General features: G+C 74.8%; 90 protein-coding genes and 2 tRNA genes (1 of these 92 running past the window's edge). 38 read left to right on the top strand and 54 right to left on the bottom strand.

All coding sequences use genetic code 11. The features are described 5' to 3' along the window. Positions 1-95: 95 nt before the first annotated feature. A complete protein-coding gene (locus ACF1AK_RS23300; RefSeq protein WP_391500750.1) occupies positions 96-548 on the bottom strand; it encodes a GNAT family N-acetyltransferase in 453 nt (150 codons plus the stop codon). A 59-nt stretch (positions 549-607) separates the two neighbouring features. Continuing rightward, positions 608-1456: a VOC family protein gene (locus tag ACF1AK_RS23305; RefSeq protein WP_391500751.1), complete on the bottom strand. Its 849-nt coding sequence runs from the start codon at positions 1454-1456 to the stop codon at positions 608-610. A 159-nt stretch (positions 1457-1615) separates the two neighbouring features. On the opposite strand from ACF1AK_RS23305, the gene ACF1AK_RS23310 reads away from it, so the two are divergent. From ACF1AK_RS23310 to ACF1AK_RS23320, 3 genes are all read left to right on the top strand, one after another. Next, positions 1616-3790, top strand: coding sequence for an ATP-dependent RecD-like DNA helicase (locus tag ACF1AK_RS23310; RefSeq protein ID WP_391500956.1), 2175 nt, complete (start codon positions 1616-1618; stop codon positions 3788-3790). Positions 3791-4014: 224 nt separating this feature from the next. Next, positions 4015-5304 (top strand): citrate synthase, encoded by a 1290-nt coding sequence (locus ACF1AK_RS23315; protein ID WP_391500752.1) that lies wholly within the window; start codon positions 4015-4017, stop codon positions 5302-5304. A gap of 550 nt (positions 5305-5854) precedes the next feature. Then, positions 5855-6574 carry an SDR family NAD(P)-dependent oxidoreductase gene (locus ACF1AK_RS23320; RefSeq protein WP_391500753.1) on the top strand — a complete coding sequence of 240 codons (720 nt, stop codon included), beginning with the start codon at positions 5855-5857 and terminating at the stop codon, positions 6572-6574. 95 nt (positions 6575-6669) lie between these two features. On the opposite strand, the gene ACF1AK_RS23325 is transcribed toward ACF1AK_RS23320, so the two are convergent. Further along, on the bottom strand, positions 6670-8994 hold the full coding sequence (locus ACF1AK_RS23325; RefSeq protein WP_391500754.1) for a heavy metal translocating P-type ATPase: 2325 nt from the start codon (positions 8992-8994) through the stop codon (positions 6670-6672). Positions 8995-9068: 74 nt separating this feature from the next. Continuing rightward, a complete protein-coding gene (locus ACF1AK_RS23330) occupies positions 9069-9287 on the bottom strand; it encodes a heavy-metal-associated domain-containing protein (RefSeq protein ID WP_391500755.1) in 219 nt (72 codons plus the stop codon). Positions 9288-9605: 318 nt separating this feature from the next. Between ACF1AK_RS23330 and ACF1AK_RS23335 the strand changes: the two genes are divergently transcribed. Continuing rightward, positions 9606-10781: a PP2C family protein-serine/threonine phosphatase gene (locus tag ACF1AK_RS23335; RefSeq protein WP_391500756.1), complete on the top strand. Its 1176-nt coding sequence runs from the start codon at positions 9606-9608 to the stop codon at positions 10779-10781. Here ACF1AK_RS23335 and dhaL read toward each other — a convergent pair. Both dhaL and dhaK read right to left on the bottom strand, forming a co-directional pair. Then, a complete protein-coding gene (gene dhaL / locus ACF1AK_RS23340) occupies positions 10778-11455 on the bottom strand; it encodes a dihydroxyacetone kinase subunit DhaL (protein ID WP_391500757.1) in 678 nt (225 codons plus the stop codon). The genes ACF1AK_RS23335 and dhaL overlap by 4 nt on opposite strands. Positions 11456-11478: 23 nt before the next feature. Continuing rightward, on the bottom strand, positions 11479-12474 hold the full coding sequence (dhaK, locus tag ACF1AK_RS23345) for a dihydroxyacetone kinase subunit DhaK (protein ID WP_391500758.1): 996 nt from the start codon (positions 12472-12474) through the stop codon (positions 11479-11481). Between the two features lie 128 nt (positions 12475-12602). Between dhaK and dhaM the strand changes: the two genes are divergently transcribed. Beyond that, positions 12603-12995 carry a dihydroxyacetone kinase phosphoryl donor subunit DhaM gene (gene dhaM, locus ACF1AK_RS23350; protein WP_391500759.1) on the top strand — a complete coding sequence of 131 codons (393 nt, stop codon included), beginning with the start codon at positions 12603-12605 and terminating at the stop codon, positions 12993-12995. Between the two features lie 4 nt (positions 12996-12999). On the opposite strand, the gene ACF1AK_RS23355 is transcribed toward dhaM, so the two are convergent. Then, positions 13000-14715 (bottom strand): bifunctional 3'-5' exonuclease/DNA polymerase, encoded by a 1716-nt coding sequence (locus ACF1AK_RS23355; protein WP_391500760.1) that lies wholly within the window; start codon positions 14713-14715, stop codon positions 13000-13002. Positions 14716-15041: 326 nt separating this feature from the next. Between ACF1AK_RS23355 and ACF1AK_RS23360 the strand changes: the two genes are divergently transcribed. Further along, positions 15042-17066: a M3 family metallopeptidase gene (locus tag ACF1AK_RS23360; RefSeq protein ID WP_391500761.1), complete on the top strand. Its 2025-nt coding sequence runs from the start codon at positions 15042-15044 to the stop codon at positions 17064-17066. An 82-nt stretch (positions 17067-17148) separates the two neighbouring features. Here the strand turns inward: ACF1AK_RS23360 and ACF1AK_RS23365 are convergent, their stop codons facing one another. Together ACF1AK_RS23365 and ACF1AK_RS23370 are read right to left on the bottom strand one after the other, a co-directional pair. Further along, positions 17149-18603: a glycoside hydrolase family 5 protein gene (locus ACF1AK_RS23365; protein WP_391500762.1), complete on the bottom strand. Its 1455-nt coding sequence runs from the start codon at positions 18601-18603 to the stop codon at positions 17149-17151. A 103-nt stretch (positions 18604-18706) separates the two neighbouring features. After that, complete coding sequence (locus tag ACF1AK_RS23370; protein WP_391500763.1) at positions 18707-19333, bottom strand: TetR family transcriptional regulator; 627 nt, start codon at positions 19331-19333, stop codon at positions 18707-18709. Between the two features lie 125 nt (positions 19334-19458). Here ACF1AK_RS23370 and ACF1AK_RS23375 point away from each other — a divergent pair, with 125 nt between their 5' ends. Continuing rightward, positions 19459-20676: an acyl-CoA dehydrogenase family protein gene (locus ACF1AK_RS23375; protein WP_391500764.1), complete on the top strand. Its 1218-nt coding sequence runs from the start codon at positions 19459-19461 to the stop codon at positions 20674-20676. A gap of 16 nt (positions 20677-20692) precedes the next feature. On the opposite strand, the gene ACF1AK_RS23380 is transcribed toward ACF1AK_RS23375, so the two are convergent. The 3 genes from ACF1AK_RS23380 to ACF1AK_RS23390 form a co-directional block, all read right to left on the bottom strand. Continuing rightward, positions 20693-21295 (bottom strand): hypothetical protein, encoded by a 603-nt coding sequence (locus ACF1AK_RS23380; protein ID WP_391500765.1) that lies wholly within the window; start codon positions 21293-21295, stop codon positions 20693-20695. 84 nt (positions 21296-21379) lie between these two features. Further along, positions 21380-22192, bottom strand: a complete 813-nt coding sequence (locus ACF1AK_RS23385) for an enoyl-CoA hydratase/isomerase family protein (RefSeq protein ID WP_391500957.1) — start codon at positions 22190-22192, stop codon at positions 21380-21382. A 55-nt stretch (positions 22193-22247) separates the two neighbouring features. Continuing rightward, positions 22248-22880, bottom strand: a complete 633-nt coding sequence (locus ACF1AK_RS23390; protein WP_391500958.1) for a TetR/AcrR family transcriptional regulator — start codon at positions 22878-22880, stop codon at positions 22248-22250. A gap of 65 nt (positions 22881-22945) precedes the next feature. Here ACF1AK_RS23390 and ACF1AK_RS23395 point away from each other — a divergent pair, with 65 nt between their 5' ends. Then, on the top strand, positions 22946-23767 hold the full coding sequence (locus ACF1AK_RS23395) for an MFS transporter (protein WP_391500959.1): 822 nt from the start codon (positions 22946-22948) through the stop codon (positions 23765-23767). A gap of 67 nt (positions 23768-23834) precedes the next feature. On the opposite strand, the gene ACF1AK_RS23400 is transcribed toward ACF1AK_RS23395, so the two are convergent. Next, positions 23835-24395: a GNAT family N-acetyltransferase gene (locus ACF1AK_RS23400; protein WP_391500766.1), complete on the bottom strand. Its 561-nt coding sequence runs from the start codon at positions 24393-24395 to the stop codon at positions 23835-23837. An 81-nt stretch (positions 24396-24476) separates the two neighbouring features. On the opposite strand from ACF1AK_RS23400, the gene ACF1AK_RS23405 reads away from it, so the two are divergent. After that, the gene (locus ACF1AK_RS23405; RefSeq protein WP_391500767.1) at positions 24477-25142 is read left to right on the top strand and encodes a TetR/AcrR family transcriptional regulator; all 666 of its coding nucleotides are present in this window, start codon (positions 24477-24479) and stop codon (positions 25140-25142) included. 163 nt (positions 25143-25305) lie between these two features. On the opposite strand, the gene ACF1AK_RS23410 is transcribed toward ACF1AK_RS23405, so the two are convergent. Next, positions 25306-25381, bottom strand: a tRNA-Arg gene (locus ACF1AK_RS23410). Positions 25382-26027: 646 nt separating this feature from the next. Here ACF1AK_RS23410 and ACF1AK_RS23415 point away from each other — a divergent pair. From ACF1AK_RS23415 to ACF1AK_RS23435, 5 genes are all read left to right on the top strand, one after another. Next, on the top strand, positions 26028-26618 hold the full coding sequence (locus ACF1AK_RS23415) for a single-stranded DNA-binding protein (RefSeq protein ID WP_391500768.1): 591 nt from the start codon (positions 26028-26030) through the stop codon (positions 26616-26618). Positions 26619-26977: 359 nt separating this feature from the next. Next, positions 26978-28480 carry a Cys-Gln thioester bond-forming surface protein gene (locus tag ACF1AK_RS23420; protein WP_391500769.1) on the top strand — a complete coding sequence of 501 codons (1503 nt, stop codon included), beginning with the start codon at positions 26978-26980 and terminating at the stop codon, positions 28478-28480. A 240-nt stretch (positions 28481-28720) separates the two neighbouring features. Continuing rightward, positions 28721-30385, top strand: a complete 1665-nt coding sequence (gene ettA / locus ACF1AK_RS23425; protein WP_391500770.1) for an energy-dependent translational throttle protein EttA — start codon at positions 28721-28723, stop codon at positions 30383-30385. Positions 30386-30499: 114 nt separating this feature from the next. Then, positions 30500-30940 (top strand): acyl-CoA thioesterase, encoded by a 441-nt coding sequence (locus tag ACF1AK_RS23430; RefSeq protein ID WP_380287613.1) that lies wholly within the window; start codon positions 30500-30502, stop codon positions 30938-30940. 65 nt (positions 30941-31005) lie between these two features. Further along, positions 31006-31698, top strand: coding sequence for a hypothetical protein (locus ACF1AK_RS23435; RefSeq protein ID WP_391500771.1), 693 nt, complete (start codon positions 31006-31008; stop codon positions 31696-31698). A 36-nt stretch (positions 31699-31734) separates the two neighbouring features. On the opposite strand, the gene ACF1AK_RS23440 is transcribed toward ACF1AK_RS23435, so the two are convergent. From ACF1AK_RS23440 to ACF1AK_RS23485, 10 genes are all read right to left on the bottom strand, one after another. Next, a complete protein-coding gene (locus ACF1AK_RS23440) occupies positions 31735-32139 on the bottom strand; it encodes a globin (protein ID WP_391500772.1) in 405 nt (134 codons plus the stop codon). Between the two features lie 117 nt (positions 32140-32256). Beyond that, a complete protein-coding gene (locus ACF1AK_RS23445; protein ID WP_391500773.1) occupies positions 32257-33402 on the bottom strand; it encodes an ABC transporter permease in 1146 nt (381 codons plus the stop codon). Next, entirely contained in the window at positions 33399-34316 is a 918-nt protein-coding gene (locus ACF1AK_RS23450) for an ABC transporter ATP-binding protein (protein WP_391500774.1), read from the bottom strand. The genes ACF1AK_RS23445 and ACF1AK_RS23450 overlap by 4 nt, the downstream gene beginning before the upstream one ends. Before the next feature lie 100 nt (positions 34317-34416). Continuing rightward, the gene (locus ACF1AK_RS23455) at positions 34417-35487 is read right to left on the bottom strand and encodes an FHA domain-containing protein (RefSeq protein WP_391500775.1); all 1071 of its coding nucleotides are present in this window, start codon (positions 35485-35487) and stop codon (positions 34417-34419) included. A 139-nt stretch (positions 35488-35626) separates the two neighbouring features. Continuing rightward, a complete protein-coding gene (locus ACF1AK_RS23460; protein WP_391500776.1) occupies positions 35627-36982 on the bottom strand; it encodes a VWA domain-containing protein in 1356 nt (451 codons plus the stop codon). A 210-nt stretch (positions 36983-37192) separates the two neighbouring features. Continuing rightward, a complete protein-coding gene (locus ACF1AK_RS23465; RefSeq protein WP_391500777.1) occupies positions 37193-38518 on the bottom strand; it encodes a PP2C family protein-serine/threonine phosphatase in 1326 nt (441 codons plus the stop codon). 3 nt (positions 38519-38521) lie between these two features. Continuing rightward, on the bottom strand, positions 38522-41128 hold the full coding sequence (locus ACF1AK_RS23470; protein ID WP_391500778.1) for a tetratricopeptide repeat protein: 2607 nt from the start codon (positions 41126-41128) through the stop codon (positions 38522-38524). Beyond that, entirely contained in the window at positions 41128-42573 is a 1446-nt protein-coding gene (locus ACF1AK_RS23475) for a hypothetical protein (protein WP_391500779.1), read from the bottom strand. Before ACF1AK_RS23475 ends, ACF1AK_RS23470 begins: the two co-directional genes overlap by 1 nt. A gap of 136 nt (positions 42574-42709) precedes the next feature. Then, entirely contained in the window at positions 42710-43714 is a 1005-nt protein-coding gene (locus ACF1AK_RS23480) for a glutamate ABC transporter substrate-binding protein (RefSeq protein WP_391500780.1), read from the bottom strand. A gap of 16 nt (positions 43715-43730) precedes the next feature. Then, positions 43731-45110: a hypothetical protein gene (locus ACF1AK_RS23485; protein ID WP_391500781.1), complete on the bottom strand. Its 1380-nt coding sequence runs from the start codon at positions 45108-45110 to the stop codon at positions 43731-43733. A 330-nt stretch (positions 45111-45440) separates the two neighbouring features. Between ACF1AK_RS23485 and ACF1AK_RS23490 the strand changes: the two genes are divergently transcribed. The 3 genes from ACF1AK_RS23490 to ACF1AK_RS23500 all read left to right on the top strand — a co-directional run bounded on the left by ACF1AK_RS23490 (position 45441) and on the right by ACF1AK_RS23500 (position 48197). Further along, the gene (locus tag ACF1AK_RS23490; protein WP_391500782.1) at positions 45441-46016 is read left to right on the top strand and encodes a nucleosidase; all 576 of its coding nucleotides are present in this window, start codon (positions 45441-45443) and stop codon (positions 46014-46016) included. Continuing rightward, the gene (locus ACF1AK_RS23495) at positions 46013-46573 is read left to right on the top strand and encodes a DinB family protein (protein ID WP_391500783.1); all 561 of its coding nucleotides are present in this window, start codon (positions 46013-46015) and stop codon (positions 46571-46573) included. Before ACF1AK_RS23490 ends, ACF1AK_RS23495 begins: the two co-directional genes overlap by 4 nt. A 109-nt stretch (positions 46574-46682) precedes the next feature. Further along, positions 46683-48197, top strand: coding sequence for a trypsin-like serine peptidase (locus ACF1AK_RS23500; protein WP_391500784.1), 1515 nt, complete (start codon positions 46683-46685; stop codon positions 48195-48197). A 62-nt stretch (positions 48198-48259) separates the two neighbouring features. Here the strand turns inward: ACF1AK_RS23500 and ACF1AK_RS23505 are convergent, their stop codons facing one another. Further along, entirely contained in the window at positions 48260-49210 is a 951-nt protein-coding gene (locus tag ACF1AK_RS23505; RefSeq protein ID WP_391500785.1) for a sigma-70 family RNA polymerase sigma factor, read from the bottom strand. Positions 49211-49312: 102 nt separating this feature from the next. Between ACF1AK_RS23505 and ACF1AK_RS23510 the strand changes: the two genes are divergently transcribed. Beyond that, the gene (locus tag ACF1AK_RS23510) at positions 49313-50149 is read left to right on the top strand and encodes an SDR family oxidoreductase (RefSeq protein ID WP_391500786.1); all 837 of its coding nucleotides are present in this window, start codon (positions 49313-49315) and stop codon (positions 50147-50149) included. Here the strand turns inward: ACF1AK_RS23510 and ACF1AK_RS23515 are convergent. Further along, positions 50136-50759, bottom strand: a complete 624-nt coding sequence (locus tag ACF1AK_RS23515) for a cysteine hydrolase family protein (RefSeq protein WP_391500787.1) — start codon at positions 50757-50759, stop codon at positions 50136-50138. The genes ACF1AK_RS23510 and ACF1AK_RS23515 overlap by 14 nt on opposite strands. A gap of 85 nt (positions 50760-50844) precedes the next feature. On the opposite strand from ACF1AK_RS23515, the gene ACF1AK_RS23520 reads away from it, so the two are divergent. The 3 genes from ACF1AK_RS23520 to ACF1AK_RS23530 all read left to right on the top strand — a co-directional run bounded on the left by ACF1AK_RS23520 (position 50845) and on the right by ACF1AK_RS23530 (position 53676). Next, the gene (locus ACF1AK_RS23520; protein ID WP_391500788.1) at positions 50845-51813 is read left to right on the top strand and encodes a GlxA family transcriptional regulator; all 969 of its coding nucleotides are present in this window, start codon (positions 50845-50847) and stop codon (positions 51811-51813) included. A gap of 137 nt (positions 51814-51950) precedes the next feature. Beyond that, positions 51951-53324 (top strand): glutamate--tRNA ligase, encoded by a 1374-nt coding sequence (gltX, locus tag ACF1AK_RS23525; RefSeq protein ID WP_391500960.1) that lies wholly within the window; start codon positions 51951-51953, stop codon positions 53322-53324. A gap of 265 nt (positions 53325-53589) precedes the next feature. Then, positions 53590-53676: transfer RNA gene (locus ACF1AK_RS23530), tRNA-Leu, on the top strand. Positions 53677-53727: 51 nt separating this feature from the next. On the opposite strand, the gene ACF1AK_RS23535 is transcribed toward ACF1AK_RS23530, so the two are convergent. Then, positions 53728-54435, bottom strand: coding sequence for a hypothetical protein (locus ACF1AK_RS23535; RefSeq protein WP_391500789.1), 708 nt, complete (start codon positions 54433-54435; stop codon positions 53728-53730). A gap of 207 nt (positions 54436-54642) precedes the next feature. Here ACF1AK_RS23535 and ACF1AK_RS23540 point away from each other — a divergent pair, with 207 nt between their 5' ends. From ACF1AK_RS23540 to ACF1AK_RS23555, 4 genes are all read left to right on the top strand, one after another. After that, positions 54643-55089: a hypothetical protein gene (locus ACF1AK_RS23540; protein WP_391500790.1), complete on the top strand. Its 447-nt coding sequence runs from the start codon at positions 54643-54645 to the stop codon at positions 55087-55089. A gap of 245 nt (positions 55090-55334) precedes the next feature. Further along, on the top strand, positions 55335-58664 hold the full coding sequence (locus ACF1AK_RS23545; RefSeq protein ID WP_391500791.1) for an FtsX-like permease family protein: 3330 nt from the start codon (positions 55335-55337) through the stop codon (positions 58662-58664). A 43-nt stretch (positions 58665-58707) separates the two neighbouring features. Then, the gene (locus ACF1AK_RS23550) at positions 58708-61554 is read left to right on the top strand and encodes a hypothetical protein (RefSeq protein WP_391500792.1); all 2847 of its coding nucleotides are present in this window, start codon (positions 58708-58710) and stop codon (positions 61552-61554) included. A 44-nt stretch (positions 61555-61598) separates the two neighbouring features. Continuing rightward, a complete protein-coding gene (locus ACF1AK_RS23555; RefSeq protein ID WP_391500793.1) occupies positions 61599-62480 on the top strand; it encodes an ATP-binding cassette domain-containing protein in 882 nt (293 codons plus the stop codon). 88 nt (positions 62481-62568) lie between these two features. Here the strand turns inward: ACF1AK_RS23555 and ACF1AK_RS23560 are convergent, their stop codons facing one another. From ACF1AK_RS23560 to ACF1AK_RS23575, 4 genes are all read right to left on the bottom strand, one after another. Then, the gene (locus tag ACF1AK_RS23560) at positions 62569-63492 is read right to left on the bottom strand and encodes an RNA polymerase sigma-70 factor (protein ID WP_391500794.1); all 924 of its coding nucleotides are present in this window, start codon (positions 63490-63492) and stop codon (positions 62569-62571) included. A 46-nt stretch (positions 63493-63538) separates the two neighbouring features. Next, the gene (locus ACF1AK_RS23565; RefSeq protein ID WP_391500795.1) at positions 63539-64012 is read right to left on the bottom strand and encodes a carboxymuconolactone decarboxylase family protein; all 474 of its coding nucleotides are present in this window, start codon (positions 64010-64012) and stop codon (positions 63539-63541) included. Between the two features lie 135 nt (positions 64013-64147). Next, positions 64148-64384 carry a chaplin gene (locus tag ACF1AK_RS23570; RefSeq protein WP_391500796.1) on the bottom strand — a complete coding sequence of 79 codons (237 nt, stop codon included), beginning with the start codon at positions 64382-64384 and terminating at the stop codon, positions 64148-64150. Between the two features lie 100 nt (positions 64385-64484). Then, a complete protein-coding gene (locus ACF1AK_RS23575; protein ID WP_391500797.1) occupies positions 64485-67025 on the bottom strand; it encodes a SpoIIE family protein phosphatase in 2541 nt (846 codons plus the stop codon). Positions 67026-67279: 254 nt separating this feature from the next. Here ACF1AK_RS23575 and ACF1AK_RS23580 point away from each other — a divergent pair, with 254 nt between their 5' ends. Together ACF1AK_RS23580 and ACF1AK_RS23585 are read left to right on the top strand one after the other, a co-directional pair. Next, positions 67280-68197: a diiron oxygenase gene (locus ACF1AK_RS23580; protein WP_391500798.1), complete on the top strand. Its 918-nt coding sequence runs from the start codon at positions 67280-67282 to the stop codon at positions 68195-68197. 51 nt (positions 68198-68248) lie between these two features. Further along, positions 68249-69862, top strand: coding sequence for an FAD-dependent oxidoreductase (locus ACF1AK_RS23585; protein WP_391500799.1), 1614 nt, complete (start codon positions 68249-68251; stop codon positions 69860-69862). A 58-nt stretch (positions 69863-69920) separates the two neighbouring features. On the opposite strand, the gene ACF1AK_RS23590 is transcribed toward ACF1AK_RS23585, so the two are convergent. The 7 genes from ACF1AK_RS23590 to ACF1AK_RS23620 form a co-directional block, all read right to left on the bottom strand. Next, the gene (locus tag ACF1AK_RS23590; RefSeq protein ID WP_391500800.1) at positions 69921-70379 is read right to left on the bottom strand and encodes a hypothetical protein; all 459 of its coding nucleotides are present in this window, start codon (positions 70377-70379) and stop codon (positions 69921-69923) included. 186 nt (positions 70380-70565) lie between these two features. Next, positions 70566-71687 carry a PucR family transcriptional regulator gene (locus tag ACF1AK_RS23595; protein ID WP_391500801.1) on the bottom strand — a complete coding sequence of 374 codons (1122 nt, stop codon included), beginning with the start codon at positions 71685-71687 and terminating at the stop codon, positions 70566-70568. Between the two features lie 123 nt (positions 71688-71810). Next, on the bottom strand, positions 71811-72845 hold the full coding sequence (locus ACF1AK_RS23600) for an ABC transporter ATP-binding protein (RefSeq protein WP_391500802.1): 1035 nt from the start codon (positions 72843-72845) through the stop codon (positions 71811-71813). Beyond that, positions 72842-73852: an ABC transporter ATP-binding protein gene (locus ACF1AK_RS23605; protein ID WP_391500803.1), complete on the bottom strand. Its 1011-nt coding sequence runs from the start codon at positions 73850-73852 to the stop codon at positions 72842-72844. The genes ACF1AK_RS23600 and ACF1AK_RS23605 overlap by 4 nt, the downstream gene beginning before the upstream one ends. Continuing rightward, positions 73849-74709 (bottom strand): ABC transporter permease, encoded by an 861-nt coding sequence (locus ACF1AK_RS23610; RefSeq protein WP_391500804.1) that lies wholly within the window; start codon positions 74707-74709, stop codon positions 73849-73851. The genes ACF1AK_RS23605 and ACF1AK_RS23610 overlap by 4 nt, the downstream gene beginning before the upstream one ends. Beyond that, entirely contained in the window at positions 74696-75667 is a 972-nt protein-coding gene (locus ACF1AK_RS23615; protein WP_391500805.1) for an ABC transporter permease, read from the bottom strand. Before ACF1AK_RS23615 ends, ACF1AK_RS23610 begins: the two co-directional genes overlap by 14 nt. Then, positions 75664-77226, bottom strand: coding sequence for an ABC transporter substrate-binding protein (locus ACF1AK_RS23620; protein ID WP_391500806.1), 1563 nt, complete (start codon positions 77224-77226; stop codon positions 75664-75666). The genes ACF1AK_RS23615 and ACF1AK_RS23620 overlap by 4 nt, the downstream gene beginning before the upstream one ends. A gap of 238 nt (positions 77227-77464) precedes the next feature. Between ACF1AK_RS23620 and ACF1AK_RS23625 the strand changes: the two genes are divergently transcribed. Continuing rightward, positions 77465-78127 (top strand): TetR family transcriptional regulator, encoded by a 663-nt coding sequence (locus ACF1AK_RS23625; RefSeq protein WP_391500807.1) that lies wholly within the window; start codon positions 77465-77467, stop codon positions 78125-78127. Between the two features lie 4 nt (positions 78128-78131). Here ACF1AK_RS23625 and ACF1AK_RS23630 read toward each other — a convergent pair whose 3' ends face one another. Further along, positions 78132-78929, bottom strand: coding sequence for a GntR family transcriptional regulator (locus tag ACF1AK_RS23630; RefSeq protein ID WP_391500808.1), 798 nt, complete (start codon positions 78927-78929; stop codon positions 78132-78134). 189 nt (positions 78930-79118) lie between these two features. On the opposite strand from ACF1AK_RS23630, the gene ACF1AK_RS23635 reads away from it, so the two are divergent. The 4 genes from ACF1AK_RS23635 to ACF1AK_RS23650 all read left to right on the top strand — a co-directional run bounded on the left by ACF1AK_RS23635 (position 79119) and on the right by ACF1AK_RS23650 (position 82799). Then, positions 79119-79871 carry a tyrosine-protein phosphatase gene (locus ACF1AK_RS23635; protein WP_391500809.1) on the top strand — a complete coding sequence of 251 codons (753 nt, stop codon included), beginning with the start codon at positions 79119-79121 and terminating at the stop codon, positions 79869-79871. Continuing rightward, positions 79868-81646: a glycoside hydrolase family 3 protein gene (locus tag ACF1AK_RS23640; RefSeq protein ID WP_391500810.1), complete on the top strand. Its 1779-nt coding sequence runs from the start codon at positions 79868-79870 to the stop codon at positions 81644-81646. The genes ACF1AK_RS23635 and ACF1AK_RS23640 overlap by 4 nt, the downstream gene beginning before the upstream one ends. A gap of 93 nt (positions 81647-81739) precedes the next feature. Next, the gene (locus ACF1AK_RS23645; protein ID WP_391500811.1) at positions 81740-82306 is read left to right on the top strand and encodes a DUF4291 domain-containing protein; all 567 of its coding nucleotides are present in this window, start codon (positions 81740-81742) and stop codon (positions 82304-82306) included. An 85-nt stretch (positions 82307-82391) separates the two neighbouring features. After that, positions 82392-82799 carry a RidA family protein gene (locus tag ACF1AK_RS23650; RefSeq protein WP_391500812.1) on the top strand — a complete coding sequence of 136 codons (408 nt, stop codon included), beginning with the start codon at positions 82392-82394 and terminating at the stop codon, positions 82797-82799. An 86-nt stretch (positions 82800-82885) separates the two neighbouring features. Here ACF1AK_RS23650 and ACF1AK_RS23655 read toward each other — a convergent pair whose 3' ends face one another. The 9 genes from ACF1AK_RS23655 to ACF1AK_RS23695 form a co-directional block, all read right to left on the bottom strand. Continuing rightward, a complete protein-coding gene (locus tag ACF1AK_RS23655) occupies positions 82886-83320 on the bottom strand; it encodes a YybH family protein (protein ID WP_391500813.1) in 435 nt (144 codons plus the stop codon). 93 nt (positions 83321-83413) lie between these two features. After that, positions 83414-83941 carry a hypothetical protein gene (locus ACF1AK_RS23660; RefSeq protein ID WP_391500814.1) on the bottom strand — a complete coding sequence of 176 codons (528 nt, stop codon included), beginning with the start codon at positions 83939-83941 and terminating at the stop codon, positions 83414-83416. A 118-nt stretch (positions 83942-84059) separates the two neighbouring features. Beyond that, positions 84060-85079, bottom strand: a complete 1020-nt coding sequence (locus ACF1AK_RS23665) for an N-acetylglucosamine kinase (protein ID WP_391500815.1) — start codon at positions 85077-85079, stop codon at positions 84060-84062. Between the two features lie 142 nt (positions 85080-85221). Beyond that, positions 85222-86517: a 6-phospho-beta-glucosidase gene (locus ACF1AK_RS23670; protein ID WP_391500816.1), complete on the bottom strand. Its 1296-nt coding sequence runs from the start codon at positions 86515-86517 to the stop codon at positions 85222-85224. Continuing rightward, entirely contained in the window at positions 86517-87428 is a 912-nt protein-coding gene (locus tag ACF1AK_RS23675) for a carbohydrate ABC transporter permease (protein ID WP_391500817.1), read from the bottom strand. The genes ACF1AK_RS23670 and ACF1AK_RS23675 overlap by 1 nt, the downstream gene beginning before the upstream one ends. A gap of 21 nt (positions 87429-87449) precedes the next feature. Then, positions 87450-88448 (bottom strand): carbohydrate ABC transporter permease, encoded by a 999-nt coding sequence (locus ACF1AK_RS23680; protein WP_391500818.1) that lies wholly within the window; start codon positions 88446-88448, stop codon positions 87450-87452. 41 nt (positions 88449-88489) lie between these two features. Then, positions 88490-89800: an ABC transporter substrate-binding protein gene (locus ACF1AK_RS23685; protein WP_391500819.1), complete on the bottom strand. Its 1311-nt coding sequence runs from the start codon at positions 89798-89800 to the stop codon at positions 88490-88492. A gap of 148 nt (positions 89801-89948) precedes the next feature. Next, the gene (locus ACF1AK_RS23690) at positions 89949-91139 is read right to left on the bottom strand and encodes an ROK family protein (protein WP_391500820.1); all 1191 of its coding nucleotides are present in this window, start codon (positions 91137-91139) and stop codon (positions 89949-89951) included. A 263-nt stretch (positions 91140-91402) separates the two neighbouring features. Then, positions 91403-92479 (bottom strand): mechanosensitive ion channel family protein, encoded by a 1077-nt coding sequence (locus tag ACF1AK_RS23695; protein WP_391500821.1) that lies wholly within the window; start codon positions 92477-92479, stop codon positions 91403-91405. A gap of 567 nt (positions 92480-93046) precedes the next feature. Here ACF1AK_RS23695 and ACF1AK_RS23700 point away from each other — a divergent pair. Further along, positions 93047-93691, top strand: a complete 645-nt coding sequence (locus ACF1AK_RS23700) for an HNH endonuclease (protein WP_380297107.1) — start codon at positions 93047-93049, stop codon at positions 93689-93691. 132 nt (positions 93692-93823) lie between these two features. Here the strand turns inward: ACF1AK_RS23700 and ACF1AK_RS23705 are convergent, their stop codons facing one another. Then, complete coding sequence (locus ACF1AK_RS23705; protein ID WP_391500822.1) at positions 93824-97912, bottom strand: beta-N-acetylglucosaminidase domain-containing protein; 4089 nt, start codon at positions 97910-97912, stop codon at positions 93824-93826. 313 nt (positions 97913-98225) lie between these two features. Here ACF1AK_RS23705 and malQ point away from each other — a divergent pair, with 313 nt between their 5' ends. Together malQ and ACF1AK_RS23715 are read left to right on the top strand one after the other, a co-directional pair. Beyond that, positions 98226-100370: a 4-alpha-glucanotransferase gene (gene malQ, locus ACF1AK_RS23710; protein ID WP_391500961.1), complete on the top strand. Its 2145-nt coding sequence runs from the start codon at positions 98226-98228 to the stop codon at positions 100368-100370. A gap of 20 nt (positions 100371-100390) precedes the next feature. After that, positions 100391-100624: a hypothetical protein gene (locus ACF1AK_RS23715; protein WP_350549418.1), complete on the top strand. Its 234-nt coding sequence runs from the start codon at positions 100391-100393 to the stop codon at positions 100622-100624. A gap of 120 nt (positions 100625-100744) precedes the next feature. Here the strand turns inward: ACF1AK_RS23715 and pepN are convergent, their stop codons facing one another. Further along, positions 100745-103324 (bottom strand): aminopeptidase N, encoded by a 2580-nt coding sequence (gene pepN, locus ACF1AK_RS23720; protein ID WP_391500823.1) that lies wholly within the window; start codon positions 103322-103324, stop codon positions 100745-100747. Between the two features lie 136 nt (positions 103325-103460). Then, positions 103461-105260, bottom strand: a complete 1800-nt coding sequence (locus ACF1AK_RS23725; protein ID WP_391500824.1) for a PQQ-binding-like beta-propeller repeat protein — start codon at positions 105258-105260, stop codon at positions 103461-103463. Positions 105261-105669: 409 nt separating this feature from the next. On the opposite strand from ACF1AK_RS23725, the gene ACF1AK_RS23730 reads away from it, so the two are divergent. The 3 genes from ACF1AK_RS23730 to ACF1AK_RS23740 all read left to right on the top strand — a co-directional run bounded on the left by ACF1AK_RS23730 (position 105670) and on the right by ACF1AK_RS23740 (position 110637). Further along, a complete protein-coding gene (locus tag ACF1AK_RS23730) occupies positions 105670-106854 on the top strand; it encodes an ROK family protein (protein ID WP_391500825.1) in 1185 nt (394 codons plus the stop codon). A gap of 216 nt (positions 106855-107070) precedes the next feature. Then, positions 107071-108975 carry a 1-deoxy-D-xylulose-5-phosphate synthase gene (gene dxs / locus ACF1AK_RS23735; RefSeq protein WP_391500826.1) on the top strand — a complete coding sequence of 635 codons (1905 nt, stop codon included), beginning with the start codon at positions 107071-107073 and terminating at the stop codon, positions 108973-108975. 120 nt (positions 108976-109095) lie between these two features. Next, positions 109096-110637 (top strand): ArnT family glycosyltransferase, encoded by a 1542-nt coding sequence (locus ACF1AK_RS23740; RefSeq protein WP_391500827.1) that lies wholly within the window; start codon positions 109096-109098, stop codon positions 110635-110637. Positions 110638-110729: 92 nt separating this feature from the next. On the opposite strand, the gene ACF1AK_RS23745 is transcribed toward ACF1AK_RS23740, so the two are convergent. From ACF1AK_RS23745 to ACF1AK_RS23755, 3 genes are all read right to left on the bottom strand, one after another. Then, complete coding sequence (locus ACF1AK_RS23745; protein WP_391500828.1) at positions 110730-112859, bottom strand: 3-hydroxyacyl-CoA dehydrogenase NAD-binding domain-containing protein; 2130 nt, start codon at positions 112857-112859, stop codon at positions 110730-110732. Positions 112860-112861: 2 nt separating this feature from the next. Beyond that, on the bottom strand, positions 112862-114079 hold the full coding sequence (locus tag ACF1AK_RS23750; RefSeq protein ID WP_391500829.1) for a thiolase family protein: 1218 nt from the start codon (positions 114077-114079) through the stop codon (positions 112862-112864). A gap of 265 nt (positions 114080-114344) precedes the next feature. Next, on the bottom strand, positions 114345-115343 hold the 3' portion of the coding sequence (locus ACF1AK_RS23755; protein WP_391500830.1) for an HRDC domain-containing protein. 246 nt of this gene lie beyond the right edge of the window; 999 of the gene's 1245 nt are visible here — the last part of the coding sequence; the start codon falls outside the window, past its right edge — the gene reads right to left on this strand; its stop codon occupies positions 114345-114347.

Genomic DNA, 115343 nt, shown 5'->3' on the forward strand with positions numbered 1-115343 from the left:
GCAGGGGGGACCCTGTGGGAGAGTAGGACGCCGCCGAACAATTCTTCTGAGAAGCCCCTGCCGGGGATACCGGCAGGGGCTTTTCGCATGTCCGGTCAGAGTGCGAGCTTGAAGCCGACGTGCGAGGGGACGAAGCCCAGACGCTCGTAGAAGCGGTGGGCGTCGGTCCGGGTGACGTCGGAGGTGAGCTGGACCAGTTCGGCGCCGAGTTCGCGGGAGCGGTCGACGGCCCACCGGATCAGCTCGCTGCCCAGGCCGGTGCCGCGTTCGCCGGCGTGCACGCGCACGGCCTCGATGACGGTGCGGGTGGAGCCCTTCCGGGAGAGGCCGGGGACGACGGTCAGCTGCAGGGTGGCGACGGTCCGGCCGGCGCGCTCGGCGACCACGAGGTGCTGGTGCGGGTCGGCGTCGATGCGGGCGAAGGCCGAGCGGTAGGGGGTGAGGTCGTCGGGGCTCTCGCGGGTCGCGCCCAGCGGGTCGTCGGCGAGCAGGGCGACGATGGCCGGCAGATCGTCGCCGGTCGCCCGGCGGATGGTCAGATCGTTCATGACCACACCCTAGGCGGCCCCTGGACGCCCGTGGGAGGCCCTCCCGGCGTGATCCGGCGTCATGTGCCCGGCGGAGCGCTGGTGATGACCGCGAAGGCGGCGCCGTGCGGGTCGACGAGCCCGCCGAGGCGGCCGACGCCGTGGACGTCCGTGGCGGGGATCCGGACGGTCGCCCCGAGGCGTTCCGCGGTGGCGAGGCGGGCGTCGACGTCCGGCACCTCGAAGTAGGGGAGCCAGTGCGAGGAGATCCCGGCGGCGGTCTGCTCGGGGCCGAGCTGCATGATCCCGCCGTGGGCGTCCCCGGTGCCGCCGCCGGGCGGGGTGAGGACGGTGTACAGGAGTTCGCCGACCGGGACGTCCTGCTCCTGCCAGGCGAAGACCGTGCGGTAGAAGGTCTTGGCCGCCTCGGCGTCGATGCTCCAGCACTCCGTCCAGCAGAGGCTGCCGGGCTCGGTGACGGCGCCCAGGCCGCTGACGTCGTGCGGTTGCCAGACGGCGAAGTCGGCGCCGGTGGAGTCGGTGTAGCCGGCCATCCGGCCGCTGGTGAACACGTTGAACGGGGCGAAGCGGACCAGGCCGCCGGCCTCGCGGACCAGGTCCGTGGTGCGGTCGGCGTCGAGGGTGCAGAAGTAGACGGTCCAGGCCGGGCGGGCGTGGGTGTCGGTGAACGGGCCGAGCGCGGCGACCGTGCGGCCGTCCTGCCGGAAGAAGCCGTAGCCGCCCGCCTCGGGGCCGGCGGAGGCGTAGGTCCAGTCGAACACCGCGGTGTAGAAGGCGACCGAGGCCGCGGTGTCGGGGCTGGTGAGGTCGAGCCAGTCGGGGGCGCCGGGCCGGTAGGCGGTGGTGAGCATGGTGCGCTGCCCTTCGACGGTGTTCCTGGCCGCTCCTGCGTCCTTCCAGCCTGGCACCCGGGCCCCGGGTGTCGCACCCGGGCGGTACGGTGCGTAGCGGAAGTCGTCCCGCACGGTGAAAGGGGCCCGGTGGCCAGGCAGACAGGGGCGCGGACCGCCGCCGGCGGCGGTCCCGGTCAGGCGGCGGCGCCGCGGCAGCTCGCCCAGGTCGAGGGCGTGCTGGAGCGGATCACGTACGCCAACGAGGAGACCGGCTACACCGTGGCCCGGGTCGACACCGGGCGGGGCGGCAACGACCTGCTGACGGTGGTGGGCGCACTGCTCGGCGCGCAGCCGGGGGAGTCGCTGCGGCTGCACGGGCGGTGGGGGTCGCACCCGCAGTACGGGCGGCAGTTCGTGGTGGAGAACTACACGACGGTGCTGCCGGCGACCGTGCAGGGCATCCAGCGCTACCTGGGATCGGGGCTGATCAAGGGGATCGGGCCGCGGTTCGCGGAGCGGATCGTGGAGCGGTTCGGGGTGGACACCCTGGAGGTGATCGAGAACGAGCCGGGCCGGCTGATCGAGGTGCCGGGGCTCGGGCCGAAGCGCACGAAGAAGATCGCGGCCGCGTGGGAGGAGCAGAAGGCCATCAAGGAGGTGATGGTCTTCCTGCAGGGGGTCGGGGTCTCGACGTCGCTGGCCGTACGGATCTACAAGCAGTACGGGGACGGCTCGATCGGGGTGGTGAAGAACGAGCCGTACCGGCTGGCCTCGGACGTCTGGGGCATCGGCTTCCTCACCGCGGACCGGATCGCGCAGGCGGTGGGCATCCCGCACGACAGCCCGGAGCGGGTCAAGGCGGGCCTGCAGTACGCCCTGTCGCAGAGCAGTGACCAGGGGCACTGCTACCTGCCGGAGGAGCGGCTGATCGCGGACGGCGTCAAGCTGCTGCAGGTGGACGTGGGGCTGGTGATCGACTGCCTGGCGGAGCTGGTGGCGGTGGAGGGGGTGGTGCGCGAGCAGCTGCCGGGGGAGGGCGGCGAGCCGGTGACGGCGGTGTACCTGGTGCCCTTCCACCGGGCGGAGATCTCGCTGGCCAACCAGTTGCTGCGGCTGCTGCGGGCGGACACCGACCGGATGCCCTGGTTCGCGGACGTGGACTGGCCGGCGGCGCTGGGCTGGCTGGCGCGGGTGACGGGGGCGGAGCTGGCGGCGGAGCAGGAGCAGTCGGTGCGGCTGGCGCTGACCGAGAAGGTCGCGGTGCTGACCGGCGGGCCGGGTTGCGGCAAGTCCTTCACGGTGAAGTCGATCGTGACGCTGGCCCTGGCGAAGCGGGCCAAGGTGGTGCTGGCGGCGCCGACCGGGCGGGCGGCGAAGCGGCTGTCGGAGCTGACCGGGGTGGAGGCCTCGACGGTGCACCGGCTGCTGGAGCTGCGGCCGGGCGGGGACGCGGCGTACGACCGGGACCGGCCGCTGGACGCGGACCTGGTGGTCGTCGACGAGGCGTCGATGCTGGATCTGATCCTGGCGAACAAGCTGGTCAAGGCGGTGGCACCGGGGGCGCACCTGCTGTTCGTGGGGGACGTGGACCAGCTGCCCTCGGTGGGGGCGGGGGAGGTGCTGCGGGACCTGCTGGCCGAGGGCGGGCCGATCCCGTCGGTGCGGCTGACCCGGATCTTCCGGCAGGCGCAGCAGTCGGGGGTGGTGACCAACGCGCACCGGATCAACGAGGGGCTGCCGCCGCTGACCGAGGGCCTGCCGGACTTCTTCCTGTTCGCGGAGGACGACGCGGAGCTCGCGGCGGGCCTGACGGTGGACGTGGTGGCGCGGCGGATCCCGCAGAGGTTCGGCTACGACGCCCGGCGGGACGTCCAGGTGCTGGCGCCGATGCACCGGGGACCGGCCGGGGCGGGCAACCTCAACACGCTGTTGCAGGCGGCGGTGACGCCGGCCCGGGAGGGGCTGGCGGAGCGGCGGTTCGGCGGGCGGACCTTCCGGGTGGGGGACAAGGTCACGCAGATCCGCAACAACTACGACAAGGGGCGGAACGGGGTCTTCAACGGCACAGTGGGAGTGGTGACGTCCCTGAGCGTGGACGACCAGCGCCTGACGGTGCTCACCGACGAGGACGAGGAGGTGCCCTACGACTTCGACGAACTGGACGAGTTGGCGCACGCCTACGCGGTGACGATCCACCGCTCGCAGGGGAGCGAGTACCCGGTGGTGGTGATTCCCGTCACCACGTCCGCGTGGACGATGCTCCAGCGGAACCTGCTCTACACCGCGGTGACCAGGGCCCGGAAACTCGTCGTGCTGGTGGGGTCACGGAAAGCGATCGGGCAGGCGGTCCGCAGCGTCAGCGCAGGTCGGAGGCATGCCGCGCTGGACCACCGGCTTGCGTCTGGATGATTCTCCAAGGGATGGTTGCCCCTATTGTTCTCTTGACGTGAAGAGATTTACGACAGAGCCTGGTGGGGTGCCGATCTTGTCCGGTTCGTACCGGCGGCGGCGGGAGGTTTTGTAGGGGCGGGCCCTTTCGGGTCACCCCGGGTGCGCGGCTGTCCGCCGGATGGGGGATGGTAGAGACAGTCAGGGCACCTTGGAAGAGGATTCATTTCGTCGGTGAGGAAGACGTGAGCGACAACTCGGTAGTACTGCGGTACCAGGACGGCGAGTACGAGTACCCCGTCGTCGAGAGCACTGCGGGCAACGCCGGCTTCGACATCTCGAAGCTGCTCCCGCAGACCGGCCTGGTCACCCTGGACAACGGCTTCGGCAACACCGCCGCCTACAAGTCCGCGATCACCTTCGTGGACGGTGACAACGGCATCCTGCGGTACCGCGGTTACCCGATCGAGCAGCTCGCCGGCAAGGGTGACTTCATCGAGACCGCGTACCTGCTGATCAACGGCGAGCTGCCGGACGCCGGGCAGCTCGCGCAGTTCAACCGCGAGATCACCCAGCACACCCTGCTGCACGAGGACGTCAAGCGCTTCTTCCAGGGCTTCCCGCGGGACGCGCACCCGATGGCGATGCTGTCCTCGGTGGTCGGCGCGCTGTCGACGTTCTACCCGGAGAGCCACAACCCGTTCGACGCGGCCCAGCGCCACCTGTCGACGGTCCGCCTGCTGGCGAAGCTCCCGACCATCGCGGCGTACGCGTACAAGAAGGCGATGGGCCAGCCCTTCGTCTACCCGCGCAACGACCTGAGCTACGTCGAGAACTTCCTGCGGATGACCTTCGCGGTCCCGGCCGAGGACTACGAGCTCAACCCGGTCGTCGTCAACGCGCTCGACAAGCTGCTGATCCTGCACGCGGACCACGAGCAGAACTGCTCGACCTCCACCGTGCGCCTGGTCGGTTCCAGCCACGCCAACCTGTTCGCCTCGATCTCGGCGGGCATCTCGGCGCTCTGGGGCCCGCTGCACGGCGGCGCCAACCAGGCCGTGCTGGAGATGCTGGAGAGCATCCAGAAGGACGGCGGCGACGTCGACGCCTTCATCACGAAGGTCAAGAACAAGGAAGCCGGCGTCAAGCTGATGGGCTTCGGCCACCGGGTCTACAAGGCGTTCGACCCGCGTGCCGCCCAGGTCAAGCAGCTCGCCCACGAGGTGCTGAGCCAGCTCGGCAAGTCCGACGAGCTGCTCGACATCGCGCTCAAGCTGGAGGAGCACGCGCTCAAGGACGACTTCTTCGTCTCGCGCAAGCTCTACCCGAACGTGGACTTCTACACCGGCCTGATCTACCGCGCCATGGGCTTCCCGACCAGCATGTTCACCGTGCTGTTCGCCCTCGGCCGGCTGCCGGGCTGGATCGCCCACTGGCATGAGATGATCAACGACCCGACCAGCCGGATCGGCCGTCCGCGCCAGATCTACACCGGCACCGCGATCCGCGACTACGTGGAGATCGACGCCCGCTGACGCCGGGCACCGGTACTGACGTCATGTGCACGCCCTGACACCGTGCCACGAGGGCCCGGCCGCACTCCTGCGGCCGGGCCCTCGTGCTGTTCCCGGCCGAACCGTGCGAACGTCCGGCGCACGACTCCGGGGGCGGCGGTGGACCCGGGGCGGCCGCTCAAAGCGTCCCTGGTCCCGCCACACCCCGGCGTCGTGCGCGAAGGCCGCCAACCGTCGGCGACCGACCCGGGGCCCGCCGGAGCCCCGTCGGCGGCAGGGGTGGTCGGGCGTCGACGCTGTGCCGTTCGCCGCGTCTCGGCCCACCGGAAAAACTGCCGCACTACCAACCTAAGACGTATCACCCTGTGAGAAGTTACGCCGGGGGGGTGTGAGCTGCCTCTCGCCACGCTCCGTGTGCGGGCGGTGCCGCCCCCATATCACACCTTCCAGCGGCCGCGACGTCACCCTCCCCGCAGTCACGGCAACCGAGCGTGATAGGAATCGTGGCATTCCGGTACGGACCGTCCCGCACCTTGGAGCGGGGCGGCGGAGCTGGGGAGGGAGTGCGCAGATGACCAGGAACGTGGTTGTCACCGGCGGTGGCACGGGGATCGGGTACGAGGTGGCACGGCGGTTCGCCGAGGCGGGCGAACAGGTCGTGATCGTCGGCCGTCGGCGAGCGGTGCTGGAGGAATCCGCCGCGGCGCTCGGGCCGAACGTGACCCCGCTGGTCTGCGACCTCGCCGATCCGGACGCCGTGGAGGCCGCGCTGGCCGGGCTCCCGGAGCGGATCGACGTGCTGGTGAACAACGCCGGCAGCCGGGAGACCGTGATCGGTGCCGGGCCGCACGCCCTGCTGGCCCGCTGGCGCGGGGACTTCGAGCGCAATGTGCTGACCGCGGTGCTGCTCACCGAGTCGGTCCGCGACCGGCTCACCCCGGGCTCCGGCCGGGTGGTCACCATCAGCTCGATCGCCGCCCTGCGCGGGGCCGGTTCGTTCGGGGCGGCGAAGGCCTCGCTGCACGCCTGGAACCACTTCCTCGCCGCCCAGCTCGGCACCTCGGGCATCACCGCCAACATCGTGGCGCCGGGGACGGTGGCGGGCACCGAGTTCTTCGGACCGCGGCTGGACGAGGCGGAGGTCTCCCGGCGGGCGGCCCGGACGCTGCTCGGGCGGATCGGGGAGACCGGCGAGGTGGCGGCGGCGGTCCACTTCCTGGCCTCGCCGGAGGCCGGGTTCATCACCGGCGAGATCCTGCACTGCAACGGCGGCGAGCTGCTCGGCCGCTGAGCGGCCGCGGCGGCCGGAGGGGCCGCGAACGGCGGTGGGGCCCGTACCGCACGTGCGGTACGGGCCCCACCGCGTTCCCGGGGCGGTTCCCCGGGTCAGGCGGCCGCCCGGAAGCGGCGCAGCCGGAGGCTGTTGGTGAGCACGAAGACCGAGGAGAAGGCCATCGTGGCACCGGCGATCATCGGGTTGAGCAGGCCTGCGGCGGCCAGCGGGATCGCCGCCACGTTGTAGCCGAAGGCCCAGAAGAGGTTGCCCTTGATGGTGCCCAGGGTCCTGCGGGAGAGCCGGATGGCGTCGGCGGCCGCGCGCAGGTCGCCGCGGACCAGGGTGAGGTCGGCGGCCTCGATGGCGGCGTCGGTGCCGGTGCCCATGGCGAGGCCGAGGTCGGCCTGGGCGAGCGCGGCGGCGTCGTTGACGCCGTCGCCGACCATCGCGACGATCCTGCCCTCGGCCTGGAGGGTCTCGACGGCGACGACCTTGTCCTCGGGCAGCACCTCGGCGTAGACGTCCTCGGCGGGGATGCCGACCTCGGCGGCGACGGCCTCGGCGACCAGCCGGTGGTCACCGGTGAGCAGGACCGGCCGCAGGCCCAGGGCGCGCAGCTCGGCGACCGCCTCGGCGCTGGTGGGCTTGACCGCGTCGGCGACCTCCAGGACGGCCCGCGCGCCGCCGTCCCAGCCGACCACGACGGTGGTCCGTCCGGCGGCCTCGGCGCTGCGCTTGGCCTCGGCGAGCGCGGCGGGCAGCGGCTGGCCGTGGTCGGCGAGCAGGGACTCCCGGCCGGCGACCACCGCGTGGCCGTCGACGACTCCCCGGACACCGAGGCCGGGGACGTTCTCGAACCCCTCGACGGCGGGCAGGGTGCCGAGCCGCTCGGCGGCCGCGCCGGCGACGGCGGCGGCGATCGGGTGCTCGGAGGCGTGCTCCAGGGCGCCGGCCAGGCGCAGCGCCTCGTCCTCGGTGACGCCCTCGGCGGTGTGCACGCCGTGCAGCGTCATGCTGCCGGTGGTGACGGTGCCGGTCTTGTCCAGGACGACGGTGTCGACCCGGCGGGTGTTCTCCAGCACCTCGGGGCCCTTGATGAGGACGCCGAGCTGGGCGCCGCGGCCGGTGCCGACCATCAGGGCGGTCGGGGTGGCCAGGCCCAGGGCGCAGGGGCAGGCGATGATCAGCACGGCGACGGCGGCGGTGAACGCCTCGGTGGCGCTGTCGGAGGTCAGCAGCCAGGCGATCAGGGTGCCGAGCGCGATGAGGATCACCACGGGCACGAAGACGGCGGAGATCCGGTCGGCGAGCCGCTGGGCGGCGGCCTTGCCGCTCTGGGCGTCCTCGACGAGCCTGGCCATCCGGGCGAGCCGGGTGTCGGCGCCGATCCGGGTGGCTTCGACCACCAGGCGGCCGCCGGCGTTGACGGTGGCACCGGTGACGGTGTCGCCGACGGCGACCTCGACGGGCACGGACTCGCCGGTCAGCATCGAGGCGTCGACGGCGGAGGCGCCCTCGACCACCACGCCGTCGGTGGCGATCTTCTCGCCGGGGCGGACCACGAAGCGCGTCCCGACGGTGAGCTGCTCGACGGGCAGCCGCACCTCGCGGCCGTCGCGCAGCACGGCGACGTCCTTGGCGCCGAGGTCCAGCAGGGCGTGCAGGGCGGCCCCGGCGCGGCGCTTGGAGCGGGCCTCCAGGTAACGGCCGAGCAGGATCAGCACGGTGACGGCGGAGGCCGTCTCCAGGTAGAGCATGGACGAGGCGTCGGTGTCGCCGACCGAGAACGAGAACTCGTGCCGCATGCCGGGCATCCCGGCGTCGCCCCAGAACAGGGCCCAGAAGGACCAGCCGAAGGCGGCCAGGGTGCCGAGCGAGACCAGGGTGTCCATGGTCGCCGCGCCGTGCTTGAGGTTGGTCCAGGCGGCGCGGTGGAAGGGCAGGCCGCCGTGGACGACGACGGGGCCGGTGAGCGCGAAGGCCAGCCACTGCCAGTTGGTGAACTGGAGGGCGGGGATCATGGACCAGAGGACCACCGGCAGGCTGAGCACGGCGCTGACGAGCAGCCGGTCGAGCAGCGGGTCGGCCGGCGCCGGAGCGCGGGCGGCGGTGGCGGCGGGAGCCTCGGACCGGGCGGCGGGGACCGGCGGCGGGGGGAGTTCGGCGGTGTAGCCGGTGTTCTCCACGGTGGCGACGAGGTCGGCCACGGTGACGTCCGGCGCGAACTCGACCCTGGCCTTCTCGGTGGCGTAGTTGACGGTGGCCTCGACGCCGGCCATCCGGTTGAGTTTCTTCTCGACGCGCGCGGCGCAGGCGGCACAGGTCATGCCGCCGATCAGGAGTTCGACGCGCTCGCGGACCGCGGTGGGGTCCTCCTGGCCGGTTGTGGCGGTCGCCGTGTCCGGGGAGGCGGAGCCCGAGGTGGAGGTGCTCATGTGCTGATCAGCTCCTAGGGGAGGGCACGGCGGGGGCGGGGTGTCGCCGGGCCCCCGCCGCGCGGCGGGGGCTCTCAGGCGGCGCGGCCGACCAGCTCGTAGCCGGCCTCGTCGACGGCGGCGCGCACCTGCTCCTCGTCCAGCGGAGCGGCGGCGGAGACGGTGACCGTGCCGGCCTTGGCGTCGGCGGACACCTCGGTCACCCCGGCGAGGGCGGAGAGTTCCTTGCTGACCGAACTCTCACAGTGTCCGCAGCTCATGCCGGTGACGGTGTAGGTGATGGTGCTGGACATCGTGGCCTCCGGAAGGTCGGTACGGCCGCGAGCGTACGCCCGGGCCCGGCTGATAATCTCCACCATACCCCTAAGGGGTATTCCGTAGGGGTACGGATGGTGTGGTGTGGATCGCATTCCGCTTGACGCCGGGGTGTCGCCCGGACATCGGCCGGTGCGCGCTCCGAGAGCAGAGCGTAGGCGCCCGGCGACGCTGCGCCCGGATCCGCGCCGTGACATGGGCGGATTCGGCGGGCCCGGGGCCCGGGGGCCGCGGACGGGACGCGCGAGGCCGGGGGTGCGGGGGTGGGCGTACTGATCGTCCGTTATGTTCGATATGTGTCCCCGTTCCGCCGTGCCCAGTCGCCGTCCGTCCCGACCGGCACCGGGCAGCCACCGGCCCGGCGGCGCAACGCGCTGCTCGCCGTCGACCTGCTCGACATCCCGTTCTGGCGGCGGGCCGCCCCCGCGCTGATCGCGATCGTGCTGGTCGGGATCGCCGACCTGTACTCCGGCCAGGACCGCTACCTCGCGCCGCTGATGACCGTCGTCCCCAGCATCGCCGCCCTCACCCTGCGCCCGCTCGAACTGCTCGGCGTCTGTTCGCTCGGCCTGCTCGCCGTCTTCGGCCTCAGCCACTACGACCAGGTCGACAACCTCAACGACGTCCGCTTCCTGTGGGGAGCGATGGTCAGCTACCTGCTGCTGTCGGTGTTCTCCGCCTGGGTGGCCCGGATCCGGATGCGCAGGGCCGCGGCCTACGCGGCGGTCAGCTCCGTCGCGGAGGCCGCCCAGCGCGCCCTGCTGCGGCTGCCCGGCCCGGTCGTCGGACCGCTGCACCTCGCGGTGCGGTACGTCTCCGCGGCCGACGCGTCACGGATCGGCGGGGACCTCTACTCCGTCCTGGAGACGCCGTACGGCACCCGGGTCGCGGTCGGCGACGTGCGGGGCAAGGGGCTCGGCGCGGTGCAGACCGCCGCCGTGGTGCTCGGCGCCTTCCGCGAGGCCGCCTACGACGAGGCCGGGCTGCGCGGGGTGGCCGCCCGGATCGAGGCCAGCGTCGAGCGGCACGTGCCGGACGGCGAGTTCACCACCGCGCTGTTCGCCGAGTTCCGCCGGCCCGGCGTGGTCCAGCTGCTCCAGTACGGGCACGTGCCGCCGATCCGGGTGGACCCGGAGGGCCGGGTGCACGTCCTGGACGCGCCCGACCCGTGGGTGCCGCTCGGCCTCGGCCGGCTCGCGGCCGGCGAGCCGAGCACCTGGGAGCAGCCGTTCGGCACCGACGACGTGCTGGTGCTCTGCACCGACGGCGTGATCGAGGCCAAGCACCGGCACAGCGGCGTGTTCTACCCGCTCGCCGAGCGGGTCGGCCCGCTGGTGCGCGGTGCGGCCCGCTCCGCGGCGGAGCTGGAGGCGGCGGTCGGGCGGGTCTACGCCGACCTGCTGGCGCACACCGGGGGCGAGCTGCGGGACGACGCGCTGCTGCTGCTGATCACCCGCACCGACGCCGGCTAGCGCGGCTCAGGGCGCCCCGGGGCGGGCGGGACGGCGGCGGCGTCGGCCAGGGCGCGGAAGAGCAGGGCGGTGGAGGTGGCGCCCGGGTCCTGGTGGCCGACGCTGCGCGGGCCCAGATAGGAGGCGCGGCCCTTGCGGGCCTGCAGCGGCACGGTGTCCAGGGCGCCCCGCTCGGCGCCCCCGGCCGCGGCCGCGGCGGCCTCCGGCAGGCCCCCGCCGCCGGCCACCGCCGCCCGGTAGGCCTCCAACGCGGGCGTCCAGGCGTCGACGATGGTCTTGTCGCCCGGCTCGGCCTTGCCGAGCTCCCGCACCGCGCGCAGTCCGGCCGCCAGCGCCTCGCCGAGCGCGGCCGCGTCGGCGGGCGCCCCGCCGGGCTGCGGCAGCGCGGCGCCGATCGCCCGGAACGCCTTGCCGTAGAGCGGGCCGGAGGCGCCGCCGACCTTGGAGATCAGGGTGGTGCCGGTCCTCGTCAGCAGCGCGCCGGGCCCGGCGGGGGCCGGGGCGTCCGGCGCGTCCAGGGCGGCCAGCACGGCGGTGAAGCCGCGCCGCAGGTTGCTGCCGTGGTCGCCGTCGCCGATCGCGGAGTCCAGCTCGGTGAGCCGCCCGTGCTCCTTCTCGACCGCGGCGGCCAGCGCGCGGACCCAGGCCTCGGCGAGGCGGGTGTCGACGTCCATGTCGGGTACTCCTGTTCCGGGGGTCAGGCGCGCTTGAGGGCCGGGGTGTCCACCGGGGCGTCCCACAGCTCCAGCAGCTGGCCGTCGGCCTTGGCGAGGGTGAGCGAGAAACCGGCCATGTCCAGGCTGGTCACGTAGTTGCCGACCAGGCTGCGGGCCACCGTGATGCCGTGCTCGGCCAGCCGGGCGCAGACCTCGCCGAAGACGATGTACAGCTCCATCAGCGGCGTCCCGCCCAGGCCGTTGACCAGGGCGATCACCGTGTCGCCGGCGGTCAGGTGGTGGTCGGTGAGGATCGTCTCGACCACCTCGGCGACCAGCTCCCGGGCCGGGCGCAACCGCTCCCGGCGGCGGCCCGGCTCGCCGTGGATGCCGACGCCCACCTCGATCTCGTCCTCGGCCAGCTCGAAGCCGGGCTTGCCCGCGGCCGGGACGGTCGCCGCGCTCAGCGCGATCGCGAACGAGCGGGAGGCCGCGTTCACCCGCTCGCCGAGGGCGGCCACCTCGTCCAGCGCGGCGCCGCGCTCGGCCAGCGCGCCCGCGATCTTCTCCACCAGCACCGTCGCGCCGGTGCCGCGCCGCCCGGCCGTCCAGGTGGAGTCCTCCACCGCGACGTCGTCGTTGACCAGCACCGTGCGGACCTCGATGCCCTCCTCGGCGGCCAGCTCCGCGGCGAGCTCGAAGTTCATCACGTCGCCGGTGTAGTTCTTGACGACGAACACCACGCCGGCGCCGCAGTCCACGGCCTTGGCGGCGGCCAGCATCTGGTCCGGGACGGGGGAGGTGAACACCTCGCCGGGGCAGGCCGCGTCCAGCATGCCGGGCCCCACGAAGCCGCCGTGCAGCGGTTCGTGCCCCGACCCGCCGCCGGACACCAGCGCCACCTTCGGGGCGGCCGGCCGCACGGCCCTGGTGATGACCCGGCCGGCGATGTCCACCGACAGCTCCGGATGGGCGGCGGCCACTCCGGCCAGCGCGTCCTCCAGGACGCTCTCCGCGGCGTTGATGAGCTTCTTCACGGCGTACGCGCTCCCCTCGGCAGACGGTGCTGACCCGACGCTACGCCAGACGGTGGCGCCGGGCACGGAATCCGACACGCGGGCCGTGGCTCACCCGGGTGGAGCACCCACGTCCTAGGGTCGGGGGCATGAGTGGACACGTGGGCATCGTCCTGGTCTCGCACAGCGCGGCGCTGGCCGGCGGGTTGAAGGAACTGCTGGCGGAGCTCGCCTCGCCGGAGGTGCGGGTGGTGGTGGCGGCCGGGACGGAGGAGGGCGGGCTCGGGACCAGCTACGAGCTGATCGCCCGGGCCGTCGCGGCGGCGGACGGCGGGGCGGGGGTCGCGGTGCTGCCGGACCTCGGGAGCTCGGTGCTGACGGCGGTGACGGTGCTGGAGGACGAGCCGCGCCCCGGCGTGGTGCTGGTCGACGCGCCGTTCGTGGAGGGGGCGGTGGCCGCCGCGGTCACCGCCTCGACCGGGGCGGCGCTGGCCGAGGTGGTGGCGGCGGCCGAGGAGGCGCGCGGCTTCCGCAAGCTCTGAGGGCTCACTTGGCGTCGGCGTAGCACTCCACCACGGCGGTGGAGAGCGGGAACCGCACCGGTGTGTCGCCGAAGACCAGCCGGCGGGCCTCGTCGGCCGCCGCGGCGACCGCCGCCGCCACCTCCTCGGCGTGGTTGGCCGGGGTGTGCACCATCACCTCGTCGTGCTGGAAGAACACCAGGTGCGGGCGGTCGGCCGGGGTGGCCACCGGGATCTCGGCGAGCCGGCGGCGCAGCGCGGCCAGCAGGGCGAGGGCCCAGTCGGCGGCGCTGGCCTGGATGACGAAGTTGCGGGTGAACCGGCCCCGGGCGCGGGCCGAGCGGCCGCCGGCGTCGCCCGCCGTCTCGGGCGCCTCGGTGAGGTCCAGGAAGTCGGCCGAGGCGGGCGGGCAGGGGCGGCCCAGCCGGGAGGCGACCACGCCGCCGTCCTCGCCGGTGCGGGCGGCCGCCTCGACGTAGCCCATCGCGGCCGGGTAGCGGTTGCGCAGGGTGGCCAGCAGCGGGCCGATGTCGCCGCTGGTCTGGCCGTACATGGCGCCGAGCAGGCCGAGCTTCGCCTTGTCGCGGTCGCCGTGGAAGGCGGTGGCGGCCAGTGCCTCGTAGAGGTCGCCGCCGGCGGCGGTGCGGGCCAGCCCGGCGTCCTGGGAGAGCGCGGCGAGCACGCGCGGCTCCAGCTGGGCGGCGTCGGCGACCACCAGCAGCCAGCCCGGGTCGGCGACCACGGCGCGGCGCAGGATGCGCGGGATCTGCAGCGCGCCGCCGCCCCGGCTGGCCCAGCGGCCGGAGACCACGCCGCCGACCACGTACTCGGGGCGGAACCGGCCGCCGCGTGCCCAGGCGTCCTGCCAGGCCCAGCCGTGCGCGACGTGGATCCGGGACAGCTCCTTGTAGCGGACCAGCAGCCGGGCCGCCGGGTGGTCGACGGTCTTCAGCTCCCAGGAGCGGGTGGAGGCGAGCGGGATGCCGGCGTCGGCGAAGGCGCGCAGCACCTGGCTGTGCGAGTCGGGGTTGAACGGGCGCCCGCCGAGTGCCCGCTGGAGCTCGACGGCGAGTTCGGCGAGCAGGCGCGGCTGGGTGCCGGGGACGGCGGGGCGCGGGCCGAGCAGATCGGTCAGCAGCCGGTCGTGGACGTCGACGCGCCAGGGCAGGCCGTCGTGGGCCATCTCGGCGGCGGCCAGCGCGCCGGCCGACTCGGCGGCGGCCAGCAGCCGGAACCGGGCACGGGCGGCCGGGTCGGCGATCGCGGCGAGCCGGCGCTGCTGCTCGGCGTGGACGGCGACGACCGCGGCCAGCGGATCGGTGCCGGGCGGCAGCTGGAGCCGGTCCGGGGCGAACAGGGTGTCCTGGCCGTCACCGGCCTCGGCGGAGCCGGGCTCCGGGAGGTCGGCGGGGACCGGCAGGCCGCGCAGCCGGGCCCAGCCGGCGCCGAGCGAGCGCGGGGCGCCGAAGCGGCCCTCGTGGGCGAGCAGCAGCGCCTCGACCAGCCGCAGGTCGTGGCAGCGGGCGAGCCGGTCGGGCAGCCGGGGGAGCAGCGGGGCGTACCCGGAGTCGGCGGCGGCCCACACCCACCGGGGGTGCTCGCCGGCCTCGCGGGCGGCGACGGCGGCGGCGAGGTCGGCGGCGGGTTCGGGCGGGCCGAGCGGGGCGCCGGCGTCGTCGAGCGGCTGGAGCCGGCCGCCGGGGCCGTGCGGATCCGGGGCGAGGGCGATCCGGGGTGCCACGGGGGCTCCTCCTCTCGTCGGGACTGCGGTGGGGCTGCGGTAGGGCTGCGGTAGGGCTGCGGACGGGGTGGCGACGGGACGGCGGGCGGGGCGGGCTCGGGGTGGTGCGGGCGGGCGGGACGGCGGGTCGGGCTGCGGGTGGGGCGGCGGTGCGGGCGCTTGCGCGGGCCGGGCCGTCCGGGGGCGTACCGTCGGCCGGTGACGACGGTAGCGGGAGGGTACGACAACCGGAGCCGCGCCGTCCGGGTGCGTGCCGCCGCAGGCGCGCCGGACGGCGGGGCGAAAGGGTGTGGGCAGTGCCGGTGACAGCGCGTAAGGTCGGCGGAATGACCGAGAACCCGTTCTTCAGGCCCAGCACCCTGGCCTACGAACTGCCGCCGTTCGCCGAGATCCGGCCGGAACACTACCTGCCCGCCTTCGAGCGCGGCATGGCCGAGCAGCTCGCCGAGATCGCGGCGATCACCGCCGACCCGCAGCCGCCCACGGTCGAGAACACCCTGGTCGCGCTGGAGCGCTCGGGCAGGCTGCTGCACCGGGTCAAGGTGGTCTTCGAGAACCACTCCGCCGCCGACACCGCCCCCGAGATCGACCGGATCGACGCCGAGATCAGCCCCCGGCTGGCCGCGCACCGGGACGCGATCCACCTGGACGCCGCGCTGTTCGCCCGGATCGAGGAGCTGCACGCCGGCCGCGACGCGCTGGAGCTGGACCCGCAGACGCTGCGGCTGCTGGAGCGCCGGCACACCGCGTTCGTCCGGGCCGGTGCCCGGCTGGGCGCCGAGGAGCAGGACCGGCTGCGCGCGATCAACACCGAACTGGCCGCCGCCTCCTCGGAGTTCCGGCAGAACGTGTCCGCCGACTCGCAGGCCCGGGCGCTGGTGCTGGACTCCGCCGAGCAGCTGGCCGGACTCTCGGCCGACGCGATCGCCGCCGCCGCCGAGAACGGCCGGGCGCTCGGGCGGCCGGGCACGTACGTCCTGAGCCTGAAGAACTTCTCCAACCAGACCGAACTCGCCTCGCTCACCGACCGCTCGGTGCGCGAGCGGCTGCTCAACGCCTCGCTCGACCGCGCCGTCGACACCAACGGCCCGCTGGCGATCCGGATGGCCGCGCTGCGCGCCGAACGCGCCCGGCTGCTCGGCTACGACACCCACGCGGCCCAGGTGGTGGCCGACGAGACGGCCGGCACCGTCGAGGCGGTGGACGCGCTGCTCGCCCGGCTGGTGCCCCCGGCCGTGGCCAACGCCCGCCGGGAGGCCGCCGAGCTGGCCAAGCTCGCCGCGGCCGACGGCGTCGAGGAGATCGCCGCGCACGACTGGGCGTACTACTCGGAGCAGGTCCGCCAGGCCTCGTACCAGGTGGACGCGGCGGCGCTGCGCCCCTACTTCGAGCTGGAGCGGGTGCTGCGCGACGGCGTGTTCTTCGCCGCCAACCTGGCCTACGGGGTGACCTTCACCGAGCGCCCGGACCTCGTCGGCTACCACCCGGACACCCGGGTCTTCGAGGTGTTCGACGCGGACGGCTCCGGGCTGGGCCTGTTCCTCGGCGACTTCCACGCCCGGGCGTCCAAGCGCGGCGGCGCCTGGATGGACGAACTGGTCACCCAGTCGCACCTGCTGGGGCAGCGGCCGGTGGTCTACAACAACCTGAACATCGCCAAGCCGGCGCCCGGTGAGCCGGTGCTGCTCTCCTGGGACGAGGTCCGCACCCTGTTCCACGAGTTCGGGCACGCGCTGCACGGGCTCTTCTCGGACGTCCGCCACCCGTACCTGGCGGGCACGGCCGTGCCGCGGGACTTCGTGGAGTTCCCCTCGCAGGTCAACGAGATGTGGATGGTGTGGCCGGAGGTGCTCGCCAACTACGCCCGGCACCACGAGACGGGCGAGCCGCTGCCGGCCGAGCTGGTGGAGCGGATGGAGGCCGCGGAGTCCTTCGGGCAGGGCTTCCGGACCGTCGAGTACCTGGCGGCGGCGCTGCTGGACTGGGCCTGGCACACCCTGCCGGAGGGCCGGGAGGTCACCGACGCCCGGGAGTTCGAGGCGGCGGCGCTGGAGAAGGCCGGACTGGCGGTGGCGGCGATCCCGCCGCGCTACCGGACCACCTACTTCGGCCACATCTTCGCGGGCGGGTACAGCGCGGGCTACTACGCGTACATCTGGTCGGAGGTGCTGGACGCCGACACGGTGGAGTGGTTCAAGGGCAACGGCCGCGGCGTGCGGGAGAGCGGCGAGGTGTTCCGCCGCGAGCTGCTGGCCCGCGGCGACAGCCGGGACGCGCTGGACTCCTTCCGCGCGGTGGTCGGGCGCGACCCCGAGACCGGGCCGCTGCTGGCCCGGCGCGGACTGCTGTAGCGGCCGGAAGGGCCCGGCGGCGGCGCGGATGCCGCCGGGCCCCGGTGCCGGCGGGGTCCGGTGCCGGCGGGGTCCGACGGTCTCAGCGGGGCTCGACGGTGACGGTGACCGGGGTGCCCGGGCGGGCGTGCGGGAGCCGGACGCGCAGCCGGCCGGCGTGCTCGCCGTCCGGCTGGTCGAGGTCGGCGCGGGCACCGGCCGGGCGGACGGTGACCCGTGCCCCGGCGGGGAACGCGGCGGCCGGCAGGGCGAGTTCGGTGGTCCGGCCGGTGCCGTCGGCCTGCCACCCGACGGTGTGCCGGGTGCCGTCCGCGGTGGTGCGGGCGCCGGTGCCGGCGACCGCGACCGGGTACGGGCCGAAGGCCGGTTCGTCGCCCGGGGCGGGCCGCCCGGCGGGGTCGAGCGCACAGTAGCCGCCGTTGCCCCGGCACCAGTACCACATCGTCCAGCCGGCCGCGAAGCCGTCCATGGCCTCGACCTGGCGGCGCACCAGCAGGGTGTTGCCGGGCCGGCGGGAGTCCGGCGGGCCCCATTCGCCGACCAGCACCGGCAGCCGGTGGGCGGCGGGGTAGCCGGTGACGGCGGCGGTGTAGCGCTCGACGAAGCCGCCGGACGGGTCCCAGTCGGCCCCGGACTCGACCGCGGTGTCGTAGAAGTGCGGCGCGTAGCCGATCCGGGGCGCGCCCGGGCGGGGGTCGGTGAAGCCCGGCAGCCGGGTGGGCACGCCCTGGCCGACCAGCACCGTCGGTTCGACGAACAGCCAGGCGCGGTCGTCCGCCCGGCGGACGGCGGCGATCAGCCGGCGGTACATGGCGGCGAGCCGGCCCTGTTCCAGTTCGGCGGCGGCGCGGGCCAGCGCCCGCGGGTCGGCCGGGTCGCCGTCCACGGGGCCGAACGGCTCGTTGAACAGGTCGTAGCCCAGCAGGGAGCGGTGGCCGCGCAGTTCGCCGGCCAGCCGGGTGTAGAAGCCGGCCTGCCGGGCGCGCAGGTCGGGGTCGTCGTAGAGGTGCCGGAAGGCGGCCTGGACGGCGGGCTGGAAGTAGCCGGCGAACCAGTCGTCGGGGTCGGCCTCGAACGGCAGGCCGTCGTCGCGGGTGGCCCAGGGCGGGATGCCGTTGGTGCCGCCGACGAACCGCGGGCCGTAGACGTCCTGGTGGAAGTCGACCAGGACCAGCACGCCGGAGCGGTCGGCCTGGTCCAGGAGCCGGTGCAGCCGGCGCAGTTCGCCGGGGTCGAGGCGGCCGGGGGCGGGCTCCAGCCTGGTCCAGGAGACGGGCAGGCGGATCAGGGTGAAGCCCTGCGCGGCGATCGACCGGACGTCCTCTTCGGTGGCCTCGGCGTACTTGTCGAGGTTGAAGCCGCGCAGCCGCAGCCGGCGGCCGGAGGCGTCGGTGAGGTCGGTGCGGCCGTCCGGGGCGGTGGCGGTGCCGGTGGGGAACACCGGTGCGGGGGAGGGGGACTGGGCCCGGGCCGGCGCGGCCGGCAGGGCGAGGGCGGCGGCGAGCAGGAGGGTGGCGGCGGTGCGGCGTGAACGCATCGGGACCTCCGGGGCGGGCGGGGGTGGGGCCCGATGATGCCGGGCGGGCGCGTCCGCCACAAGACTCCGGTGCGCGGCGGCTCCCGGGGTCCGCCGGTGGTGCTCAGTCGGCGGGCTCCGGCGCGGGGCCGGCCGGCAGTACGGCGGTCGGCAGGTCGGCGGCGGCGGCCAGCCGGCCCCAGAGCAGGTCGGCGAGGGCCTGGACCATCCGGGTGCGCGAACAGGGCCGGGACTCCAGCCACCAGTCGCCGGCCGCCAGCACCATGCCGGTGATGGCCCGGCCCCAGGCCTCGGCGAGCAGTTCGCGGTCGGCGCCGAGGTCGATCTGGTCGGCGACGGCCCGGGTGATCTCCTCGGCGATCTGCTGGAGCGCCGGGGCGAGCGCGTGGCCGGCGCCGCTCGGGTCGCCCGGTTCGGGGTGGGTGAGCAGCCGGTAGACCTGCGGGCGGGCCTCGATCCCGGCGAGGTAGGTGTCCAGCACGTGTTCGACCCGGTCGCGGCGTTCCAGGGGTTCGGCGAGGGCGGCCCGGACGGCGGCCAGCAGGCCTCCGGTGTGACGGTCGGTCAGGGCCCGTACCAGGCCGTTCCGGTCGCCGAAGTGCCGGTAGAGGATCGGCTTGGTGATGCCGGCCTCGGCGGCGATCGCGTTCATGCTGGCGCCGGGGCCCTCGCGCTGGATGACCCGGTCGGCGGCGTTGAGCAGCTGTTCCCGGCGGGGTTCTGGATCCATGCGCGGTTCCCTCGTTTCGTGCGGGTGCGGGCGTTGACACCGGTTACCAAGCAGTAGCAGACTCCGACGATGTTACCGCTGGTAACACCCCGGTCGGTCGCACCCTTCTTCGGAGGCCCCCACTCATGAGCACCTTCTCCCTGGACCCGGGACCGGACCAGCTCGCCGTCCGCGACTGGCTGCACGGCTTCGCCGCCGAGGTGATGCGGCCCGCCGCCGCCGAGTGGGACGAGCGCGAGGAGACCCCCTGGCCGATCATCCAGGAGGCCGCCAGACTCGGCATCTACTCGCTCGACTTCTACGCCCAGCAGTACTTCGACCCCTCCGGCGTGGGCATCCCGATCGCCATGGAGGAGCTGTTCTGGGGCGACGCCGGCATCGGCCTGTCCATCGTGGGCACCACCCTCGCCGCCGTCGCCGTGCTCGCCAACGGCACCGACGAGCAGATCGGCACCTGGGCGCCGCAGATGTTCGGCACCCCCGAGGACGTCAAGGTCGCCGCGTTCTGCTCCTCCGAGCCGGACGCCGGTTCGGACGTCTCCGCGCTGCGCACCCGGGCCGCCTACGACGAGGCCGCCGACGAGTGGGTGCTGAACGGCACCAAGACCTGGGCCACCAACGGCGGGATCGCGGCCGTCCACGTGGTCGTCGCCACCGTCGACCCGGCGCTCGGCGCGCGCGGGCAGGCGTCCTTCGTGGTGCCGCCGGGCACGCCCGGCCTGAGCCAGGGCCAGAAGTTCAAGAAGCACGGCATCCGCGCCTCGCACACCGCCGAGGTGGTGCTGGACGGCGTCCGGGTGCCCGGCCACTGCCTGCTCGGCGGGAAGGAGAAGCTGGACGAGCGGTTGGCGCGGGCCCGCGAGGGCGTCCGCAGGAGCGGGCGGAACGCCGCGATGGCCACCTTCGAGGCCTCCCGGCCGGCCGTCGGCGCGCAGGCGATCGGCATCGCCAGGGCCGCGTACGAGGTGGCGCTCGACTACGCCGGGACCCGGGTGCAGTTCGGCCGCCCGATCATCGACAACCAGGGCGTGGCCTTCCAGCTGGCCGACATGAAGACCCGGATCGACGCGGCCCGGCTGCTGGTCTGGCGGGCCTCCTGGATGGCCGCCACCCAGCAGCCGTTCACCTCCGCCGAGGGCTCGATGTCCAAGCTCTACGCGGGGGAGACCGCCAAGTGGGTCACCGCGCAGGCGATGCAGATCCTGGGCGGCAACGGCTTCACTCGGGAGTACCCGGTGGAGCGGATGCACCGGGACAGCGCGATCTACTCGGTCTTCGAGGGCACCAGCGAGATCCAGCGGCTGGTCATCGCCCGCGCCATCTCGGGGCTGCCGATCCGCTGACGGCTCCGCAAGCCGGCTAGCGGGCGGCCCAGAAGGTGAGCCCGGCCGCGAGGGCGCCCACCGCCGTGCCGACGACCGTCTGCGCGGCGGTGTGGTCCCGCAGCACCACCCGGGACCAGCCGATCACCGCGACCGACGGGTAGAGCAGCAGCCACCACGGCCCGAGCGCGACGGCCAGGCAGACCACCGCGCCGCTCGCCACGGCGGTGTGCACGGAGACCTTCCACCAGGCGGTGATCACCAGGATCGGGACCAGGGAGGCGAACATCGCCAGCACCACCGCGGTGAGGTCGCGCGGCGCGTGCGCCAGGAGCATCCCGGCGAATCCGGCCGCGACCGAGACCATGATGAGCGGGAAGAGCGTCAGACGCCGCCGGCGGTTGCCGACGTGCCGGTCGTCCACGGTGCCCCGGCGCATCCCGAACCGGATGAGCAGGGTCGGGATCACGGCCGTGAACAGGGCCGCGAACACCGCCCAGGCGAGGCCCCGCCAGCCGTAGCGGGCCCCGCCGAGCAGGAGCAGCATCGCGATGATGACGTTCTTCGGCTCCAGGCCGTCGGTGATCCGGCGGGCCCAGGGCACCGAGGGCGTGGGGGCGGTCATCGCGTGCTGTTCCAAGGGGACGGCTCCATCGGCGGATCGGTCGTATTCGATCGCATGATCGTATCGACCGGCCTGCGGGCGGCCGTCCCCCGGTGCGGCTCAGAACCTGGGCGGGCGGCGTTCGAGGAAGGCCGCGAGGCCCTCGCGGACGTCCGGCGCCTCGCGGGAGCGGCGCTCCCAGGGCGCGAGGGCCGCGGCGGCCTGCTCCGGCGGGACGGCCAGCGCGGCTTTGACGGCGCCGATGGTCTGCGGTGAGCGGGTGGTCAGCAGCCGGGCGAACTCCAGTGCCGCCGCGTCCAGTTCGGCGGCCGGCAGGACCTGCTCGGCCAGGCCGAGGGCGGCCGCCCGGGGGCCGGGCAGCAGCTCGCCGGAGAAGAGCAGGTACTTGGCGCGGGCCGGGCCGACCAACCGGGCCAGCCGCAGGGTCGGCACCGCCGGGTAGACCACGCCCAGCTTGGCCGGGGTGATGCCGAGCCGGGCGTCCTCGGCGACGAACCGCAGGTCGCAGGCGAGCGCCAGCTGGCAGCCGCCGCCGACGCAGGCGCCGTGCACCACGGCGACGGTCGGGTGCGGGAAGGCCGCCAGGGCCTCCTCGGCGGCCACGTTGACCGCGTGGTAGGCGTCGGCGTGGTCCGGATCGCCGTAGACGTCGGCGAGTTCGGCGATGTCGGCACCCGCGCTGAAGGTGCCGCCCGCGCCGGTGACCAGCAGGACGCGCACCCCCGGCTCCTCGGCCAGCCGCTTCAGCACGCCGGGCAGGGCCTGCCAGACCGCCAGGGTGAGGGCGTTGCGCCGGTGCGGGCGGTCGAACTCCAGGACCGCGACGCCGTCCCCGCCGAGGTGGGCGTTGAGGCCGTCGGTCTCGGTGGGCAGCGGGGCGCGCTCGCGCGTCAGCAGCGGCCGGGTGGCCATGGGCACCTCCGGGAGGGTGTGGGTGCGGACACTCTCCCAGAGCGCGGCGGCCGGGTCAGGGGCGGGCCGCCCCGTAGTCGCCGAGGCCGCGTTCGGCCAGCGCGAAGGCGCGGTCGGCGGCGGCCAGGGCCTCGGGCAGGACGTCCGCGGCGCGTTCGCCGGCCAGCATCCGGCGCTGGTTCTCCTCGGTCAGCGTCAGCCGGGTGCCGAGCAGCTGGGCGGCGGCGACCCGGGCGGTCAGCGGGTCGCCCGCAGGGTCCCGGGCGAGCAGTTCGGCGGTGAGTTCGGCGCGGGCCCGCCGGTCGAAGCCGGCGTACGCCCGCAGGGCGAGCACCGGGGTGCGGTGGACCAGCCGGACCACGTCGAGCACCCCCTGCTGGTCGCTCAGCCCGGTCGCGGGGTCGAAGGCGGCGAGCGCGGCGCTGTAGTGGGCGTGCAGCGCGGCCACCGCCGAGGTCTCCGGGGCCTTCTCGCGCACCACCCGGGCGGGCTCGCCGATGTGCTGTTCCATCGGGCCGAGGACGAGGTCCTCCTTGGTGCCGAAGTAGTTGAAGACGGTCATCTTGGACACCTCGGCGGCGGCGGCGATCTCGGCGACCGAGACCTCGTCGAAGCCGCGCTCGGCGAACAGGGCGACGGCGGTCCGCCAGATCCGGATCGCGGTCCGGCGCTTCTTGCGCTCCCGCAGGCCGAGTCCGGCCGGACTTCCCCGGCGCGGCCCTGGCGGCCGCCTTCGCCACCGGCCTGCTGCTGATCACCGACTGGGGCGGCACGGCCTACGGCTGGACGTCCCCGCAGCTGCTGGGCCTCGCCGCGGCCACCGCGCTGGCGTTCGGCCTCTTCCTGTGGCGGCAGGCCACCGCCGCCGAACCGGTGCTGCCGCTCTCGCTGTTCCGGATCCCGGAGATCCGGATCGGCTTCGCGGTGCAGGGCCTGGTCGGCATGGGCCTGATGGGCGCGATCATGTACGTGATGCTCTACTTGCAGGTCGCCCGGGGGGTCGCCGCGACCTCGGCCAGCCTCTACCTGCTGCCGATGGCGCTCGGGATGACCGTGACCGGCCTGCTGGCCGACCGGCTCGGCCGGTCGGTCCGGGCGGTGCTCGCCACCGGCACCGGCTGCGCCGCGCTCGCGCTGCTGCTGCTCGGGCTGAGCGGGCCGGGGACCTCGCTGTGGCTGGTCCGGGGCGAGCTGGTGCTGCTGGGCGTCGGACTCGGGCAGCTGATCGGCCACCTCGTCACCGTCGTCCAGAACGCCGCGCCGGCCCACCAGCTCGGTGTGGCCACCACGGGGGTCCGGTTCTTCCAGACGCTGGGCGGGGCGCTGGGGGCGTCGCTGTTCGGCACCGTGCTGGCCCGGGGGTTCGAGCGGCACGAGCCGGGGATGCCGCTGGGCACCGTCGGCGGGCTGAGCGGCGCGGCCAGGGAGCACGCGGTGGCCGGGTTCGTGGACGCGGTGGACACGGTGTTCTTCTCGGCGGCCGGGGTGATGGTGCTGGCGCTGGTGCTCGCGCTGCGGCTGCGGGCGCGGGCGGCGGGGGAGCCGGTGCGCGGGGAGCAGGCGCTGGCGGCCTGAGCCGGGGGAGCGGGGCGGGGGAGCGGCGGGGCCGGTGGAGTCGTCCACCGGTCCCGCCGTCGTGCCGTCAGGCGGCGGGGGAGCCCTGCGGCTTCCACTCGTGGGCGAGCAGCGACCAGACCTCGCCGTCGTGGTGGACGCCGCCGTGCAGGTAGCTCTCCCGCAGGACGCCCTCCAGCGTGAAGCCCAGGCGCTGGGCCACCGACCGGCTGCGGAGGTTCTCCGGCCGGTTGTGCCACTCGATCCGGTGCATGCCGCGGACGGTGAAGGCGTAGTCGACCAGGTGCCGGACGGCGGCGGTGACCAGGCCGTGGCCCTGGCCGGCGGGCTCGGTCCAGACGCCGATCTCGCAGGTGCCGTTCCTGGCGTCGAACTGCACGAACATCGTGCCGCCGACCAGCGTGCCGTCCCGCCAGATGCCGTAGAGGCGGGCGGTGTCGGCGGCCTGCCGGTCCGCGTAGCGCTGCAGGACCTCGCGGGCCGAGTCGAGGTCGGTGGCGAGGGCGGCCCAGCCGATCCAGGCGTCGATGTGGGCGCGGCCGCGTTCGATGTGCTCCAGGTACTCGGGCGCCTGCCAGGGCTCCAGCGGGCGGAGCTCGGCGTTCTCGGCGAGGGGGACGGCGAACATGGGCGGTGCCTTTCGCGACGAGGGGCGGGGCGGGCGGTCTGCGGCCGTCCGTAACAAACGTTTGGTACGTAAGATAACCCCATGACACCGGCCCGTGGAGATCATGAAGCCCGCCGAACCGAAGTCTCCGAGGCGGTCTGGCGGGTGCTGTCCACCCGGGGTTTCGAGGGGCTCACGCTGCGTGCGGTGGCCGCCGAGATGGGGGCCAGCACCGGACTGCTGACGCATTACTTCCCCAGCAAGAAGGCCTTGGTCGCCCACGCGCTGGACGTCCTGGACCGGCGCTCGCTGGCCCGGCCGCGGCGGCTCGCGCCGGCCGACGGCGGACCGCCGCCGCCGGAGGGGCTGGTCCGGCTGCGGGCCGCGCTGCTGGACGTGCTGCCGCTGGACGCGCCGGGCCGGGCGGGCAACCGGATCTGGGTGGGGTCCTGGGACGTCGCGCTGGCCGATCCGGAACTCGCCGGGGCCCACGCGGCGCGGTACGCGCGGTCGCGCGGGGTGCTGGCGGAGTGCGTCGAGGCCGCCCGGCGGCTCGGCGAACTGCCGGCCGGTCCGCCGGCGGCCGAGGTCGCGGCGGCGGCGCAGGCCTTCGTGCTGGGGCTGGTGGTGCAGGCGCTGTTCGCCCCGGCGGAGTTCCCGGCGCAGCGGCAGACGGAGTTGGTGGACGGCTACCTGGCGCGGCTGGCGGCCGGCGGGGACGCGGCCGGCGCGGGCACGGGCGGAGGCGCGGCCGGTCCGCCGGTGTAGGGCGCTCCGCTCCGGGGCGTTTCCGGCAGCGGAATTCCCGGCGCAGGTCTTTCCGGGGCGTGCACGACACGGATGGTCACGGGTGATGCGCGCTCGGTGCCGGGCGTGAAATGCAGCGGGTGCGCGCAGTGCGCGGCGCCGGACACGGCGCGTTGTTGCGTGGTGGCGCCCCCAGCAGGATTCGAACCTGCGACCTACCGCTTAGAAGGCGGGTGCTCTATCCGCTGAGCTATGGGGGCGGGACGGACGGCGCCCTGGCGGGCGTGACCGTTGCCGGGATCGGGCGGTGGGCGCGCGGCGCCCGCTGACCTCTCCCGTGCCTGAGGGTGGGTGTGGGGGTTGGCGGGTCCCTGCCCTGTCGGGGACAGGATAAGGGTGTCCCGTTCCTCGGCCGGGTGTTGCGACACCGCCGTTGGTGTGTCGGCCTCGGTGGAGCGGTCCGATAATCGCAGGTGAAGGCCGTGAGTGCAGCGGTCTGGAGGTGTTCCGCGCCGGACGTTGTGCACTCGTTACGGGGCTGTCTGCCCACCCGTTATGGATTCGGCACGGAGAAAGCGCCACGGCCGAGGCCCGGCATCGACGCGGGTGGGGGGCCGTATTCGGGTTCGTTCGGTCGGATGACGTGGGCGGACGGTCCCCGGGGCCACCCCTGGGGGTGTCCCGGGGCGCCGGGACGGCCCGGAGATTCTTGTCATGGACCCGTGGGGTGCGGGTGTGATGGTCGCACAAAGGCTGAAATTCACCCCTGCGGGCGACAAAGTTTTTCCACAGGTCCGAGTTGTCCACAGGATTCCCGATCTCTCTGGTGTGCATTTCCGGGGAAGGCGCACTCTCAACCCGTGCCGGTCGATTCCGTACGGTGCAACCGAGAGAGCGGAGCGTGCTGTGAACGAGACCCAGGTGACGGTGATCGGGAATGTCGCCACCGAGGTGACGTACGCCCAGACCCCCGGCGGGGTGCCGGTCGCGAACTTCCGGCTGGCGTCGACCGAGCGGCGCTACGACCGGGCGCGGGACGGCTGGGTCGACGGCGAGACCCAGTGGATGACGGTGACGGCCTGGCGGACGCTGGCGGGGCACCTGATCGACTCGCTGTCGAAGGGGGACCCGGTGGTGGTGAGCGGCCGGCTGAGGGTGCGGGAATGGACGGAGGGCGAGGTGAGGCGCAGCCGGGTCGAGATCGACGCCCGGTCGGTCGGGCACGATCTGAGCCGTGGCACGGCGAGGTTCAGCTGGGCGCCGGGCGCGCGCAACGGATCTCCGGGGGTCCCCCCGGAGGGGTCCGCGGGGGGACCGGCGGGCGGGCTCCCCGGCCGGGCGGCCGGTGCGGCGGTCGGGCCGGAGGGGGCCGCGGGGGCGTCGGCGGCGTTCGGCGAGGCGGTGCCCGGGTGGATCGTGGACGCCCTGCGCGGCCGGCGGCCCGCGGGGGCGGGCGTCGGGGCGGTGGCGGAGGGGGAAAGCGGGGGTGACGCCTAGCGGCTGACGGGGTGTCCGGCGGGCGGTATCACTGTCGACAAATATGTGAATCGAGAACGGTGTTGCGACCCGCACGCGCAATCCCGTTCGGTTAGCGGAATGATCTCGGAATTCTGGCAGGCCGTCAGTTTGTGGAGACACTGGGAGCGTTGATAACGATACGGATACGGTATCGTCCTGATTTCGCATGGGGGTTTCCGGGCCTCTGACGCTTCATAGGATGCGTCTGGTTCACATCGTGAAGCAGCGCCACAGGGGGCGCGGCAAGCAAGGCGGGCTGCCCATCGGCATGGCCCGGCCCGGAGGGATCCCACATGTTGCAGCGGCAGGGACGGACGCTTCCCCGCATCACTACTGTCATGCTCGCGACCAGCGTTGCGCTGGCCGGGGGCCTGGTCGCGGCCGGTGCGGCGGCTGCGGCCGACGCCCCCGGCGGGGCGGTCACGGCAGTGATCCAGCCGAGCTTGATGAGCGAGGAGATCGCCATCGAGGGAAGCCACTCCATCCAGGGCGGCCTCTTCACCCTCAAGACGTCCGACGGTGGCGAGATCAAGACGTACTGCATCGACATCGACCACCCGGTCGACACCAGGAGCGGCGTCGAGTACCAGGAGTCCGACTGGAAGTCGAGCTCGCTCGGCCGCCCGGACAAGGCCGAGGACGCCTCCAAGATCCGCTGGATCCTGGAGAACTCCTACCCGCAGGTGACCGACCTCAAGAAGCTGGCCGACGCGGCCGGCGTCAAGGGCGAGCTCACCAAGGAGGACGCCGCCGCGGGCACCCAGGCCGCGATCTGGAAGTTCTCCGACGGCAAGAACGCCACCCCGGTCGACGCCGAGGCCAAGCAGCTGCGCGACTACCTCGTCAGCGAGAAGAACAAGGGCATCGCCGCCGAGCCCAAGCCGTCGCTCAGCCTCACCCCGGACTCGGTGTCCGGCAAGCCGGGCGGCAAGCTCGGCCCGTTCACGGTCAACTCCAGCGCCAACGAGGTGAAGCTCGCCGTCGGCGGTGACTCCGCCGACAAGGTCAAGCTCCTCGACAAGGACGGCAAGGAGGTCAACGCGCTGACCGGCCCGGTCGCCAAGGACACCCAGCTGTTCCTGGACGTGCCCGCGGGCACTCCGGACGGCACGGCCACCGTGGACGCCTCCGCCGAGACCGTCGTGCCCAGCGGCCGCGTCTTCCTCAGCAAGGGCTACACCCCGGCCAAGCACAGCCAGACCATGATCCTGGCCGGCTCGACCAAGCTCAGCGTCAAGGACGCCGCCAAGGCGACCTGGAAGGCCGCGAAGGGCCCGCTCGTCGACAGCAGCGCGGTCGTCGAGTGCGTCGCCAACGGCGTGAAGGTCTCCGTCACCAACGGCGGCGACGAGGCCGCCGCCGTCTCGGTCAAGCCCGGCAAGGACGTCACCGTCCAGCCCAACAAGACCGAGACCGTGCTCGTCCCGGTCGCCGAGGACACCGCCTACGACATCACGGTGAGCGGCCCGAACGGCTTCACCAAGAACTTCAAGGGCATCCTCGACTGCAAGACCGCCAGCGTGGTCACCCCGAGCCCGTCGGCCACCCCGACCACCGCCAAGCCGTCGACCCCGGCGCCGACCAGCCCGGCCCCGACGACCACCACCGCCAAGCCGGTCACACCGAGCGCCACCCCGTCGGCCTCCGTCAGCACCACCACCGCCGCCGCCACCCCCCACCCGGCGCCGCCGAGCACCGCTCCCGGCACCACCGGCGGCCTGGCCCAGACCGGTGGCAGTGACGCCACCCCGGTCATCGCCGCCGTCGCCGGCGCTCTGGTCGTGGCCGGCGGTGCCGCGGTCTTCCTGCTCCGCCGCCGCCGCGGTGGCAACGCCGCCTGAGGCGCCCGGACCGTGAACCGGTAGCGCGATCTCCGGTGGCGCGGTCCGCGACGCAGCCGGCCCGGCCCCCCGCACCACGCGTGCGGGGGGGCCGGGCCGTCGTGTGGGCGGGACACCCCGGCGGGGCACCGCGCGGGGCCGTCCGGGAGGGGGACCCGGCGGTTCGGGGCTCCGGGCCGGGTGCGGCACAATGGAAGGCTGCAAGCCGAATTACTCCCGACGACGCCGGAGCGATCTCACGTGGCGGAATACATCTACACGATGCGCAAGGTGCGCAAGGCGCACGGAGACAAGGTCATCCTTGACGACGTGACGCTCAGCTTCCTCCCCGGAGCGAAGATCGGCGTCGTGGGCCCCAACGGTGCCGGTAAGTCCACCGTGCTGAAGATGATGGCCGGCCTGGAGCAGCCCTCCAACGGCGACGCCTTCCTCTCGCCCGGCTTCACCGTCGGCATGCTCCTCCAGGAGCCCCCGCTCGACGAGTCCAAGACGGTCCTGGAGAACGTCCAGGACGGCGTCAAGGAGATCAAGGGCAAGCTCGACCGCTTCAACGAGATCGCCGAGCAGATGGCGACCGACTACTCGGACGCGCTGCTCGACGAGATGGGCAAGCTCCAGGAGGAGCTGGACCACGCCGAGGCCTGGGACCTGGACGCCCAGCTGGAGCAGGCCATGGACGCCCTGGGCTGCCCGCCCGGCGACTGGCCGGTCACCAAGCTCTCCGGTGGCGAGAAGCGCCGCGTCGCGCTCTGCAAGCTGCTGCTGGAGGCCCCCGACCTGCTGCTGCTCGACGAGCCCACCAACCACCTGGACGCCGAGTCGGTGAACTGGCTGGAGCAGCACCTGGAGAAGTACAAGGGCACCGTCGTCGCCGTCACCCACGACCGGTACTTCCTGGACAACGTCGCCCAGTGGATCCTGGAGCTCGACCGCGGCCGCGCCTACCCGTACGAGGGCAACTACTCCACCTACCTGGAGACCAAGCAGTCCCGTCTCAAGGTCGAGGGCCAGAAGGACGCCAAGCGCGCCAAGCGGCTCAAGGAAGAGCTGGAGTGGGTCCGTTCCAACGCCAAGGGCCGCCAGGCCAAGTCCAAGGCGCGTCTGGCCCGCTACGAGGAGATGGCCGCCGAGGCCGACAAGATGCGGAAGCTGGACTTCGAGGAGATCCAGATCCCGCCGGGCCCGCGCCTGGGCAACGTCGTCATCGAGGTGGAGAACCTCAACAAGGCCTTCGGCGAGAAGGTCCTGATCGACGACCTCAGCTTCACCCTGCCGCGCAACGGCATCGTCGGCATCATCGGCCCGAACGGCGCCGGCAAGACCACCCTGTTCAAGATGCTCCAGGACCTGGAGACCCCGGACAGCGGCACGGTCAAGGTCGGTGACACTGTCAAGATCAGCTACGTCGACCAGACCCGCTCCAACATCGACCCGAAGAAGACCCTCTGGGAGGTCGTCTCCGACGGTCTGGACTGGATCAACGTCGGCCAGGTCGAGATGCCCTCGCGCGCCTACGTCTCCGCGTTCGGCTTCAAGGGCCCGGACCAGCAGAAGCCGGCCGGCGTGCTCTCCGGCGGTGAGCGCAACCGCCTCAACCTGGCGCTCACCCTGAAGCAGGGCGGCAACCTGCTGCTCCTCGACGAGCCCACCAACGACCTCGACGTCGAGACCCTCTCCTCGCTGGAGAACGCGCTGCTGGAGTTCCCCGGCTGCGCCGTGGTCATCTCGCACGACCGCTGGTTCCTGGACCGGGTCGCCACCCACATCCTCGCCTACGAGGGCGACAGCAAGTGGTTCTGGTTCGAGGGCAACTTCGAGTCCTACGAGAAGAACAAGATCGAGCGGCTGGGCGCGGACGCGGCCCGTCCGCACCGCGCCACCTACAAGAAGCTGACCCGCGGCTGACACCCAGTCGTGAGTGACGACGGCCCGGCAGGCCCGCCCCGTGGGGGCAGGCCTGCCGGGCCGCGGCCCGACCGGCACGCACCGCCGCCGGGCACCGGACGTCGAGGAGAATCCGTGGCACGCCACATCTACGCCTGCCCGCTGCGCTGGTCCGACATGGACGCCTTCGGGCACGTCAACAACGTGGTCTTCCTGCGTTACCTGGAGGAGGCCCGGATCGACTTCATGTTCACCCAGGCCGCCGAGGCCGGTGCCGGCGAGTTCGCGGGCGGTTCGGTGGTGGCCCGCCACGAGATCGACTACAAGCGCCCGTTGGTGCACCGGCCCGAGCCGGTCACCATCGAGACCTGGGTGACCAGGATCGGCGGCGCCTCGCTGACCGTCTCGTACGAGATCAAGGACACCGCCGCGGACGGCACCGAGACCGTCTACGTCCGGGCGTCGACCGTCGTGGTGCCCTACGACCTGGCCGAGGGCCGGCCGCGCCGGATCAGCGCGGTCGAGCGGGAGTTCCTGGCCCGTTTCCTGGACGAGGAGCCGGCCGTCGCGGTCTGACCGCGCCCGCCCCCGAACCCGTACGCCCGACCCGTGGGTCCGTTGCCCGGATGTGAGCCGAAGCGTTGAACAGCACCGCCGCCCTCCCCCTCGCCGACACCGGGGAGGCCGCCGACCTGGCCGCCTTCCTGGTCCGCCTGCTGCGCTTCGACAAGGCGGCGGCGGTCCGGTTGCAGGGCGTGCCGCGGCCGGACGGCGGCGGTGTGCTGGCCGTCTTCGGGCGGCTGCCGCTGGGCGGTTCGGGCGCGCTGGCGGTGCGCACCGCGCGACTGGCGCACCTCGAAGCCCCGCTCGACCTGACCGTCTCGGCCGGGCAGCTGCTGGACGGCGTGGACACGGCGGCGGACGCCGTCGCGCTGCCCGCCCCGGTCACCGGCCCCTCCTGGGCCGGGCTGCTGCCGCCGCGCACCGGCTGGCAGCCGGTCGGCGCCCCGCCCGCGGCCCGGGTGCGCCTGGAAGTGGCGGCCGCCGTGCGGGAGTTCCGCGAGCGCAGCGAGGCCGTCCCGGAGCACCACCGCACCCGCGCGGTGCTGGACGCGCTGGCCGACGAGATCTGGTCCCGCCCGGTGACGGTGCTGCCCGAGCTGCCGCTGCGCGCCGCGCACGCGGCCCAGGTGATCGGCTTCCTGGCCCCGCAGGCCCCGCTGACCGTGCACCGGGCCGGCGGCTGGCTGCGGCTGTCCGCCCCGGCGGGCTCGGTGGCGGTCCGCACGGCGGCCGCCCCCGGCGCGGGCCTCGGCCTCAGCCCGGTCGGCTAAGCCCTCTCCCGGATCCCGCGGCGGGCGATGCCGCGGTCAGCCCTCGGTGTTGATCATCGAGGCGGCGGCGTAGGTGAGGTACTCCCAGAGCTGGCGCTCGGCGTCCTCCGGCAGGCCCAGCTCGTCGAGCGCCACCCGCATGTGCTTCAGCCAGGCGTCGTGCGCCGCCCGGTCCACCTTGAACGGCACGTGCCGCATCCGCAGCCGGGGGTGGCCGCGCTGCTCGCTGTAGGTGCGCGGGCCGCCCCAGTACTGGATCAGGAAGAGCGCGAACCGCTCCTCGGCCGGGCCGAGGTCCTCCTCCGGGTACATCGGCCGGAGCAACGCGTCCTCCGCGACGCCCTGGTAGAACCGGTGGACCAGCCGCCGGAAGGTCGGCTCGCCGCCGACCTGCTCGAAGAAGGTCTCCTCGCTGAGCGTGTCACGCCGGATCTCGTTCACCCGACCATGGTCGCAGACGGCGGCGGGGCCGTACACCGGGACCTGGGAACCAGGTCCGCGGACGTACGACCCCGCGCGGCACCGCGTGCGGCCCCGGCCGGACCCCGGGGAGGGGATCTAGTCCTCCCAGCGGAACAGCTTCCAGGAGATGCCGGTCAGCACGGCGGCGAAGAGCAGCAGCCCGCCCATGGTCGGCAGCGCGTCCATCACGCCGCCGCCCCGGGAGAGCACCGACTGGGCCGAGGTGACCAGGTGCCTCAGCGGCAGCGCCTCCGAGATCGCCTTGAGCCAGCCCGGCATGTCGTCGGTCGGGAAGAACGAGCCCGACAGGAACGACATCGGCAGCACGATGATCTGCGAGAGGCCGTTGGCCGCCTCCTCGGTCCTGGCGATCGAGCCGGCCAGCAGGCCGATCGACATGAAGGCGATGGTCGCGCAGACCACCAGCGGGATCACCAGCCACCAGTCGCCGGTGAGCTTCAGCCCGAAGAACGGCGTGGTGGCCACGACCAGGAAGATCGCGGTCTGGGCGAGCGCGGTCAGCACCGAGACGGCGACCCGGGAGGAGATGATCGACCCGGCGCTCACCGGGGCGAGCCGCAGCCGGCGCAGCACCTTCTTCCTCCGCCAGCCGACCAGGGTCAGCGAGGCGCTGAACACCGCGCCGGTGGCCACCGCCCAGCCCAGCAGGCCGGGGGTGAGGAACTGGATCGGCTTGAGCGCCTCGTCCTCGACCTGGGAACTCTCCAGGACGAACGTCGGGGGCTTGCCGCTGGCGGCCTGGTTGGCCTGCTGGACGACGGAGTTGACGATGCCCCGGACGGAGCCGGCGCGGACCTGGTCGGCGGCGCTGTAGCGCACCACGACCTTGCCGTCCGGCCCCTCCTTGATCAGTGCGTCGAGGTCGCCCTTGCGGACCTTCTCCAGGGCGGCGGCCTCGTCGTCGCCCCTGGTGATGGTCAGCACCTGCTCCAGGCCTGCCCGGGCCTCGCCCCGGACCGAGTCCAGCAGCCGGACGGCGCCGACCTGCTCCACCTTGGCGTGCGGGCTGGAGGCGCCCTTGAGCAGGGTGCCGAACAGCAGCAGGAACATCAGCGGGAAGAGCAGGACGAAGAACAGCGCGCTGCGGTCGCGGACGAAGGCGACCAGCATCACCCGGGAGAGGCTGACGAAGGCGGAGACCCGCTCGCGCTCCTCCGGCGCCCGGGGCGTGCCGCCCGGTGCGGGGGCGGCGGGGTCGGCCGTGGCCGGCTCGGCGCTCATGCGCGGTACTCCCGTCCGGTGAGCTGGAGGAAGACGTCCTCCAGGGTGGCGCCGCGGACCTCCAGGCCGCGCAGCGCGCCCTGCTCGGCGAGCACGGCGAGCACCGGCGCGGGCAGGCGGGTGGACAGCGACAGCGAGACGCCGTCGTCCTCCAGCGAGGTGATCTCCGCCCCGGCGGCGGTGAACAGCTCGCGCGCGGTGTCGAGGGCCAGCAGGCCGGACTCCACGCTGATCCGCACGGTGTCGTCGATCTCGCGGACCAGCGCGGCGGGCGCCCCGGTGCGCAGGATCCGGCCGCGGTCCATCACCGAGACGCGGTCGCAGAGCACCTCGGCCTCGTCCAGGTAGTGGGTGGTCAGCACGACGGTGCGGCCCTCGGCGTTGATGTCGCGCAGCAGGTCCCAGAGGTTGCGACGGGCCTGCGGGTCGAGGCCGGTGGTCGGCTCGTCCAGGAACACCAGCTCCGGGCCGTGGACCAGGGCGCAGGCGATCGAGAGCCGCTGGGCCTGGCCGCCGGACATCTTGTCGGTCATCACCCCGGCCGACTCGGTCAGGCCGACCCGCTCCAGCATCGCGTCGGCGCGCCTGGGGCCGACGCCGTAGAAGGAGCCGAAGGTGCGGATGGTCTCCCGCGCCGTGAGCTTGTTGAAGAAGGCGGAGGCCTGGAACTGCACGCCGATGCGCGGCAGCAGCCGGGGATTGCGCGGCCAGGGCGCCATGCCCAGCAGCTCGATCCGGCCCTCGTCGGGCTTGCGGATCCCCTCCAGGATCTCCAGCGTGGTCGTCTTCCCGGCGCCGTTGGGGCCGAGGATTCCATGGAATTCGCCGGTCCCGACGGTGAGTGACACCCCGTCGACGGCCTGCACGTCCCCGTACCGCTGACGGATTCCGTCGGCGGATATTGCAGCAGTCATAGCGACTGAGGGTAGGGGCGGCAGGCCGTCGTGGGGAGTTGTCTGAGCATCATTTGATGATCATTTTTACAATGGTGTCGAGTGACGGGCCGTCAGGCCGTCAGGCGCGGTGCACGGTGATCGTCGTCCAGGCGCCGATGTGGATCCGGTCGCCGTCGCTCAGCGGGATCGCGGTGTGGGGGGCGACCGGCTCCGCGCCGCCGTTCACGGTGGTGCCGTTGGTGGAGTCCTGGTCGACCAGCACCCAGCCGCCGTCCGGCTGCTCCGCCAGCAGGGCGTGCTGGTGCGAGGCGCCCGGGTCCTCCGGCGCGACCGACAGGTCGATCTCCGGCACCGTGCCGCGGTGCTGGCTGCGCCGTCCGATCCGCAGCTGGCCGCGCCCGGTCAGCGGGATCCGGCGCTCGGGGCAGTACGGCGGGAAGAACAGGCCGGCCGCCTCCGGACCGCTGCGGGCCATCATCGCGGTGAAGTACTCGCGGTCGGCCGCGATCACCGCGAACCAGGTGGTCCGCGCCGGCTCGGCGGGCGGGCCCTGCGGGGGCGCCGGCGGGGCCAGGTGGAACGAGGTGCCGAACTCGTCGCCGCGCCGGGCCGGGCCGGGCTGGGCGTAGACCGGGCCGGAGTCCTCGCGCGGCCGGGGCGCGCCGTACGGCCCGTCGGGCCGCGGCTCGGCCTGACCGGGAGCGGGCAGCGGGGCGGGCGCCCCGGTGTGCTGGGCGTGGACCGGCGGCGGGTAGCCGTAGCCGGAGGGCTCGGCGGGCTGCGACGGGTCCTCGCCCGGGTAGGCCTGGTGGCCGTGCGGCGGGGCGGCCGGGGCCTGCGGAGCACCGCCGTACGCCGCCGGGATGTTCAGCGGGGCGGGCGCGGGCGGCGGTACCGGGGCGGGCGGGAAGGACTGCGGGGCGCGCTGCGGGGCCGAGAGGTCGTAGTCGTAGCCGCACTCCTCGCAGAACCGTCCGGTCTGCGGGCTGCGGCAGATCGGGCAGACCGACAGGCCCTCGGTGAGGTCGGGGAAGCCCTGCGGGGGCGGCGGAACGGACCCGGGGGGCGGGATCGCGCCCGGGGGGAGCGTGGCCCCGTACGGCGCGCCGGGAGCGGCGGGCGCACCGTACGCCCCCGGGGTCCCGGGCGCGCCGGGCGGCGGTGGCGGCAGCGGCTGCGGCGGTGTCATCGGAAAACCGCAGAAGTCGCACCAGTCCTCGGCCTGCGACTCATGGCCCCTCGGGCAGATCGGCATCAGGTCCCCCCTCAATTCCAGCCCGGCCGGGGCTGAGCCCGGCCGGTTCGCGGCCCGGTCGGCGCTTCGGCGGTCACTTCTTCACGCGGACGGTCTTGGTCGACCGGGTCTCGACGATCATCGAGTCGGCCTCGCTCACGTTCTTACGGAACCGAACGGTACCCTCCCTCGGGTCCACCACGTCCACCACCTTCTGCAGCAGCCGGAAGGTGCCCTCGTTGCCGGTCTCGTGCGCGATCCGCACGGCGGCCCCGAGCCTGGCGGTGGCCCGCCCGACGTCCCCGGCGCGGTGCGCCTCCATGCCCTCCCGGACGGCCGCGGCCAGCTCCGCCTGTCCGGTGTAGTGGGCGACCTGCGGGCTGATCCGGGTGGACGAGGCGAGGTCGTCCGTCCAGACCGCCTTGACCAGGCCCTGCGACAGCACCTCGGGCGTCCCCCCGGCGACCGACGGCGGCAGGACCAGGCTCACCCGGGCGGCCAGCATCTCGTTGCCGACGGCCGCGGAGGGGACCTCCACGCAGACGTGGTAGTCGCGGCTCTCGTCGCCCCACGAGCCGGTCGGGTAGTCGCCGGCCCGCGGTCCGGCCTCGGAGCGGCGGGCGGTGAGGTCCTCCAGCGCGGGGGCGACCTGCTTGACGAACTTGACCACCGCGTTGGCCGGCGTCCAGATCCGCAGCGCGACGTCGGCGACCTGCTTGCCCATCGCGCCGGCCATCATCGAGCGGAAGTCCTCGGCCAGGCCGGACGGCTCGGGGACGATGTCGACGGTCCCGAGCAGCGCGGAGGCGATCTTGCGCAGTTCCTCGACCCGCCAGTCGGTGCCCACGCCGCGGCAGTCGGCGGTGAAGTGGCCGGTGACCCGGCCGATCGCGCGCTCCAGGTCGGCGGCGGTCTCGTGCTCGTTGTTGCCGTCGGTCAGCAGGATGGCGTGCCGGATCGGGATGTCGGCGCGGGTGAGGAAGAGCTGGTCGGCCTTGGTGAGCCAGCTGCCCATGGCGGTGCCGCCGGCCGCGGTGAGCCGGCGCAGGGACTCCTTGGCCCGCGCCCGGGTGTCCGCGGAGGCGACGGCGAGGGTGCCGTCGCCGGGGAAGACCTCGCGGGCCTCGTGGGTGCCGGCGACCACGGCGAAGGCGACGCCGTCGCGGATGGTGTCGATGGCGGCGGCGGTGGCCTCGCGGGCGCCGCGCAGCTTGCTCGACGGGTAGTCCATCGAACCGGAGCAGTCCACCAGCAGGACCACCGCGGCCGACTGCCCGGCGCCGCCCGGTGCCGCGTCGACGACGCCGAGCGGCCGCCCGCCGGAGGTGCCGCCGCCGGTCGCGGTCACGGTGACGATGGCGTTCACCTCGCGGGCGCCGTCCGCGAGGTACTCGTTCTGGAAGATCTCCACGTCGAACCTGGGCAGGTTCGGCTTCGCCAGTGTTGCCATGGGCCGGTGGCTCCCGTCGGGTGGTCGGTTGGTGCGGGGGCTGCTGTGCGCGGAGGCCGGGCGGCCGTCCGGTGGGCGGAAGGGTGCTGTGCGGAGGGTGCTGCGCGGAGGGTGCTGCGCGGGGGGTGCGGGGCGGACGCGGTGGTGGTCGGGGCGGAGTGTGGTGGGGCCCGCGCCCGGGCGGGCGCGGGCCCCGGCGGGCCGGCCGGGTCAGCGGGCCGGGGGCACGGTCGGACGGGGCGGGACGGCCGGCGGCGGCGGGACCGCCGGCAGCGGGGCGGCGGGGGAGCCGATCACCGGGATGTCCGGCAGGGTCGGCTCGTACTCCTCCTCGTCCTCCGCGGCGCCGGCGGCGGCCGGGCCGCCCGCGGTGACCAGCGGCAGGTCGAGCGCCGTGGCGGTCCGGGCGTCCTCGCCCCGGTCCGCGGCCGGCGGCGGGTCGATCGGCAGCACGGCGACGGTGATGTTGTCGTGGCCGCCGGCCGCGACGGCGAACTCCACCAGCTCCCGTGCGGCGGCCAGCGGTTCGGTGCGGGCGTCCGGCCGCACGTGGTACGCCAGGTCGGTGGCGGCCTCGGCGTAGTTCCACAGGCCGTCGGTGCACACCAGCAGCACCCCGGGGTAGTGCGGGGTGAAGCCGATGACGTGCGGCACGACCTCCTCGGCGTCCGCGCCGAGCCAGCCCGTGATGGCGTGGGCGCGCGGGTCCGCGTACGCCTCGGCCTCGTCCATCAGGCCGGCCTCGACCATCCGGGCGGCCCAGGAGTCGTCCTGGGTGAGCCGGAACGGCACGGCGGCGGCCCGGTCGTCGGGGATCCAGTAGGCGCGGGTGTCGCCCACCCAGCCGATGGTGATCCGGCCGCCGGATGCGATGGCGCTGACGTAGGTGCAGGCGGGCGCGTTGACGTCGGGCCGGCTCGGCCGGGTGCCGTCGGTGGCGAGCGCGGCCACCGCGTCGGCCGCGTCGGCGACCGCCCGGCGCATCGCGTCGCTCGGGTCGGTACCCGCCTCCAGCGAGCTGAGCAGCGACTCCGAGGCGGCGTCGACCGCGGTCTCGGAGGCCTGGTCGGGCCGGTCGGAGGAGGAGACGCCGTCGCAGACCACGGCCACCACCACCGGCTCGCCGCCGGGCAGCGAGCTGGCGGCGACGGTGAAGGAGTCCTCGTTGCGGTGGTGGCGCACCCCGCGGTCGCTGACCCCGGCGACGCCGGCCAGCGCCTTCTCCATGTGGTCGCGCGGACGCGGCTGGGCGCGGCCGCACGCCTCGCAGTAGCCGTCGGCGGTCACCTGGTGGAGCCCGCAGTGCGCGCAGGCGCCCGTGCCCGGCGCGCCCTGGCCGCCCTGGGCCGGGACGGCGGGCGCGTTGGGCAGGGTCGGCGGGTGGTCGTCGTCGGCGCCGGCCCGGGCGGCGGACCAGCCGGCCGGCATCGCGCCGGGGGCGGGCCGGCCGTCCCGGCTCGCCCCGCAGGAGCCGCAGAAGACGTCCTCCGGGTCCATCGGCTCGGCACAGCTCTGGCACACGGTCTGCTGCGGCATCTGTTACACCCACGTCCTGGGACGGGCCCGGTTGGCCCGCTCCACCATCTCGATCCTTGTTTCGGCCCGGTCGGCCAACCGGGCGAGTACCCGGTAGGACTGCTCCAGGGCGAACCGCAGTTCCCTTTCCACCGCGGGCCGTCCCAGCACGCTGACCTCGCCGGCCGTCCCGCCGGGGGATCCGGCGGTCACCCAGCCGAGCGCCGCGCCCAGCACCTCGACGGCGAGTTCCTCGCGGCGGCGGTCGTCCAGGCGCAGCGCGGTCAGCTGCTCGGAGCTCGCGCCGAGGTCGGCGCCGAGCGGGTCGGTGGCGGGCCGCTCGCGCAGCCGGGCCCGGACGGCGGCGATCCGGGCGGCGGTGTACTGGCTGGAGGTGGCCGGGACGGACTCCAGGACGGCGACCGCGCCGGCCCGGTCGTCGCCGGCGAGCCGGACCCGGGCCAGCCCGAAGGCGGCGCTCAGGTAGCTCTGGTCGGTGCTCCACACCAGACGGTAGAACTCGGCCGCGTCGCCGCCGTCGCCGAGGAGTTCGGCGCAGACGGCGAGGGCCAGCTTGGGGGCGGCCTCGCCGGGGAAGGCGTCGTAGACGGCGTCGAACGCCTCGGCGGCGGCGCGCAGCGCCTGCGCGCGCGGGTCCGCCTCCGGGCCCGCCGCCGGGACGGGGTCCGGGCCGCCCTGCGGGTCGGCGGCGGCGGCCAGCGAGGCCAGGCCCCGGTACCAGACCACCCGCCAGTCGTCCGGGTGGTCCTGCTCCAGCGCGGCGAGCGCCTCGGCGGCCTGCCGTGCGCTGCCGAGTTCGAGCAGTGCGCGCAGCGCCCGCAGCCGGCGCTCGATCGAGTCGGCCGGGGCGCCGTCCAGGGCGGCCAGCGCCTCCTGCGGGTCGGTGGCGAGCAGGGTGGCGAGGAAGCCGGCGTTGGGGTCGGTGGGGTCGATCCGGGGCACGGGCAGGGCGAGCGCGGCGGCGCGCGGGTCGACGGCGGCCAGCCGCAGTTCGCCGGGCCATTCCGTGGGTGCCACCAACTCGGTGTCGACGACGCGCAGTTCGGGGCCGAACAGGGTGGAGGGCGCGGGCCGGGCCCGGCCGTCCTGGAGCGCCAGCACCTCGCGCAGCACACCGGTGAGCTGGTCGGCCATCTCCTCGGCGGAGGCGAACCGGCGGGCCGGGTCGGGGTCGGTGGCGCGCACCAGCAGCCGGTAGTAGGACTCGTAGGCGGCGAAGGCGGGCACGGACTCCGGACCGGGCAGGGTGTCCCGGTAGGTGGTGGAGTACCCCTGGAAGTCGAAGCTGAGGACGGCGAGGGTGCGGGCCACCGTGTAGAGGTCGGAGGCGGGGGAGGGGCCGTCGGTGGCGATCTCCGGCGCCTGGTAGCCGATGGTGCCGTAGATCGGGCCCTCGTCGTCGAACCGGCGGACGGCGCCCATGTCGATGATCTTGAGGGTGTCGCCGCTCTGGATCACGTTGTCGATCTTGAAGTCGCAGTAGACCAGGCCCCGCTGGTGCAGGTAGCCCAGCGCGGGCAGCGCCTCCAGCGCGTAGGCGATCGCCTGCTCCACCGGCAGCGGGTCGCGCCGGCCGTCGGGGGTGCGGCGCTCGTTGGCGATGTCCTTGAGCGACTTGCCGCCGACGTACTCCATCACGATGTAGCCGTCGGTGGCTCCGGTCCGCAGGTCCGGGTGCTCGGCGAAGTTGATGATGCGCACGATGCTCGGGTGGTCCACCTCGGCCAGGAACCGGCGCTCGGCGACGGCCACCGCGAGCGCGTCCTCGTCCCCGGTGTCGAGCAGGCCCTTGAGCACCACCCACTTGTCGTTGACCCGCCGGTCCACCGCCAGGTAGATCCAGCCGAGGCCGCCGTGGGCCAGGCAGCCCACCACCTCGTACTGGCCGCCGACCAGGTCGCCCCGGCGCAGCTTGGGGGTGAAGGAGTACGGGGTGCCGCACTTGGTGCAGAAGCCCTCCGGGCGGCCCGGCGTGCCGTTGCGCTCCCGGCCCACCGGGGCGTCGCACTTGGAGCAGTACCGCTTGCGCTCCGGCACCTCCGGGTTCTCCAGCACCGCCGCGGCCGGGTCGGCGGCCGGCACGCTGGGCACCGTCACCAGGCCGGCGCCGAGGCGGTGGCGGTTGGCGGTGGCACTGCCGCGGCTGCTGCGCACCGAGACCGAGCGGCCGCTGCCGGTGCGGGTCGAGCGGTGCGAGCGGGAGCGGCCGGACAGTGAGCGGGCCGAGGCGCTGCGGGCCGAGGAGCGGGCCGATCCGGTGTCCGGGTCGAACACGATCTCCAGGGTGGAGGTGTACGCGGTGGAGCCGGACGCCGCGGCGCCGGTCAGGGGCCGGGGTCCGGGCGGGGTGAGGCCGCACTCGTCGCAGTAGCCGTCGGTGTCGATCGTCCCGGCGCAGTCGCGCGGGCAGGGGGAGCCCGCGCCCGCCGGGGCGGACGGCGTCGGCCCGGTGGCGCTCGGTCCGCCGGCGCTCGGCCCGGTGCCGCTCGTCCCGCCGGCGGTCCTCACCGAGGAGGTGCCCTCCGGCGCGAGCCCGCACTCGTCGCAGTAACCGTCCGCGTCGATCGTCCCGGTGCCGCCGCACTCCGGCCGCCCGCACGTCTCGCCCATCACCCTCGGCCCCCCTCTGCCCGTCCGTCGACAGCCCGTCCGTCGACAGCCTGTCCGTCGACCGGCTCCCCGCCGGCCCACGCCCCACCCTGCTCGGCCCCGCCCTGCTCGGCCCCGCCCTGCTCGATGCCGCCCGCCGCGCCCCCGTCCGCCTCCGCCGCCGGGCGCAGCGCCTGCTGGAAGCGGGCCACCGCGGCGGCCGCCGCCCGCAGGTCGCACGGCGCGCTCCACAGCAGCCAGCGCGCCTTCTCGTACCGCTCCACGACCTCCGGGTCCTCGGCCATCCGCAGCCGGGCCGCCATCGCCTTGTACGCGTCCAGGCGCCCGCGCAGTTCGGCCCGGACGGCCAGCGGCTGGGTCACCTCGGTCAGCGACTGCCGGGCCCGGGCCAGCTCCTTGGCCGCCGCGTCCTCCAGCGCGTCCAGCAGCGGGGCCAGCCGGTACCACTGCCCGCTCTGCCGCAGGTCCAGGGCCACCACGATCCGTTCGCGCAGCGCCGAGGCCGGGCCGGGGACGGCCGGCACCTCGGTGGCGGCGATCTTCGCCAGCACCTCGCCGCGCGCCCGGCGGGCCTCGGCCAGCGTGGCGTCGGCCCGCTGCAACAGGTCCCCGACGCCCTGCAGGCGCTCCTCGGCGTCGTCGCGCAGCCGCAGCAGGTTCTCCAGCTCCAGCCGGACGTCGTCCAGCGCCCGCCCGGCCAGGTCGAAGCGTTCGGTGTCCACCATCCCGGACGGCGTGGCGAGCGCGCCGCCGTCCGGCACCGTGCCGCGCTGCGCGGGGACGCGGGCGGGCCGCCAGAGCGCCAGCGGATCGCTGCGCACCTCGGTCCGCAGGCCGTCGAGGCCGGCGTCCAGCGCGTCCAGGTCGTCGCCGAGCGGGTGGGTGCCGGCGCGCACGCCGAGCGAGGCCGCCAGGGTCTGCACCCGGCGCAGTTCGGCGATCAGCAGGTCGATCCGGGCGGGCAGCGCCGTCCAGACCGCGTCGGCCGCCGCGACCACCTCCAGGACGGTGGCGTACCAGGCGTTCATCCGGTCCATCAGCCCGTCCAGGCTGACCCGTTCGACCAGCCGGGCGGGCGCGCCGAGCCGCTGCGGGCCGTCCGGCGCGCCGCCGGGCACGGTGACCGCGTCGCCGGTCAGCAGCTCGCTCAGCTCGGCGAGTTCGGGGGCGCCGGGCCTCGCCTTGCGGGCCCGTACCGCGCGGGCCGAGGCGAGCGCCTCGGAGTAGCGGTCGAACAGCGCCCAGAGCAGCGGCACGCCCTGTCCGGCGACGGCCCAGCGCTCCTGGGTCCGCCCGGCCAGTGCCGCGCCGTCGAGCAGGCGCAGGCCCGGGTGGTCCTGGAGGGAGAGCAGCGCCGACTCGACCGCGTCGCGTTCCGCGCCGAGGCGCGCCAGCGCGCGGTCCACCTCCTCCCGGCTCAGGACCGGGCCGGCCGAAGCCGCCATCGCTCTCTCCCCTCCTCCACTCGCTCCACCGGCTCCGTTCGCTCCACCTGCCCCGTTCCGTGCTCCCGGGGACCGCTGCCGGCCCCGGCGGGAGCCGCCGGACAGACCCTAACGCGTGCTCCCGCCCGTGCGGCCGTCACCGCGGTGCCGGCCAGTGCCGGTCGGCGTCGTCCAGCAGGTACGGCTTGAGCCAGGTGTCGTACGCGCGGCGCCAGGCGCCGCCGTTGTAGTAGTCGTTGAGCACCTGGTTCACCCGGGCCGTCAGGTCGGTGCTGCCCTTCAGCATCGCGACGCCCATCACGCCCGGGCGCACCTCGCCGTCCAGCACCTTGACGGTCTGGTCCTGCGCCGCCTGGCCGGCCGCCAGGCCGTCGTCGGTCATCGTCGCGTCGACCTTGCCGAGCTGCATCAGCACCAGGCAGTCCAGGTTGTTCTCCACCGGGACGAGCTTCTTGAGCGGCCGGGTCTTCAGCTCCTCCAGGGCCGAGGAGCCGGTCGCCGCGCACGCGGTGGTGCCGTTCAGCGCCTCGTCGAGGCTCCTGGCCGGCGAGGTCCGGGGCACCAGGACCCGCTGGCTGGTGGTGAAGTAGGGCCGGGAGAAGGCGATCTCCTCCAGCCGTTCGCAGGTGATCGACATGGTGCGGACGATGATGTCGACCCGGCCCTCCTTGATGTACTTGATCCGGTCGGCGGTCGGCACCGCCTTGAACACCACCTTCTCCGGGTCGCCCATGATCGCGGTGCCGATCGCCCGCGCGAGGTCGATGTCGAAGCCCTCCAGCTGCCCGTTGTTGGGGTTGCGCGAGCCCCACCGGTAGCTGTTCAGGTCGATGCCGACGACCAGACTGCGGCGGGCCTTGATGGCCTGCACCGCCGCGCCGTCCGCGCTGCTCGGCGGGACGCTCCGGTAGAGGTCGCAGGGCTCCGCCTGCCCGGACCGTTCCGCCTGCCCGCTCTGCTCCGCCCCCTCCTGCCCGGCCGCCAGCGGCAGCTGCGCCGGTGCTCCGGCCCCGGCGCCGCCGTGCGGTCCGCCCGCGCCGAGCACCAGCGCGCCGGAGGCCAGCAGCGCCAGCGCCGCCGCCGTCCGGGCCGCGCGCAGCACCGCGGTGCGGCCCCGTCCCCGTTCCGTGATCGTGCCCATCCGGTCCGTCCCCCCTCTACCGGTACTCGGCCAGTCGCCGGCCGAGGCCGCCCAGTGCCGCGACGGCGGCCACCAGGCCCAGCGCCGCGACGCCCGCCGCGGCGGTGCGCAGGTCCGTGTCGACGCCCAGCGCCGCGCCCCGGAAGCGGCCCTCCTCCAGCACGGCGGCGTGCGCCAGCTGCCGGTCGGCGGAGGTGAACGCGGCGTCGGCGGTGTTCGGCGCGTCCGCCTCCCGGGCCGTCACGGTGGCGTCCAGCGCGGCTTGGTAGTCGCCCTGGTTCTCCAGCGCGCCGGCCGCGGTGTGCCGCTGGTTCCACTGCTCGTAGTCGCGCAGCGCCTGGTCGACCGTGGCGCGGGCGTCCGCCGGCGCCAGCGCCTGGGCCTGGGCCAGGGTGCCGGCCGGCTCGCCGCCGTCGGGGCGGGTCCAGAGGTGGCCGGTGGTCGTCGACCACAGCTTGGCGTAGGTGGAGCTGGAGCCGCGCGAGACGTAGTGCAGGTTCTCCGCCAGCCGGGCGGTCAGCACGTCCACCCGGGCGGCGTTGAGGGCCCGCAGCGGCGCGCCCCCCTCGCGCTCGCCGCGTTCGAGCGCCGAGCCGGCGGCGGTCGCGCTCACCGTCAGCCAGAGCACCGCGGCCAGGACGGAGGCGGTGGCGGCCAGCAGCCCGATGTTGAAGACCCGGTTGGTCCGCCGGAACAGCGCCAGCTGCACCCAGGCCAGGGCGAGCAGCGCCACCAGGCCCAGCGCGTAGCCGGCCCACGGGGTGGCCCGGGCCTGCGCCAGGTCGTCGGCCAGCACGTCGTTCTGGGCGGCCGACAGCCGGGCGGCGGCCGGCAGCAGTTCGGTGCGCATCTGCTCGGAGGCGTACCGCTGGTAGGCGCCGCCGAGCGGGAAGCCCTGGCGGTTGTTGGCCCGGGCGCTCTCCACCAGCCCCGCGTAGACCGGCACCTTCTGGTTGAGCGAGGAGAGCAGCTCCTGGAGGTCCGCGGAGGAGGAGGTGGTGCGGGCGGCCGCCTCGGAGATCAGCCGGGAGGCCGTCCTGAGGTCCTGCTCGTAGCGCTCCCGCACGGCCCGCGGTTCGGCGCCCGCCAGCAGGAAGCCGGTCGCCGCGGTGGCGTCCGCGTCGGCCAGCGAGCGGTTGATGTCGGCGGCGGCCTGGCTGAGCGGCTGGCTGGAGCCGACCACCCGCCCGGCCGCCGCGGCCCGGGAGTTCAGCTGGACGGCGGTCAGCGCGCCGAACGCGAGGGCCAGCACGGCGAGCAGCGCCCCGGCGAGCCGCAGCCGCCCCGGCGCCGTCCGGGCGGCCCGTCCCAGCCGGGCGACGGGCCCGGGCCGCGGGACCACCGCCTCCGTGCCGCCGGACCGCGGCGCGGGCACGTGCGGCCTCTCGATACGCACCGGTGTCGCCACCAGCATCCCCCTCCCCAATGGCCCGCCCTCCGTCTCCGGGGCCCGGCCGTTGCCAGCAGTATGGCCGTCACTCCCGGCGGCCACACCCGAGTTGCGCGGATCTTGAGCTGTGCGTGCCCGCGGTGCTCCGCGGCTTCCCGTCCGTTCCGGCCCGGGCCGCCCCGAGGCGCGGGGCGGGCGGCGAACGGGTCGACGCGGCACGCACCCTACGCGGTTCCCGGGTGTTGCGGAGGGTCCGGGTCCGTTTGTGCGGGCGACTCCCCGGCGCGGGCGGTTCGTGCGCCGGTGCGACGGCCCGGGCCTCCGTACGATGGCGGCATGCGCCTTCTGGGAACGATCTCCGCCGACCGACCGCTGCTCGTCGTCGCCGTCCGGGAGGAGGCCGCCCATCTCGGCGACCACCTGCCGGTGCTGCTGACCGGCATCGGCAAGGTCAACGCCGCCGCCGCGCTGGCCACCGTCCTCGCCGGGGGCCCGCACCCCTCCGAGGTCGTCAACCTCGGGACCGCCGGGGCCCTGCGCCCCGGCTGGGAGGGCACCCACACCGTCACCCAGGTGATCCAGCACGACCTGGACACCCCGACCCTCCAGGCCCTGACCGGCCGCGTCTACGGCGCCCCGCTGGTCGTCGGCAAGGGCGACGGCCCGGTGCTGGCCACCGGCGACCTGTTCGTCTCCGACGCGGCCGCCCGCGACCGCCTGGCCGAGCACGCCGACCTGGTCGACATGGAGGGCTACGCCGTCGCCACCGTCGCCCACCGGGCCGGCCTGCCGGTCCGGCTGGTCAAGCACGTCAGCGACGAGGCGGGCGACGGCGCCGGGCACACCTGGCGGGAGAGCGTCGACGACTGCGCCCGCCACCTCGCCGACTGGCTGCACGGACAGGGCTGGTGACGGTGCGTCCGGCCGGCGGCGGCGGCCACGGCGACGGAGCGGCGGACGCCACCACCGCGGGCGGGCGGGGCGACCTGCGCCCGCCGGGGATCAACGCCGACGAGTACAGCACCCTGCTGACCATCCTCGACTACCTGCGCGAGAGCGTGATCGCCAAGACCGACGGGCTCGGTGACGAGGACGCCCGGCGCCCCGGGGTCGCCTCCGGCACCAGCCTGCTCTGGCTGGTGCGCCACCTCACCGCCGTCGAACTCAACTGGTTCCTCTGGGCCTACCGGGGCGACGACGTCGAGCCGTGGGACGACGACGCGCCCTCGCCGGGCGACGAGACGGTGGCGGAGTCGGTCGCCGCGTACCGGGCGGCGATCGCCCGCGCCAATGCGGTGATCGCCTCGGCGGCCGACCGCCTCGACCGCCCGGGGGTGCGCTCGCTCCGGCCCGACTCCGAAGCGCCGTCGATGCGTTGGGTGCTGGTGCACATGATCGAGGAGACCGGCCGGCACGCCGGTCACGCCGACATCCTGCGGGAGTTGCTGGACGGCGCGGTCGGCCGCTGACGGGGTGGGGCGTGCGGCCGGCTGACGATCAGTGGAATACTCCCCCGCGCAGTACCCGGTGCCGCTCCGGCGGCGCCGGGTGTTTTTCATACAGGGGGAACAGAAGTTCATGTCACCGACTGACAGAAATGTTGGCCGTCGCCGCACCGTGCGCACCGCCAGGACGGCCCTCGGGGCCTCGGCGCTCGCGCTGGCGCTGGTCACCACCGCGGCCTGCGGGCCGGACAACAGCTCGGCCGACTCGGCCGTCACCGCGGCAGCGGGTCCGGCCGGGGGGCCGAACCTGGGACTGCCCGCCAGCCTCGACGATCTGAAGAAGTGGAAGTTCGAGGACTGGGAGAAGTGGGCGAAGGACTACGCCCTCCCGGCCGCCGCCAAGGGCTTCTGGACGCTGGACAAGCTGCTCAAGGCCAAGCCCACGGAGCCCCTCCCGCCGCCGGCCCCGCCCACGGCCGCACCGCCGGCCCCGCCCGCGCAGCCGTCGCAGGCCCCGGCCCCGCCCGCGCCGCCCACCCAGCCGGGTGCGCCGTCGGCACCGTCCGCGCCGTCCGCCCCGGCGAGCAAGCCGCCGGCCGGACAGCCGACCCAGCCGGGGCATCCGACGCCGCCGCCCGCGGCGCCCAAGCCGTCCACCACCCAGCAGCCGGCCTCGCAGGCCCCGGCCCCGCCGGCCCAGCCGCCCGCCCCGCCGACCCAGGCCCCGGCGCAGCCGCCGGCCCAGCCCACCCAGGCCCCGGCCCAGCCCGCGCAGCCGACCCAGGCCCCGGCCCAGCCGCCGGCCCCGCCCGCGCAGCCCGCCGACAACGGCAACGACCCGCTGCCCAGGACCGTCAACGCCCAGCCGCTGCCGCACCCGTACGCCAAGCCCGGCGTGCACGGAAAGCTGTTCGCGGACGCCCCCGGCAGCGGCGCCGGCGCCGCCGCCGGCCTGAGCCACTACCAGTGCTCCGCCACCGTGGTCGCCGACCCGGCCCACCCCGGCAGGAGCAACCTGGTGTGGACCGCCGGCCACTGCGTCCACCAGGGCAAGGGCGGTTCGTACTACAGCAACATCTCCTTCATCCCGGCCTTCAACAGCACCGGCGCGCTGAGCGGCGGCAAGCAGGCCGAGGAGGCCCAGTACGCACCGTTCGGCGTCTGGAACGCCACCCAGGCGGTGACCTCCCCGCAGTGGAAGGCCGAGGGCGGCGACGGCGGCTCCCCGGCCACCCACTACGACTTCGCGATCATCCGGGTGCAGCCCGCCGACGGCGGCACGTCGCTGGAGGAGACGGTCGGCGGCGCGCTGCCGGTCTGGTTCAACGCCCCGCGCGACCAGCTGAGCATCACCGAGTTCGGCTACCCCGCGGCCCCGCCGTACGACGGCATGGAGCTCAACCGCTGCGAGAGCGGCAAGCCGACCCGGCTGTCCTACGACCCGGCCCGCCCGCCGATGCTCACCATCGGCTGCACCATGACCGGCGGTTCCAGCGGCGGCGGCTGGCTGGCGGTGAAGGACGGCAAGCCCGCCCTGGTCAGCAACGTCTCGGTCGGCAAGCACACCGGTGACCCGAAGTTCCAGGCCGGTCCGTACCTCGACGACGTCGCGGCCGGCGCGTACGACTTCATCTCCAAGAAGGGCTGACGCCCTCCCGGCGGCCGTCCCCGCGCACCCCTGCGGTGCGCGGGGACGGCCGCCGTCCCGCCTCAGTCCGCGAACGCCGCCAGGTCGAGCGCGGCCAGCCGCTCCGGGTCGCTGAGCACGTCGATCGCCACGATCACGCCGTCCAGCACGGTGAACCCCATCACCGACACCGCCCGGCCGTGGGCGCCGATGACCACCACGCCCGCCGCGCCGTTGACCAGCGCCGGGCGCGCGTACGGCGACAGGCTGTGGAACATGACCGCCTGCCCCGCGACCGTCCGGGCCCCCCGCAGCACCACCGGGCGCCGCTCCCGGCCGGCACCGCCGTCCGCCCGCAGCACCACCTCCGGGTCCAGGACGGCGAGCAGCGCGTCGAGGTCCCCGGTACGGGTGGCGGCGAAGAACGCGTCGACGGCCACCCGCTGGCGGGCGAGGTCCCGGTCCGGCGCGGGCGCCCGGCCCTGCACCTTGCGGCGGGCCCGGCTGGCCAGCTGACGGGTCGCGGGCGCCGTCTTCTCGATCAGCGGGGCGATCTCCTCGAACGGCACGGCGAACAGGTCGTGCAGCACGAAGGAGACCCGCTCGGCGGGGGAGAGCGACTCCAGCACCACCATCAGCGCCAGCCCGACCGAGTCGGCGAGCAGCACCTCCTGCTCCGGGTCCGGTGCGTCCGCCCGCGCGATCAGCGGGTCCGGTATCCGCGCCGGCGGTTCGGCCCCGCCGCCCGCGCCGGCCGCCTCGGTGCGTGACTCGAAGGACTCCTCGCGGCGCTGCGCCCGCGCCCGCAGCTGGGTGAGGCAGAGCCGCCCGGTCACCGTGGTCAGCCAGCCGCCGAGGTTCTCCACCTGCGAGGTGTCCGTGCGGTCGTAACGCAGCCAGGTGTCCTGGACGGCGTCCTCCGCCTCGGCGAGCGAGCCGAGCATCCGGTAGGCCACCGCCCGCAGGTGCGGCCGGTGCGCCTCGAACAGTTCCGCGGCCGGTGCGGATCCGGCGGCCAGAATTCTCTCGTCCACCCGTGTCACATTCCTTCGTCGCCGTCGGTCAAAGCTCCGGAACCACGAAACCTAACGGCTCCGCCGGAGGCCCGGCCTCCGACCGGCGAAGGAGAGACGATCATGACGTACCCGACCAGCGGGACCAACGCCCCCGTCCTGGTGACCGGCGGTACCGGCACCCTCGGCCGGCAGGTGGTGCCGCTGCTGCGCGCGGCGGGCCGGGAGGTCCGGGTGCTCACCCGCAACCCCCGCCCGGCCGCCGACGGCGTCACCCACCTGGCCGGCGACCTGCTGACCGGCGAGGGCGTGGCCGCGGCGGTGGCCGGCGCCGAGGTGGTGCTGCACCTGGCCGGCGACGCCAAGCACGACGAGGCCACCACCCGCACCCTGGTCGACGCCGCCCGCCGGACCGGGGTGCGGCACCTCGTCCACATCTCGGTGATCGCCGCCGACCGGGTGCCGCTCGGCTACTTCCGGGCCAAGCACGCCGCGGAGCAGGCCGTCGCCGGCTCGGGCGTCCCGTTCACCACGCTGCGCGCCGCCCAGTTCCACGACCTCGCGCTCAAGACGGCGGCCGCGATGGCCAAGCTGCCCGTCGTCCCGGCGCTCAACGGCATCCGCTGGGAGCCGGTGGACGCCCGGGACGTCGCCGAGCGGCTGGTCGAGCTGGCCCTGGAAGCGCCCGCCGGGCTCGTCCCCGACCTCGCCGGCCCGGCCGTGCGCACCCTGGCCGGCCTCACCCGCGACTACCTGGCGGCCGCCGGCAAGCGCCGTCCGATGCTGCCGCTGCGCGCCCCCGGCGCGGTGGGCCGCTGCTACCGGGAGGGCGTCAACCTGGCCGGGCCCGGGGCCGACCGGGGCGCCCGCGGCTGGGAGGCGTTCCTCGCCGGGACCTTTCCGGCGGGCGCTGCGGCGGGCGCTGCGGCGGGCGCCGCCGGCCGGGTCAGGACCAGCTGACGGCGGTCGGCTCGCCGGTCTTCGCCGCCGTCACCACGGCCTCGGTGGTGACCACCTTGGCGAACCGCATCGCGTGCAGCACCGTCCGGGTGGCGCGGGCGAGTTCGGCGGCGGGGACGGTCACGCCGTCGGGGCCGGTCTGGTCGAAGGCGTGCATCGCGTCGACCGGGAAGACCGCGTCGTAGCCGAGGTTGCCCGCCATCCGGGCGGTGGTCTCGTTGCACACATTGGTGATGATCCCGGTGATCACCACCTGCCGGGCACCGCGCTCCTGGAGCCAGGTGTGCAGGTCCGGGGTGCCGTAGAAGGCGCTGTTCACCGTCTTGGTGACGTGCAGGGCCGGAGTGACGGCCGCCACGAAGTCCTTCAACTCGTGGCCGGGCGTGCCCTTCGCCAGTGGGCCCGTCGCGGACTCGTGCTGGACGGTCACCACTGGCCGTCCGGTGGCCTGCCACACGTCGATCAGTTCGCCGATCCGCTGCTCGGCCTCGGGGTTGTCGCGCTCGCCCCAGAACGCGGTGTCCTCGAAGCCCTTCTGGACGTCGATGACGACCAGGACGGCGTCGGAGTCGATGGTGAGCGGGGCGTCGAGGGCGCTGGTGTTCGTCATGCGTCCATCCTGCGGCGGGCCCGGGCGGCGCCGTGAGCGGCGGTGGAGCCACCCATCGATACGATCCTGCCACTACGATCCCGCCATGCGAACGGTGGGTTGTGTGATCTTCGACGGCGTCCGGCCCTTCGACTACGCGGTGATCGGGGAGGTGTGGACCAACCGGGCCAGCCGCCCCGGTCTGCCCGCGTTCGAGTTGCGGATCTGCGGGCCGGACGGTGCCCGGGTCCGCTTCGACGGCGGGCTGGAGCGCGTCCCGGACCACGGGCTGGACGCGCTCACCGGCTGCGACCTGGTCGTCGTGCCCGGCATGCAACGGCCCGACGAGCCCTTCGACCCCGCCGTCCTCGCCGCCCTGCGCACCGCCCACGCGCACGGCGTCACCCTCGCCTCGCTCTGCGCGGGCGCCTTCCTGCTCGCCGAGGCCGGCCTCCTCGACGGCCGCCCCGCCACCACCCACTGGGCCTTCGCCGACGAACTGGCCCGCCGCTTCCCGGCGGTGGACGTCCGCCCGGAGGTGCTGTTCACCGGCGAGGGCGGGCTCTGGACCTCGGCCGGGGTGGCGGCCGGCATCGACCTCTGCCTGCACCTGGTCCGCGCCGCCCACGGCGAGCGGGTGGCCGCCGCGATCGCCCGCGCCATGGTCACCGCGCCCTTCCGCTCCGGCGGCCAGGCCCAGTTCATCCCCTCCCCGGTCCCGCAGCCCACCGAGTCCGACGACCCCCTCGCCCGCGTCCGCACCGAGGTCCTGGCCGCCCTCGACACCCCCTGGACCGTGCGCCGGATGGCCGCCCTCGCCGTGATGTCCGAGCGGACCTTCGCCCGCCACTTCAACGCCACCACCGGCACCACCCCGCTGCGCTGGCTCCTCGACCAGCGCATCCTCACCGCCCAGCGCCTCCTGGAGGACACCGACCTCCCCGTCGACACCGTCGCCGCCCGCTGCGGCTTCTCCTCCGCCGTCTCGCTGCGCCCGCCCTTCACCGCCCGCCTCGGCATCCCGCCCCGCGAGTACCGGCGGACCTTCCGCGGCCGCGAGCCGGGCACGCCCTAGCGGCTCGCGCCGGCCCCTCGCGGGAGGCCGGGGCCGGGTGCGCGTGCCGGGCACCCCGTCCCGGCCCGATACCCTTGGGTTTCATGACCGAGGTATCCCGTCCCGTCCGCGTCCGTTTCGCTCCGAGCCCCACCGGCATGTTCCACGTCGGCGGTGCCCGCTCGGCGCTGTACAACTGGGCGACGGCACGACAGCAGGGCGGTGTCTTCGTCCTGCGGATCGAGGACACCGACGCAGCCCGCAACAAGCCCGAGTGGACCGACGGCATCATCAGTGCCCTCGCCGCGATCGGCATCCACGAGGGGGACCCGGGCTTCGAGGGCCCGTACTTCCAGTCCGCCAACGCCGCCAGCCACCGCGCCGCCGCCGAGAAGCTGTACGCCGCCGGCCGGGCCTACTACTGCGACTGCACCCGCGAGCAGGTCGCCGAGCGCTCCGGCTCCGCCCAGACCGGCTACGACGGCTTCTGCCGCGAGCGCGGCCTGGAGTACGCCGAGGGCCGCGCGCTGCGCTTCCGCACCCCGGACGAGGGCGCCACCGTCGTGGTGGACCTCATCCGCGGCGAGCCGGCCTTCCCGAACTCCGCGATCGAGGACTTCGTGATCGCCCGCGGCGACGGCAGCCCGGTGTTCCTGCTGGCCAACGTGGTCGACGACCTGGAGCAGGGCGTCACGGAGGTCATCCGCGGCGAGGAGCACCTCTCGAACACCCCGAAGCAGCAGCTGCTGTGGGAGGCGCTCGGCGCCACCCCGCCGGTCTGGGCGCACCTGCCGGTGATCGTCAACGAGAAGCGGCAGAAGCTGTCCAAGCGTCGCGACAAGGTGGCGCTGGAGGACTACCTGGCCGAGGGCTACCTGCCCGAGGCGATGGTCAACTACCTGATGCTGCTGGGCTGGGGCCCGAAGGACGACGTCGAGATCCGTCCGTACGCCGAACTGGAGCAGCTGTTCCGGGTGTCGGACGTGAACGCCGCCTCCGCCTTCTTCGACGTGCAGAAGCTGCGCTCGTTCAACGGCGAGTACATCCGTGCCCTGTCGGTGGACGCGTTCATCGCCGCCTGCGCCCCGTACCTGGCCGCCGACCGCGCGCCGTGGGCGGCCGAGGACTTCGACGAGAAGGCCTTCGCCGAGCTGGCCCCGCTCGCGCAGTCCCGGATCGCGGTGCTGGGCGAGATCGTCGAGCAGGTCGACTTCCTGTTCCTGGCCGAGCCGGTCCGGGACGAGCAGTCGTGGGCGAAGGCCATGAAGAACAAGGACGTCGCGCTGGCCCTGCTGCGCACCGCCCGCGAGAAGCTCGCCGCGGTCGAGGCCTTCGAGGCCGCCGCGCTGAAGGACGAGCTGGAGGCCGTGGCCGCCGAGCACGGCCTGAAGCTGGGCAAGGCGCAGGCGCCGATCCGGGTCGCGGTCACCGGCCGCACGGTGGGCCTGCCGCTGTTCGAGTCGCTGGAGGTGCTGGGCCGCGAGCGGACCCTGGCCCGCCTGGACGCGGCGGCGGAGCGGCTGGCCGCCTGACGGCACGCCGTCCGAGGCCCGAGGGCCGCACCCCGCAGCGGCGGGGTGCGGCCCTCGGGCGTTTCCACACCGGGCGGGCCGGCTTCCCGCCCCGCGGAGGTCACCTGACGGGGACGGAGCCCGGGGAAGCGGTCACGTGCACCACGACGGCCGCCGTGCACCGCTCCCACCTGGCGTTCCTTCGCCGCCCCCGTCCGGGGCGGCGCCCTCCCCGTGGGTCGGGAGCACCCCCGGGGATGGGCTACTATTGACCCATCACCCAGTTGCGCGGGTGGCGGAATAGGCAGACGCGCTGGATTCAGGTTCCAGTGCCCGAAAGGGCGTGGGGGTTCAACTCCCCCCTCGCGCACCAAGTGGCCGGCCGAACCGATGTCCTGTCGGTTCGGCCGGCTTCTCTTGTTCCTCAGGCGTTCTGCTCCGAGGCCCAGGCCCGCAGCAGGGCCACGGCCTCCTCGGGTGACAGCGGGCCGCGTTCGAGGTGCAGGTCCTGCAAGCGGCGCGTGGCCGCACCGATCAGCGGGCCCGGGGGCAGGCCGAGCAGGTCCATGACCGCCCTGCCGTCCAGGGCGGCCGGAACGTCCGGGAGCCGCCTGCGCCGCTCGGACTCCGCGGCGGCGCGCGCCCGGGCCAGCTGTCCCTCGTGCCACTCGTCGTAGCCCGCCGTCCAGCCGGCCGACCGCCAGCCGTCCGTGTCCTGTTCCCGGCCGAGCCCCACCTGGAGGAACAGGTCGCGGTGGTCCGCCTCCCCGGCACCGCCCGCGGCGACATCGAGCCGGGCGAGCGCGGCATTGATCGGCCAGTCCTCCCGCGGACCGGTGAAGTCCCGGGTGCGGACCGGGCCCCACACCCTCGCGCCGGAGCGCCACACGGCGGCGGCCTGGTAGCCGTCCCCGCCGTGGAACTCCGCCTCCACCTGGGCGAGCGCTCCGCCCCGGGCCCAGTCGCCCAAGGTCTGTTCGAAGGCCGGGGGCAGCGCCCCGAGGAGCTGCTCGGTGACCGGTACCAGCCCCATGCGCCGGTGGAGCGGGGCGACGACCGCCTCCCGGATCCCGGCGGTGCGGCTCCGGAGCAGCTCGAAAGGCCCGATGACGGCCCTGAGTTCGTACGGCATCCCCGCAGGGTAGCCGCCCGCGGCGGCAGTCGTCCGACGGCGGACCGCCACGTCGCCCGGGGTGGTGGGGCGTCGCGCCGGGAAGCGGCCCAGAAACATGGGATACCGCCGGACCGGCCGGGACCGCGAGGATTCCGGTCCATGGCGTCGGCCGCCGAGAGGGCGCCGGGCGCCGGTGATTCCGTCCTCCCGAAGGAGCGTTCTCCCATGAGTCTTCGCCGATCGGTCTCCGCGGTCGCCACCGCGGCCGTGCTGGCCCCGCTGCTGGTGCTGGCCGCCGGCACCGCGCACGCCACGCAGGGGCCCGCCACCGATCCCGGGCCCGTGAACGTCGCGCAGGCGCCCGCTCCCGACTTCCAGACCCTCCCGCCGAGCCCGACGGCGCTGCAGCTCGTGCGGCACGACCAGTGCCGGTACTGGTACAACGTCCACTACTGGGTCGGCGGCATGCCGTTCGCCCTCACCCAGCTGAAGCTCTGCCTCAGCGCGCCGACCACCCTCGCGAGCGGCGCGCAGATCTTCCGCCCCGGTGACCTGTACTACCTCCCGTCCGACACCGTCGTCGAGCCGACCGGCCCCGTCGGCGAGCCGAACGAGCCCGTGCTTGTCCCGGACGGACCCGTGCTCGTCCCGGCCTTCCCCGCCACCCCCTGATCCGGTACCGGGCTCACCGCGCACTGTCCCCGCCGGCTGTCCGTCCGGGCAGAGAGTCGGCCCGGACGGGCACAAACCGTCCTCCCCCCGCGCGATCTGTCGCACCGTCAGGCAGGATCCGGCCTCGTACCGGATTGGTACAGACCACGTGCCGCTCGCTGTGATAGAACCTCAACTCCGCGCCACAGAAGGGCCCGTGGCGCGGACCGCCGCTCCGGTGGGGCGGGCGGCGAGGGGAGCGGTGGATGCTACTGGTGGGAGTCGGACGCCGGATCGGCCGGCGCGGACCGGTGCTCGCGGCCGTGGCCGTGAGCGTCCTGGTGGCCACCGCGGTGCTCGCCGCGGTGGCCGGGCTGGCCCGGTCGGCCGCCACCGCCGGGGTGCACCAGCGGCTCGCCGCCGACGCCGGCCGGTCGGTCGAGGTGAGCGGACGCTGGTCGGCCCAGGGGCTGCCCGCCGCCGACCGGGCGGTGCGCGCGGCGCTGGCCCGGACGATGGCCGGCACCCCGTTCCGCACCGAGACCGCGGTGCGCGGGGCCGCCGCGGTCGGCCTGCCGCTGCCGCCCGCCGCCCGCCAGCGGGCCGACGACACCGTGCTCGCCGCCGTCCCGGTCTCCCTGCCCGGCGCCGACCGCTACGCCCGGCTGCGCAGCGGCAGGTGGCCGGACGCCCCGGACAGCACCCCGGCCGCCGACGGCACCCTGCGCGTCGCCCTGCCCGCCGACGCCGCCGACCGGCTCGGTGCGGACAGCGGGGCCACCCTGGTCGTCCGGCACCCGGGCACCGGCGAACCGCTCACCCTCGCCGTGACCGGCGTCTACCGCCCCGACCCGGACGCCGCCGCGCTCTGGACCGGCCTCGGCGGCGCCGACGGCGCGGGCCGCCCGCTGCTGCTGGCCGACGGCGCCGCCCTGACCGCGCTGCCCGGCTACGGCGACCGCACGCTCGCCGTCTGGCTGGCCCTGCCCGACACCGGCCGGTCGAGCCTGTCCGACCTCGCCGCGCTGCGTGACCGGGTGGCCGTCCTCACCCGCTCGGACACCGGCCGCTCGGTCTACCGGGGCGCCGAACCGGCGCTGGCCGACACCACGGTCTCCAGCACCCTGCCCGCCGTGGTCGACGGCCAGGTGCTGCCGGCCCTGACGGTCCGCTCCGAGGTCGCCGTGCCGGGCGCCCTGCTCGCCCTGCTCGCCGCGGTGGTCCTGGTGCTGACGGCCCGCCGGCTGGCCGAGGTCCTCGCCGCCGAACAGGCGCTGCGGCGCTCCCGGGGCGCGGGCGTGGCCCGGCTGCTCGCGGCGGCGGGCGGCGAGTGGGCGGCGGCGGTGGTGCCGGCGGCGCTCTGCGGGCTGCTGCTGGCCCGGCCGCTGCTCGCCGGGGTGCTGCGTGCCGCCGGGGCCCGGGGCGTGGCCGCGGCCGACGGCGGGACCGTCTGGTGGGCGGCGGGGTTCGCGCTGCTGGTGCACGGCGCGGCACTGCTGCTGCCGCTCGCCCGGCAGGCGCTGGACCCGGGCGCCCTGCGGGCGCTGCGCCGGCGCGGTCCGCGCCTGCCCGGGCCGCAACGGGCCGGCGCGGACCTGGCGCTGCTCGCCGTGGCGGCCCTCGGCTTCGTCCAGCTGCGCCGCTACCGGGGCGTGGTGGCCGGCGGCGCGGACGCCGGGTTCGACTCCTGGGCCGACCCCACGCTGGTGCTCGCCCCCGCCGCGCTGGCGGTGGCCGGCGCGCTCCTGCTGCTGCGGCTGCTGCCGGTGGCCGGGCTGCTGCTGGAACGGGCGGCCGCCCGGGCCCGCGGACTGGTGCTGCCGCTGGGGGCCTGGCGGCTGAGCCGCGACACCGGCCGCCAGGCGGTGCCGGTGCTGGTGACCCTGCTGGCGGTGGGCGCCGGCAGCCTGGCCGCCGGGGTGCTGGCCGCACTGCCGGCCGGCGACCGCGACCGGGCGGCCCACACGGTCGGCGCCGATCTGCGGCTGACCGGGGTGTCCGGCCCGCCCGTGCACCAGCATGCCCGACTGGCCGCCCTGCCGGGCGTCACGGCACTCACCCCGGTCGCCGAGCAGTCGGCCTTCGTGGGCTCCTCCGTGGTCCGGACGGTCGCCGTCGACACCGCGGCCGCCTCCGCCGCCGGGCTGCCGTTCCTGCGCCGGGACCTCGCCGACCGCCCGGTCCCCGAACTGCTGGCCCCGCTGACCGCCGTCCCCGCCCAGGGGATCCCGGTGCCCGGCGAACCGAGCGCGCTGGAGGTGACCGTGACGGCGAGCGCCGACCGTCCGGTCCCGGCGCCCGGCCCGGAACTCCGGCTGTGGCTCCAGGACGCCGACGGGCTGACCGAGCAGCTGACCGTCCCGCTCACGGCCGACGGGCACCCGCACACCGTGACCGTCCCGTTGACCGGCGAACGGCGCGCCCACCCCCTGACCCTCGGCCGGCTCGGCGTCGACTTCACCGCCCGCCAGCGCACCCGCACCACCCTCGACCTGCGCGTGGAGCGGATCGGCGCCGTCACCGACGGGCAGCGCACCGACCTGGCCCTGCCGCCGGGACGGAGCTGGACCCGCGCCGACACGGCCCCCGTGGAGCCGGCGGCACTCGGCTGCCCCGGCACCGGGACGCCCAGGGACGACGGGCTGCCGTCGGTCGCGGGCTACCACGCCGACGCCTGCGCCCTGGAGGCGGGCGGCGCCGGCCTGCTGCACGCGGTGCTGCGCTCCCAGGAGGTGGTGAACGCGGCCGCCCGCACGGGCGTGGTCCTGACGGTGCGGTCCGGCACCGCCACCGACGGCCCCGAGCTCCCGGTGCTGCCCGTGCTCGCCGACCGCGCGCTGCTCGACACCGTCCGCGCCAGGGCCGGCGACACCGTCGACCTCGACTGGGAGCACGACGGGAAGGGCACCCAGAAGGTCCGGATCACCGGAGTCGTCGACGCACTGCCCGGCTACGACCGGACCCAGGGCCACCTGCTGCTGGACCTGCGCGCGGTCGCCGCCGCCCGGTCGCTCACCGGGGCGCCCCCGCCCACCGCCACCCGCTGGTGGCTGGCCAGCGACGATCCGGCGGCCACCTGGGCGGCCGTGCACGACCAGGGCACGTACGGCCGCCCGCAGAGCGTCCCGGAGGTGACCGCCGCCCTGGCCGGCGGGCCGTTCCGGACCGGGCTGCGCTGCGCCTGGCTGCTGGTCCTGGTCACCGCGCCGCTGTTCGCGGTGACCGCCCTGACCCTGCACACCGTGAGCACCGCCCGCTCCCGCCAACGCGAGTTCGCGGTGCTGCGCGCGCTGGGCGTGCGGCGCGGCGAGCTGACCGCGCTGCTGCGCGCCGAACAGGTGGCGGTGACCGTGCCCCCGGTGCTGCTCGGCGGGCTGCTGGGCCTGGTGCTCGCCGCGCTGCTGCCGGAGTTCACCGTGCTGGACGACGACGCGGGCCCGGTCTTCCCGGTCATGGCCACCGCCCCGGGGCGGCCCGCCGCCGCACTCACCGCGCTGGCCGCCGGGCTGCTGCTCGCCCTCGCGGTGGTCGTCCTCACCCGGTTGCTGGCCCGGGTCGACCTGGTCCGCGCCCTGCGGGCGGGGGAGGACGGATGAGCGGCGCGGACGCGGACGGACCCTTCGACGGGGGGAGCCCCACATGCTGACCCTGCGCCTGCTCCGGCGCGAGGCGCGGACCGCCTGGCCGGTCGCGGTCGTGCTCGCGCTGCTCGCCGTCCTGCTCACGGCCGTCCCGCTGAGCTGGCCGCCCCGCTTCGACCGGCTGGCGGCCGGCACGCTCGCGGACCGGGTGGACCGCGCCGAGCCGTCCCGGCCGGTGCTCTCCGCGAGCGCCTCCACCCTTCCGGCGCCGTGGCGGCCGGCACCCGCCCCCGGCACGCTCGACCGGGACCTCGACCGGATCGGCGGGGCGGTGCGCGCCGCCGCCGCGGGCCTGGGGCCGACCGCCGGACTCGGCACCCCGTGGGCCCGGGTGACGACCGGCCTGGCGAGCGTGCGCGGGCCCGGGGTGGCCACCTTCTACGGCGACGACCCGCCGGGTGTCCACCTGGTCCACGCCCAGCACGACGGCGCGGACGGGCCGGTCGAGTACCTCCGGGGCCGTGCGCCGCGCCAGCCGGCCGAGGATCTGGACCCGGACCTGAGCGTCCTGCGTGAGAAGCCGCCGCCGGTCGAGGTCGCGGCCTCCGAGGCGACCCGGGAGGCGTTCAACCTGGAGCTGGGGCAGCCGTTCGAGCTGACCGGGTACGAGTGGGCCACCGAGGCGGTCCTGGTCGGGGTCTTCCGCACCGACCGCGGTGCGCAGCGGCTCTGGCAGCGCTCGCCGCTCCTGGTCCGGCCCTGGCCCATGCTGGCCGCGGCCGGCAACGGCACCAAGTGGGAGATGGACGCCCAACTGCTGACCAGCGCCGGCGGGATCGAGCTGCTCGCCCGGCAGAAGCACGGCTTCGACGTCACCTGGGAGCTGCCGGTGACCGTCGACCGCTCCGGGCCGGGCGCCACCCCGGCCGGGATCGCCGGGGCCCGCGAGGCCCTCGCCGCGTGGCGCGCCACGCCCCCGGGCACGCTGTGCGACGCCGGCCGCACCGACGCCTGTGCGATGGCCGGACAGGAGGTGCGCGCGCTCACCGTCGCCGACCGGCTCACCCCGGAGCTGGACGCCTTCGCCGCCCAGCGGCTGCGCACCGAACAGCTCCAGGGCTTCGCGCTGGCCGGACTGCTCGCCGTGGTGGTGGCCACCGCCTTCGCCGCCGTCAGGCTCGGCGTCCACCGCCGGGCCGGCGCCTTCGCGCTCCAGCGCTCGCGCGGCGCCGGTGCGGCCGGCATCGCGGGCCGCCTGCTGCTGGAGTCCGCGGTGGCGGTCGGCGCGGGCGTCGCGGCGGGCGGGGCGGTCGGCCGTGCGCTGGCGCCGCCGGGCGCCGGGCTCGGCTCGTCCGGGCCGGTGCTGGTCGCCGCCCTGCTGGTCTGGTGCGCGCCGGCCGTCGTGCTGCTCGCGTCCGGGCGGGGCCGCCCGCTGCCGCGCTCGCGCCGGCTCGTCCTGGAGGGCCTGGTGCTGCTGACGGCCGTCGGCGGGCTGGCCGCGCTGCGCACCCGCGGTGCCTATGCGAGCTCCGGCATCGACCCCCAACTCGCCTTCGCCCCGGTGCTCCTGGCGCTGGTCATGGTGGGCCTGCTGCTGCGCCTGCTGCCGCCGGCGCTGCGCCGGGCGAGCCGTGCGGCGCGCCGTTCGCGCGGTCTGGTCCCGCTGGTGGCGCTGGCCCGCGCGGGGCAGCGCAGCGGCGCGGTCGCGCTCGCCCTGCTGGTCCTGGTGCCGGCCATGGGCTACGGCGTCTACGGCGCCCTGATCCCGCGCACCCTGGCCGACGGCCGGGAGCAGCTCGCCGACTGGCGCACCGGCGGGGCGCCCGTCGCACTGGTCGGCTCGAAGGAGCGGCTGGCCGGCGACCTCTCGAAGGTCCCCACCGTGGGACACCAGGTGACCGTCACCGGCGCGACCGGCGAACTCGTCGCGCAGTCCGACGGCACCAGCTTCGAGGGCACCCGGCTGGTCGGGCTGGACGCCGCCGCCCTCGGCGCCGCCCGGCCGTCCTCCCCGATGGCCCGCGCCCTGGCGGCCGCCCCCGGCGCCGACGAGCCGGTCGGCGGCAGCGACGAGGCCCCCGTGCTCACCGCGCTGGCCGACCCCGTCCTCGCCGCCCTGGTCCCCGACGGCGACTTCGCGCTCTTCGCCCTCGGCATGCCCCGGGCGCGGGTCCGCGTGGTCGGCACCCTGCCCCGGGAGGCGATGCGCGACCCGGTGCTCGGGCCGGTGCTCGGCAGCGCGCCGCCGCGCGGCGCGGTCCTGGTGTTCACCGGCCCGTCGGCGCAGCGGCTGCCCGCCCAGACGGACCCGTCCGCCGTCCTGCTCCACCCGGCGGCCGGCGGACCGGCGGTGGACCCGGCCGCGGTGCGGGCCGCCGCCGTCACCCGGCTGGCGCCCGGCGGAGCGGCCGGGGCGCAGGTCGAACTGCGGGATTATTCCTCGGAGTTGGCGGCACTGGACGCGGACGGTCTGGCCCGCTCGCTCGACCTGGCCTTCCGGGTCACCACGGTGCTCGGCCTGCTGCTCGGGCTCTCCGCGTTCGCCCTGGACCTGCTGCTCACGGCCGGCGAACGCGCCCGGACGACGTCCTGCCTGCGCACCCTCGGCACCGGCGGACGGGCGGTGTTCGCCCTGCACCTGCTCCAGCTGCTGCCGCTGGTGCTGGCGGCGGCGCTCGGCGGCATCGCGTTCGGCCTGCTGCTGCCCTCCGTCCTGGGCCCCGGCCTGCGGCTGGGGGCCGTCACCGGCGGGCCGTTCGAGCCCGCGACACACATCGACTGGGCGGTCACCGCGGGGCTCGGCGTCGCGCTGGCCGTGCTGATGACGACGGCCGCCGCGCTGGAGGCGGCGATCGCACGGCGCCGGGGACTGGGCGCCGTGCTACGACTGGGGGAGGCGTTGTGAGCGTCCGGCCGACCGAAGGGCCCGCCGCCGGGAGCGGGCGGCCCATGGTGTTCTGCGAGAACCTGGTGCGGATCTTCCGTACCGGCACCCGGGGCCGCGACGGCGTCGAGGTGCAGGCCCTCCAGGGGCTCGACCTGACCGTGCGGGAGGGCGAACTGCTCGCCCTGGTGGGCGCGTCGGGCTCCGGGAAGTCCACCCTGCTGGGGATCCTGGCCGGTCTGGACAGCCCCAGCGCCGGCACCGCCGAGGTGGCCGGCACCGACCTGGGAACGCTCAAGGGGCGTGCGCGCACCGCCTACCGGCGCCGCACCGTCGGGACGATCCGGCAGCAGACCGCCGCCAATCTGCTGCCGTACCTGACGGCCCGGGAGAACGTGCAGCTGCCGATGGGCTACGCGGGCGTGCCGCGCCGCCGGCGGGCCGCCCGGGCCGGGGAGCTGCTCGACCTCATGGGCATCGCCGCGGCCGCCGACCGCACCCCCGCCGCGCTCTCCGGCGGCGAGCAGCAGCGGGTGGCGATCGCGGTCGCGCTCGCCAACGAACCCCGGCTGCTGCTGGCCGACGAGCCCACCGGCGAGCTGGACACCGCGACCTCGGAGGAGGTCTTCGGCGCCCTGCGCACCGCCAACGGCGAGCTGGGCACCACCGTGCTGATCGTCACCCATGACGCCCTGGTGGCCGGCCAGGTCCGCCGCACGGTGCGGATCCGGGACGGCCGCACCTCCACCGAGGTGCTGCGCCCCGGCGACGGCACCGGTGCGGACGGGGCGCTCGCGGCGCAGGAGTTCACCGTCCTGGACCGGGTCGGCCGGCTCCAGCTGCCGAGGGAGTTCACCGAGTCGCTGGGTCTGGCGGACCGGGTGCGGCTGGTCCTGGAGGACGACCACATCGAGGTGTGGCCGGACCGGGACCGGCCGCGCCGCTGAGCGGGCCGCTCAGCCGCGGGCGGCCGGCTCGCGGTGGGCGGCGGCCGGCCGGCCGACGGGCCCGGCGCCGTCGGCCCGAGCGGGGGGACTACTGCCCGGCCCGGCGGGCCCGCTTGAGCTCGTGGTGCACGGCCCAGGCGTCGGCGACCGGGCCGAGGTGGGCGAGCTTGTCGGGGTTGAGGACGGAGCGCACGGACTGGATCCGGCCGTCCGCGACGTCGAGCACCAGTGTGTTCAGCACCCGCCCGTCGCGGTCCCGGAAGACCGCGCCGGGCCGGCCGTTGACCTCGTGCCGCTCGAAGGTCACGTCGATCCGGGCCATCAGCGGGACGACGGCCGCCAGCAGCCGGGCCACGTTCGCGGCGCCGGAGACCGCCCGGGCCAGCTGCGGGGTCTTGCCGCCGCCGTCGCCGACCATCGTGACGTCGGCGGCCAGCAGCTCCTGGAGGCCGGCGATGTCGCCCTCGCTCAGGGCGTCGAAGAAGCGCGCGGCGAGCTCGTCGCGCTCCGTGCGCTCGGCCTCGAAGCGCGGCCGGCCGTCCCGCATGTGCCGGCGCGCCCGCACCGCCAGCTGGCGGCAGGCCGCCTCGGAGCGCTGCACCGCGGCGGCGACCTCGTCGAAGCCGAAGCCGAACACCTCGCGCAGCACGAACACCGCCCGCTCCAGCGGACTGAGCCGCTCCAGCAGCAGCAGCGCCGCCATCGAGACCGAGTCGGCCAGCTCGGCCGCCCGGGCCGGGTCCGCGTAGGGGTCGGTGAGCAGCGGCTCGGGCAGCCACGGCCCCACGTACTCCTCCCGGCGGACCCGGGCCAGGCGCAGCACGTCGATCGCGATCCTGGTCACCGTGGTGGACAGGAACGCCTTGACCGACTCCGGCCGGGTGGACGAGGCGTCGTAGCGCAGCCAGGCCTCCTGGACGGCGTCCTCGGCCTCGGCCACGCTGCCCAGGATCCGGTAGGCGATCGAGAACAGCAGCGGACGCAGCTCCTCGAACTCCTCGACCTTGCTCACGCCGGTTTCCTCCCCTTCGAACAGTACTGGTCGCTGAACGCGGCGGTCAGTGGAACTGGCCGGCCACGTAGTCGCCCGCGGGCTGCCGGGTGACGATGTTGAGGCGGTTGGCCATGTTCATGAACGAGATCAGCGTCACCAGCGCGGCCAGCTGGTCCGTGTCGTAGTGCTCGGCGGCCTCCGCCCACACCTCGTCGCGGACCCCGCCGGCCCCGTCCGCGACCCGGGTGCCCTCCTCGGCGAGCGCCAGTGCGGCGCGCTCGGCGGCGGTGTAGACGGTGGCCTCCCGCCAGGCCGCGACCAGGTTCAGCCGCAGTGCGCTCTCGCCCGCCGCGACGGCCTCCTTGGTGTGCATGTCGAGGCAGACGGCGCAGCCGTTGATCTGGCTGACCCGCAGTGACACCAGTTCCTTCGTGGCGGTCGGCAGCGGCAGGCCCTTGAGCTCCCGGCCCAGCGTCATCAGGCTCCTGACGACCTTGCCGCCGGTCGGGGTGGTGAAGAAGTCGATCCGCGCGTCCATGGGGTGTCCTCCGTCGTGGTGGTCGGTGTTCTCACTCCTGGGGACGGAACGGCCCGCCGTTCTGTGACATCCGGCGCGGACGGCAGGACGCGGGCCCGCCCGGGAGGGCGGACCCGCGTCGCGGTGTGCTGGCGGCTACTTGTTGATGCAGGTGTTGCCGAAGGCCGGGTTGAGCAGGCCGATGATGTTGATCGAGTTGCCGCAGACGTTGATCGGGACGTGTACGGGGATCTGGATCTGGTTGCCGGACAGGACACCGGGGGAGTTGGCGGCCACGCCCTCGGCGACGGAGTCGGCGACGGCGGTCCCGCCGCCGGCCAGCAGGGCGGCGGCCGCGAGGGCACCGGCGGCGAGCGCGGTACGAGTACGCATGTCTCTCCTTAAGAGATGAGTGGGCAGATCAGAGCACCAATCACACCGGTGGAGAGTTCGACTCGCCCCGCATTGGGCGGAACGGGGGCGTGTCCGGGCGTCAGGCGGGCGGGAGGTCCTGCTCGGCCCAGATGGTCTTGCCCTGGCGGGTGTAGCGGCTGCCCCAGCGGGTGGTGAGCTGGGCCACCAGGTAGAGGCCGCGGCCGCCCTCGTCGGTGAGACGGGCGCGGCGCATCCGGGGCTGGGTGGCGCTGGGGTCGGAGACCTCGCAGGTGAGCCGTTCGGCACGGATCAGGCGGACGCCGACCGGGCCGCCCGCGTAGCGGATCGCGTTGGTGACCAGCTCGCTGAGCACCAGTTCGGTGGTGAACGCCAGCTCCTCCAGCCCCCAGGCCAGCAGCTGGGCGGTGGCCGCCTCCCGCACCCGGGCGACGGCCGCCGGGTCGGCCTCCAGCGTCCAGCCCGCGGTGGCCTCCGGCGGCACCTCCCGGGTGCGGGCCAGCAGCAGGGTGACGTCGTCGGTGAGCCGGTGGGCCGGGAGGTCGGCGACGAGGTCCCGCCCGAGTTCCCGCAGCGCCGGCCCGGCCGGCGGGACGGCGCCGTCCGGCGGGGAGGCCGCGGCGGCGAGCCGGTGGGCGAGCTCGTCCATGCCCTCCTCCAGGTCGTCCGCGTACCCGAGGAGCAGCCCGTCGGTGTACAGCGCGAGCAGGCTGCCGGGCTCCAGTTCCACCTCGGTCACCTCGAACGGCAGCCCGCTCACGCCGAGCGGCGGCCCGGGCCGCAGGGCCACGTAGGTCACCCGGCCGTCCGGCGCCGCGACGGCCGGCGGCGGGTGCCCGGCCGAGGCGATCGCGCAGCGCCGCGAGACCGGGTCGTACACCGCGTACACGCAGGTGGCGCCGAAGGGCACGGTCTGCTGCTCGTCGGGGCTGTCGTGCCCGGCGTCGCTCCACACCCCGTGGCTCACCGGCGGCCGCAGGGCCGCCACGGCGCCGGGACCGGGGTCGGGGCCGTCCTCGTCCTCCTCCGGCCGTTCGGCCTCCACCATCAACTGGGCCACCAGGTCGTCGAGGTGGACCAGCAGCTCGTCCGGCTCCAGGTCGAGGTCGGCGAGCGTCCGGACGGCGGTGCGCAGCCGCCCCATGGTCGCGCTCGCGGCGAGTCCGTGCCCGACCACGTCCCCCGCGACCAGGGCGACCCGGGCGGAGGACAGCGGGATGACGTCGAACCAGTCGCCGCCGATCCCGCTCGCCGTGTCGGTCGGCAGGTAGACGCTGGCGGTGGAGACCCCGGTGGTCTCGGCCTGCGAGGGCGGCAGCAGGCTGCGTTGCAGCCCGACGGCGGCGCGGTGCTCGCGCGCGTAGCGGCGGGCGTTGTCCAGGGCGAGGGCGGCGCGGTCGGCGATCTCGCGCAGCAGCTCCAGGTCGGCCGGCAGGTACGGCGGCCGGTGCGGCGCGCGGTGGACGCTCACCCGGCCGAGCAGGCTGCCGCCGGCCCGCAGCGGGACGGTCATCGACGGGGGGACGTCGGTGTGCGCGGTCTGCTCGCCGGGGTCGGCGTGCACGGTCACCCCGGTGGGCGGGGGCTCCGGCGCCCCCCGGCCGCCCGGCCCGGCGGTCGCGACGGCGGCGCGGCGCAGCGGCACCCGGCCGTCCCGTCCCGCCGACGGCTCCGCGCCGGTGAACACGGCCTCGGCGACGTCGATCACCGCCAGGTCGGCGAGCCCCGGCCCCGCCCCGCCGTCCGCCTCCGCGCCGCCCCCGGGGGCCGGCGGCGGCGCGGCGAGGACGGCGGCCAGCTCCTCCGCCGTCCCGGTGACCGACAGCGAGCCGCCGACGGCCGCGGTGGCCCGGTGCAGCAGGGCGAGCCGCTCGCCGGTCCGGTGCAGCTCGGTGACGTCGGTGAACAGCGCGGTCACCCCGATCACCTGCCCGTCCGGGGCCTGCAGCCGGAACGCGGAGATCGCCATCACCGCGCCGCCCGCCGGGTCCTCGATGGTGCGGACGATCTCCTCCGCGCCGATCAGCGGCCGGCCGGTGCGCAGCACGTCGCGCAGGCCGCGTTCGACGGCGGCGGCGTCCTGGGCCTGGAGGAAGTCGCCGAGCCGCCGCCCGCGCAGGTCCGGCGGCAGCCCGGTGTAGGGGAGCAGATGGGTGTTGGTGCGGACGAGGCGCAGCCGCTCGTCGAAGACGGCCAGGCCGACCCGGTCCTGGAGGAACAGTTCGCGGGTGAAGGCCTGGTCCTGGCGCGACCGGGCGATCAGCGGGGTGGGGGCGGCGAGCACGAAGTACCGGGGGGCGCCGGTGACCGGCCCCGGGGGGTCGTCGGCCTCGGGCGCGTTCAGCGGCAGCACCTGGTAGGACAGGGCGAGCCGTTCGCCCCGGCCGGAGCGCAGCACCGCCTCGCCGGACCAGCCCCCGGTCCGCTGCTCCGCGCTGAGCTCGGACATCGCGGGCCATCCCGCGGGGTCGGCGAGCAGGTCGTGCACGGGCCGGCCGTGGACCTGTGCGGCGCCGAGGGCGAGCAGCCGTTCCGCCTCCGGCGTCCAGCGGACGATGCGGCCGTCCGCGTCGAGCAGGGCGCCCATGGCGTTGACGACGAAGGGGGATCGGCCGCGGTACAGGGCGTCCGCCGTGTCCATCCGGTCCGCTCCTCTCCGTCGGCGGGTTCGCTGCCGCGACCCCTCCATCATCCCCCGGCCGGGCGGGCCCGCCAGTCCCGGACGGCGCGCGGGCGGGCGGTGCGCGCCGGTCGGCGAGGTCGCGCGCCGGTCGAGGGGGCGGGACGACGCGGCCGCGCGCGGGGGGTTCTCGGACACCCGCTCCTATTGTAATCTCCGTCAATAAGCGGGGCGTGCGGGTTCCCGCGCAGGCCACGCACCTGACGGAGGCAGCCATGGCTCACCCGGCGGAACGCATTCCCACCCGGACCCACACCGCGGCCGACGAGGACGTCTCCAGGCGGCTCCTCGACTCCGCCGCGCTCCTCTCCTACGACCCGGCCGTCGAGATCGACTGGGACGCCCCGCTCCCGCCCGGGCACTACGGGCTCAACCCGGAGTGGAGCACCCTCTACGGCACCGCGCTCTGGACGGAGATGACCGAGGAGCAGCGGGTCACCCTCACCCGCCACGAGGTCGGCTCGATCATGACCACCGGCATCTGGTTCGAGATGATCCTCCAGCAGATGGTGCTGCGCGACCAGTACCTCAAGGACCCCGCCGGCGCCGAGTTCCGCTTCGCCCTCACCGAGATCGCCGACGAGTGCCGCCACTCGATCATGTTCGCCCGCGCCTGCGAGCGGATGGGCGTGCCGCAGTACCGGCCCAACCGGCTGATCGCCCAGGCCGGACGCGCCTACAAGTCGCTCGCCCGGGGCGAACTCGCCTACGGCGGCATCCTGGTGGCCGAGGAGGTGCTGGACGTCATGCAGCGCGACTGGATGCGCGGCGAGGACGTCCTCGACATCGTCCGCGGGACGTCCCGGATCCACGTGGTCGAGGAGTCCCGGCACATGAAGTTCGCCCGCCAGGAGATCCGCGAACGGCTGCGCGGCGCCGGCACGCTGCGCCGCCGCAACGCCGCCTTCGGCATCGCGGCCGGCGCCTACGTCATCGTCACCAGCATGGTGCACCCGTCCGTGTACCGGGCCGCCGGGCTGGACGTCGGCCGGGCGCTCGCCGAGGTCCGGGCCAGCGAGCACCGCCGCGCCATGATGCGCACCAGCAGCCGCCACCTGATGGCCTTCCTCGCCGAGAACGGCCTGCTCACCGGCGCCGCGGCGAAGATCTACCGGCGCATCCACATGCTCTGAGCGGCCCCTTCCCCGCCCCCGACCCCACGCAGCGAGGACCCCACCCCCGTCATGGCCTACGCGATCACCCGCACCTGCTGCAACGACGCCTCGTGCGTGTCCGTCTGCCCCGTCAACTGCATCCACCCCACCCCGGACGAGCCGGACTTCGGCCGCACCGACATGCTGTACATCGACCCGGCCGCCTGCATCGACTGCGGCGCCTGCGCCGACGCCTGCCCGGTGGACGCGGTCCTCCCGGTCGACCGGCTGACGGGGCCCGACGCCGTCTACGGCGAGCTCAACCGCGACCGGTTCCGCGACCACCCCGCCGACCACGCCTGGGGCGCGCCGGTCTTCCCCCGCAGCCTGCCCGCCGGCCTCGACCTCGGGGGCGGCCCGCTGCGGGTCGCCATCGTCGGCACCGGGCCGTCCGCGAGCTACACCGCCCAGACGCTGCTGCGCTCCACCGGCGCCGAGGTCACCATGATCGACCGGCTGCCGGTGACCGGCGGGCTGCTGCGGCACGGGGTCGCCCCGGACCACCGGTCCACCAAGCGGATCGCCGAGAGCTTCGCGTCCGTCTTCCACGACCCGCGGCTGCGGGTCCACCTCAACGTCGAGGTCGGCACCGACCTCGGCCACGCCGAACTCGCCGCCCACCACCACGCGGTGGTGTACGCGGTCGGCGCCGCCGCCGACCGCCGGCTCGGCGTGCCCGGCGAGGACCTGCCCGGCAGCCTGCCGGCCACCACCTTCGTCCGCTGGTACAACGCCGAACCCACGGTGCCGGCCGACGCGGTCGCCCTCGACGGCGGGCCGGGACCGGGCGCCGGACGGGCGGTGGTGATCGGCAACGGCAACGTCGCGGTCGACATCGCACGGATCCTGCTCACCGACCCCGGCCGGCTCGCCGCCACCGACATCGCCGACCACGCGCTCGCCGCGCTGCGCCGCAGCGAGGTCCGCGAGGTCGTCCTGGTCGCCCGGCGCGGGCCGGAGCACGCCGCCTGGAGCCCGCCGGAGTTCCTCGCCCTCACCCAGCTCCCGGGCGTGGACGTCGTGGTGGACGACCGCCCGGAGGTCTCCGTCACGGGGCCGCTCGCCGGCCTCCCGCGGGAGCGCCTGGACGGCACCGCGCCGCCCCGGCCCGGCCGGCGGATCGTGCTGCGCTTCCATGCCGCGCCCGAGCGCTTCCTCGGCGACGGCCGGGTCGAGGCGGTCCGCCTGGCCGGCACCGGCGAGCTCCTGCGCACGGCCCTGGTGGTCCGCTCCATCGGCCACCGCGGCGTGCCCGTCCCCGGACTGCCCTTCGACGAGGCCGCCGGCCGCGTCCCGCACAGCGGTGGGCGGGTCGTCGACCCGGCGAGCGGCCGTCCGCTGCCCGGCAGCTACCTGGTCGGCTGGGCCAAGCGCGGCCCCTCCGGCGGCATCGGCGCCAACCGCGTCTGCGCCGAGGAGACCGTCCACGCCCTGCTGGACGACGCCGTCGCGGGCGTCCTGCCGGTGCCCGCCGGTGACCGGAAGTCCTTCGAGCGGCTGGTCCGCGCCCGCCGTCCCGACGCCCTCGGCCTGCGCCAGCTGCGGGCCATCGACCGCGCCGAACGCGCCCGCGGCGAGGCCGCCGGCCGCCCCCGCGTCAAGCTCCCCACCGTCCCCGCCCTCCTCGCCGCCGCCCGCCGCTGACCCCCCGCCCGCCCCGGGCGCGGGCCGGTGAACCGGCCGTCCGGCCGACGGCGGGGGCTCAGCTGAAGAGGACGCCGAGGTCGAGGGGGGTGATGAGGAAGGTGTCGGTGGCCGGGTCGTGGGCGTGGAGGAGGGCGGTGCGTCCGGCCGGGACGGCGGGGTCGCCGGGCGGGGTGCGGACGGCGAGCAGGGCGGGGGAGCCGTCGTCGGTCGTGGTCTCGGCCCAGCCGGAGTGGGCGCCGGCGCCGCCCGGGAGGACCACGCAGGCGCGGCCGACCAGGGGGAAGGGTTCGGAAGCGAGGAGGTCACCGGGCAGGTCGTCGGGGAGCTCCCCGGGCGCGGCGTCGGTGTGAGGACCGACGCCACGCCCCCCGTTCCGGGTCCCGGTGGGCCGGGCGACGCCGTGCCCCCCGGACACGGCGTCGGCCCCGAGGCCGCTGAGCAGGGCCAGCATCCAGTACTCGGCGGTCACCACCAGGGTCGGAAAGCCCGGCGCGGCCTTGGATTTCCCCCGCATCCGCCCGTTCCCCCCGACTTTCCTCCGGGCGCCGGACCCCCCGGGCGCCGTGGTGATCCTGTCAGGACGAAAGCGTCCGCACACTGCCAGGACCTGGCAGTCTTGTCGGTGTTTTGACACCGGGAAACATCCGGAATCCCGACGCAACGCACGGCCCGCTGAAACGTTCAAGACGCAACGTCCCGGTCAGAGCGGCCGGTCCGGCCAGTCGAGCAGCCGGGCACCCATCACGGCGGTCTCCAGGGTGTAGCGGTGCAGCGCGTCCGCCGGGTCGTAGCCGGTGAGGTCGCGGATGCGCTCCAGACGGTAGCCGAGCGCCCGCACGCTCAGCCCGAGCCGCCGCGCGGTCTCCGCGTTCACGTACCCGGCCTCCGCCTGGACGGTGATGGTCTCCAGCAGCGGACGGGCGCCGCCGCGCGCGGCGGTGAGCGGGCCCAGCACCGTGGTGACCAGGTCGGCCATCGCGGCCCGGTCGCGCATCAGCACCGGGAAGACCAGCAGCTCCTCGGCGCGCAGCCGCTGCGCCGGCAGTTCCAGGCGCTGCGCGTACTCCAGGGTGGCGAGCGCCTCCTCGTAGCTGCGGACGATGCCGCCGGTGCCGGTGTGCCGGCGGCCGGTCGCCACCCGCTGCGCGGGCGGGTACCCGGGGCCGGGCCGTAGGGCCAGGTCGGTGAAGGCGGTCAGGACGGTCTGTTCGCCGTCGGAGGCGATGCAGACCAGCCGTCCGTCGCGGGCGGCCAGCAGCAGGGTGCGGTCGTCGTAACGGCCGGTCAGTTCGCGCAGCACCCGGTGCGCGGCGGGCGCGCCCTCCAGGTAGGGCTCGGCGGCGACGGCGACCGCGACGGTGTACCCGGCGGCCAGCCGCAGGCCGAACCGCTCGGCGCGCTCGGCGAGCCGGCCGAGGTCGGAGCGGCCGTGCAGCAGGTCGTTGACCAGCTCGCGCCGGTTGGCCTCCTCCTGGCGCACGGCCATCCGCTGGGCGCGTTCGTGGCCCTCGGCGAGGGCGCCCAGGGCGGCCTGGATGCCGGCGAGCAGGGCGTCGCCGGTGCGCCGCAGCTCGGCGGCGGTGGCGGAGGTGAGGCCGGGGAGGGTCTGCCAGGCGGCGCGGGTGGCGCCGAGGCAGGCGCCGACGAGGTCGCGCAGCCCGTGGCCGGCCTCGGCGCCGCGCTCGCCGAGGTCGCGCAGCCGCTCCAGTTCGGCGCGGCGCAGCAGGCGGCCGGTGCGGGAGACGTCGGTGAGCAGGTCCAGGCAGTGGTGGGCCAGCTCATTGGGGATGTCGGGGGCGCCGCTTCCGTTGGCCACCGTCATGTCGTCGTGTCCCGCCCGGTCCGTCGGTGTGGTCCGGCCGGCGTGCCCGCCGATCGGCTCCTTGCCTGGTCAGCCGGTGCGTTCCGCGCTCGGTCGGGCTGTCGGCTGCCCAGCCCGGGCATGCTATCCGGTCGCCGCCCCGGCCGCTCCGGCGTCCCCGGCCGCGGCCGGCGCCGGCGTCAGCGGCCGGTGGCAGGCGACCCGCCGCCCGGGCGAGACCTCCCGCAGCGCCGGCACCTCGCTCGCGCACCGGTCGTCGGCGAACGGACAGCGGGTGCGGAACCGGCAGCCGGAGGGCGGGTCGAGCGGGGACGGCGGGTCGGCGGGCAGCAGGCCGGTGTCGCCGAGCGGGCGGCCGGGCTCGGGGACGGCGGCCAGCAGGGCGGCGGTGTAGGGGTGCGCGGGGGCGGCGAGCACCTCCTCGGTCGGGCCCTGTTCGCAGAGCCGGCCGAGGTGCAGCACCGCGACGTCGTCGCTGACCGCGCGCACCACGCCGAGGTCGTGCGAGATGAACAGGCTGGCCAGGCCGCGTTCCTCGGTGAGCCGGCGCAGCAGGTTGAGCACGGTGGCCTGGGCGGAGACGTCGAGGGCGGAGACGGCCTCGTCGGCGATCAGCACCCGGGGTTCGGCGGCGAGCGCGCGGGCGATGGCGACCCGCTGGGCCTGGCCGCCGGAGAGCTGGGCGGGCCGGCGGTCGCCGAACAGCGCGGCCGGCAGGCCGACGGCCTCCAGCTGCTGCCCGACCACGGCCTCGCGGTCCACCGACGGGTCCCGGTGGGCGTCCAGCGGCTCGGCGACCAGGTCGCGCACGGTGCGGCGCGGGTTGAGCGAGGAGACCGGGTCCTGGAACACCATCTGCATCCGGGGGCGCAGGGCCCGCAGCGCGCGCGGGGAGAGCGCCGCGAGGTCGGTGCCGTCCAGGGTGACGGTGCCGGTGGTGGGCGGGGGCAGCCGGAGCAGGGCCTTGGCGATGCTGCTCTTGCCGGAGCCGGACTCGCCGACCAGGGCGAGGGTGCGGCGTTCGCGCAGCTCCACGTCGACGCCGCTGACGGCGTGCAGCGGCCCGGAACGGGTGCGGTGGACCACGGACAGCCCGGTGGCCCGCAGCACCACGGGGGTGTCCACGGCGGCGGTGTCCGGAGCGGGGGTGGAGGTCATGCGGCGGTCTCCTCGACCGGGGCGGACACCGGCGTGAGCGGGAAGTGGCAGGTGACGGTGTGCCCGGCCCCGGTCCGGTGCAGCGGCGGCGCGTCGGTGGAGCAGACCGCCCCGGCGCGCTCGCAGCGCGGCGCGAACGGGCAGCCGGGGGCGGGCTTGGAGAGGTCGGGCGGCGAGCCGGCCACGGCGGGCAGGGTGCGGCGCAGCGGCCCGGTGACCCGGGGCACCGAGCGCAGCAGCGCGGCGGTGTACGGGTGGGCGGGGTTCTCGGTGACGGCCTCGGTGGGGCCCGTCTCGACGACCCGTCCGCCGTACATGACGGCGATCCGCCGGGCGCGGTCGTAGAGCAGGCCGATGTCGTGGGTGATCAGCAGGGTGGCCAGGCCCCGGGTCTCGCGGTGGCGGTCGAGCAGGTCGAGGACGGTGCGCTGGACGGTGACGTCCAGGGCGGTGGTGGGCTCGTCGGCGAGCAGCAGGGCGGGGGAGCCGGCCAGTGCGGCGGCGATGCCGACGCGCTGGCGCAGGCCGCCGGACAGCTCGTGCGGATAGGCGCGGGCCCGGCGGGCCGGGTCGGGGACGTCGACGGCGGCGAGCAGTTCGGCGGCGGTGCGCAGCCGCTCGCGGCGCGGGATCCGGCGGCGGTTGGTGAGCGACTCGGTGACCTGCTCGGCGATCCGGACGACCGGGTTGAGCGAGGTCATCGGGTCCTGGTGGACCATCGCGACGCCGGTGCCGAGCAGTTCGGCGCGCCGGGCGGCGGTGGCGGTGAGCAGGTCCTCGCCGTTGAGCCGCACCGAGCCGGTGGCGGTGGCCCGGGTGGTGCGCGGGTGGACGCCGAGCACGGTGCGGGCCAGCACCGACTTTCCGGAGCCGGACTCGCCGACGACGCCGAGGCACTCGCCGGCGTCGATGGCCAGGTTGATGCCGTGCAGCACGTGCAGGGTCCGGCCGTCGGGGGTGTGCAGGGTGGTGTCGAGCGAGCGGACCTCCAGAACCGGGCTGGTCATCCTCGCCCTCCCTTCGAACGGAGCTTGTCGCCCAGGTAGTTGAGGGCGAGGACGGTCAGGCAGAGCACCGCCGCCGGGGCGAGCGAGATCCACGGGGCGCTGCCGAGCGTGGTCCGGCCCTCGGCGATGATGCCGCCCCAGGACGGCTCCGGCGGCCGGAGGCCGAAGCCGAGGAAGCTGAGCGAGCCCTCGGCGACGATGGAGACGGTGGTGGCGGTGAACGCGAAGGTCAGCGCGACCGGCGCGACGTGCGGGACCACCTCGCGGACCAGGATGCGCAGCGGGGCGGTGCCGATCATCCGGGCGGCCTGGACGAAGCCGCGTTCGCTGAGCGACAGCACGACGGCGCGCACCACCCGGGTGAAGGCCGGCACGGTGAACAGGCCGATCAGGATGCCGATCACCGGCAGGCTGGGGCCGCGCAGCGAGACCGCGATCATCACCAGGATCAGGGTGGGCACGGACATCAGCAGGTCGGCGGCGAAGCCGATCACCTTGTCCACCGGCCCGCGGAACCAGCCGGCCGCGACGCCGAGCGTTCCGCCGCCGAGCAGGCCGACGGTGATGGTCAGTCCGGCGACGGCGAAGGAGGCCCGGGCGCCGGCCACGGTCCGCTGGAGGACGTCGCGCCCGGCGGCGTCGGTGCCCAGCCAGTGGCCGGGGCCGGGGGCGGCGGCGGGGTTGGCGAAGTCGCCGTGCAGCGGGTCGAAGCCGGGCAGCAGCGGGAACAGCAGGGCGGCGAGCGCGACGACGGCCAGCCAGCCGCCGGCGACCAGCACCCCGGTGGACGGGCGGCGGCGCGCGGCCGCCCTGCGCGGTACGGCGGCGGGGACGGGGACGGTCTCAGCGGCGCTCATCGGCGATCCTCGGGTCGATCGTGCGGTACAGCAGGTCCACGGCGAAGGTGGCGGCCACCACGGCGACGGCGCTGACCACCACGACCCCCTGCACCACCGGGAAGTCGCGGCCGTTGATCGCCCCGGAGACGAGGCTGCCGACGCCGGGCACCGCGAAGAGCGACTCGACCAGCACCGAGCCGCCGAGCGAGGTGCCGACGCCGATGCCGAGCAGGGTGACCAGCGGCAGCGAGGAGGGCCGCAGCGTGCGGCGCAGCAGCAGTCGCACGGTGCCCATGCCGCGGCTGCGGGCGGCGGAGACGTAGGTCTGGTCGAGGGTGTCGAGCAGCTGGCTGCGCAGGGTGCGGGTGAAGACGGCGGCCTCGGTGAGGCCGAGGGTGAGGGCCGGCAGCACCAGGTGGCGCAGGTTCTCCAGCGGGTCCTCGGTGAACGGGGTCCAGCCGGTGGCCGGCAGGATCCGCAGCTGGACGGCGGCGATCCAGATCAGCAGCAGGCCGAGCACGAAGCCGGGCACGGCGAGCCAGACGAACGCCCCGGCGGTGGCGATCCGGTCGACGGCACCGCCCGGGCGCCAGGCCGACCGGAGCGCGACCGGCAGGGCCAGGCCGAGCGCCACCACCTGGGCGGCGACGAAGAGTTCGAGGGTGACCGGGATGCGGTCGGCGAGCTCGGTGGTGACGGCGACGCCGGTGGAGAGCGAGTGGCCGAGGTCGCCGTGCAGGGCGTCGCCCAGCCAGCGCCAGGTGGCGGCGAACACGTTCTCGTCCAGGCCGAGCTTGGCCTCGTACGCGGCGACCTGCTCCGGCGTGGCGGTCGGGCCGAGCGCGGCGAGGGCGGGGGAGCCGGGCATGAGCTTGGGCAGGGCGAGCGCCCCGACGGTGACCAGCAGGAGCACCGCGGCGGCCCGTCCGAGCCGTCCGGCGGTGCGTCCCGCGGTCCGCAGTGCGGTGGACGTCACTTCTTCACCCACAGGCCGGCCGGGGAGACGTTGACGACGGTCCGCCTGGAGACGTCCGGCAGGCCGCCGGTCTTGGCGGAGGCCAGGAAGCCGACCGGGTTCTCGGTCAGGAAGAGCATCGGCGCCTCGCTGACGACCTCCTGCGCGGCCTCCTGGTAGGAGCGGGCCCGCTGGGCCTGGTCGACGGTGGCGCGCCCGGTGGTGATCGCCTGCCCGGCCCTGGCGTTCTCCCAGCCGGTGAAGTTGTAGGGGGCCCCGGGCCCGTAGAGGCTGGCCAGGGCGGTGTCGGTGTCGCCGAACATGCTGGTGACGAAGTCCATCACCTGGAACTGGCGCTGGAACATCGCGGTGCCCAGGCTCGCCGGGTCCAGCGGCTTGATGGTCATCTTCACGCCGATGTCGGCGAACATCTGCTGGAGCACGGTGGCGCGCTGCTGTCCCTCGGGCCGGCTGTCGACGAGGTACTCGAAGGAGAGGTCGGAGTGGCCGGCCTGGGCGAGCAGTTCACGGGCCTTGGCGGTGTCCTTCGCGGGGTAGGAGCCGGCGCCGCGGTAGGGGGAGGAGGAGCCGATCGGGCCGTCCGAGACCTTGCCCTGGTCCAGGTGGACGACCTTCTCGACGGCCGCGCGGTCCACCGCGAGCTGCAGCGCCCGGCGCACCCGGACGTCGTCGAAGGGGGCGGCCTTGGTGTTGAGGAGCACGGTGGAGGTGGAGCCGGGGCCGGTGGCGGCGCGCAGGTTGTCGCCGGGGGCCTGCTTGTACTGGGAGGCGGTCTCGGTCCAGACGAGGTCGGTGTCGCCGGAGCGCAGCGACTGGTACCGGCTGTCGGTGTCGGGCAGCACCTTGTAGACGAGCTTGTCGGCGTGGCCCTTGGTGCCCCAGTAGGAGGGGTTGCGCACGAGGGTGGCGGAGACGCCCGGTTGCACGCTCTCCAGCGTGTAGGGGCCGGAGCCGACGGCCGGACTGTCCGGGGCGGCGGGCGCCTCGGAGACGTAGCCGAGCGAGCGGGTGAAGAGGCTGGGGAAGGCGGCGTTCGCGGATTTGAGGGTGAAGCCGACGGAGGTCGGGGAGTTCACCGTCATGGCGCCGATGCTGGCGGCGTCGACGGCGCAGCCGCACTTGGCCTCGGGCTTGGCGAGGCGGTTGACGTGGTCGACGACGGCCTGCCCGTCGAGCGGCTTGCCGTCGCTGAAGGTGACGCCCTCGCGCAGCTCCAGCGTCCAGGCGGTGGCGTCGGCGTTGGGGGTGAAGGACTTGGCCAGGTAGGGCTGGACGGCGCCGTTGTCGCCGTTGACCATCAGCGGGTCGTAGAGCGCGTTGGCCAGGATCATCATCGGCATCGAGGTGAGACCGCTGTCGGCCGGGTCGAGCTTGGCGAACGGGCGGTCCAGGCCGATTCTCAGCGTGCCGCCGTCGACGGCGGGGCCGTCGTCCTTGGGTGCGGAGGCGGCCGTGCCACCGCCGGAGACCGTGTCGTCGGACGCGGAGCAGGCGGAGGCGGTGAGGGCGAGGGCCGCCGTGCAGACCGTGGACGCCAGGACGAGCGTGTGCCGCTTCATGATTCCTCGGGGGGATTCGGGGGGGGGGCTGAGGGAGGGGGAGACCGGCGGACACTGCCGGACCGGTGGCCGCCGGACCCCACTCTTTGGAGGTGGCACAACTGCCAATTGGCACTTGTGCAAACTTCACATGACGAAAGGACGACGACTTGGCGCGCGGCTTGAGCGGGCCACGCCGGGCGTGATTCCGTACGAGTACGGCCGCGTGCGGCACAGCAGTTGACGAGGGGCGAGCAGGATGCAGGGGCAGGGGACGGACACCGTGGCGGAGCCCGGGCTGCGCGACCGCAAGCGGGCGCGGACCAGGCAGGCCATCCGCACGGCGGGGCTCGACCTCTTCGAGGAGCAGGGCTTCGAGCGGACCACGGTGGACCAGATCTGCCGCCGGGCCGACGTCGCCCACCGCACCTTCTTCCGGTACTACGAGTGCAAGGAGGCGCTGCTCTTCGGCATGGACTTCGGCGCCGCCTTCCTGGACGCCTTCGCCGCCGCCCCCGCCGGGCTCGACCTCTGGGCCGCCTTCCGGCACGCCGGCGGCACCACGGACGAGCAGTGGGAGGAGCCGGCCGAGCACACCGCGCGGCGCCGGGCCCTGCGGCGCGGCTTCATCGGGATCCGCAGCGTGCGCGACTTCGCGCTGGTCATGATCGACACCTTCTCCCAGCGGGTGGCGCAGATCGTGGCCGAGCGGCTGGACGTCGACCCGGTGGCCGACCTGCGGCCGCAGGCCTTCGCGGCGCTGATGGCGGGCATGACCCGGCGCCAGGTCGTCGACGGCAACGAGATGCGCTCGCTGGAGGAGTGGGCGGAGGCGTTCCGGGCCCTGCTCGCGTCGTTCGACGCGCCGGTCCCGGCGGGGCCGGCGGGCCTGCCGCCGCGCCCGGCGGGAGCCGCCCGGTGAACGCCTACCGCACCGGCCCCGATCCGCCGCCCGGCTCGCGGTAGTGCAGCACGAACCGCGCGCTGCTGCCGTCGATCCGCCGCCGCAGGTACAGCGCGGGCGCGCCGTCCGGCGTGCAGCTGACGCCCTCGCGGACCAGCAGCGCGGTGCCCGGAGGCACCCCGAGCAGCTCCGCGTCGGCGAGGTCCGCGCCGGTCGCGCCGAACGCCCGCCAGTCGTACTCCAGCTCCACCCCGGCCGCCCGTGCCAGGTCGAGCACCATGTTGCCGGGACGGCCCGGCCGCACCAACGCCTCCGGAAGCGGCCCGGACGGCACCCAGTAACTGCTCACCACCCGGGGCCGGCCGCCCAGCCGGATCACCGTGTCCACCCGGGACAACTCCTCGGGGGCGCGTCCCAGCTGACGGGCCGCCTCGTGGTCCTCGGCGGAGCCGGTCACCGGCGGCGCGGCCACCACGAACTCGCCGTCCTGCGCCGCGCCGGGCGTGTCCGTGCCGAGCGGCAGCCCGGTGTGCACGCTGCCGAGGTCGACGCGCTGGCTGCGCGGGTCGACGGTGATCGAGACCCGCACCGCCGGCGGGCGGACGAAGGTCCCCACGCCCCGCCGGATCTCCAGCACCGCGGCCCGCTCCAGCTCGGCCACCGCCTGCCGGACGGTCAGCCGGTTGACGCCGAACTCGGCGCTCAGCTCCGGCTCGCTGGGCAGCCGGGAGCCCGCCGGGTACGTCCCGGCGTCGATGCGCTCCTGGAGCTGCCGGGCCAGCCGGCGGTACAGCGGGGTGTCGGGTCGGTGCGTTGCCACGCGCCAGATCCTACGGAGCCGGGTGGCGGCATCCGGCCCCGGTTGTCCGGAAGTTCACCTCGTCGTCGCTTGCCCGGCGCCCCGCTCGCCAGGTAGACATCTAGACGTCTAGATGTCCCATGGATGTCCTGTCCCTTCCCCGTTCCGCCTCGTCACCCCCCGATCCCCGCGCCACCGAAAGGCCCCGCCATGACCCTGGTCAACTTCCGCGACCCCGCCGCCCTCGCCGATCCCGAAGGCCGCCGGGTGCGCCACGGCGTGCTGCACCGCTCCGCCCAGCCGTTCCCGGCCGACGACGCCGCGATCGTCGAGCAGCTGAACGCCGCCGGCATCCGCACGATCATCGACCTGCGCGGCGAGGCCGAGGCGGAGGACACCGACTGGGCGCAGTCCCGGGCCGCCGGCATCGAGGTGGTCGCCGCCCGCGTCCAGCCCACCGACCGGAAGCTGGAGGCGGCGATGACGGCGATGACCACGGACGCGGACCTCGGCGCCTTCTACCTGCTGATGGTCGAGTCCGCCCCCGGGGCGGTCAAGCTCGCCGTCGAGGCCGCCACCCGCCCCGGCGGCCTGCTGGTGCACTGCGCCGCCGGCAAGGACCGCACCGGCTGGCTGACCGCCCTGCTGCTCGACCTGCTCGGCGTCCCGGCCGAGGAGATCGTCGCCGACTACCACCGCACCACCGCGGCGCTGCCGCAGATCTTCGAGGGCCTGGCCGAGCGCAACCGCAACGCCCTGAACGACTACCACGCGGGCTCGCTCACCGTCCCCCGCCCGCTGCTGGAGGCCCCGGCCGACGCGATGGCCGCCTTCCTGGACCTGGTCAACGCCCGCTACGGCGGCACCGAGGGCCTGCTCGCCCACTGCGGGGTGGACGCCGCGACCATCGAGGCCTTCCGCGCCAAGGCCGCCGCGCCGGCCGCCGCCGAGGTGACGGCATGAGGACCGTGCTGCACCACACCGACGGCACGCCGTTCCGCGACCTCAACCACAACGGCACCATGGAGCCCTACGAGGACCCGCGCCTGCCCGTCGAGGAGCGCGTCGAGGACCTCCTCTCCCGGATGACCCTGGAGGAGAAGGCCGCACAGATGTTCGTCGGCCGGATGATCGCCGGCAACCAGGGCCCCTTCCCGTCCGGCGACCACCTCATCACCGAGCGCGGCCTCACCTCCTTCGGCATGACGACGGTCCCCGACGCCCGCACCATGGCCGAGTGGAACAACCACGTCCAGGACCTCGCCGCCGCGAGCCGCCTCGGCATCCCGGTCACCCTCGCCTCCGACCCCCGGCACGGCTTCACCACCAACCCGGCCACCGCCTTCGCCGGCGGCGGCTTCTCGGCCGGCCCCGAGCCGATCGGCCTCGGTGCCACCGACGACCCGGAGCTGGTCGAGGAGTACACCGCGCTGATCGGCCGCGAGCTGCGCGCCGTCGGCATCCGGATCGCCATCCACCCGATGGCCGACCTCGCCACCGAGCCGCGCTGGGCCCGGATCAGCGGCACCTTCGGCGAGGACCCCGAGCGGGTCTCCCGGATCATCGCGGCCTACATCCGCGGCCTCCAGGGCGAGCGGATCGGCCCGGACAGCGTCGCCTGCATGACCAAGCACTTCCCCGGCGGCGGCCCGCAGCACAAGGGCGAGGACTCGCACTTCGCGGCCGGCCGGCGCCTGGTCTACCCGGGCGGCGCGCTGAACCAGCACCTGCGCCCCTTCGAGGCCGCGTTCGAGGCCGGCACCGCGCAGATCATGCCCGCCTACGCGATCCCCTCCGGCTCCGGGCTCGCCGAGGTCGGTGCCAACTTCAACCACGACGTCATCACCGGCCTGCTGCGCGGCAAGTACGGCTTCGACGGCGTGGTCTGCACCGATTTCAACGCCATCACCGGCATGGAGATCCCCGGCGTGGTCAGCCTGCCGCCGCGGCACTGGGGCGTCGAGGAGCTGTCGGTGCCCGAGCAGGTCGCGATGACCCTGCACGCCGGCGCCGACCAGCTCGGCGGCGAGACCGACCCCGAGCTGATCCTCGGCGTGGTCCGCTCCGGCGCGGTCACCGAGGCCCGGCTCGACGAGTCCGTGCGCCGCATCCTGCGCGACAAGTTCCGGCTCGGCCTGTTCGACGATCCGTACGTGGACGTCGAGGCCGCCGTCGCGACGGTCGGCGCCCCGGCCGGCCGCGAGCTCGGACGCAAGGCCCAGGCCGCCTCGCTGGTCCGCCTCGCCGGGCAGCCGCTGACCGGCGGGCGGATCTACGTCGAGGGCGTGGACCCCGGGGTGGCGGCCCGCTACGGGACGGTCGTCGAGCGCCCCGAGGACGCCGACGCCGCCGTCGTGCGCCTGGCCACGCCGTACGAGAGGCGCGAGGGGCTGCTGGAGCAGCACTTCCACACCGGCACCCTGGAGTTCGAGCCCGCCGAGGCCGCCAGGATCGCCGCGCTGGCCGGCGCCGTCCCGACCGCCGTCGTCGCGCTGCTCGAACGCCCCGCCGTGCTCACCCCGCTGGCGCCCCACGCGGCGCTGCTGGTCGGCGAGTTCGGCGCGGCGGACGACGTCGTGCTGGACGCGGTGTTCGGCCGCGCCCCGATGACCGGCTCGCTGCCGTTCGACCTGCCCCGCTCGGACGCCGCCGTCGACGCCGCCCGCGAGGACGTGCCCTTCGACACCGCGGACCCGCTGTTCCGCTGCGGCCACCCGACCGCGCCGCGGGCGTCCTGAGCCCCGGGTGACCCGGGGCTCCCGCGCGGCCGGCCCGGGGCGGGCGGAAAACCGCTCGCCCCGGGTGGCGGCGTCCTGGCAGAGTCCGCTGTCATGGAGCAGCTGTACGCGGTCCGGGCGGATTTCGACGCCGCCACCGTCGTCGTCTACCAGGCGTACGCCCCCGCCGTCGCCGACGCGGCCCTCGCCGCCGGACGGTTCGTCCCGCCGTTCTCCTTCGGGCGGATGACCTGGATCAAGCCCTCGTTCCGCTGGCTGATGCACCGCAGCAACTGGGCCCGCAAGCCCGGCCAGGAGCGCGTCCTCGCGGTGCGGATCACCCGGGCGGGCTGGGAGGAGGCGCTGGGCCGGGCGGTCCCGACCACCGGCGACCCGGCGCTGCTCGCCCGCGCCGAGGTGCACCTCCAGTGGGACCCGGAGCGCTCGCTGCGCGGCGCCGCGCTCAACCACTACAGCATCCAGGTCGGCGTGGGCCGCACCCTGATCCGGACCTTCGCCGAGGAGTGGGTCACCGGGATCACCGACCTCACCCCGCAGGTGCGGCGGATCGCCGCCCTGCTCCAGCAGGGCCGCACCGCCCAGGCGCAGCGGCTGCTGCCCCCGGAACGCCCCTACCCGCTGCCGCCTGCGCTCGCCCGGCGCCTTGGTGCCAACGGGTGACGTGCCGTCGGAACCGGATCGGCGCCGGGCCTCCGGGCGTTGTCCCGGCCAGACCGTGGACTCCGCACCGGAAGGCACCGCACTCGTGAGGGACAACCGCGTCATCACCAACCCGCCCGGCCTGCACGACCCCAGGCCGCTCGGCTACAGCCACGTCGTCTCCGCCGCCGGCGAGACCGTCTACCTCGCCGGGCAGTACGCCTCCGACGCCGACGGGCAGGTGGCCGTGGAGGGCTTCGCCGACCAGGTCGAACTCTCCCTGGAGCACCTCGTCCGCGCGCTGGCCGCCGTCGGCCTCGGCGTCGAGAACGTCGTCCGGCTCGGCTCGTTCGTCAAGGACCACGACGCGGAGAAGCTGGAGATCCTCGGCAGGGCCCTGCACGCCGTCTGGGGCGAGCGGCTGCCCGTGCAGACCCTGAGCGGGGTGGCCACCCTGGCGCTGCCCGGGATGCTCGTCGAGATCGACGCCGTCGCCGTGCGTCCCGCCCCCTGACGGACGCGCCGACGGACGGCAAGGGGCCGCCTCCCCGGCACGATCACGGGATCGGGAGGCGGCCCCGGTCCGGGACCGGTCAGGACCTACGCTGCGGACCGGGCATCGACCGCGTTGTTCTGACCGGCCACGATCTTCCACCCGTCCGCCTGCCGGGCGAGCACGTAGAGCGCCCGGCCGTGCGGGCCCTCCACCGGGCGGCCCCCGGCGTCGGTGGGCGTCTGGGCCACGTTGACGGCGACCACGCCGTCCGCGACCGCCAGCAGCTTCACCACCTCGTAGCGGGCGTAGGAGTCCTTGAGGAACTCCCGCATCGCCGGACCGCTGAACGCGGTGATCGCCTCCCGCCCGTCCAGCCGCCGGCCGGCCGCGTTGGTCCAGGACGCCTGCTCGCCGAACTGCGCGCCGAGCGCCTGGGCGTCCTTGCGGTTGAACGCGTCCTCCAGCGCCGCGACCACCCCGGTCACCGCCTCCCGCACCGCCACCGGCACGTCCCCCGCCACCAGTACCCCGTCCGCCATGACCAGCACCTCTCCCCGACATCGGCGTTCCCCGGCGGCGACCACCGCCGGGGACCATCCGACAACCTCAACCGCGGTTGAGGTCAAGCCCGGTCACGGACCGCGCAGCTCCCGGATCCGGGTGATCCGGCCGCGGGCGTCAAGAACCACGTCGTAGGTGTTGCCGTAACAGGCGTACGGGAGCTCGGGTTCGCCGCCGTCGAGACAGGTGTCCAGGTGGTCCAGCAGGACGGGGAGCTGGACCTCCTTGGCGGGCTCCTCGTGGGGGAGGTCGACCAGGGTGGCGGTGGCGTGCGCGGCGAGCGGATGGACGGCGGGCGCGGCGTCGGGGGCGCAGGCGGGGCGGACGGTCAGCCGGCCGCCGGAGACGCCGAGGACCCGCACGGTGCGGTGGCCGGCCGCGGCGGCGCAGGGGGTGGGGGAGGCGGCGTCGAGACCGGGCAGGGCCCCGGCCTCGGGGGAGTCCCAGAACTCCTCGTCCTCGGCGTCCTCGTCGTCCTCGATGTCGTCCGAGGCCATCGCCGGCGTCGGGTCCTCGTCGATCGGGGTGCAGGCGGCGAGCCCGCCGGTGGCGGCGCAGCAGAGCAGGACGGCGAGGAGCAGGCGACGGGGCGCGGTCATGGGCCGAGTCTCCCAGGAACTCGGCCGCACGAGACAGCTCCGGCAGCGGGGATCCGGACGACCGCCCCCGCCGGGCGTGCGGACCCGGCGGGGGCGGGAGCGGGGTGGGGAGGCGGCGCTACGCCGCGACCGGGTGCGCCGGGTCGTAGGCCCGGCGCACCCGCTCCTGGGCCTCCGGTCCGGCCCCCAGGTGGTCCAGCCCGAGCAGGGCCGCGCCGAGGACCGGCGGGGCGACCACGACCCGGGGCTCGGCGAGCGGTGCCTCCGCCGCCAGCCGGGCCGTCAGATTGTCGATCAGCAGCGGCTGCCGGGAGGCGAGCACCCCGCCGCCGAGCACCAGCGGGGTGGGCGTCTCCAGCAGCTCCAGGCGCCGCAGGGCGACCACGGCGAGCCGGGTGATCTCGTCGGCCTGCCGGTCGATCAGCGACAGGGCCGTGGCGTCCCCGGTCCCGGCGACGGCGAAGAGCACCCGGACGATCTCGTGCAGCCGGGCGGACGGCAGGTGCCCGAGGTGGACGGCCTCGGCGACGGCGCCGGTGGAGGGCAGGCCGAAGTGCTCGGCGATGGCGGCGGCCAGGCCGGTCGGCCCGCCGCGCCCGTCCTCGGCCCGCACGGCGTGCCACATGCTGGCGCCGGCCAGGCCCCAGCCACCGCCCCAGTCGCCGGTGAGGTTGCCGAGGGCCGGGAACCGGGCGGTGCGGCCGTCGGGCAGCAGGCCGACGCAGTTGATGCCGGCGCCGCAGACGACGGCGACGCCGCGCGGGCCGTCGGTGCCGGCCCGCAGCAGGCCGAAGGTGTCGTTGACGACGGTGTTGCTGGCGCCCCACGGGTGGGACTCCAGGGCGACGCGCAGCGCCTCCTCCTCGACCGGCAGGTCGGCGTTGGCCAGGCAGGCGCTGACGTGGCCGGTCAGCGGCCCGCTCCAGCCGGTGATGCCGGCGGCCGCGGCGGCCTCCTCGACCAGCGGGGCGAGGCCGCCGACGGCGGTGGCGGCGCCGACGGCGGCCGGGACGAAGCCGCCGCCCCGGGCCGAGCCGAGGACGGTGCCGTCGGCGCCGATGAGGGCGACATCGGTCTTGGAGTTGCCGGCGTCGATGGCGAGGACGCCGGGCAGGTGCGGTTCGGGCTGGTGGGTCATTGGGGTTCCCGCGGCTCGTCGTACGTGGCCCGGCCGGGGGTCTTTCCCGGCCGGGGGTGGGGTGTCTCCGCCCGCGATCCGGCCCGCACTCCCCCACGGAGCGCGGGCCGGAGACCGGGGGTCGGGCGGGTCGGGCCCGGGGTCAGCCGCGCGCCCAGGGGAGGTGCTCGCGGTTGTGGGCGAGCAGCCGGTCCGTCAGCTGGTCGGCGAGTTCGATCTGACCGACCAGCGGATGCGCGAGCAGCGCGTCGAAGACCCGGTCGCGGCCGCCGCGCAGGGCGGCGTCCAGGGCGAGGTGCTCGTACGCGGTGACGGCCGCGACCAGGCCCGCGTACAGCGGCTCCAGCGGGCGCTGCGGCAGCGGACGCACGCCCGCCGCGTCCACCTCGGCCGGCACCTCGATCACGGCGTCGTCCGGCAGGAACGGCAGCACGCCGTCGTTGCGGGTGTTGACCACCTGCACGGAGGTGCCGCCGCCGGTGCCGAGCAGCGCCGCGATGAGCTGCACCGCCGCCTCGGAGTAGAACGCGCCGCCGCGCTCGGCGAGCAGCTCCGGCTTGGTGTCGAGGGCCGGGTCGGCGTACAGCTCCAGCAGCTGCCGCTCGATCGCGGCGACCTCGGCGGCCCGCGAGCCCTTGGACTTCAGCTCCTCCACGACCAGGTCGTGCTGGTAGAAGTACCGCAGGTAGTAGGACGGCACGACGCCGAGCCGCTCGATCACCCGCTGCGGCAGGTGCAGGTCCCCGGCGATCTCCTTGCCGAAGCCGGAGAGCAGCTCGGGCAGCACCTCGCGCCCGCCGGCCGCGCCGGGCGCGTCGAGCAGGGTGACCCCGCGCTCCCAGGTGAGGTGGTTGAGGCCGACGTGGTCGAGCCGGACCAGCTCCGGATCGACGCCCAGGTGCTTGGCGAAGCGCCGCTGGAAGCCGATCGCGACGTTGCACAGGCCGACGGCCTTGTGGCCGGCGTCCTGGAGGGCGCGGGTGACGATCCCGACCGGGTTGGTGAAGTCCACGATCCAGGCGTCGGGGTTGGCGCGCCGGACCGTCTCGGCGATGTCGAGGACCACCGGGACGGTGCGCAGCGCCTTGGCGAGGCCGCCGGCGCCGGTGGTCTCCTGGCCGACGCAGCCGCACTCCAGCGGCCAGGTCTCGTCCTCGTTGCGGGCCGCCTGCCCGCCGACGCGCAGTTGCAGCAGCACCGCGTCGGCGTCGGCGACGCCGGCCGCGACGTCGGTGGTCGTGGTGACGACCGCGCCGTGGCCCTGCTTGGCGAAGATCCGCCGGGCGAGCCCGCCGATCAGCTCCAGCCGCTCGGCGGCCGGGTCGACCAGGACGAGTTCGCCGACCGGCAGGGTGTCGCGCAGCCGGGCGAAGCCGTCGATCAGCTCCGGGGTGTACGTCGAACCGCCGCCCACGATGGCCAGCTTGAGTGCGGACATCAGCCCTTGACCCCTGTCAGTGTCACGCCTTCGATGAAGGCCTTCTGTGCGAAGAAGAAGAGGACGATCACCGGGGCCATCACGAGGAGGGTGGCGGCCATGGTGAGGTTCCAGTTGGTGTGGTGGGCGCCCTTGAAGGACTCCAGGCCGTAGGAGAGCGTCCAGGCGTCGTGGTTGTTGCTGGCGTAGATCTGCGGGCCGAAGTAGTCGTTCCAGCAGTAGAAGAACTGGAACAGCGCGACGGCGGCGATGGCCGGCTTGGCCATCGGCAGCACCACCCGCAGCAGGGTGCGCAGGTCGCCGCAGCCGTCGATCCGGGCCGCCTCGATGTACTCCTTGGGGATGGTCATCAGGAACTGCCGCAGCAGGAAGATCGAGAAGGCGTCGCCGAAGGCCATCGGGATGATCAGCGGCCAGAGCGAGCCGCCCAGGCCCAGCTGCTTGGCCCAGAACAGGTACATCGGGATGATGGTGACCTGCGGCGGCAGCATCATCATCGCGATGACCGCCATCAGCGCCAGATTGCGGCCGCGGAAGCGGAACTTGGCGAGCGCGTAGGCGACCGGCAGGCTGGAGACGATGGTCAGCACGGTGCCGAGGCCCGCGTACAGCAGGGTGTTGCGCCACCAGGTCAGGAAGCCGGGGGTGTTCCAGACCTTGCTGTAGTTGCCCCAGTTCCAGGACGTCGGCCAGTAGTCGGTGGTGAGCGCCTGGCTGTCCGACATCACCGAGGTCAGGAAGGCGAAGACGAACGGCAGCAGGAAGAACAGGCCGGCCGCGACGGCCAGCGAGTGGACGGCCACCCAGTTGAGCAGCGCGCGCCGGCGGGCGGTGCGGGCGGCGGCGGTGGCGGGGCCCCGGGCGGCGCCGCGGCCGGGCGCCTCGGCGGGGAGGGTCGGGCTGAGAGTCATGATCGTGTCCTCACCGGTCCGCTAGTCGTCGCTGGCCATGAAGCCGGACCGGCGGCGCAGCAGCACCGACGTGACGGCCATCGAGAGGACGAACAGCACGAGGGCGACGACGCACGCCGCACCGTAGTTGAAGCGCTGGAAGCCGAGGTTGTAGACCATCTGCGGCAGGGTCCAGGTGGAGCCGGACGGGTAGCCGGGCTCGAACTGCTGGCCGGAGTTGCCCGCGATGCCGCCGGCGACCTTCCCGGCGACGATCGCCTGCGTGTAGTACTGCATGGTCTGGATGACCCCGGTGACCACCGCGAACATGATGATCGGCGAGATGTTCGGCAGGGTGACGTACCGGAACCGCTGGAACGGTCCGGCGCCGTCGAGCTCGGCGGCCTCGTACTGCTCGCGCGGGACGTCCAGCAGGGACGCCATGAAGATGACCATCAGGTCGCCGACGCCCCACATGGCCAGCAGGGTGAGCGCGGGCTTGGACCACTCCGGGTCGGCGAACCAGCCGGGCTGCGGCAGCCCGATCTCGCCGAGGAAGTGGTTGACCGGGCCGGTGCCGGGGTTGAGCAGGAAGGCGAAGGCGACGGTGGCGGCCACCGGCGGGGCGAGGTACGGCAGGTAGAAGGCGGTGCGGAAGAAGCCCACCCCGCTCTTGATCTTGGTGATCAGCATCCCGATGCCGAGGCCGAACGCGACCCGCAGGCTCACCATGATGACGACCAGCCACAGGGTGTTGCGCAGGCCCTGCCAGAAGGCCGGGAGGTCGTTGAAGACGTAGTCCCAGTTCTTCAGGCCGTTGAAGGCGGGCGAGCCGAAGCCGTTGTACTTGGTGAACGAGAAGTAGACGGTCGAGATCAGCGGGTACAGGAAGAAGACGCTGAAGCCGATCAGCCAGGGGGAGAGGAAGGCCAGGTTGCGGGCCGCCGCCCGGCGGCGCTTCCGGCGCAGCTGCTGCTGCACGGGAGGCGCCGCCGGGGCGGTCGCTCCGGCCCCCTTGCGGGTGGCGGACGCGAGTGACATGGGAGCTCCGTGGAAGGGCCGGACGCGCGGGGTGCCGGGCGCTACTTGGCCTGGGCGATGGCGGCGTCGATCTCCTTGGCGGTGGCGGCGAGGCCGGCCGCGAGGTCGCCCTGCTTGCCCGACTCGTAGTCGTAGCCGAGGTTCTGCAGGGAGACGATGTAGCCGCCGCCGTTGACGACCGGCGGGGTGGTGCCGGAGCTCGCGTGCTTCGCGATGTTCACGAAGGTCTTGAAGTTCTCGTCGGCGATCAGCTTCGGCGACTCCAGCGCGGCGAGGGTGCTCGGCACGTTGTGGATCGCGTTGGCGAAGGAGACGACCGCGTCGGTGTCGGTGGTCAGGAACTTGACGAGCTCCCAGGCGGCGGCCTGCTTCTTGCTGGTGCTGGCGATGCCGACGATGGTGCCGGTCTGGTAGCCGCGGCCGTAGGTGTCCTTCTGGTCGTCCGGCACCGGGAACGGCGCGGTGGCCCACTCGAAGTCCGGCTTGTCGGCGGCGAGCGAGGCGGTGCGCCACTCGCCGTCGATGGCCATCGCGACCTGGCCGGTGTGGAACGGGTTCTTGGCGCTGAACTCCTCGCCGAAGGTGGAGCGGTACTTCTCCAGCTTGTCGTAGCCGCCGAGCTGGTCGACCAGGCCCTTCTGCCACCTCAGCATCGCGGCGACCTTCGGGTCGGTGGCGATGGTGGACTTGCCGGCCGAGTCGAAGTAGGTGGGGCCGTATTGGCCGAGGAGGTGCTCGGTGGTCGACTCGTAGCCGTGGTACAGCGGCATGAAGCCGAGCTGCTTGTAGCTGTCGCCCTCGGCGACGGTGAGCTTCTTGGCGGCCTCGGTGAACTCGCTGAAGGTCTTCGGCGGGGCGGTGATGCCGGCGTCGGCGAAGGCCTTCTTGTTGTAGTACAGGCCGAAGGCGTCGCCGAGCAGCGGCAGCGAGCACTGGTTGCCCTGGAACTGGGTGTAGTCGAGCATCGCGGCCGGGAAGGTCTTGGCGGCGTCGATGTTGTCCTTGGCCAGCAGCGGCTTGAGGTCGACGAAGGCCTTGGTCGAACAGAACATGCCGACGTTGTTGGTGGTGAACGAGGAGACCACGTCGGGGGCGTCGTCGCCGCCGGCCCGCAGCGACTGGTTGACCTTGTCGTCGGCGATGTTGCCGACGGCCTTGACGTGGATGTTCGGGTGGGCCTTCTCGAAGGCGGCGATGTTGTCGTTGATCGCCTTCACCTCGCTGTCCTGGCTCCAGCCGTGCCAGAAGGTGATGGTGACGTCCTTGCCACTGGCGGAGTCGTCGCTGCCGGAGCCGTCACTGCTGCCGGTGCAGGCGGTGGCGAGCAGGGCGAGGACGGCGCTGCCGGTCACGGCGGCGAGGGTCCGGCGGCCTCTGCGGGAACGGGAGGTGGTGGAGTGCACTTCGAGGTCCTCCTGGGGCTGCGCGGGCAGGCGTCATTGCCTCGGGTCCCGCGGTGGGGATGGGGGAGAGGTGGGTGCAGGGGAGTGCGGCGGAGCGTCAGTGGGTGGAGAAGACCGCCTCGCGGGCGGCCGCCAGCGCGCGTTGCAGCGCGCCGAGCAGAACGGGGGAGCCGGTCAGCGCGCTGCCGCGCACCTCCGGCCGGGCGGCCGCGATCCGGGCCAGTTCCTCGGCGACCAGGGCCCGCAGCCGTTCGCCGCCCGCGTTCGGCACCCCGCCGGAGACCACCACCAGCCGGGGGTCGACGACGGCGACGATCACGGCCAGCCCGACGGCCAGCCGGGCGGCCAGCTCCGCGAGGAACGCGTCGCCGGCGCCCGGGGTGGCCAGCGCCCTGGCGACCGACTCCTCGGCGGTCGGCGCGCCGAGCCCGTGCTCCCTGGCCAGGGCCCGGACGGCGGGGGCACCGACCAGTTCCTGGAACCCGCCGGAGTTGCGGCGGCGGACGTCCTTGACCACCGGTGCGCCGGGCACCGGCATGTAGCCGACCTCCCCGGCGCCGCCGGTGAAGCCGCGGTGCAGCCGGCCGGCGATCACGATCGCCGCGCCGATGCCCTCCCCGGCCCAGAGCAGCACGAAGTCCTCGAACCCGCGGGCGGCGCCGGAGGACTGCTCGGCGACGGCGGCGAGGTTCACGTCGTTCTCGATGGTCACCGGCGCGCCGATCGCCGCGGCGAGGTTCCCGGCCAGCCGCGGCGCGTGCCAGCCGGGCAGGTGGGAGGCGTAGCGCAGCTTGCCGGTGACCGGGTCGGGCGCGCCGCCGACGCCGATCACCACGGTGTGCAGGGCGCCCTCGGCGAGCCCGGCGGCGCGGACCGTCCCGGCGACCGCCCCGGCGACCCGCGGAACCGTTTCGGCGGCCGCCCAGCCCTTGGTGGGGACGACGTGCTCGGCGAGCGTGGAGCCGGTGATGTCGGCGACCGCGACCCTGACGTGGCTGTTGGTGACGTCCAGTCCGGCGACGTGCCCGGCGGCCGGGTTCACCTGGTACAGCTGAGCGTTGGGGCCGGGGCCGCCGGCCGTGGTGCCCACCGGCAGCACCAGCCCGGCCGCCTCCAGGCGGGCCAGCAGCTGGGAGGCGGTGGGCTTGGAGAGCCCGGTCAGGGTGCCGATCTGCGTGCGGGAGAGCGGCCCGTTCTCCAGCAGGAGTTCCAGGGCGGCACGGTCGTTGATGGCGCGCAGCAGACTGGGCGTGCCGGCGAGGGGGGCCTTGGCGGTGCTTCTGGTCACGCGAAGATCCTCCTCCTCAGGACGGCCGGCAGCGCCGGGGCGGGCCGGGTGGCGAACTGTTAGGAAACTTTCCAGTCGCTTGGGACAGGACCGTACGGGCCCCGTCAGCGGGGTGTCAATGGCCCTTCCGCCGGAGGATGCCGACTCGTTACCAGCCCGCCCCCGGACCCGTTCCCCCGGGGAGCTGCGCGTCGCCGGACAAGGCGAAGGCCCCGCCCCCGGGCAGGTCGGGGGCGGGGCCTCGGGCGGGCGCGGGCGCCGGGTCAGGGCGCCTTGGTGGTGTCGTCGGCGGGGCGGACCGGGGCCGGTATCGGGGTGGCGGCCTTGTAGCCCGCGGAGGTGGGGTCGGAGAGGGCGGACGGCGGGGCCGGGTCGGTGCCGGGGGCCGGGACCGCGGCCAGGACGGTCGCGGCGGCGGTGGTGCCGGCGCCCGTGCCCGCGGCCACCGGCGCGACCTCCTCCTTGACCTTGATCCCGGCCTCGTCGAGCACCTGCTTGACGCGCTGGCGCAGCGCCCGGGCCACGCTCAGCGACTTGCCCGGGGCGGTGCGCGCCTCGATCCGCAGCACCACCGAGTCCGCCGCGACCGACTCCACGCCCAGGACCTTGAACGGCGCCCAGACGAGCTCGTCGTACGGCGCCTCCTTGGCCATCGCCTCGGCGGTCTCCGTGATCAGCGTCTCGACCCGCTCCAGGTCCTCCTTGTAGCCGACCTGGACGTCCACCGAGGCCGTCGACCAGCCCTGGCTCATGTTGGCGATCCGCTTCACCTCGCCGTTGCGGATGTACCAGATCTCACCGCCCGCGCCGCGCAGCTTGGTCACCCGCAGGCCGACCTCCAGCACCGTGCCGCTGGCCACCCCGGTGTCGATCTCGTCGCCGACGCCGTACTGGTCCTCCATGATCATGAAGACCCCGGAGAGGAAGTCGGTGACCAGGTTGCGGGCGCCGAAACCGATCGCCACACCGGCCACACCGGCGCTCGCCAGCAGCGGTGCCAGGTTCATCCCGAGCGCGGACAGCACCATCAGCGCCGCCGTGCCGAGGATCGTGAACGACGCGACGCTGCGCAGCACCGAGCCGATCGCCTCCGCGCGCTGCTGGCGCCGCTCGGGGTTGACCACCCCGGTGTTGGCCAGCAGTCCGCCCAGGCGGCTCGGCTCGTCCTCGCTCTCGCCCGGCCTGATCATCCGCGTTATCAGCTGGGTGATCACCTTGCGCACCATCGCCCGCAGCACCAGCGCCAGCACGATGATGAAGACGATCCGGATCCCGCCGGCGAGCCAGTCCTGCCAGTGCTCGTCGAACCAGCCGGCGGCCTGCCGGGTGGTGTCGGACACTTCCTGGGCGCTGGTCGGGATTCTGAGGTCGGGCAACTCCGGGGCCGTGGGAGTGGGGGACGGGGCGGGCGTCGAGGCCGGCGTCGTGGCGGACGCTTCGGCGAGGAGACCGGCGGCACCGGACCGGAACACGTGCGGGACCTTCCTGCTGGGGTCGTGGCACGGCCCGTCGACGCGGGGCACACCCGGGTGGCACGCCCCAGGCCTGCGGACCGTCCGCACTACCTTAAGGCGTGCCGGGCTCGCCCCCTGACACGCCGATCGGCCGTTCGGAGGGCGCGCGGACCGGCGTGAACGCCCCGTCCGAGCCCCTGAGCGCCGCCTGGCGCACTGCTCCGACCGGCCCAGCGGTACCCCGGCGGGGCACCGGAGTGCAACCCGCCCTTCCCCCGGGCATACCGGGTATGACAGAAGCCACACCCGGAGTTCACGTCAGGTCCGTTACACAGGAGTGGTGGCGCCGCACGAAGGCGTAAGGCGACACTGGGGGAGATCACGCACCCGTTGCGCGATCCAACCGCTCGTCCCGGCGCGAGCCACGCGCCGCAGGCGTCCAAGGAGGCATCCGTGCCGCATGTCCTGGTCCTCAACGCGTCGTACGAGCCACTCGGCGTCGTATCGATGCGCCGCGCACTCATCCTCGTCCTCAACCACAAGGCGGTCAGCCTGGAGGACTCGGGTGTCACTCTGCACAGCGCCACCAGCGCCCTCCCGGCGCCCTCCGTCGTCCGACTGACCCGCTTCGTGCGGGTCCCGTTCTGCGGGCCCGTCCCGCTCACCCGCCGGGCGCTGTTCGCCCGCGACCACGGCCGTTGCGTCTACTGCGGGGCCGCCGCCACCAGCGTCGACCACGTCATCCCGCGCAGCCGGGGAGGCCAGCACCGGTGGGACAACGTGGTGGCGGCCTGCCGCCGCTGCAACCACACCAAGGCGGACCGCCACCTCACCGAACTCGGCTGGCGGATGAAGCGACCACCGGCGCCGCCCACCGGACTGGCCTGGCGGATCATCGGCACCGGCATCAAGGATCCGCGCTGGCGGCCCTACCTGGAGCCGTACGGCGGCGGTGACCAGCTGCGCGCCCCGCAGTGGGGCGAGTACGAACACCACGACCATACCGACGCCGCGCATCCGGTGCCGCTCGGCCGCACGCACCCGGCGCACCCCGCCCCCGCCCGCCGCGGAGAACAGCCCGAGGCGCTCTCCGCCTGACCCACCGAACCACAAGGGCTTGCCCGTCACATCACCCGGTACGCCTCATGGGCCGCCGCGCACCCCGCAACCGGGGAGCGCGGCGGCCCGCCGTCTGGCCCCTTCGACCCGCCGTCCGGCCCCTTCCCGGGCCTACGGCTGCTTCGACGGCGTGCCGGAGGGCAGCGGCGTCGGTCCGGCCGGGGTGCCGGAGGGCGTCGGCACGGCCGGCGGGGTGGTCGGCGCCGGGCCGCCGGCCTGACCGCCGCCCGGCGCGCCGGTGGGCGGCGCCACCGGCGGGGTGGCCGGCGCGGTGACCGGCGGGGTCACGGGCGGGGTGACCGGCCCGCTCGGCGACGGCGGCAGCGTCCCGTCCGCCGCCGCGGCCGCGTACAGCTCGATGCCCCAGAGCGAGTAGCCGTACTTGGTGCCCCGGGCCACGCCCTGCATCCGCAGGAACTTCGCGGCCGGCGCGTCGAACCGCACCGTCTCGTTGCCGCCCGCGCCGTCCTCCACCGTCGCGACCGTGGTCCAGGAACGGCCGTCCGCCGAGGTCTGGATCTTGTACGACGCGGCGTACGCGGCCTGCCAGTGCAGCACCGCCGAGCCCAGGTGGGTGGCCTGCGGCAGCTCCAGCTGCACCCAGGCGTCGTCGGCCGGCGGCGAGGACCAGCGGCTCTTCGGGTCCTGGTCGGCCACCGCCGAGGCCGGGAAGTTCGGGGTCTCGTCGGCCGAGGAGGTGGCCTCCGCGGTGATCGCCAGGTCCGGGCCGCCGGTCGGCGGCACCACGTGCACCTGGAGCACCTGGCGGACGGTGGTCTGCCCGGCCACGAACAGCACCGGCACCTGGTACGTCCCGGACGGCGTCTCCGGCCCGGCGGTGACCAGCAGCGGCACGCCGACCTTCCCGCCGCGCGGCACGCTCACCCCGGTCACCGGCGCCACGGTCAGCCCCTTGGCGACCGTCGGCACCTCGGTGCGCAGCTCCCCGGTCACGCCCTCGGGACGCCCCGCTTCGACGGTCGCCCGGGCCTGCACCGGCGCGGCCTCCCCGATCACCGCGTCCACCGAGGCGTCGGCCAGGCTCAGCCGGGCCGCCGGGGCGTCCGCGTACCAGGGGATCACCTGGTTGACCACCGGCGGCTCGCCGCCCGGCTTCCAGGCCAGCCGGAACGCGTCGGCGGGCAGTCCGCCGGCCGACAGCTCGTTCCAGCCCGGCTGCACGGTGCCGATCTCCGTCCAGGAGCCGTCCGGGTGCCGCACCGAGACGGTGGCCGAGGCCCGCACGCCCGGGTCGGTGAGGATGGTGAGGCGGTCCAGCGGCCGGGCGGCGCCCAGCTCGACGGTGAGCGGCGCGTCCGAGGCGGTCGGCGCGGTGGCCGCCCGGTAGGCGGTGTCCGGGTTGCCGTCCAGCACCGCGGCGGCCGAGGAGCCGGGCAGCGCGGCCGGGCCGCCGGAGACGCTGGCCGGCAGCTCGTCCGGCGCGGTCACCGAGAACTCGCGCACCGCGACCGCGGTCTTCTGCGCGGCGGTGGCCCGCAGCCGCACCGCCCGGACGACCGCCCCGGCGGGCAGCTGCGCGGAGACCGACTTCTGGTTCTTCACCGCGGCCAGCTTCTTCCAGCCGCCCTCGCCGGTGGTGTACTCCAGCACGCCGTCCCGGATGTAGTCGTCCACGGCGCTCGCACCGTCCGGACCGCCGCCCCAGGAGCCCATCAGCACCGTCACGCTGCCGACCGGGCGCCCGCCGCCGAGGTCCAGCCCGACCGAGTCGCCGGCCTGCGGCGGCGCCGAGCTCCAGTAGAACGTGTCGGCGACGCCGTCGGTCATCAGCGCCGGCAGGTGGTCGTGCGCCGTGCCCATCGTGGTGGTCGGGGTGATGCCGCCGCCCTGCACGCCGGCCCAGGTGTCGGCGGCCCGCAGCGCCCGCTCCAGGAACGGGCCGAGCACGCCCGCGCCGACCGTCGCCGGGCTCTGGCCGAGCTGCTCGCGCAGCTTGTTCAGCTCCACCCGGGCCTTCCAGGCGGCGCCGCCGTCCCCGCCGCGCTGCGCCAGCAGCATGTCCAGGGCGGCCTGCCCGCCGAGGCCGTAGTCGCGCAGCGGCGCCAGCCAGGGCGCCGCCTCGGCGGCCAGCTGGGCGGTCGCCGGGGCCGCGGCCAGGGTCTTCTGGGCGTCCGCCATCGCGGTGAACGCCTCCCGCAGCGGGGAGGCCGCCTCGATCAGCTTCGCCAGGTCGGGTGCGGTGCCCGAGGTCGGCTCGGCGGTCGCCCAGAACCGCTCCAGCAGGGGCTGGAGGTAGCCGGACTCCTGGGTGGCCAGCGGCGAGGACACGTTGTTGCCGGCCAGCGCGGTGACGGCGGCCAGGGTCTCCCCGGTGGGCGTCGCGGTCGCGCCGGTCGGGCCCGCCAGCGAACGCAGCGCCGCCCGCCAGGAGTCCTCCGGCTTGTAGCCGCCCGGGTTCCAGGCGAAGTCCCCGGCGGTGCCGAGCGCGATCCGGGAGGCGACCGGCTGCTGCATCGCACCGGTCAGCAGGACGGCCGAACGGGTCGCCACCTCGCTGTCGCGGCCGGTGTAGGCGCCCAGGAAGAGCCGGTCCGGGGTGGAGTCGTTGACCGGGTAGTTGTCCATGGTGACCAGCGGGTGGCGGTACAGCTCGGCGGTGTCGCCGGTCTGCTTGCCGGTGATCCGTTCCGGGATCACCCCGACCCCGCTCCAGGCCACCTGCACGGCCGGCGGCAGCGCGTCGGCCAGCGCCCCGCGGTACGGGGTGGAGCCCTGCTGGTGGTACTCGGTGGGGACGACCGACAGCGGCGCCAGGGCCGGGTCCCCGGCGATCAGCCGTTCCTGCACCTTGGTGGCCAGCTCGCCCTGCGCCCGGGCGGCGGCGGCCGGACCGGTGCCGTACCTGGCCCGGTCGTCGGAGCAGTGCCACTCGTCGTAGGAGACGTCCAGGAACTGGAGCTGGAACGCGGTGAAGCCGAGCCGGCGCAGCCCGTCCAGCTTGGCGATCAGCGCGTCCGCGTCCTTGCCGGAGCTGTAGCAGAACGACTGGCCGGGGTCGATCGCGTAGCCGAGGGTGACGTGGTTGCGCCCGGCCCGGGCGGCCAGCGCGCGCAGGTCGTCGGCCTTCGCCTGCGGGTAGGCGTCCCGCCAGCGGGCGGTGCGGTACGGGTCGTCGCCCGGGGCGTAGAGGTAGAAGTTCTGCTTGGAGCGGCCGAGGAAGTCCAGCTGGTCCAGCCGCTGCTGCTGGCTCCACGGGGTGCCGTAGAACGCCTCGGCGGTGCCGCGCACCGGGGCGCCGGACGGCCAGTCGCGCAGGGTGATCCCGGGCAGGCCGAGGCCGGCCGCGCCGGGCGCCTGGCCCTGCTCGGCGGGGACGGCCGCCAGCAGCTGGCGCAGCGACTGCGCCGCGTAGAAGGTGCCGGCCGGGTCGGCGCCGGCCAGCACCACCGCGCCGTAGCTGCCGCCGCCGGCCACCGGCAGCTGGCCGGCCGCCAGCACGTAGCCCCCGGCGGGCATGCCGGCCGTGGTCGGCGCCGCGCTGTCCTTGCCGCCGGCCGCGACGGTGAGCTCGCGCAGGACCCGGTCGGTCGGGCCGCCCGCGCCCTCGGCGGGGCCGCCGACGTACACCACCAGGGAGCCGGCGACCGGTGCGGGCGGCTCCGGCACCGAGGTCACCCCGCTCGCCCCGGCGATGCCCAGGACCTCGCGCACCGCGGCGACGGCGCCGTGGTCCGCGGTCGGCGCGGTGACCAGGGTGACGGTGCCCGGCACGGTGACCGGCCGGCCGCCCACGCTCTGCTCCTGCGGGCGGGGGAAGACCCGGGGGTCGCTGACGCTGCCGAGCGGGGTCTGCGGGGCGCCGCTCGCGGTGCTCACCACCTCCGCGCCGGGGGAGGACCCGGGCACCCGCGCGTACGCGGCCGGGCCGCTCACCAGCAGACCGCCGACCACGGCCGCCGCCGACAGGGTGGCCGCCATCTGGAGGGTGCGCCGGCTCGGCGCGCCCGGGCGGGCGGCCAGCGCGCGCTCGGCGCGCACGGAGTGCAGCAGCGGTTCGGTGCCCTTGAGGTCCGCGATCAGCCGGTCCGCCGTGCGGGGCACCAGCTGACGGCACGTCCGCGCGGTGGCCCGCCGCGCCGCGAGGGCCGCGGGGTGATGGAGCACCTCGCGCAGCGACGGGCTCTGCTCCAGCTGCTGACGGAGCCGCCGCCCGGCCACCTCGGACACTCGGGCTTGCACAGGAGCCTCCTCGCCAGGCCGGAACCACATCGCGGCAAAGCCCACCAGCTACGTTTCCCGGTGTCAACGCCGTCGACGGGTATGCCGACTTTGTCCGATTTACGCCGGACTTAAGGCCCCTTTAAAGGAGACTCTCCGCCCTCCCGCACACTCCTTTCCGCCCCTCTCCCACCCCTTCGGCGGGGTGTGTCCGCCGGGTCGCCGGGGCGTCACCCGGGTAGGACTGTGGCTGTCCTGACTGGGCGTTGCCGAGACATCGCAGGAGCCGCGAGTGGCCGCTTATCTCGACCGTGACGGAGCCGACGGACCGGACGTGCCCGCCCAGGACGCGCCGCCGCCCCCGCCCGAGCTGGTGGCACTGGCCCAGGCCCACGGGGTGGACACCCGCTGCGGCCCCGGCGGCGTGCCGGCCGGCGCCCGCACGCTGGTCGCCGTGCTCGCCGCACTCGGCGTGGACGCCGCCACCCCCGACGCCGCCCGCGCCGCGCTCGCCCGCCACCGGGACGAGCGGCGGGCCCGTCTGCTGCCCCCGACGGTCGTGGCCCGGGCCGGCCGCCGCACCGCGCTCGACCTCCCCGCCGACACCCGGCTCGCCGTCGCCCTGGAGCAGGGCGGCCGCTGGGAGCTGCCGCGCGGCCACGCCCACTGGCTGCCCGCCGACCTGCCGCCCGGCCGGCACACCCTGCACGCCGACGCGGTGGACCGCACCGCCACCGCCCACCTGATCGTCGCCCCCGAACGCCTCCCCGCCCTCCCCGGCCGCAGCTGGGGCTTCCTCGCCCAGCTCTACTCCGTGCTCTCCGACCGCTCCTGGGGCATGGGCGATCTCGCCGACCTCGCCGACCTCGCCACCTGGGCCGGCTCGCTGGGCGCCGGCTTCCTGCAGATCAACCCGCTGCACGCCGCGCTGCCCGCCGTCCCCTCCGACCCGTCCCCCTACCGCCCGTCCTCCCGCCGCTTCGCCGACCCGGTCCACCTGCGGGTCGAGGAGGTCCCCGAGTACGCCTACCTCACCGGCCCGGCCCGCGCCGAGGTGGACGACCTGCTGACCCGCGCCGCCCGGCTGCGCTCCGAGGTGCTGGAGCACGACGGCCTGATCGACCGCGACGAGGTCTGGGCCCTCAAGCGCCGCGCCCTGGAACTGCTGCACACCGAGTACCGCCGGTACGCGGAGGAGCACGGCGCCGTCCGCACCGCCGCCCTCGACGCCTACCGGGCCCGCGAGGGCGAGTGGCTGGAGCGGTACGCGCTCTGGAACGCCCTGGCCGAGCGGCACGGCACCGACCACCACCGCTGGCCGAAGGGCCTGCGCCACCCCGGCTCCCCGCACGTGCGGCGCGCGGCCGCCGAGCTGGCCGCCCGGGTGGACTTCCACCGCTGGCTGGCCTGGCAGACCGACCGCCAGCTCGACCGCGCCCAGCGGGCCGCCCGCACGGCCGGGATGCCGGTCGGCCTGGTGCACGACCTCGCGGTCGGCGTCCACCCGGACGGCGCCGACGCCTGGGCGCTCCAGGACGTGCTCGCCGCCGGCATCTCGGTCGGTGCGCCGCCGGACGCCTTCAACGCGCGCGGCCAGGACTGGGGCCTGCCGCCCTGGCGCCCGGACGCGCTGGCCGGGGCCGGCTACGCGCCCTTCGCCGAGCTGATCCGCTCCGCCGCCCGGCACGCCGGCGCGCTGCGGATCGACCACGTGATGGGCCTGTTCCGGCTCTGGTGGGTGCCCGCCGGACACGCCCCGACCGAGGGCGTCTACGTGCGCTACGACGCCGAGGCGATGCTCGCCGTGCTCGCCCTGGAGGCGCACCGGGCCGGCGCCGCGGTGATCGGCGAGGACCTCGGCACCGTGGAGCCGGGCGTGCGCGAGGAGCTGGCGGCGCGCGGGGTGCTCGGCACCTCGGTGCTCTGGTTCGAACGGGACTGGCAGGCCGGGGGCGGGATCCTGCCGCCCGGGCGGTGGCGCGCGGGCAGCCTCGCCACCCTGACCACGCACGACCTGCCGTCCACCGCCGCCCGGCTCTCCGGCGAGCACGTGGAGCTGCGCCACCGGCTGGGCCTGCTGGCCCGTCCGCTGGGCGAGGAGCAGGCGCAGGCCGCCGCCGAGCTGGCCGACTGGCGGGCCGAACTCGTCCGGCTGGGGCTGCTGGGCGCGGACGAGCCGCTGTCGGCCCTCGCGCTGCACCGGTTCCTGGCCGCCACCCCCGCCGCGCTGGTCGGCGTCTGGCTGCCGGACGTGGTCGGCGACCCGCGTCCGCAGAACCTCCCGGGCACCTGGGACCAGTACCCGAACTGGCGCCTGCCGGTCGCCGACGGCTCGGGGCGCCCGGTCACCCTGGACGCCCTGGCCGCGGCCCCGGACGCCCGCACCCTCGCCGGCCTGCTGGGCTCCCTGCGCGCCCGGCCGGGCACCGCCGGGGACGGCCCTCCCGAAAGGCCGACCCCGCCGAGCGGCCAGGTGTAAGTGACGGGTAAGTTGGCACCGTGGACAAGAGGAACGCTTTGCGAGCCGGCGCGGTCACCGCAACGGTCACGCTGATGATGCTGCTGTCGTCGCCCGCCATGGCCCTCACCCGGGACGACGGCGACGACCCGGGGTCCGGCCTGAGCGTCGCCGAGACCCTCGGGCTCTACGTGCTGCTGCCGATCGCGGCCTTCGTGATCATCGGCGGCCTGGCCGCGCTGCCGCTCGGCGGCGGCAAGGACAAGAAGAAGTAGCCGAGCCGCTTCGTCCTCCCCGCACAGACCCCGAGGGGGCGCCGGACCACGTCCGGCGCCCCCTCGCGCGTGTCCGCGCCCCCTCCCCCCGCCGCACGGAAGGGGGAGGGGACGGCCGCGTCAGCGCTCCGCGGCGGCCCGGTCGGCGGCCTGCGCCTTCAGCGCCCGCTCCACACCGGCCCGCGCCTCGACGACCTGCCGCCGCAGCGCCGGCGCCGGCTCGGCCGCGGCCAGCCAGGCGTCGGTGGCGTCCAGGGTGGCCTGCTCGACCAGCAGCGACGGGTACAGCCCGACGATGATCTGCTGCGAGATCTCGTGGCTGCGGGTCTCCCAGATGCCCTTCACCGCGGCGAAGTACTTCTCCGCGTACGGCGCGAGCAGCGCGCGCTGGTCGGCCTGCTGGAAGCCGCCGATCACCGCCGCCTGCACGTAGTTCGTCAGCTCGTCCGAGTCCACCACGGACGCCCAGGCGGACGCCTTGGCCTCGGCGGTCGGGCGGGCCGCCCGGCAGCCGGCCGCGTGCTCCTGGCCGGCCGCGGTGTTGTCGCGCTCCAGCTCGGCCGCGATCTCGGGCTCGTCCGCCCGGCCGGTCGCGGCGAGCCGGCCCAGCAGGGTCCAGCGCAGCTCGGTGTCCACGGCCAGGCCGGGGATCTCCTCGGTGCCGTCCAGCAGCCCGGCGAGCAGGTCGAGCTGACCGTCGGTCCGGGCGACGCCGGCCAGGGCCCGGGCCCAGGCGAGCTGGTGGTCGCTGCCCGGCTCGGCGGCGCGCAGCGCCTTCTCGGCGGCCTCGGCCCAGCGGGCCAGGCCCTGCTCGCGCCAGGCCGGGTCGGCGTAGGCGTCGAGCGCCAGCTTGACCTGGCGGTGCACCGACTGGACGACGCCGATGTCGCTCTCGCGCGGCAGGCCGGAGAGGGCGAGCGTCAGGTAGTCGCGGGCGGCCAGCTCGCCGTCGCGGGTCATGTCCCAGGCGGAGGCCCAGCACAGCGCGCGCGGCAGCGCGTCGGTGAAGGCGCCGAGGTGCTCGGTGACCACGGCCAGCGAGTCCTCGTCGAGGCGGACCTTGGCGTAGGACAGGTCGTCGTCGTTCAGCAGGATCACGGCCGGGCGGTGCCGGCCGACCAGCTGCGGCACCTCGGTGCGCGGGCCGTCGACGTCCAGCTCGATCCGGTCGGTGCGCACCAGCGCGCCGTCGGTCAGCTCGTACAGGCCGACGGCGATCCGGTGCGGGCGCAGCACGGCCTCGCCCTTGGCGCCGGCCGGCAGCGCCGGGGCGTCCTGGAGCACGGCGAAGGACTCGATCCCGCCGTCGGTGTTCAGGGTCAGCGCGGGCCGCAGCACGTTGATGCCGGCGGTCTCCAGCCAGGCGGCGGACCAGGCCTTGAGGTCGCGTCCGCTGGCCTCCTCCAGCGCGCCGAGCAGGTCGCCGAGGCGGGTGTTGCCCCAGGCGTGCCGCTTGAAGTAGGCGCGCACGCCCTCGAAGAAGGCGTCCTGGCCGACGTAGGCCACCAGCTGCTTGAGCACCGAGGCGCCCTTGGCGTAGGTGATGCCGTCGAAGTTGACCTGGACGTCCTCCAGGTCGTTGATGTCGGCCATGATGGGGTGGGTGGACGGCAGCTGGTCCTGCCGGTACGCCCAGGTCTTCATCTGGTTGGCGAAGGTGGTCCAGGAGTTGGGCCACCGCGACCCGGGGGACTCGGCCTGGCAGACCGCCTCGGCGTAGGTGGCGAACGACTCGTTCAGCCAGAGGTCGTTCCACCACTCCATGGTGACGAGGTTGCCGAACCACATGTGGGCGAGCTCGTGCAGGATCGTCGCGGCGCGGGCCTCGTACGCGGCGTCGGTCACCTTGGACCGGAACACGTACTGGTCGCGCAGGGTGACGGCGCCCGCGTTCTCCATCGCGCCGGCGTTGAACTCCGGCACGAAGAGCTGGTCGTACTTGGGGAACGGGTAGGGGAAGTCGAACTTCTCCTGGAAGTAGTCGAAGCCCTGCTTGGTGACCTCGAAGATCGCCTCGGCGTCCAGGAACTCGCGCAGCGAGGGCCGGCAGTAGATGCCCAGCGGCACCTTCTGCTCGCCGCTCTCGTAGGTGTCGAAGGCCCCGACGTACGGGCCCGCGATGAGCGCGGTGATGTACGAGGAGATCCGGCCGGTCGGGGCGAAGCGCCAGACCCGGGTGTCGCCCTCGCCCTCCGGCTCGGGGGTGGGCGAGTTGGAGACCACGCTCCAGCCGGCGGGCGCGGTCACGGTGAAGGTGAACGCGGCCTTCAGGTCCGGCTGCTCGAAGGTGGCGAAGACCCGGCGGGCGTCCGGCACCTCGAACTGGGTGTAGAGGTAGGTCTCGCCGTCGACCGGGTCGACGAACCGGTGCAGGCCCTCGCCGGTGTTGGTGTAGGCGCAGTTGGCGACGACGCGCAGCTCGTTCTCGGCGGCGAGGCCCGGCAGCGCGATCCGGCTGTCGGCGAAGCCGGCGTTGTCGAGCCGCTCGCCGTTGAGGACGATCTCCTCGACGCTCGGGGCGACCAGGTCGATGAAGGTGGCCGCGCCCGGGGTGGTGGCGGTGAACCGGACCACGGTGGTGGACCGGAACGTGCCCCCCTCTCGGGCCGAGCTCAGGTCGAGCTCGATGTCGTACGCGTCCACGTGCAGGAGGTCGGCCCGGGTGCGGGCCTCCTCACGGGTCAGGTTGGTGCCGGGCACTCGCTGGACTCCTTCGTCAGGCTGATGCTGGCATCCTGCCATGTCCGCCCGCCCGGCCCGCCGGAATGCCGCCCGGATACGAAGCGGGCGGGACGGCAGGGGCCCGTGGGCCCCTGCCGTCCCGCCCGGGGCGTCGTTACTTCTTGACGTACTTGAACACGGGGGAGTCGAAGGTGCCGCGGGAGAACCCGTACAGCGCCCCGTCCGAGTTCAGCACGAACTCGTTGCCGCTCAGGCCGATGCTGAAGGTCGAGTTGACGGTGAGGTTGCCGAGCTCGGTGACCGCGCCGTCGGCGGGGGCGAGGGTCACCAGCTTGGCGTCGTTGCCGTAGCCCATGTCCAGGATGGCCCGGACCTTGCCGTCCTTGTCGGTGCCGGAGACCAGCCGGAGGCCGTCCTTGGCCTTGCCGTCGGTCGACCAGAGCCGCTTGCCGGTGGTCAGGTCGTAGGCGTTGATCGCCGGCTTGGTCGGGTTGGTCTGGACGTACAGGGTGGTGCCGCTGACCACGCTCTGGGTGAAGGCGTCGGCCAGGCCGCTGAGCCGCAGGCTGTCGTAGCCGGGCTCCTTGACGGGCATCTGGGTGCCCGGCTTGTTGGTCTTGTCGAACGGCAGCACGTAGTCGCCGTTGGCGCCGCTGGACATCGACAGCACCAGGGGCTGGTCGGAGAGGACCTTGTCGACCCGCTCGATGCTGCCGGACAGGGTGATCGGCGCGGGCGAGGCGACCTTGCCGGTCTCCGTCTCCAGGATCACCAGCTGCGACTTGACGGTGGTGTTGAGGCCGTAGCAGCGGTCGGTGACCACGATCTGCGAACCGGCGGCGGTGCCGTAGACGCTGCAGTCCTTCTCGCGCGGCTGGAAGGCCCAGACCGCGGAGCCGTCGGCGACGTTCACCGCGGCGGCGGTGTTGGAGCCGATGCCGATGACCTTGTCGGTGATGCTCAGGGTGGGGGAGACCATCTTGTTCTGCCCGACCTTGGCGCTCCACGACAGCTTGCCGGTGGTGAGGTCGACGGCGGCGATGGTGGAGCAGTCGCTGTCACCGGTGTTCAGCGAGATGGCGGCGACGTGCTTGGAGTTGGCGTTGTACGAGGCGGTGCAGAACTCCTTGGCGCCGGAGGGCACCGGGATGGTCCACGCCTCCTTGCCGTCGGAGGTGTTGACGGCGCGGATGCCGGTGGTGTCGGCGCGCACCGCGACCTTCTCGGCGCCCCAGATGGCGAGCAGCCGGGTGGTGCCGCTGACCGAGCTGGACGGCTTGTCGGCCGCCCAGGCCAGGTTGTAGGCGCCGGCCTTGCCGCCGCCACCGCCGCCCGTGCCGCCGGCGGTGCCGCCGGCCGTCGGGGTGCTGCCCTGGCTGGGGCTGACGTCCGGCGAGGTCCCGCCGCCGCCGGTGACCTGACCGCCGGTGGTGCCGCCGGAGGCGGCCGGCGGGTCGTCCTTCTTCTTGTCGTCGGTGAACAGCACGACCAGCGCGGCGACGATGGCGATCGCCAGCACGCCGCCGATGATGCCGCCCCAGACCATCACGGGGTTGCGCTGCTTGGGCGGTGCGGGCACCGGGGCGCCCGGGTAGCCGTAGCCGCCCTGCTGCGGGTAGCCGTACCCGGGCGCGCCGCCGTCGGCGGGCGGCGGGGCGGCGTAGCCGTAGGGCTGCTGGCCCGCGGCCGGGGCCCCGAACTGCGGCTGGCCGGGCGCCGGGTCGTACGGGCCGACCGGCGGGGCCGGTGCCGGCCCCTGCGCGGGGAAGGCGGGGGCGGTGGGCGCGTAGGCGTACCCGCCCGCCGCCGCGGCCGGCGGGGCCGGTGGCGCGGCGGGCGGAGCGGCCGGGGCCGGCGGTGCGGCCTGGCCGGGGACCGCCGCCCCGTCGAGCTGTGTCTGCTGGTCCGCCACGGCCGCCGGGTCGACGCCGCCCGGCGTGCGTCCGAACGACACGCCCCGGTTGTCCGGACCGCCGCCGGGAGCTTCGCCAGCCCCCGGCATCGGGTGATCCCCTGCCATCTGTTGCCCCGTCATGTCTGGAAGCGTCCCGGTATCGGTGCACATCCGTGACCGGCGGGACGGGTGAGATTGGGCACCATCGTACGGGGGGACGGTTTTCGGACGCCCGCCGGAACCCGGGGCCCCGGCCGCCCCCGGGCCGACCTGGGACGATGCCGGCCCCCGGCGCCCGCGCCGGCCCGGCCCGCGGCCCCTTCCCCCGGTTCCCCGGCACCCGGCCCCGTGCACCGTCCCTTCGCCCTCCCTCTCCCGTGCCTCCACGTTGTGACAGGCCCTAGGCTTCAGGTCTTGAAAGGGGACGTCCGGCGGAGGGGTCCCCGGCGCCCTTCGGGAGGGTGGATTCATGTCGACGGACACTCCGGGCTCGCAGTCCTCGCTGCACCGGGCCAACCTGGAGCGGGTGCTCCGTGCGGTGCGGACGGCCGGCTCGCTGACCCAGGCCGAGATCGCCCGCGGTACCGGCCTCTCGGCGGCCACCGTGTCCAACATCGTCCGGGAACTGAAGGAGAGCGGCACCGTCGAGGTGGCCGACACCTCCGCCGGCGGCCGGCGCGCCCGCAGCGTCTCGCTCAGCGGCGACGCGGGCATCGTGGTGGGGATCGATTTCGGCCACACCCATCTGAGGGTCGCCGTCGGCAACCTCGCCCACCGGGTGCTCGCCGAGGAGAGCGCCCCGATGGACGTCGACGTCTCCGCCGCGCAGGGCTTCGAGCGGGCCGAGGCCCTGGTGGAGCGGCTGCTCGCGGAGGCCGGCTTCCGCTCCGACAAGGTGATCGGCGTGGGCCTGGGCGTCCCCGGCCCGATCGACGTGGAGACCGGCGCGCTGGGCTCCACCGCGATCCTGCCGGGCTGGACCGGCATCGCCCCCGGCCGCGAGCTGGCCGAGCGGCTCGGCCTGCCGGTGCACGTCGACAACGACGCCAACCTCGGCGCGCTCGGGGAGCTGGTCTGGGGCGCCGGCCGGGGCCTGAACGACCTCGCCTACATCAAGGTGGCCAGCGGCGTCGGCGCCGGCCTGGTGGTCAACGGGCAGATCTACCGGGGGCCGGGCGGCACCGCGGGCGAGATCGGCCACATCACCCTGGACGAGGCCGGCCCGGTCTGCCGCTGCGGCAACCGCGGCTGCCTGGAGACCTTCGTCGGCTCCCGCTACCTGCTGAACCTGCTCACCCCCACCCTCGGCTCCGGGCTCACCCTGCCCCGGGTGGTGGAGCTGGCGCACGAGGGCGACCTCGGCTGCCGCCGGGTGATCGCCGACGCCGGCCGGCAGATCGGCACCGGCGTGGCCACCCTGTGCAACCTGCTCAACCCGCGCCGGGTGATCCTCGGCGGGGACCTCGCCGAGGCCGGGGAGCTGGTGCTCGCGCCGATCCGCGACTCGGTGGCGCGCTACGCGATCCCCAGCGCCGCCCGCCAGCTGTCGGTGGTCCCCGGTACCCTGGGCGGCCGTGCCGAGGTCCTGGGGGCACTGGCGCTGGTGATGAGCGAGGCGGGCGACTCCAGCGCGCTCGCCGTCGCCCGTCCCTGAACGCCGCCGCCCGCCCCGCGGCCGGGCGCACCGACACGCCGGTCTCCCCCCTCCACTCGAAGGAGTGACCGTCGAGGTGGTTGGCGCGTACCGGCCGTCGGCACCGGACACCCCGCCCGGTGTCCGGTAGGCGGACATTAGACTCGACCGGTCGACACCGGGCAGCGACGCCCGTCGGGCCCCCGCGGTCCGCGAACACTGAACGAGGAGGAACGGGTGGCCCTGCTGACCCGCATTCGGGGACCGCGCGATCTCGACCGGCTCACGCCCGGACAGCTGGCCGCCCTGGCCGAGGAGATCCGGACCTTCCTGGTGACCGAGGTCTCCAAGACGGGCGGCCACCTCGGCCCGAACCTCGGCGTCGTCGAACTGACCATCGCGCTGCACCGGGTCTTCGACTCCCCGCGCGACCGCGTCCTGTTCGACACCGGCCACCAGAGCTACGTCCACAAGCTGCTCACCGGCCGCCAGGACTTCTCCGGGCTGCGCAGCAAGGGCGGCCTGTCCGGCTACCCGTCCCGTGCCGAGTCCGAACACGACGTGATCGAGAACTCGCACGCCTCCACCGTGCTCTCCTACGCCGACGGCCTGGCCAAGGCCAACCAGCTGCTGGGGAAGAACGACCCGGTGGTGGCCGTGATCGGCGACGGCGCCCTCACCGGCGGCATGGCCTGGGAGGCGCTCAACAACATCGCCGACGCCAAGGACCGCCCGGTCGTCATCGTCGTCAACGACAACGAGCGCTCCTACTCGCCCACCATCGGCGGCCTGGCCAACCACCTCGCGACCCTGCGCACCACCCAGGGCTACGAGCGCTTCCTGTCCTGGGGCAAGGACGCCCTCCAGCGCACCCCCGTGGTCGGCCAGCAGCTCTTCGAGACCCTGCACGGCGCGAAGAAGGGCCTGAAGGACTTCATCGCCCCGCAGGGCATGTTCGAGGACCTCGGCCTCAAGTACATCGGCCCGATCGACGGCCACGACCTCACCGCCCTGGAGTCCGCGCTCACCAAGGCGCGCGGCTTCGGCGGCCCGGTCATCGTGCACTGCCTCACCGAGAAGGGCCGCGGCTACCACGCCGCCGAGAACAACGACGAGGACCGCTTCCACGCGGTCGGCAGGATCCACCCGGAGACCGGTCTGCCGGTCAAGAACGCCGGCGGCCGGAGCTGGACCTCGGTCTTCGCCGAGGAGATGGTCGCGCTCGGCCACGAGCGCGAGGACATCGTCGGCATCACCGCGGCGATGCTCCACCCGGTGGGCCTGGCGCCGTTCGCCGAGGCCTTCCCGGAGCGTATCTTCGACGTCGGCATCGCCGAGCAGCACGCCGTCACCAGTGCCGCCGGCCTGGCCACCAACGGCCTGCACCCGGTCTTCGCGGTCTACGCGACCTTCCTCAACCGGGCCTTCGACCAGGTCCTGATGGACGTCGCCCTGCACAGGCTGGGCGTCACCTTCACGCTGGACCGGGCCGGTGTCACCGGCGACGACGGCGCCTCGCACAACGGCATGTGGGACATGTCGATCCTCCAGGTCGTCCCCGGCCTGCGGCTCGCCGCCCCGCGCGACGCCGACCAGCTGCGCGCCCAGCTGCGCGAGGCCGTCGAGGTCAAGGACGCGCCGACCGTGGTCCGCTACTCCAAGGGCACCGTCGGCCCGGCCGTCCCGGCGGTCGGCCAGGCCGGCGGCATGGACCTGCTGCGCGTCGACCCGGACGCCGAGGAGGGCCGCCGGGCCGATGTGCTGATCGTCTCGGTCGGCGCGCTCGCCCCGATGTGCCTGGAGGTGGCCGACCTGCTGGCCGCCCAGGGCATCAGCTCGACCGTGGTGGACCCGCGCTGGGTCAAGCCGGTCGACCCGGCGCTGCCGGGCCTGGCCGCCGAGCACCGGGTGGTCGTCACGGTCGAGGACAACGGGCGGGTCGGCGGCGTCGGCTCGGCGATCGCCCAGGCGCTGCGCGACGCGGACGTGGACCTGCCGCTGCGCGACTTCGGCATCCCGCAGGAGTTCCTGGACCACGCCTCGCGCCCGGAGATCCTCGCCGAGATCGGCCTGACCGCCCCGGACATCGCCCGCCAGGTGACCGCGCTGGTCTCCCGGCTCGACGTGGCCGTCCAGGCCTGACCGGCCCCCGCCACCGCGAGCGGGCCGTTTGCGACGGCTCCGCACCACTCAGGGCTGATAATCGCACCAAAGGCGGGACCGGCGCTGCCCGCGCCGATCCCGCCCGGTAGGTTGTCATCCGTGCCGACCCCCATCCGAGAACGCCTGACCGCGCTCGCCGAGCGCCTGCCCCTGGGGGTACCCCCGGCCGACGGCTGGGAACGCGTGAAGACCGGTTACTGGACGCGGCTGGTGCCGCTGCTGGCCCTGGTCGCCCTGCTGACCCACCTGCCGTCCTTCCTCCGCCCGGTCTGGAGCCCGGACGAGGGCTTCCTGGCCACCCAGGCCCGGATGCTCGCCGACGGCGGCGTGCTCTACGACACCGTGGTGGACCGCAAGCCGCCGTTGCTGCCCTGGCTGTACCAGGCCTGCTTCGCCGTCTTCGGCTCCGCCTCGCTCTGGCCGCTGCGCACCCTGGCGGTGGCCGCCCACCTGGTCACCGCGATCCTGCTGGCCTCGCTCGCCCGCGGCCGCTGGGGCGACCGGGCCGGGGTCGGCGCGGGCCTGCTCTACCTGCTGGTCTCCATCGGGCTCTCCCCGGAGGACACCCAGGCGGCGACCTTCGAGGTCTTCATGCTGCCCGCCATGGTGGCCGCCTTCCGCTACGCCGAGCGCCGTCGCTGGCTGGCCGCCGGGATCGCGGTGGCGCTCTGCTCACTGACCAAGCAGACCGGCGGCGCGGTGCTGCTGCCGGTGCTGTGGATGCTCTTCCAGGACGCCCGGCGGCGCGGTGTGCGCTGGATCCCCGCCCTGCTCAAGATCGGCTTCGGCTTCACCCTGCCGATAGCGCTGGTCGCGGTGATCCTCACCAAACCGAAGGGCTTCCTGTTCTGGGTGGTCACCGGCAGCGGCGACTACGCCAGTGTCGGCGGCGCCTGGCTGCAGATGGCCGGCCGGGCGCTCGGCAACTCGGCGATCCTGGTCGGGGCCGGCCTCGGCTTCCTGCTGCCGGTCGGCCGCCGGCTCTGGCTGAAGCACCGCCACCGTCCGCTGCCGGTCGCCGGCGAGGAGCACGGCTCCACCACCGACCTGTGGATGTGGCTGCTCTCCTCGGTGGTCGCGGTCAGCACGGGCTTCCACTTCTTCGGCCACTACTACCTCCAGCTGATGCCCCCGCTGGTGCTGCTGGGCACCGGCGCGATCGCCACCTCGGCCGTCCGCTGGAAGCCCGTGCTGCTGTACACCGCGGCCGCCGCCACCGTGTTCTGGGGCCTGGCACTGGCCTGGCCGGGGGAGCGGCTCGACCGCACCACCGAGGTCGCCACCGCGGTCGCCGCGCAGACCACCCCCAAGGACACCGTGCTGGTCTGGGGCATGCATCCGGAGCTCTACTGGCTCGCCGACCGCAAGCCCGCCACCCGGTACCTCACCGCGGGCTTCCTGACCAACTACAGCGGCGGCAAGGACGGCAGCCCCAACGTCGGCGAGCAGTTCTCGATGGCCAACGCCTGGCAGACCTTCGACCAGGAGATCGCCAAGAGCCTGCCCGAGGTCGTGGTCGACGACTCCGGCCTCGCGCCGTACCAGCCCGGCATGATCCCGAAGATCGAGAACCTGCTGGAGACCCACTACGAGATGGTCGGCGTCTTCGCCGACACCGTCGTCTACCGCCTCAAGCACTGAGCCGGACTCCGGTGGCCGGGCGGAAACGCCCCCGGGGGAACGCGAAGGGCCCCGGTGACCACGCTGGTCACCGGGGCCCTTCGGCGTCGCGGCTAGGCGGGCACCGAGGCCACGCCCGGGGCGAGGAAGCGCTTGCCGTTCACCCGCTCCGAGATGCCCTCACGGTCCAGGTACGGGGTGATCCCGCCCAGGTGGAAGGGCCAGCCGGCGCCGGTGATCATGCAGAGGTCGATGTCCTGCGCCTCGGCGACGACACCCTCCTCCAGCATCAGGCCGATCTCCTGCGCGACGGCCTCCAGGGCGCGGCCGAGGACCTGCTCCTCGGTCAGCACGGTGTCGCCGAAGGAGAGCAGCTCCAGCACCTCGGGGTCGAGGACCTGCTTGCCGTCCACCCAGGTGTAGAAGCCGCGCTTGCCGGCCTTGACCACCTTGCCGAGGTTCTCGGAGACGGTGAACCGCTCCGGGAACGCGCCGTGCAGGGTCTCCGAGACGTGCAGGGCGATGGCCGGGCCGACCAGCTCCAGCAGCACGATCGGGGACATCGGCAGGCCGAGCGGCTCGACGCCCTTCTCGACGGTGGCGATCGGGGTGCCCCCGTCGATGATGTCCTGGATCTCGCCCATGAAGCGGGTCAGGATCCGGTTGACCACGAACGCCGGGGCGTCCTTGACCAGCACCGAGGTCTTCTTCAGCTTCTTGGAGACGCCGAAGGCGGTGGCCAGCGAGACGTCGTCGGTCCGCTCGCCGCGGACGATCTCCAGCAGCGGCAGGATCGCGACCGGGTTGAAGAAGTGGAAGCCGACGACCCGCTCCGGGTGCTTCAGCTTCGAGGCCATCTCGGTGACCGACAGCGAGGAGGTGTTGGTCGCCAGCACGCAGGCCGGCGAGACCACGTTCTCCAGGTCCGCGAAGACGGCCTGCTTGACGCCCATCTCCTCGAACACGGCCTCGATCACGAAGTCGGCGTCGCCGAAGGCCGCGGCCTTGTCGAGCGAGCCGGAGACCAGGCCCTTGAGGCGGTTGGACTTGTCCTTGCCGATCCGGCCCTTCTCCAGCAGCTTGTCGATCTCGGCGTGGACGTAGCCCACGCCCTTGTCGACGCGCTCCTGGTCGATGTCGGTGAGGACCACCGGCACCTCCAGGCGGCGGGCGAACAGCAGCGCCAGCTGGGAGGCCATCAGACCGGCGCCGACGACGCCGACCTTGGTGACCGGGCGGGCCAGCGACTTGTCCGGCGCGCCGACCGGGCGCTTGGCCCGGCGCTGCACCAGGTTGAAGGCGTAGATGCCGCTGCGCAGCTCGCCGCCCATGATGAGGTCGGCCAGGGCCGCGTCCTCGGCGTCGAAGCCGGCCTGCAGGTCCTCGTCCTTGACCCGGGCGATGATGTCCAGCGCCCGGTACGCGGCCGGGGCCGCCCCGTGCACCTTGGCGTCGGCGACCAGCCGGCCCCAGGCGACGGCGTCGTCCCAGGCCTTGCCGCGGTCGATCGCCTCGCGCTCGACGACCACCTCGCCCTTGAGGACGCGGGCCGCCCAGAGCAGCGACTGCTCCAGGAAGTCGGCCGGCTCGAAGATCGCGTCGGCGATCCCCAGCTCGAACACGTCCTTGCCCTTGAGCTGCTTGTTCTGCGCCATCGAGTTCTCGATGATCACCTTGACGGCCTTCGCCGGGCCGATCAGGTTCGGCAGGATGCTGCAGCCGCCCCAGCCGGGGACGAGGCCGAGGAAGACCTCGGGCAGCGAGAACGCCGGGACGCCCGCCGACACCGTGCGGTAGTCGCAGTGCAGGCCGACCTCGACGCCGCCGCCCATCGCCGCGCCGTTGTAGAACGCGAAGGTCGGGACGGGCAGCGCGGCGATCCGCTTGAAGACCTCGTGGCCGCCCTTGCCGATGGCCAGCGCGTCCGCGTGCTCCTTGAGCAGCTCGACGCCCTTGAGGTCGGCGCCGACGGCGAAGATGAACGGCTTGCCGGTGATCGCGGCACCGACGACGGTGCCCGCCGCGGCCTCGGCCTCGACCTGGTCCAGCGCCTCGTTCAGCTTGAGCAGCGAGCCCGGGCCGAAGGTGGTCGGCTTGGTGTGGTCGAAGCCGTTGTCCAGGGTGATCAGGGCCAGCCGGCCGGCCTGCAGCGGCAGGTCCAGGTGGCGCACGTGCGCGGTGGTGACGACCTCGCCGGGGAAGAGCTCGGCGCCGCGGGTCAGCAGCTCAGTCGTGGTGCTCATGCTCACTTACCACCCTCGAAGTGCGGGTTCTCCCAGATGACCGTGCCGCCCATGCCGAAGCCGATGCACATCGTGGTGAGGCCGTAGCGGACGTCCGGGCGCTGCTCGAAGCGGCGGGCCAGCTGGTTCATCAGGCGCACGCCGGAGGAGGCCAGCGGGTGGCCGAAGGCGATCGCGCCGCCGTACGGGTTGACCCGCTCGTCGTCGTCCGCGATGCCGTAGTGGTCCAGGAACGCCAGCACCTGGACGGCGAACGCCTCGTTGACCTCGAACGCGCCGATGTCGTCGATGCTGAGGCCGGCCTTGGCCAGCGCCTTCTCGGTGGCCGGCACCGGGCCGATGCCCATCACCTCGGGCTCGACGCCCGCGAAGGCGTAGGAGACCAGGCGCATCCGGACCGGCAGGCCGAGCTCCTCGGCCACGTCCTCGGCGGCCAGCAGCGAGGCGGTGGCGCCGTCGTTGAGACCGGCCGAGTTGCCCGCGGTGATGTTGCCGTGGGGGCGGAACGGGGTCTTGAGCCCCGCCAGGTTCTCCATCGTGGTGCCCGGGCGCATCGGCTCGTCCACGGTGGCCAGGCCCCAGCCGGTCTCGCCGGCCTCGGGGTTGGTGTTGCGGACCGAGACCGGCACCAGGCCGGGCTGGATGTCGCCGTTGGCGTACGCCTTGGCGGCCTTCTCCTGCGAGCGCACGGCGTAGGCGTCGCAGCGCTCCTTGGTCAGGTGCGGGAACCGGTCGTGCAGGTTCTCCGCGGTCATGCCCATGAACAGGGCGGACTCGTCGACGAGCTTCTCGGAGACGAAGCGCGGGTTCGGGTCGACGCCCTCGCCCATCGGGTGGCGGCCCATGTGCTCGACGCCGCCGGCCACGACCACGTCGTACGCGCCGAAGGCGATGCCGCCGGCGGTGGTGGTCACGGCGGTCAGCGCGCCGGCGCACATGCGGTCGATCGCGTAGCCGGGGACGGACTTCGGCAGGCCGGACAGCAGCGCGGCGGTGCGGCCGATGGTCAGACCCTGGTCGCCGATCTGCGTGGTGGCCGCGATGGCGACCTCGTCGATGCGCTCGACGGGCAGGTTCGGGTTGCGGCGCACCAGCTCCCGGATGCACTTGACGACCAGGTCGTCGGCGCGCGTCTCGTGGTAGATGCCCTTCGGGCCGGCCTTGCCGAACGGGGTGCGGACGCCATCGACGAAGACGACGTCCCTCGCGGTACGAGGCACGGGGGCTCTCCTCCCAGGGACCAACGGTTCAGGTGGGCAGGCTGCCGCTCACCCTCGCACGAGGGACCGTGGGCGGCGCCGCCTGTCGGCCATGCTACCCGCCGGTAACCAACCTGCCCAGGCCCGTTCGGTGCTTCCGGCGGTGTGTCCCCCGACACGTCGGGCGTCCGCGCGGCGCGCACGGCGGGGAACCCGGCGGAGAACCCGACGGAAAAGGGGATGCCGCCCCTGCGGGCGGCATCCCCTCGGCTGCTCCTGCGGCCGCTCAGTCCTGCGGGGCCTCCGCCTGGGCGAAGGCGGCGGCCACCGCCGGGGCGACCAGGTCCACCTGCCACTGGCGGGCGCCCAGCCGGCGCAGCGCCGCGGCCACGTTGGCCGCGGAGGCGTCGGCCGGCGGCTCCCAGGAGACCCGGCGGACCAGGTCCGGGGTGATCAGGTTCTCGGCCGGCAGGTGGTGCTGCTCGGCCAGCTCGCTCACCGCGGCGCGCGCCGCGCTCAGCCGGGCGGCCGCCACCGGGTCCTTCTCGGCCCAGGCGCGCGGCGGCGGCGGGCCGTCGTGCGGCGCGGCGGCCGGCGGCAGCTGGTTCTCTGGCACCTCCCGCCCGCGCTGGACGGCGGCCAGCCACTGCTCCAGCTGGCGCCGGTGCACCCGCGGCCCGAAACCCTGGACGGCCTGCAGCGCGGCGATGTTCAGCGGCATGGCCAGCGCGGCGTTGACGATCGCGGCGTCCGACAACACCCGGCCCGGCGAGACGTCCCGCTCCTGCGCCGTCCGGTCGCGGGTCAGCCACAGTTCGCGCACCACGGCCAGCTGGCGGCGCCGGCGGACCTTGTGCAGCTGCGAGGTGCGGCGCCAGGGGTCGGTCCGCGGGGCCGGACGGGGGGCGGCGGCGATCGCCGCGAACTCCTCCAGGGCCCAGCCGAGCTTGCCCTGGGCGTCCAGCTCCTGTTCGAGTGCGTTGCGCAGCTCGACCAGCACCTCGACGTCCAGAGCGGCGTAGCGCAGCCACGGCTCGGGCAGCGGGCGGGTGGACCAGTCGACCGCGGAGTGCTCCTTGGCCAGGCTCAGCCCGAGCACGCTCTCGGTCATCGGCCCGAGGCCGACCCTGGCGAAGCCGGCGATCCGGCCGGCCAGCTCGGTGTCGAACAGGCGCTGGGGTCTCATGCCCACCTCGGCCAGACAGGGCAGGTCCTGGGTGGCGGCGTGCACCACCCACTCGGTGTCCGCGAGGGCCGCGCCCAGCCCGCCGAGGTCGGGGCAGGC

It is taken from the genome of Kitasatospora sp. NPDC015120 (assembly GCF_043080305.1).
Lineage (GTDB): Bacteria > Actinomycetota > Actinomycetes > Streptomycetales > Streptomycetaceae > Kitasatospora.

Coding starts and splice junctions, on each gene's coding strand:
- ACF1AK_RS23570 (WP_391500796.1), bottom strand. CDS start 64,384: ATGCGTACTCGTACCGCGCTCGCCGCCGGTGCCCTCGCGGCCGCCGCC.
- ACF1AK_RS23745 (WP_391500828.1), bottom strand. CDS start 112,859: ATGAGCACCACGACTGAGCTGCTGACCCGCGGCGCCGAGCTCTTCCCC.
- ACF1AK_RS23580 (WP_391500798.1), top strand. CDS start 67,280: ATGGCTCACCCGGCGGAACGCATTCCCACCCGGACCCACACCGCGGCC.
- ACF1AK_RS23555 (WP_391500793.1), top strand. CDS start 61,599: ATGGTGTTCTGCGAGAACCTGGTGCGGATCTTCCGTACCGGCACCCGG.
- ACF1AK_RS23330 (WP_391500755.1), bottom strand. CDS start 9,287: ATGTCCAGCACCATCACCTACACCGTCACCGGCATGAGCTGCGGACAC.
- ACF1AK_RS23320 (WP_391500753.1), top strand. CDS start 5,855: ATGACCAGGAACGTGGTTGTCACCGGCGGTGGCACGGGGATCGGGTAC.
- ACF1AK_RS23670 (WP_391500816.1), bottom strand. CDS start 86,517: ATGTCCGCACTCAAGCTGGCCATCGTGGGCGGCGGTTCGACGTACACC.
- ACF1AK_RS23585 (WP_391500799.1), top strand. CDS start 68,249: ATGGCCTACGCGATCACCCGCACCTGCTGCAACGACGCCTCGTGCGTG.
- ACF1AK_RS23455 (WP_391500775.1), bottom strand. CDS start 35,487: ATGACACCGCCGCAGCCGCTGCCGCCACCGCCGCCCGGCGCGCCCGGG.
- ACF1AK_RS23645 (WP_391500811.1), top strand. CDS start 81,740: ATGGAGCAGCTGTACGCGGTCCGGGCGGATTTCGACGCCGCCACCGTC.
- ACF1AK_RS23510 (WP_391500786.1), top strand. CDS start 49,313: ATGACGTACCCGACCAGCGGGACCAACGCCCCCGTCCTGGTGACCGGC.
- ACF1AK_RS23540 (WP_391500790.1), top strand. CDS start 54,643: ATGAGTCTTCGCCGATCGGTCTCCGCGGTCGCCACCGCGGCCGTGCTG.
- ACF1AK_RS23535 (WP_391500789.1), bottom strand. CDS start 54,435: ATGCCGTACGAACTCAGGGCCGTCATCGGGCCTTTCGAGCTGCTCCGG.
- ACF1AK_RS23600 (WP_391500802.1), bottom strand. CDS start 72,845: ATGACCTCCACCCCCGCTCCGGACACCGCCGCCGTGGACACCCCCGTG.
- ACF1AK_RS23520 (WP_391500788.1), top strand. CDS start 50,845: ATGCGAACGGTGGGTTGTGTGATCTTCGACGGCGTCCGGCCCTTCGAC.
- ACF1AK_RS23500 (WP_391500784.1), top strand. CDS start 46,683: ATGTCACCGACTGACAGAAATGTTGGCCGTCGCCGCACCGTGCGCACC.
- ACF1AK_RS23605 (WP_391500803.1), bottom strand. CDS start 73,852: ATGACCAGCCCGGTTCTGGAGGTCCGCTCGCTCGACACCACCCTGCAC.
- ACF1AK_RS23575 (WP_391500797.1), bottom strand. CDS start 67,025: ATGGACACGGCGGACGCCCTGTACCGCGGCCGATCCCCCTTCGTCGTC.
- ACF1AK_RS23545 (WP_391500791.1), top strand. CDS start 55,335: ATGCTACTGGTGGGAGTCGGACGCCGGATCGGCCGGCGCGGACCGGTG.
- ACF1AK_RS23400 (WP_391500766.1), bottom strand. CDS start 24,395: ATGTTCGCCGTCCCCCTCGCCGAGAACGCCGAGCTCCGCCCGCTGGAG.
- ACF1AK_RS23660 (WP_391500814.1), bottom strand. CDS start 83,941: ATGACCGCGCCCCGTCGCCTGCTCCTCGCCGTCCTGCTCTGCTGCGCC.
- ACF1AK_RS23300 (WP_391500750.1), bottom strand. CDS start 548: ATGAACGATCTGACCATCCGCCGGGCGACCGGCGACGATCTGCCGGCC.
- ACF1AK_RS23610 (WP_391500804.1), bottom strand. CDS start 74,709: ATGAGCGCCGCTGAGACCGTCCCCGTCCCCGCCGCCGTACCGCGCAGG.
- ACF1AK_RS23675 (WP_391500817.1), bottom strand. CDS start 87,428: ATGACTCTCAGCCCGACCCTCCCCGCCGAGGCGCCCGGCCGCGGCGCC.
- ACF1AK_RS23640 (WP_391500810.1), top strand. CDS start 79,868: ATGAGGACCGTGCTGCACCACACCGACGGCACGCCGTTCCGCGACCTC.
- ACF1AK_RS23325 (WP_391500754.1), bottom strand. CDS start 8,994: ATGAGCACCTCCACCTCGGGCTCCGCCTCCCCGGACACGGCGACCGCC.
- ACF1AK_RS23470 (WP_391500778.1), bottom strand. CDS start 41,128: ATGGGCGAGACGTGCGGGCGGCCGGAGTGCGGCGGCACCGGGACGATC.
- ACF1AK_RS23360 (WP_391500761.1), top strand. CDS start 15,042: ATGACCGAGAACCCGTTCTTCAGGCCCAGCACCCTGGCCTACGAACTG.
- ACF1AK_RS23465 (WP_391500777.1), bottom strand. CDS start 38,518: ATGCCGCAGCAGACCGTGTGCCAGAGCTGTGCCGAGCCGATGGACCCG.
- ACF1AK_RS23515 (WP_391500787.1), bottom strand. CDS start 50,759: ATGACGAACACCAGCGCCCTCGACGCCCCGCTCACCATCGACTCCGAC.
- dhaL (WP_391500757.1), bottom strand. CDS start 11,455: ATGGACGTCGACACCCGCCTCGCCGAGGCCTGGGTCCGCGCGCTGGCC.
- ACF1AK_RS23625 (WP_391500807.1), top strand. CDS start 77,465: ATGCAGGGGCAGGGGACGGACACCGTGGCGGAGCCCGGGCTGCGCGAC.
- ACF1AK_RS23420 (WP_391500769.1), top strand. CDS start 26,978: ATGCTCGCGACCAGCGTTGCGCTGGCCGGGGGCCTGGTCGCGGCCGGT.
- ACF1AK_RS23385 (WP_391500957.1), bottom strand. CDS start 22,192: ATGGCCACCCGGCCGCTGCTGACGCGCGAGCGCGCCCCGCTGCCCACC.
- ACF1AK_RS23375 (WP_391500764.1), top strand. CDS start 19,459: ATGAGCACCTTCTCCCTGGACCCGGGACCGGACCAGCTCGCCGTCCGC.
- ACF1AK_RS23680 (WP_391500818.1), bottom strand. CDS start 88,448: ATGTCACTCGCGTCCGCCACCCGCAAGGGGGCCGGAGCGACCGCCCCG.
- ACF1AK_RS23460 (WP_391500776.1), bottom strand. CDS start 36,982: ATGGCAACACTGGCGAAGCCGAACCTGCCCAGGTTCGACGTGGAGATC.
- ACF1AK_RS23565 (WP_391500795.1), bottom strand. CDS start 64,012: ATGGACGCGCGGATCGACTTCTTCACCACCCCGACCGGCGGCAAGGTC.
- ACF1AK_RS23730 (WP_391500825.1), top strand. CDS start 105,670: ATGTCGACGGACACTCCGGGCTCGCAGTCCTCGCTGCACCGGGCCAAC.
- ACF1AK_RS23445 (WP_391500773.1), bottom strand. CDS start 33,402: ATGAGCGCCGAGCCGGCCACGGCCGACCCCGCCGCCCCCGCACCGGGC.
- dhaM (WP_391500759.1), top strand. CDS start 12,603: ATGAGTGGACACGTGGGCATCGTCCTGGTCTCGCACAGCGCGGCGCTG.
- ACF1AK_RS23405 (WP_391500767.1), top strand. CDS start 24,477: ATGACACCGGCCCGTGGAGATCATGAAGCCCGCCGAACCGAAGTCTCC.
- ACF1AK_RS23655 (WP_391500813.1), bottom strand. CDS start 83,320: ATGGCGGACGGGGTACTGGTGGCGGGGGACGTGCCGGTGGCGGTGCGG.
- ACF1AK_RS23550 (WP_391500792.1), top strand. CDS start 58,708: ATGCTGACCCTGCGCCTGCTCCGGCGCGAGGCGCGGACCGCCTGGCCG.
- ACF1AK_RS23490 (WP_391500782.1), top strand. CDS start 45,441: ATGCGCCTTCTGGGAACGATCTCCGCCGACCGACCGCTGCTCGTCGTC.
- ACF1AK_RS23475 (WP_391500779.1), bottom strand. CDS start 42,573: ATGGCGGCTTCGGCCGGCCCGGTCCTGAGCCGGGAGGAGGTGGACCGC.
- ACF1AK_RS23365 (WP_391500762.1), bottom strand. CDS start 18,603: ATGCGTTCACGCCGCACCGCCGCCACCCTCCTGCTCGCCGCCGCCCTC.
- ACF1AK_RS23595 (WP_391500801.1), bottom strand. CDS start 71,687: ATGACGGTGGCCAACGGAAGCGGCGCCCCCGACATCCCCAATGAGCTG.
- ACF1AK_RS23450 (WP_391500774.1), bottom strand. CDS start 34,316: ATGACTGCTGCAATATCCGCCGACGGAATCCGTCAGCGGTACGGGGAC.
- ACF1AK_RS23665 (WP_391500815.1), bottom strand. CDS start 85,079: ATGACCCACCAGCCCGAACCGCACCTGCCCGGCGTCCTCGCCATCGAC.
- ACF1AK_RS23620 (WP_391500806.1), bottom strand. CDS start 77,226: ATGAAGCGGCACACGCTCGTCCTGGCGTCCACGGTCTGCACGGCGGCC.
- ACF1AK_RS23370 (WP_391500763.1), bottom strand. CDS start 19,333: ATGGATCCAGAACCCCGCCGGGAACAGCTGCTCAACGCCGCCGACCGG.
- ACF1AK_RS23480 (WP_391500780.1), bottom strand. CDS start 43,714: ATGGGCACGATCACGGAACGGGGACGGGGCCGCACCGCGGTGCTGCGC.
- ACF1AK_RS23590 (WP_391500800.1), bottom strand. CDS start 70,379: ATGCGGGGGAAATCCAAGGCCGCGCCGGGCTTTCCGACCCTGGTGGTG.
- ACF1AK_RS23635 (WP_391500809.1), top strand. CDS start 79,119: ATGACCCTGGTCAACTTCCGCGACCCCGCCGCCCTCGCCGATCCCGAA.
- gltX (WP_391500960.1), top strand. CDS start 51,951: ATGTTCCACGTCGGCGGTGCCCGCTCGGCGCTGTACAACTGGGCGACG.